The 110,504-nt window shown below is 70.5% G+C and carries 90 protein-coding genes and 1 pseudogene; 43 read left to right on the forward strand and 48 right to left on the reverse strand.

Annotated elements, in window-relative coordinates:
- The first annotated feature begins 168 nt into the window (after positions 1 to 168).
- Complete coding sequence (locus AB0I10_RS17220; RefSeq protein WP_363153290.1) at positions 169 to 468, forward strand: DUF6506 family protein; 300 nt, start codon at positions 169 to 171, stop codon at positions 466 to 468.
- 88 nt (positions 469 to 556) lie between these two features.
- Here AB0I10_RS17220 and AB0I10_RS17225 read toward each other — a convergent pair whose 3' ends face one another.
- From AB0I10_RS17225 to AB0I10_RS17240, 4 genes are all read right to left on the reverse strand, one after another.
- Positions 557 to 1,531 (reverse strand): peptidase, encoded by a 975-nt coding sequence (locus AB0I10_RS17225; protein ID WP_363153291.1) that lies wholly within the window; start codon positions 1,529 to 1,531, stop codon positions 557 to 559.
- Between the two features lie 444 nt (positions 1,532 to 1,975).
- On the reverse strand, positions 1,976 to 2,878 hold the full coding sequence (locus tag AB0I10_RS17230) for a PhzF family phenazine biosynthesis isomerase (RefSeq protein ID WP_363153292.1): 903 nt from the start codon (positions 2,876 to 2,878) through the stop codon (positions 1,976 to 1,978).
- Positions 2,879 to 2,930: 52 nt separating this feature from the next.
- Entirely contained in the window at positions 2,931 to 3,755 is an 825-nt protein-coding gene (locus AB0I10_RS17235) for an SDR family oxidoreductase (RefSeq protein ID WP_363153293.1), read from the reverse strand.
- Positions 3,756 to 3,815: 60 nt separating this feature from the next.
- The gene (locus tag AB0I10_RS17240) at positions 3,816 to 4,757 is read right to left on the reverse strand and encodes a DUF4429 domain-containing protein (protein WP_363153294.1); all 942 of its coding nucleotides are present in this window, start codon (positions 4,755 to 4,757) and stop codon (positions 3,816 to 3,818) included.
- Between the two features lie 209 nt (positions 4,758 to 4,966).
- On the opposite strand from AB0I10_RS17240, the gene AB0I10_RS17245 reads away from it, so the two are divergent.
- The 4 genes from AB0I10_RS17245 (at position 4,967) to AB0I10_RS17260 (ending at position 10,237) form a co-directional block, all read left to right on the forward strand.
- A complete protein-coding gene (locus AB0I10_RS17245; RefSeq protein ID WP_363153295.1) occupies positions 4,967 to 6,616 on the forward strand; it encodes an alkaline phosphatase D family protein in 1,650 nt (549 codons plus the stop codon).
- 123 nt (positions 6,617 to 6,739) lie between these two features.
- Positions 6,740 to 8,086 carry a multidrug effflux MFS transporter gene (locus AB0I10_RS17250; protein ID WP_363153296.1) on the forward strand — a complete coding sequence of 449 codons (1,347 nt, stop codon included), beginning with the start codon at positions 6,740 to 6,742 and terminating at the stop codon, positions 8,084 to 8,086.
- A gap of 56 nt (positions 8,087 to 8,142) precedes the next feature.
- Complete coding sequence (locus tag AB0I10_RS17255) at positions 8,143 to 9,216, forward strand: serine hydrolase domain-containing protein (protein WP_363153297.1); 1,074 nt, start codon at positions 8,143 to 8,145, stop codon at positions 9,214 to 9,216.
- A gap of 40 nt (positions 9,217 to 9,256) precedes the next feature.
- Positions 9,257 to 10,237, forward strand: a complete 981-nt coding sequence (locus AB0I10_RS17260) for a small ribosomal subunit Rsm22 family protein (RefSeq protein ID WP_363153298.1) — start codon at positions 9,257 to 9,259, stop codon at positions 10,235 to 10,237.
- 22 nt (positions 10,238 to 10,259) lie between these two features.
- Here AB0I10_RS17260 and AB0I10_RS17265 read toward each other — a convergent pair whose 3' ends face one another.
- Positions 10,260 to 10,460 (reverse strand): DUF6243 family protein, encoded by a 201-nt coding sequence (locus AB0I10_RS17265; RefSeq protein WP_363153299.1) that lies wholly within the window; start codon positions 10,458 to 10,460, stop codon positions 10,260 to 10,262.
- Between the two features lie 128 nt (positions 10,461 to 10,588).
- Here AB0I10_RS17265 and AB0I10_RS17270 point away from each other — a divergent pair, with 128 nt between their 5' ends.
- Both AB0I10_RS17270 and AB0I10_RS17275 read left to right on the forward strand, forming a co-directional pair.
- The gene (locus tag AB0I10_RS17270; protein WP_363153300.1) at positions 10,589 to 11,197 is read left to right on the forward strand and encodes a TetR/AcrR family transcriptional regulator; all 609 of its coding nucleotides are present in this window, start codon (positions 10,589 to 10,591) and stop codon (positions 11,195 to 11,197) included.
- 143 nt (positions 11,198 to 11,340) lie between these two features.
- Positions 11,341 to 12,084, forward strand: coding sequence for a bifunctional DNA primase/polymerase (locus AB0I10_RS17275; RefSeq protein WP_363153301.1), 744 nt, complete (start codon positions 11,341 to 11,343; stop codon positions 12,082 to 12,084).
- Between the two features lie 139 nt (positions 12,085 to 12,223).
- On the opposite strand, the gene AB0I10_RS17280 is transcribed toward AB0I10_RS17275, so the two are convergent.
- From AB0I10_RS17280 to efeO, 4 genes are read right to left on the reverse strand one after another with little or no spacing between them, the layout of a single operon-like run.
- Positions 12,224 to 13,144, reverse strand: coding sequence for a hypothetical protein (locus tag AB0I10_RS17280; RefSeq protein WP_363153302.1), 921 nt, complete (start codon positions 13,142 to 13,144; stop codon positions 12,224 to 12,226).
- Entirely contained in the window at positions 13,095 to 14,087 is a 993-nt protein-coding gene (gene efeU, locus AB0I10_RS17285; protein WP_363153303.1) for an iron uptake transporter permease EfeU, read from the reverse strand. Before efeU ends, AB0I10_RS17280 begins: the two co-directional genes overlap by 50 nt.
- 60 nt (positions 14,088 to 14,147) lie before the next feature.
- Positions 14,148 to 15,542, reverse strand: coding sequence for an iron uptake transporter deferrochelatase/peroxidase subunit (gene efeB / locus AB0I10_RS17290; protein ID WP_363153304.1), 1,395 nt, complete (start codon positions 15,540 to 15,542; stop codon positions 14,148 to 14,150).
- 8 nt (positions 15,543 to 15,550) lie between these two features.
- Positions 15,551 to 16,705 (reverse strand): iron uptake system protein EfeO, encoded by a 1,155-nt coding sequence (efeO, locus tag AB0I10_RS17295; RefSeq protein ID WP_363153305.1) that lies wholly within the window; start codon positions 16,703 to 16,705, stop codon positions 15,551 to 15,553.
- Positions 16,706 to 17,047: 342 nt separating this feature from the next.
- Here efeO and AB0I10_RS17300 point away from each other — a divergent pair, with 342 nt between their 5' ends.
- Complete coding sequence (locus tag AB0I10_RS17300) at positions 17,048 to 17,710, forward strand: PhzF family phenazine biosynthesis protein (RefSeq protein WP_363153306.1); 663 nt, start codon at positions 17,048 to 17,050, stop codon at positions 17,708 to 17,710.
- Between the two features lie 66 nt (positions 17,711 to 17,776).
- On the opposite strand, the gene AB0I10_RS17305 is transcribed toward AB0I10_RS17300, so the two are convergent.
- Both AB0I10_RS17305 and map read right to left on the reverse strand, forming a co-directional pair.
- Positions 17,777 to 18,478: a biliverdin-producing heme oxygenase gene (locus tag AB0I10_RS17305; RefSeq protein WP_363153307.1), complete on the reverse strand. Its 702-nt coding sequence runs from the start codon at positions 18,476 to 18,478 to the stop codon at positions 17,777 to 17,779.
- A gap of 202 nt (positions 18,479 to 18,680) precedes the next feature.
- Complete coding sequence (gene map / locus AB0I10_RS17310) at positions 18,681 to 19,538, reverse strand: type I methionyl aminopeptidase (protein ID WP_363153308.1); 858 nt, start codon at positions 19,536 to 19,538, stop codon at positions 18,681 to 18,683.
- A 67-nt stretch (positions 19,539 to 19,605) separates the two neighbouring features.
- Between map and AB0I10_RS17315 the strand changes: the two genes are divergently transcribed.
- Positions 19,606 to 19,845, forward strand: a complete 240-nt coding sequence (locus AB0I10_RS17315) for a hypothetical protein (RefSeq protein WP_363153309.1) — start codon at positions 19,606 to 19,608, stop codon at positions 19,843 to 19,845.
- 87 nt (positions 19,846 to 19,932) lie between these two features.
- On the opposite strand, the gene AB0I10_RS17320 is transcribed toward AB0I10_RS17315, so the two are convergent.
- From AB0I10_RS17320 to AB0I10_RS17330, 3 genes are all read right to left on the reverse strand, one after another.
- Positions 19,933 to 21,249: an MFS transporter gene (locus AB0I10_RS17320; RefSeq protein ID WP_363153310.1), complete on the reverse strand. Its 1,317-nt coding sequence runs from the start codon at positions 21,247 to 21,249 to the stop codon at positions 19,933 to 19,935.
- A gap of 284 nt (positions 21,250 to 21,533) precedes the next feature.
- Positions 21,534 to 22,211 carry a hypothetical protein gene (locus tag AB0I10_RS17325; RefSeq protein WP_363153311.1) on the reverse strand — a complete coding sequence of 226 codons (678 nt, stop codon included), beginning with the start codon at positions 22,209 to 22,211 and terminating at the stop codon, positions 21,534 to 21,536.
- Positions 22,212 to 22,353: 142 nt separating this feature from the next.
- Positions 22,354 to 23,313, reverse strand: a complete 960-nt coding sequence (locus AB0I10_RS17330; RefSeq protein ID WP_363153312.1) for a dihydrodipicolinate synthase family protein — start codon at positions 23,311 to 23,313, stop codon at positions 22,354 to 22,356.
- 410 nt (positions 23,314 to 23,723) lie between these two features.
- Here AB0I10_RS17330 and AB0I10_RS17335 point away from each other — a divergent pair, with 410 nt between their 5' ends.
- The gene (locus AB0I10_RS17335) at positions 23,724 to 24,155 is read left to right on the forward strand and encodes a hypothetical protein (protein ID WP_363153313.1); all 432 of its coding nucleotides are present in this window, start codon (positions 23,724 to 23,726) and stop codon (positions 24,153 to 24,155) included.
- A gap of 95 nt (positions 24,156 to 24,250) precedes the next feature.
- On the opposite strand, the gene AB0I10_RS17340 is transcribed toward AB0I10_RS17335, so the two are convergent.
- Positions 24,251 to 25,513 (reverse strand): APC family permease, encoded by a 1,263-nt coding sequence (locus tag AB0I10_RS17340; protein WP_363153314.1) that lies wholly within the window; start codon positions 25,511 to 25,513, stop codon positions 24,251 to 24,253.
- A gap of 335 nt (positions 25,514 to 25,848) precedes the next feature.
- Here AB0I10_RS17340 and AB0I10_RS17345 point away from each other — a divergent pair, with 335 nt between their 5' ends.
- The 6 genes from AB0I10_RS17345 to AB0I10_RS17370 all read left to right on the forward strand — a co-directional run bounded on the left by AB0I10_RS17345 (position 25,849) and on the right by AB0I10_RS17370 (position 31,319).
- Positions 25,849 to 26,970: a sialidase family protein gene (locus AB0I10_RS17345; protein WP_363153315.1), complete on the forward strand. Its 1,122-nt coding sequence runs from the start codon at positions 25,849 to 25,851 to the stop codon at positions 26,968 to 26,970.
- Positions 26,936 to 28,276, forward strand: coding sequence for a sugar ABC transporter substrate-binding protein (locus AB0I10_RS17350; protein WP_363153316.1), 1,341 nt, complete (start codon positions 26,936 to 26,938; stop codon positions 28,274 to 28,276). The genes AB0I10_RS17345 and AB0I10_RS17350 overlap by 35 nt, the downstream gene beginning before the upstream one ends.
- On the forward strand, positions 28,273 to 29,253 hold the full coding sequence (locus tag AB0I10_RS17355; RefSeq protein ID WP_363153317.1) for a sugar ABC transporter permease: 981 nt from the start codon (positions 28,273 to 28,275) through the stop codon (positions 29,251 to 29,253). The genes AB0I10_RS17350 and AB0I10_RS17355 overlap by 4 nt, the downstream gene beginning before the upstream one ends.
- Positions 29,250 to 30,098, forward strand: a complete 849-nt coding sequence (locus AB0I10_RS17360; protein WP_363153318.1) for a carbohydrate ABC transporter permease — start codon at positions 29,250 to 29,252, stop codon at positions 30,096 to 30,098. The genes AB0I10_RS17355 and AB0I10_RS17360 overlap by 4 nt, the downstream gene beginning before the upstream one ends.
- Positions 30,099 to 30,117: 19 nt before the next feature.
- Complete coding sequence (gene npdG, locus AB0I10_RS17365; protein ID WP_363153319.1) at positions 30,118 to 30,897, forward strand: NADPH-dependent F420 reductase; 780 nt, start codon at positions 30,118 to 30,120, stop codon at positions 30,895 to 30,897.
- A 197-nt stretch (positions 30,898 to 31,094) separates the two neighbouring features.
- Entirely contained in the window at positions 31,095 to 31,319 is a 225-nt protein-coding gene (locus AB0I10_RS17370) for a hypothetical protein (protein WP_363153320.1), read from the forward strand.
- Positions 31,320 to 31,347: 28 nt separating this feature from the next.
- Here the strand turns inward: AB0I10_RS17370 and AB0I10_RS17375 are convergent, their stop codons facing one another.
- Entirely contained in the window at positions 31,348 to 32,154 is an 807-nt protein-coding gene (locus AB0I10_RS17375; RefSeq protein ID WP_363153321.1) for a site-2 protease family protein, read from the reverse strand.
- A 417-nt stretch (positions 32,155 to 32,571) separates the two neighbouring features.
- Between AB0I10_RS17375 and AB0I10_RS17380 the strand changes: the two genes are divergently transcribed.
- Positions 32,572 to 35,928: a BTAD domain-containing putative transcriptional regulator gene (locus AB0I10_RS17380; RefSeq protein ID WP_363153378.1), complete on the forward strand. Its 3,357-nt coding sequence runs from the start codon at positions 32,572 to 32,574 to the stop codon at positions 35,926 to 35,928.
- 54 nt (positions 35,929 to 35,982) lie between these two features.
- On the opposite strand, the gene AB0I10_RS17385 is transcribed toward AB0I10_RS17380, so the two are convergent.
- From AB0I10_RS17385 to panB, 3 genes are all read right to left on the reverse strand, one after another.
- Complete coding sequence (locus tag AB0I10_RS17385) at positions 35,983 to 36,813, reverse strand: ABC transporter permease (RefSeq protein WP_363153322.1); 831 nt, start codon at positions 36,811 to 36,813, stop codon at positions 35,983 to 35,985.
- A 73-nt stretch (positions 36,814 to 36,886) separates the two neighbouring features.
- The gene (locus AB0I10_RS17390) at positions 36,887 to 37,918 is read right to left on the reverse strand and encodes an ATP-binding cassette domain-containing protein (protein WP_363153323.1); all 1,032 of its coding nucleotides are present in this window, start codon (positions 37,916 to 37,918) and stop codon (positions 36,887 to 36,889) included.
- A 178-nt stretch (positions 37,919 to 38,096) separates the two neighbouring features.
- Complete coding sequence (panB, locus tag AB0I10_RS17395; protein WP_363153324.1) at positions 38,097 to 38,966, reverse strand: 3-methyl-2-oxobutanoate hydroxymethyltransferase; 870 nt, start codon at positions 38,964 to 38,966, stop codon at positions 38,097 to 38,099.
- Between the two features lie 186 nt (positions 38,967 to 39,152).
- Here panB and AB0I10_RS17400 point away from each other — a divergent pair, with 186 nt between their 5' ends.
- From AB0I10_RS17400 to AB0I10_RS17415, 4 genes are all read left to right on the forward strand, one after another.
- The gene (locus AB0I10_RS17400) at positions 39,153 to 40,772 is read left to right on the forward strand and encodes an MFS transporter (RefSeq protein ID WP_363153325.1); all 1,620 of its coding nucleotides are present in this window, start codon (positions 39,153 to 39,155) and stop codon (positions 40,770 to 40,772) included.
- A complete protein-coding gene (locus AB0I10_RS17405) occupies positions 40,769 to 41,428 on the forward strand; it encodes a TetR/AcrR family transcriptional regulator (protein WP_363153326.1) in 660 nt (219 codons plus the stop codon). Before AB0I10_RS17400 ends, AB0I10_RS17405 begins: the two co-directional genes overlap by 4 nt.
- 389 nt (positions 41,429 to 41,817) lie before the next feature.
- Positions 41,818 to 42,837, forward strand: coding sequence for an endonuclease/exonuclease/phosphatase family protein (locus AB0I10_RS17410; protein ID WP_363153327.1), 1,020 nt, complete (start codon positions 41,818 to 41,820; stop codon positions 42,835 to 42,837).
- A gap of 180 nt (positions 42,838 to 43,017) precedes the next feature.
- Positions 43,018 to 44,253: an MFS transporter gene (locus AB0I10_RS17415; protein WP_363153328.1), complete on the forward strand. Its 1,236-nt coding sequence runs from the start codon at positions 43,018 to 43,020 to the stop codon at positions 44,251 to 44,253.
- Positions 44,254 to 44,552: 299 nt separating this feature from the next.
- Here AB0I10_RS17415 and AB0I10_RS17420 read toward each other — a convergent pair whose 3' ends face one another.
- The 3 genes from AB0I10_RS17420 to AB0I10_RS17430 all read right to left on the reverse strand — a co-directional run bounded on the left by AB0I10_RS17420 (position 44,553) and on the right by AB0I10_RS17430 (position 48,656).
- The gene (locus tag AB0I10_RS17420) at positions 44,553 to 46,307 is read right to left on the reverse strand and encodes an NAD+ synthase (RefSeq protein WP_363153329.1); all 1,755 of its coding nucleotides are present in this window, start codon (positions 46,305 to 46,307) and stop codon (positions 44,553 to 44,555) included.
- Positions 46,308 to 46,453: 146 nt separating this feature from the next.
- Entirely contained in the window at positions 46,454 to 48,100 is a 1,647-nt protein-coding gene (locus tag AB0I10_RS17425) for a multicopper oxidase family protein (RefSeq protein ID WP_363153330.1), read from the reverse strand.
- 91 nt (positions 48,101 to 48,191) lie between these two features.
- Entirely contained in the window at positions 48,192 to 48,656 is a 465-nt protein-coding gene (locus tag AB0I10_RS17430) for a hypothetical protein (RefSeq protein WP_363153331.1), read from the reverse strand.
- A gap of 247 nt (positions 48,657 to 48,903) precedes the next feature.
- Here AB0I10_RS17430 and AB0I10_RS17435 point away from each other — a divergent pair, with 247 nt between their 5' ends.
- The 4 genes from AB0I10_RS17435 to AB0I10_RS17450 all read left to right on the forward strand — a co-directional run bounded on the left by AB0I10_RS17435 (position 48,904) and on the right by AB0I10_RS17450 (position 55,181).
- The gene (locus AB0I10_RS17435; RefSeq protein WP_363153332.1) at positions 48,904 to 49,719 is read left to right on the forward strand and encodes a DUF998 domain-containing protein; all 816 of its coding nucleotides are present in this window, start codon (positions 48,904 to 48,906) and stop codon (positions 49,717 to 49,719) included.
- Entirely contained in the window at positions 49,716 to 50,585 is an 870-nt protein-coding gene (locus AB0I10_RS17440) for an alpha/beta hydrolase (protein ID WP_363153333.1), read from the forward strand. Before AB0I10_RS17435 ends, AB0I10_RS17440 begins: the two co-directional genes overlap by 4 nt.
- Positions 50,586 to 50,758: 173 nt before the next feature.
- Positions 50,759 to 52,120, forward strand: a complete 1,362-nt coding sequence (glnA, locus tag AB0I10_RS17445) for a type I glutamate--ammonia ligase (RefSeq protein WP_363153334.1) — start codon at positions 50,759 to 50,761, stop codon at positions 52,118 to 52,120.
- A gap of 22 nt (positions 52,121 to 52,142) precedes the next feature.
- Entirely contained in the window at positions 52,143 to 55,181 is a 3,039-nt protein-coding gene (locus tag AB0I10_RS17450) for a bifunctional [glutamine synthetase] adenylyltransferase/[glutamine synthetase]-adenylyl-L-tyrosine phosphorylase (protein WP_363153335.1), read from the forward strand.
- Between the two features lie 237 nt (positions 55,182 to 55,418).
- On the opposite strand, the gene AB0I10_RS17455 is transcribed toward AB0I10_RS17450, so the two are convergent.
- The 3 genes from AB0I10_RS17455 to AB0I10_RS17465 form a co-directional block, all read right to left on the reverse strand.
- A complete protein-coding gene (locus AB0I10_RS17455; RefSeq protein ID WP_363153336.1) occupies positions 55,419 to 56,186 on the reverse strand; it encodes a phosphatase PAP2 family protein in 768 nt (255 codons plus the stop codon).
- Between the two features lie 255 nt (positions 56,187 to 56,441).
- On the reverse strand, positions 56,442 to 57,491 hold the full coding sequence (locus AB0I10_RS17460; protein WP_363153337.1) for a LacI family DNA-binding transcriptional regulator: 1,050 nt from the start codon (positions 57,489 to 57,491) through the stop codon (positions 56,442 to 56,444).
- 23 nt (positions 57,492 to 57,514) lie between these two features.
- Positions 57,515 to 59,194 (reverse strand): glycoside hydrolase family 13 protein, encoded by a 1,680-nt coding sequence (locus AB0I10_RS17465; protein ID WP_363153338.1) that lies wholly within the window; start codon positions 59,192 to 59,194, stop codon positions 57,515 to 57,517.
- A gap of 252 nt (positions 59,195 to 59,446) precedes the next feature.
- On the opposite strand from AB0I10_RS17465, the gene AB0I10_RS17470 reads away from it, so the two are divergent.
- The 6 genes from AB0I10_RS17470 (at position 59,447) to pulA (ending at position 68,135) form a co-directional block, all read left to right on the forward strand.
- Positions 59,447 to 60,724 (forward strand): extracellular solute-binding protein, encoded by a 1,278-nt coding sequence (locus AB0I10_RS17470; RefSeq protein WP_363153339.1) that lies wholly within the window; start codon positions 59,447 to 59,449, stop codon positions 60,722 to 60,724.
- A complete protein-coding gene (locus AB0I10_RS17475; RefSeq protein WP_363153340.1) occupies positions 60,721 to 61,656 on the forward strand; it encodes a sugar ABC transporter permease in 936 nt (311 codons plus the stop codon). The genes AB0I10_RS17470 and AB0I10_RS17475 overlap by 4 nt, the downstream gene beginning before the upstream one ends.
- Positions 61,657 to 61,658: 2 nt before the next feature.
- Positions 61,659 to 62,504 (forward strand): carbohydrate ABC transporter permease, encoded by an 846-nt coding sequence (locus tag AB0I10_RS17480; RefSeq protein ID WP_363153341.1) that lies wholly within the window; start codon positions 61,659 to 61,661, stop codon positions 62,502 to 62,504.
- A gap of 1 nt (position 62,505) precedes the next feature.
- Positions 62,506 to 64,092: a glycoside hydrolase family 13 protein gene (locus AB0I10_RS17485; protein WP_363153342.1), complete on the forward strand. Its 1,587-nt coding sequence runs from the start codon at positions 62,506 to 62,508 to the stop codon at positions 64,090 to 64,092.
- The gene (locus tag AB0I10_RS17490; RefSeq protein ID WP_363153343.1) at positions 64,089 to 65,153 is read left to right on the forward strand and encodes a LacI family DNA-binding transcriptional regulator; all 1,065 of its coding nucleotides are present in this window, start codon (positions 64,089 to 64,091) and stop codon (positions 65,151 to 65,153) included. The genes AB0I10_RS17485 and AB0I10_RS17490 overlap by 4 nt, the downstream gene beginning before the upstream one ends.
- Positions 65,154 to 65,402: 249 nt before the next feature.
- Positions 65,403 to 68,135, forward strand: coding sequence for a pullulanase-type alpha-1,6-glucosidase (gene pulA, locus AB0I10_RS17495; RefSeq protein WP_363153344.1), 2,733 nt, complete (start codon positions 65,403 to 65,405; stop codon positions 68,133 to 68,135).
- Positions 68,136 to 68,319: 184 nt separating this feature from the next.
- Here the strand turns inward: pulA and AB0I10_RS17500 are convergent, their stop codons facing one another.
- The 9 genes from AB0I10_RS17500 to AB0I10_RS17540 all read right to left on the reverse strand — a co-directional run bounded on the left by AB0I10_RS17500 (position 68,320) and on the right by AB0I10_RS17540 (position 79,632).
- On the reverse strand, positions 68,320 to 68,835 hold the full coding sequence (locus AB0I10_RS17500) for a GNAT family N-acetyltransferase (RefSeq protein WP_363153345.1): 516 nt from the start codon (positions 68,833 to 68,835) through the stop codon (positions 68,320 to 68,322).
- A gap of 372 nt (positions 68,836 to 69,207) precedes the next feature.
- Positions 69,208 to 69,924, reverse strand: a complete 717-nt coding sequence (locus AB0I10_RS17505) for a TetR/AcrR family transcriptional regulator (RefSeq protein WP_363153346.1) — start codon at positions 69,922 to 69,924, stop codon at positions 69,208 to 69,210.
- Between the two features lie 71 nt (positions 69,925 to 69,995).
- Entirely contained in the window at positions 69,996 to 71,081 is a 1,086-nt protein-coding gene (locus AB0I10_RS17510) for a PDR/VanB family oxidoreductase (RefSeq protein WP_363153347.1), read from the reverse strand.
- A 1-nt stretch (position 71,082) separates the two neighbouring features.
- Positions 71,083 to 71,997 (reverse strand): metal-dependent hydrolase, encoded by a 915-nt coding sequence (locus tag AB0I10_RS17515; protein ID WP_363153348.1) that lies wholly within the window; start codon positions 71,995 to 71,997, stop codon positions 71,083 to 71,085.
- 157 nt (positions 71,998 to 72,154) lie between these two features.
- Positions 72,155 to 74,137, reverse strand: coding sequence for a hypothetical protein (locus tag AB0I10_RS17520; RefSeq protein ID WP_363153349.1), 1,983 nt, complete (start codon positions 74,135 to 74,137; stop codon positions 72,155 to 72,157).
- Between the two features lie 73 nt (positions 74,138 to 74,210).
- A complete protein-coding gene (locus AB0I10_RS17525) occupies positions 74,211 to 74,441 on the reverse strand; it encodes a DUF397 domain-containing protein (protein WP_363153350.1) in 231 nt (76 codons plus the stop codon).
- A gap of 50 nt (positions 74,442 to 74,491) precedes the next feature.
- Positions 74,492 to 77,659 (reverse strand): alpha-N-acetylglucosaminidase, encoded by a 3,168-nt coding sequence (locus tag AB0I10_RS17530; RefSeq protein WP_363153351.1) that lies wholly within the window; start codon positions 77,657 to 77,659, stop codon positions 74,492 to 74,494.
- A gap of 60 nt (positions 77,660 to 77,719) precedes the next feature.
- Positions 77,720 to 78,367, reverse strand: a complete 648-nt coding sequence (locus AB0I10_RS17535) for a response regulator transcription factor (RefSeq protein ID WP_363153352.1) — start codon at positions 78,365 to 78,367, stop codon at positions 77,720 to 77,722.
- Positions 78,358 to 79,632, reverse strand: a complete 1,275-nt coding sequence (locus AB0I10_RS17540) for a histidine kinase (RefSeq protein ID WP_363153353.1) — start codon at positions 79,630 to 79,632, stop codon at positions 78,358 to 78,360. The genes AB0I10_RS17535 and AB0I10_RS17540 overlap by 10 nt, the downstream gene beginning before the upstream one ends.
- A gap of 141 nt (positions 79,633 to 79,773) precedes the next feature.
- Between AB0I10_RS17540 and AB0I10_RS17545 the strand changes: the two genes are divergently transcribed.
- From AB0I10_RS17545 to AB0I10_RS17555, 3 genes are read left to right on the forward strand one after another with little or no spacing between them, the layout of a single operon-like run.
- Positions 79,774 to 80,595, forward strand: a complete 822-nt coding sequence (locus AB0I10_RS17545) for a GNAT family N-acyltransferase (RefSeq protein WP_363153354.1) — start codon at positions 79,774 to 79,776, stop codon at positions 80,593 to 80,595.
- A complete protein-coding gene (locus tag AB0I10_RS17550) occupies positions 80,592 to 81,473 on the forward strand; it encodes a lysophospholipid acyltransferase family protein (protein WP_363153355.1) in 882 nt (293 codons plus the stop codon). The genes AB0I10_RS17545 and AB0I10_RS17550 overlap by 4 nt, the downstream gene beginning before the upstream one ends.
- Positions 81,466 to 82,164, forward strand: coding sequence for a VTT domain-containing protein (locus AB0I10_RS17555; protein WP_363153356.1), 699 nt, complete (start codon positions 81,466 to 81,468; stop codon positions 82,162 to 82,164). The genes AB0I10_RS17550 and AB0I10_RS17555 overlap by 8 nt, the downstream gene beginning before the upstream one ends.
- Positions 82,165 to 82,201: 37 nt before the next feature.
- Here AB0I10_RS17555 and AB0I10_RS17560 read toward each other — a convergent pair whose 3' ends face one another.
- From AB0I10_RS17560 to AB0I10_RS17580, 5 genes are all read right to left on the reverse strand, one after another.
- On the reverse strand, positions 82,202 to 82,843 hold the full coding sequence (locus AB0I10_RS17560; protein ID WP_363153357.1) for a winged helix-turn-helix domain-containing protein: 642 nt from the start codon (positions 82,841 to 82,843) through the stop codon (positions 82,202 to 82,204).
- A 308-nt stretch (positions 82,844 to 83,151) separates the two neighbouring features.
- Positions 83,152 to 83,829, reverse strand: a complete 678-nt coding sequence (locus AB0I10_RS17565) for a rhomboid-like protein (RefSeq protein ID WP_363153358.1) — start codon at positions 83,827 to 83,829, stop codon at positions 83,152 to 83,154.
- A 1-nt stretch (position 83,830) separates the two neighbouring features.
- Positions 83,831 to 84,736, reverse strand: coding sequence for a hypothetical protein (locus tag AB0I10_RS17570; protein WP_363153359.1), 906 nt, complete (start codon positions 84,734 to 84,736; stop codon positions 83,831 to 83,833).
- Positions 84,737 to 84,866: 130 nt separating this feature from the next.
- Positions 84,867 to 85,889: a glutamine synthetase gene (gene glnII / locus AB0I10_RS17575; protein WP_363153360.1), complete on the reverse strand. Its 1,023-nt coding sequence runs from the start codon at positions 85,887 to 85,889 to the stop codon at positions 84,867 to 84,869.
- A 174-nt stretch (positions 85,890 to 86,063) separates the two neighbouring features.
- The gene (locus AB0I10_RS17580) at positions 86,064 to 86,195 is read right to left on the reverse strand and encodes a hypothetical protein (protein WP_363153361.1); all 132 of its coding nucleotides are present in this window, start codon (positions 86,193 to 86,195) and stop codon (positions 86,064 to 86,066) included.
- A 176-nt stretch (positions 86,196 to 86,371) separates the two neighbouring features.
- Between AB0I10_RS17580 and AB0I10_RS17585 the strand changes: the two genes are divergently transcribed.
- Together AB0I10_RS17585 and AB0I10_RS17590 are read left to right on the forward strand one after the other, a co-directional pair.
- Positions 86,372 to 87,976, forward strand: a complete 1,605-nt coding sequence (locus AB0I10_RS17585; protein WP_363153362.1) for an AMP-binding protein — start codon at positions 86,372 to 86,374, stop codon at positions 87,974 to 87,976.
- Positions 87,977 to 88,137: 161 nt separating this feature from the next.
- Positions 88,138 to 88,410 carry a hypothetical protein gene (locus AB0I10_RS17590; RefSeq protein WP_363153363.1) on the forward strand — a complete coding sequence of 91 codons (273 nt, stop codon included), beginning with the start codon at positions 88,138 to 88,140 and terminating at the stop codon, positions 88,408 to 88,410.
- Positions 88,411 to 88,489: 79 nt separating this feature from the next.
- Here the strand turns inward: AB0I10_RS17590 and AB0I10_RS17595 are convergent, their stop codons facing one another.
- Together AB0I10_RS17595 and AB0I10_RS17600 are read right to left on the reverse strand one after the other, a co-directional pair.
- Complete coding sequence (locus AB0I10_RS17595) at positions 88,490 to 89,092, reverse strand: PadR family transcriptional regulator (RefSeq protein WP_363153364.1); 603 nt, start codon at positions 89,090 to 89,092, stop codon at positions 88,490 to 88,492.
- 43 nt (positions 89,093 to 89,135) lie between these two features.
- Positions 89,136 to 91,157, reverse strand: a complete 2,022-nt coding sequence (locus tag AB0I10_RS17600; RefSeq protein WP_363153365.1) for an NADPH-dependent 2,4-dienoyl-CoA reductase — start codon at positions 91,155 to 91,157, stop codon at positions 89,136 to 89,138.
- A gap of 590 nt (positions 91,158 to 91,747) precedes the next feature.
- Here AB0I10_RS17600 and AB0I10_RS17605 point away from each other — a divergent pair.
- Together AB0I10_RS17605 and AB0I10_RS17610 are read left to right on the forward strand one after the other, a co-directional pair.
- Complete coding sequence (locus AB0I10_RS17605; RefSeq protein ID WP_363153366.1) at positions 91,748 to 92,617, forward strand: arpA protein; 870 nt, start codon at positions 91,748 to 91,750, stop codon at positions 92,615 to 92,617.
- 254 nt (positions 92,618 to 92,871) lie between these two features.
- Positions 92,872 to 94,620: a choline/carnitine O-acyltransferase gene (locus tag AB0I10_RS17610; protein ID WP_363153367.1), complete on the forward strand. Its 1,749-nt coding sequence runs from the start codon at positions 92,872 to 92,874 to the stop codon at positions 94,618 to 94,620.
- A 287-nt stretch (positions 94,621 to 94,907) separates the two neighbouring features.
- Here the strand turns inward: AB0I10_RS17610 and AB0I10_RS17615 are convergent, their stop codons facing one another.
- Positions 94,908 to 95,642 (reverse strand): DJ-1/PfpI family protein, encoded by a 735-nt coding sequence (locus tag AB0I10_RS17615; protein ID WP_363153368.1) that lies wholly within the window; start codon positions 95,640 to 95,642, stop codon positions 94,908 to 94,910.
- A gap of 199 nt (positions 95,643 to 95,841) precedes the next feature.
- Here AB0I10_RS17615 and AB0I10_RS17620 point away from each other — a divergent pair, with 199 nt between their 5' ends.
- Positions 95,842 to 96,795 (forward strand): DJ-1/PfpI family protein, encoded by a 954-nt coding sequence (locus AB0I10_RS17620; protein WP_363153369.1) that lies wholly within the window; start codon positions 95,842 to 95,844, stop codon positions 96,793 to 96,795.
- Between the two features lie 114 nt (positions 96,796 to 96,909).
- Here the strand turns inward: AB0I10_RS17620 and AB0I10_RS17625 are convergent, their stop codons facing one another.
- Entirely contained in the window at positions 96,910 to 97,230 is a 321-nt protein-coding gene (locus AB0I10_RS17625; protein WP_363153370.1) for a hypothetical protein, read from the reverse strand.
- A 249-nt stretch (positions 97,231 to 97,479) separates the two neighbouring features.
- Between AB0I10_RS17625 and AB0I10_RS17630 the strand changes: the two genes are divergently transcribed.
- Together AB0I10_RS17630 and AB0I10_RS17635 are read left to right on the forward strand one after the other, a co-directional pair.
- Entirely contained in the window at positions 97,480 to 97,788 is a 309-nt protein-coding gene (locus AB0I10_RS17630; RefSeq protein ID WP_164325700.1) for an antibiotic biosynthesis monooxygenase family protein, read from the forward strand.
- A 738-nt stretch (positions 97,789 to 98,526) separates the two neighbouring features.
- A complete protein-coding gene (locus AB0I10_RS17635; RefSeq protein ID WP_363153371.1) occupies positions 98,527 to 100,443 on the forward strand; it encodes a hypothetical protein in 1,917 nt (638 codons plus the stop codon).
- Between the two features lie 8 nt (positions 100,444 to 100,451).
- On the opposite strand, the pseudogene AB0I10_RS17640 reads toward AB0I10_RS17635, so the two are convergent.
- A pseudogene (locus tag AB0I10_RS17640) lies at positions 100,452 to 101,215 on the reverse strand (IS5 family transposase).
- 342 nt (positions 101,216 to 101,557) lie between these two features.
- Between AB0I10_RS17640 and AB0I10_RS17645 the strand changes: the two are divergent.
- Both AB0I10_RS17645 and AB0I10_RS17650 read left to right on the forward strand, forming a co-directional pair.
- Positions 101,558 to 102,409, forward strand: coding sequence for an AlpA family phage regulatory protein (locus AB0I10_RS17645; protein ID WP_363153372.1), 852 nt, complete (start codon positions 101,558 to 101,560; stop codon positions 102,407 to 102,409).
- A 650-nt stretch (positions 102,410 to 103,059) separates the two neighbouring features.
- Positions 103,060 to 105,714, forward strand: a complete 2,655-nt coding sequence (locus AB0I10_RS17650; RefSeq protein ID WP_363153373.1) for a tetratricopeptide repeat protein — start codon at positions 103,060 to 103,062, stop codon at positions 105,712 to 105,714.
- Between the two features lie 372 nt (positions 105,715 to 106,086).
- On the opposite strand, the gene AB0I10_RS17655 is transcribed toward AB0I10_RS17650, so the two are convergent.
- The 4 genes from AB0I10_RS17655 to AB0I10_RS17670 all read right to left on the reverse strand — a co-directional run bounded on the left by AB0I10_RS17655 (position 106,087) and on the right by AB0I10_RS17670 (position 110,230).
- Entirely contained in the window at positions 106,087 to 106,533 is a 447-nt protein-coding gene (locus tag AB0I10_RS17655) for a hypothetical protein (protein WP_363153374.1), read from the reverse strand.
- Positions 106,534 to 107,317: 784 nt separating this feature from the next.
- Positions 107,318 to 108,466 carry a caspase family protein gene (locus AB0I10_RS17660; protein ID WP_363153375.1) on the reverse strand — a complete coding sequence of 383 codons (1,149 nt, stop codon included), beginning with the start codon at positions 108,464 to 108,466 and terminating at the stop codon, positions 107,318 to 107,320.
- Complete coding sequence (locus AB0I10_RS17665; RefSeq protein ID WP_363153376.1) at positions 108,463 to 108,828, reverse strand: hypothetical protein; 366 nt, start codon at positions 108,826 to 108,828, stop codon at positions 108,463 to 108,465. The genes AB0I10_RS17660 and AB0I10_RS17665 overlap by 4 nt, the downstream gene beginning before the upstream one ends.
- Before the next feature lie 124 nt (positions 108,829 to 108,952).
- Positions 108,953 to 110,230 (reverse strand): site-specific integrase, encoded by a 1,278-nt coding sequence (locus tag AB0I10_RS17670; protein ID WP_363153377.1) that lies wholly within the window; start codon positions 110,228 to 110,230, stop codon positions 108,953 to 108,955.
- Positions 110,231 to 110,504: the final 274 nt, after the last annotated feature.

Below are 110,504 nucleotides of genomic sequence, written 5' to 3' on the forward strand. Positions count from 1 at the left end.
CAGCCGTGTGAACAACGCTCCAGGTCAATACACCTAGGGCCTGTCCGATGGGTCACGGCCGGGCCCGCGGCGTGTGGCCCGGATCACCCGCGGGCCGGGTCGGATCACGGGCGGCACGGTGCCGCCTCTGCTTGGCTGGGGAATCAGGCGATCACAGGAGGTTCGGGCATGGCGCTCAGGCACTGGGGCTTCATCTACACCGCAGCCGGCAGCGCCGCGGGCGGCGACGTCAGCGTCGCGGACACGGGCATGTGCCGAACCGTGCTCGTGGGGGTGAACGAGCCCGAGGAGGCCATCGAGGTCGCTCGTCGCCTGGTGGCCGACGGCGTGCAACTCATCGAACTCTGCGGGGGGTTCGGGCCGGTGTGGGCCGGGCGGATCATCGAGGCGATCGACGGCTCGGTCCCCGTGGGCACGGTCGGCTACGGCCCTGAAGCGGTCGATCAAGTGCACGCGATCTTCTCCTGAGAGCGTTCTCCCGAGCGCCTTCGCCTGAGCGCCATCACCCCGGATCGGCGGGCTGACAGGCCTGGGGCCGGTCAGCCCGCCGTACGCGTCAGGATGCCTGGGCCTTGTTGTAGAGGTCCTTGGCGTCGTCGCCGAAGTAGGGGCCGAACATGGTGTCGGGGAGGAACTGGTACCCGAAGCTGTTCACGGAGGACTGCAGGCCGGTACCGGTGGATTCGTCGAACGAGGTGAACCAGGGGCCGCCGCTGGAACCGCCGGTCATGTTGCAGGCCAGGCCGTGGTCCGTGGAGAGCAGCGGGTCCTTGATCGTGGTGCCGCTGCAGTAGATCAGCTTGCTGCCGTCGTACGGGGCGGCGGCGGGGTAGCCGAAGGCGTACATCTCTTTGTTGTAGCCGGAGTTGAAGGCCAGGCCCTGCCCGCCGACGACGTCGGTGAGCTTCTTGCCGTCGAGCGGGCCGACGACCGCGGCGCCGACGTCGTAGTTGATGTCCTCGCTCGCCGTCCACTGGGGAGTGGAGAGCGTCTTGGTGGCCGCCCATTTGCCGTACGGCGCCTGGCCGTCGTGATAGCCGGGGACGAAGACCCAGTCCTTGTGCCAGGCGCCGTCCATCTTCACGCAGTGGCCCGCGGTGATGATCGTGCTCTTGTTCGCGCTGGTCACGGCGTCACCGGAGCAGGAGGCCTGGCGGCCCTGGTAGGTGAAGAACACCCGGCCGGTGGTCTTGACGACAGCACCGCCCCCGGTCCACGGCCCGCCCTTCTGGGGGAGGACGGACGGGTGCTGCGGCAGCTTGGGGAGGCTGGGCTTCACCAGGCGCTCGACACCGCTGCGTACGGCCTTGCTCAGCTCGCCCGGCTGGACCGGCAGCAGGTCCAACGGGGTTGCCGAGCGCATCCGTTCCGCGGTCCAGAACGAGGTGAGGCGGGGCTGGGAGGCGGTGGCGTCCGGTTCGGCGGCGCCCGCCGCGCCTGTCTGGAGGACCGAGGCGAGCAGGGTTCCGATGGCTATCAGGGCGCCGACGGTGGCGCGAGGGGCACGAGGGACGCGAGGGGTTCGGCTCACGCGTGACTCCTTCTGCGGTGGCCGCGCGGGTGCGGCGCGGCCCGAGTGAAGGCCGGGCGGCGCGTCGGGCGCCGTCCGGGCAGACGAGCGGTGCACATGACATGTGCGTGAGCGAAGGGTGCCATTGGAAGGGGGCGCTCGGTAAGGGGATGTATGGCGGCGATTGCTGAAGCTGTCTGCTTGCTCGGCCAACAGCGTGGTGATTGCCACCACTTGGTGTGACATCACCTCGACATCAAGGGCCCGGCTCCGGTTGCCCCGGGGCCGGGCCCTTGATGTATGTGCGGCATGTTCGGCGTATGCGGTATGTGTAGCACATACGGCATGTGCGGTCTTGTGATGGCCACTTGCCGGTTGTTCCGTACGTCCGTTTCCGGAGCTGTGCGGGTTCCGTCTGCCAAGTTCCCGTTCGGTGAACCCGGTTCACCGGGGGAGTGGAGGCCGTTACGCGTCGGTGTCGTGGATGACGGTTGCTGAGCCGGTGACGTGCGAGCGCGGGTCGCCCTCGCGCAGCTCGACGGTCAGCAGCCCCGGGCGGCCCAGGTCGTGGCCCTGGTGGAGGGTGAGCGTGGCCGGTTCGGTGACCACGCCCGATTCGCGGGCGTACGCCCCGAAGGCGGCCGCTGCGGCGCCGGTTGCCGGGTCTTCGACCACGCCGCCGACGGGGAAGGGGTCGCGGACGTGGTAGACCGATTCGCTCTCCCGCCAGACCAGTTGGAGAGTGGTCAGGTCCAGGCGGTGCATCAGGGCGGCCAGCCGCTCGAAGTCGTAGTCGAGCTTTGCCAGTCGGTCGCGGGTGGCGGCGGCCAGCACCAGGTGGCGGGCGCCGGCGTAGGCGATACGGGGCGGCAGGGCCGGGTCGAGGTCGGCGGCCGGCCAGTCGAGGGCGGCCAGCGCCTCGGTGAGGTCGTCTTGGGCGATGTCCGTCACGTGCGGTTCGACGCTGGTGAGAGTGGCCTGGAGGACGCCGTCCTCCTCCCGGACAGTTACCGGGATCGTGCCCGCCTGAGTGGCGAAGACCAAGTCCCCCGGGCCGGTCCGCTCGGCGAGCGCGATCGCCGTGGCGACCGTCGCGTGCCCGCAGAACGGCACTTCGGCGAGCGGGCTGAAGTAGCGGACGGTGAAAGCGCGGCCCGGCTCGCCCAGGCCCTCGGGCGGAGCGGTCAGGAACGCCGTCTCCGAGTAGCCGAGCTCGGCGGCGATGGCGAGTTGCGCGGCGTCGTCGAGGCCCGCCGCGTCCAGCACCACGCCGGCCGGGTTGCCGCCCTTGGGGTCGTTCGAGAAGGCGGTGTAGCGGAGGACTTCGGGAGTCCCGGCGGCGCCCGGGGCGGTGTTGTCGCGTGTCATGGCGGGGGAAACCGCTTGTCCTGCCGTCTTATTCCCACCGTCCGTGCGAGGTTCATCCCCGCCCGATATACGGCATGTTGGTCGCCATCACCGTCGCGAACTGCACATTCGCCGCCAGCGGCAGCCCTGCCATATGGACGACCGTGCGGGCCACATCCGCCGCGTCCATCACCGGCTCGACCGCCGTCTGGCCGTTCGCCTGGAGGATGCCGGTCTGCATCCGGCCGGTCATCTCGGTCGCCGCGTTGCCGATGTCGATCTGGCCGCAGGCGATCCGGTACGGACGGCCGTCCAGGGAGAGGGACTTGGTGAGGCCGGTCATCGCGTGCTTGGTGGCGGTGTACGCGATCGAGTGCGGGCGGGGGACATGGGCGGAGATGGAGCCGTTGTTGATGATCCGGCCGCCCTGCGGGTCCTGCGCCTTCATGGTGCGGAAGGCGGCCTGCGCACAGAGGAAGGAGCCGGTCAGGTTGACGTCGACGACCGCTCGCCAGTCGTCGTAGGACAGCTCGTCCAGAGGGGCGGGCGGGCCGAACGTGCCCGCGTTGTTGAAGAGCAGGTCCAGTTGTCCGAAGCGGTCATGCACGGCGGCGAAGAGGGCGTCGACCTCCGCGGGGCGGGTGACGTCGGTCGGTACCGGCATGATCGTGATGCCGTTGATGCCCGCACCGGCGTCGGCGCCGGTAGCGCCATCGGCGCCCGTGGTTCCGTCGGCCTGGCCGTACAGCCGGGCCGTCTCCTCCAGGGCCTCTGCGCGTCGGCCGGCCAGGACCACGTTCCAGTCGGCGGCGATCAGGGCATGCGCGACCGCCCGCCCGATGCCGGAGCCGGCGCCGGTGACCACGGCGACCTTCCTGGGCTGAGTGTTCTGTGCCATGGCGGCAGAGTAAGGGGAGCACGGGGCGGTTACGGGGACGCCCCCGGTCAGCCGCCCCGGTCAGCCGCCGTGGAAGCGCTGGAGCACCGCCGCCTTCGTCGCGGCGAACTCGTCCTCCGTGAGAATGCCCTCCCGGCGCAGCTCCCCCAGTTCGCGCAGCCTGCGCAGCAGCACGTCATGGTCGTCGCCGGAGGGGGAGACGGGAGCGGGGCCGGGGGCGGAATCCAGAGCGGGCTTGGCCGGCTTCGCCGCCCCGGCCGACGGAACGGCGGACGCGCCCCGCCCGGCCCCCTGCCCTGCCCCCGGATGCGGCAACCGCGCGGTCACCGCCGCCGCCAGCAGCGCCGTCGTGCCGCTCTCCTTCTTGAAGCCCCACAGTTCGATGGAGTTGGGGTCGTGTTCCGGCTTGAGCTGGGCATGCGCCCCGCGCGGCCGGAAGCGCAGATAGCCGGATTCCAGGCCGACCGCGGCCCGCCACTCCACCGCCTCCAGGTCGGTGAGCGCGAGGTCCCTGGGGCCCGCGTGCCGCTTGGTCTCGCCGGTGTTCCAGCGCCACTCGATCTGCACCCGCTCGCCGTCGAAGGTGGCGAGACCGTCCACCCCGGCCGCCGACAGCGGTACGGCGGGGCCCGGCAGCAGGTAGCGGTCGGTGGGACCGTCCGGGATCTGCTCGATGGTCAGGGCCTGCCGCACCTCGTCCGCGAAGTACTCGGCGACGCCGGTCCGCCCGGGGTCCACGGTCACTTGGTACGGGCTGGCACCGTCCGGCAGGCCGCCGCCGGTGACCTGCAGCAGCGGGTCCGCGCCGTCCCGCAGCCGGAGCCGCAACCGGCCGCCCTTGCGGGCCGGTTCGTACGCGATACCCGCCACCGCCGTCAGCGGCACCGTGCACTCGCCGAGGTCCTGCCGCAGCTTGTGCACTCCGCGCTCGCGCCCCGGCACGATCCGTACGGCACTGCCGTCGAAGCTCCAAGTGCCGTCCCGCACCATCAGTTCAGCCATGCCCCGAATCCTACGGAGCGGGTGCGGCGGCGCGGTGGGATGCGCGGGCCGGGGCCACATGCAGCGGACCGGTGCCGCGATTGTCCGTGGGCGTCCGTTGCGGGCCCAGTCATCATCCACCTGTCATGCATGCGTCGTACACGGGACAGCGTCACGCCGTCCCCCGCCCCTCCAATCACTGGTGACAACCACCGTCAGGGGAGGGGCAGATGACTCACCACGCAGCCCACGAGCGGGCGACCGCAGCGCACGAGCAGGAGATCCGGGCCGCCGCCGCGCACATCGGCCGCCGCCGCTTTCTCACCGTCACCGGTGCCGCCGCCGCGCTCGCCTTCGCCACCAATCTGCCGGGTGCGGGGGCGTACGCAGCGGAGGCCGACGCGCGGAAGATCACCGAGAACCCCTTCACGCTCGGCGTCGCCTCCGGCGACCCGCTGCCCGGCTCCGTCGTGCTGTGGACCCGGCTCGCCCCGCGCCCCTACGAGCCGGGCAACGGCATGCCGGACGCCAGAGTCCCGGTCCGCTGGGAGGTGGCCTACGACGAGCGGTTCCGGCGGCTCGCGGGCCAAGGACGCGCCGACGCGCACCCAGAGTTCAACCACTCCGTGCACATAGAGCCCACCGGGCTCGCCCCGGACCGCGTCTACTACTACCGCTTCCGTGCCGGCGACTGGATCAGCCCCGTCGGCCGCACCCGCACCGCACCCGCCCGCAGCACCCAGCTCTCCGAGCTGAAGCTCGCCGCCGTCTCCTGCCAGGCGTACCACGACGGCTACTACACGGCCTACCACCACCTCGCGCAGGAGGACCTCGACGTGGTCTTCCACCTCGGTGACTATCTGTACGAGTACCCGGTGACAGCGGTGGGCGGCGCCCGCAACTACACCGACCGCACCCTGCCGGACCTCTTCAACCGCGAGACGGTCACCCTGGAGGACTACCGGCTGCGCTACGCCCTCTACAAGTCCGACCCGGACCTCCAGGCCGCCCACGCAGCGCACCCCTTCATCGTCACCTGGGACGACCACGAGGTGGAGAACAACTACGCCTCCGACATCAGCGAGGGCAACCTCCCGCCCGCCGAGTTCCTGATCCGCCGGGCCGCCGCGTACCGCGCCTACTGGGAGAACCAGCCGCTGCGCAGCCCGCAGCGGCCCAACGGCCCCGACGCCCAGCTCTACCGCCGCGTCCACTACGGGCAGCTCGCCCAGTTCGACATCCTCGACACCCGCCAGTACCGCTCGGACCAGGCGTACGGCGACGGCTGGCAGACGCCGGGCCCCGAATCGCAGGACCCCGGGCGCACCCTGACCGGCGCGGCGCAGGAGCGCTGGCTGCTCGACGGCTGGCGGGAGTCCTCCGCGCGCTGGAACGTGCTGCCGCAGCAGGTCACGTTCTCCGAGCGGCGCAACGCCACCGGCGCCGACTACAAAGTCAGCATGGACGGCTGGGACGGCTACCCGGCCTCCCGCGAGCGGCTGCTGGCGGGCGCCGAATCGGCCGGGGCGGACAACCTCGTCGTGCTCACCGGCGATGTGCACGTCCACTACGCCTTCGATATCAAGCGGGACTTCGGCGACCCCGGATCGCGTACCGCGGGCGTCGAGTTCGTCACCACCTCGATCGCCAGCGGGAAGGACGGCGTGGACAAGCCCCCGAACTGGGACACGTACATGGCCGCCAACCCGCATCTGAAGTTCTACAACGGCCGGCGCGGCTATGTGCGGGTCACGCTGGACGGGGACACCGCCCGCGCCGACTACCGGACCGTGTCCGCCGTCACCACCCCCGGGGCGCCGGTCGGCACCGCCGCGTCCTTCGTTTCGGAGGCGGGCGACCCGGGCCTGAAGTCCGCCTGAGCCAAGGCCGTCCGGCCCTCGGCCCACGTGTGGTCGTAGGTCCAACGAACCAGGCCGAAGCGGGCCGGAGCCCGTCCGGTGCGTGTCACCATGGTGCAGCCATCAATGACCATGGAGACACTCATGACGGAACCCGGCCCCAGCACGGCCGAGGGCAAGGACTCGCCCGCGATATCCGGGCGGGGCGCGGCAGCGGCCGATGCACCGGCTGTATCGGCAGTACCGGCTGCGCCCCGCCGCACCAGCCTGCTCGTCACCCTCGTCCTCGGCGGCCTCACGGCGGTCCCGCCGCTCTCCATGGACATGTACCTCCCGGCCCTGCCGCAGGTCACCGCAGTTCTGCACAGCCCGGCCGCCACCGTGCAGCTGACCCTGACCACCTGCCTCGCGGGCATGGCCGTGGGCCAGATGATCGTCGGCCCGATGAGCGACAAGTGGGGCCGCCGCCGCCCGCTGCTCGCCGGCATGGTCGTCTACATCCTGGCCACCGCCCTGTGCGCGGTCGCCACCAGCGCCGAACTCCTCATCGCCTTCCGCCTGTTGCAGGGTCTGGCGGGTGCGGCCGGCATCGTCATCGCGCGGGCGGTGGTCCGCGACCTGTACGACGGCGTGGCGATGGCCCGGTTCTTCTCCACGCTGATGCTGATCTCCGGGGTGGCGCCGGTCGTCGCCCCGCTGATCGGCGGCCAGATCCTGCGGCTCACCGACTGGCGCGGTGTCTTCGTCGTACTGACCGTCGTCGGGGTGCTGCTCACCCTCCTGGTCTGGCGCAAGCTGCACGAGACGCTGCCGCCCGAACGCCGGCAGTCCGGCGGCCTCGGGCAGACCCTGCGCACCATGCGCGATCTGCTCGCCGACCGGGCCTTCGCCGGCTATCTCGTGGCCGGCTCCTTCGCGTTCGCCGCGCTCTTCGCCTATATCTCCGCCTCGCCGTTCGTCATCCAGGAGATCTACGGCGCCTCCCCGCAGACCTTCAGCCTGCTGTTCGGCGTCAACTCCGTCGGTCTGGTGCTGGTCGGCCAGCTCAACGGCAAGGTGCTGGTCGGCCGGGTCAGGATGGACACCGTGCTGGGCATCGGCCTGGCGCTGATCACGGTCGCCGCGACCGGCCTGCTGCTGATGGCGTCCGGGGTGTTCGGCACGGTCGGCCTGGTGCCGATGGCCGCCGGCCTGTTCGTCCTGATGGCCCCCATGGGCCTGGTCCTGCCGAGCGCCAACGCCCTGGCGCTGATGCGCACCCCGCACGCGGCCGGCTCCGCCTCCGCCCTGCTGGGCACCTCGACGTTCCTCCTCGGCTCGGTGGCCTCCCCGCTGGTGGGCATCGCGGGCGAACGGACCGCCGTGCCGATGGCCGTCGTACAGCTCTCGTGCGGCGTTTTGGCGCTGTTGAGCTTCCTGGGGATGTGCCGCCCGTGGCAGCGTAGGGGGGAGACCACCGAGGGCACGTCCGGCGAGGGGACACGGCGCTGAACACACCGCGGCTCAGACACGGCACCCCGGCCCAGGCGGGACTCGACCCCGCGTGGATGGAGCGGCTGGTCCGGGGTGTGCGGGAACTGCCCGAGGGCCGGCCGGCCTGGTGCGGGGGCGCTGTCGTCCTGGCCGGCCGCGGCCCGGTCGTCGCCGCCGAGGCCGCCGCCGGCTGGGCGCTGCGCTACCGCTGCTACGACCCCGAGCGGGACCGCGGCGTCGAGCTGCCCCGGGAGAGCTGGGAGCCGATGCGGGTCGGCACCGTCTTCGATCTCGCCTCGGTCAGCAAGCTCTTCACCGCCATCGCCGCGGTCCAGCAGGCCGAGCGGCGCCGGCTGGCCCTCGACGACGAGGTCCGCGCCCATCTGCCCCGTTTCGCGCCCGGCATCACCGTCCGCCAGCTGCTCACCCACACCTCGGGACTCCTCCCCGAGCTGCCCTTCCACGACCGCCGGGGGCGCGCCGGCCAACTGGCGCTGCTCTGGGAGGAGGCGGCCGCCCCGTCGGGCCCGCCCGGCGCGTACCGCTACTCCGACCTCAACCTCATCGCGCTCCAGCTGGTGCTGGAGAGGCTCACCGGGCGCCGCCTGGACGCCCTCGTACGGGACGGCATCACGGGTCCGCTGGGCATGTCCAGCACCTCCTACGGGCCGCTGGCGCCGCTGGGTGTGGCGGCGACCGAGGACCAGCGGCGGCCCTGGGCCAAGGCGGACCGGGGCATGGTGCGCGGTGAGGTGCACGACGAGAACGCCTGGGCGCTGGGCGGCGTCGCCGGGCACGCCGGTCTGTTCTCCACCGCCCAGGACCTGGCCGTGCTGTGCCGGACGTTGCTCAACGGCGGCGCGTACGGCACCGCCCGGATCCTCGGGCCGGACGCCGTCGCCGCCCTGCTCGACCCGCCCGGCCTGGGCTTCGCCGTCGACCAGCGGTACTTCATGGGCGAGTTGGCGGGCCGCGGCGCGGCCGGCCACAGCGGCTTCACGGGTACCAGTCTGGTCCTGGACCGCGCCACGGACACCTTCCTGGTCCTGCTCGCCACCACCGTCCACCCGGTCCGCCGGAACGGCGGCAGCGGCCCCCGCGCGGTGGCCGCGACCCGCCTGGCCCGCGCGGTCGCCCGCTCCGGCTGACCCGGCAGCGCACCCGTACGGTCGCCGTAGAATTCATTCAATGCACGACGAACTGCGCGCCGCACTGGCCGGCCTGCTCGACGGTCTGCCGCCCAAGCAGGCCGCGCAGGCCGTCGAGCGGCTGATCGCCAACTACCGGGGCCGTACGCCCACCGACGCGCCGGTCCTCCGGGACCGCTCGGACGTCGCCGCGTACGCCGCGTACCGGATGCCTGCGACCTTCGAAGCGGTACGGGCCGCACTGACCGCCTTCGCCGCACGGGTGCCGGACTGGTCCCCGGCCACGCATGTCGACATCGGCGGCGGCACCGGCGCCGCCACCTGGGCCGCGGCGGACACCTGGCAGGGCCACCACAGCACCGTCCTGGACTGGGCGCAGCCCGCGCTCGACCTGGGCCGCGAGCTGGCGGCCGGGGCGCCGGCGTCCACAGCGCTTTCGGACACCGACTGGCAGCGGCAGGTCATCGGCGAAGGACTGACCGTCCCGCCCGGCACGGACCTGGTGACCGTCTCCTACGTCCTGGGAGAGCTGCGGCCGGACGCCCGCCGCGCCGTGGTCGCCGCGGCGGCCGCCGCCCAGGCCGTCGTACTGATCGAGCCGGGCACCCCCGACGGCTACCTCCGTATCCGCGAGGCCCGCGACCAGCTGATCGCCGCCGGACTGCGGGTCGTCGCGCCCTGCCCGCACAGCGACATCTGCCCCATCGTCCCGGGGGAGGATTGGTGCCACTTCGCGGCCCGGGTCAGCCGCTCCTCGCTGCACCGCCAGGTCAAGGGCGGTTCCCTCCCCTACGAGGACGAGAAGTTCAGCTATGTCGCGGCCACCGCCTTCGAGGCACCGACGAAGGCGGAGGTGACGACGGCCCGCATCGTCCGAAAGCCCCAACTCCGAAAGGGCCAGGTCCTGTTGGACCTCTGCACGGCCGATGAGGGCCTCCAGCGCGCCACGGTCACCAAGCGGCACGGCGACCGGTACCGCGCGGCCCGCGACGCGTCGTGGGGCGACGACTGGCCCCGTTAGGGCCTGCTCCGCCGGACGGGCCCTAACCCTTCCCCTCGCGGGGGCGCGATCCGCCGCGAGACCGCTCTTCCAGCTTGCGCAGCAGTTCACGGCGCTGCGCCTGCGGATCGGGGCGGCCGCCACCGTTCCGGCCGCCACCTCCGCCGCCGCGCAGCGCCCCGCGGGAGAGCTTGCTGCGGGTGCCTCCGACGCCGAGCATTCCGCCGGCATTTCCCTTGCTCATGGGTGTGGTCCCTTCGTCGCTGGATCCATCAGCGAGACGGATCGTCTCGCTGATGGATCCAGCTTGAGGCGAGACGCTTCGTCTTGTCAAGACGATACGTCTCGCCTTCCCCTCGGTAGACTCGTCCCATGGCCAACAAGACAGCCCCCGACTCCTCCCGCCGCAGCGAACGCTCCCGCCAGGCGATCCTCGACGCCGCCCTCGCCCTCGTCGGCGAGGTCGGCTACGCCAAGCTCACGATCGAAGGCATCGCCTCCCGCGCCGGCGTGGGCAAGCAGACGATCTACCGCTGGTGGCCCTCGAAGGCCGCGGTCCTGCTGGACGCGTTCACCGCCACCGCGGAGGAGGACTACGCACAGGGCCTCCCGGACACCGGTGACCTGGCCGCCGATCTGAAGTTCGTGCTGCGCGCGACCGCCGACGAGTTCAACGACCCGGCGTGGCAGGCCCCCTATCGCGCCCTCGCAGTGGCCGGCGCGAACGACGAGGAGGTGTCCCGTACTTTCGTCGCCCGGCTGCTCGAACCCGGCATCCGCGTCTACACCGACCGGTTGCGCGCCGCCCAGGAATCGGGCGAGGTGGCCACCGACGCCGATGTGCGGGTGGCCGCCGAGATGCTCCTGAGTCCCTTCTCACAACGCTGGCTGATGCGCACCGGCGAACTGACCTACGAGTTCGTCGACACCCTCGTCGACCTGGTACTGCGCGCCCTGCGACCCGGTCCCGAGTCCGCCTGAGGGCGTCCGGCGGCCTGTCGTCGATGGCTTGATTTGCCCCCATTCGACCGTCCTTCGTTCACCCCGGATCTCCACACCGGTCACCCGAGGGGCGCGAAGGTGGCAGCATTGATCCCAGACCACCGCTCGAAGTGAGGGGATAGATGGAACGCAAGAGCAGGTTCTCCCAGTGGCTGCGCCGGCCGAAGAGCGGTTCGGACGGCGGCGATACGGACACGGGATCAGCGGTCGCGCGCGGCCGTGAGGACCTGCTGCTGGCGGCGTCCGACGCGGGTTTCCCCGTCGCCCCGGCAGCGCACCCATCCGGCTACGGCTGTTCCTGTGAGCGCATCGGCTGTCCCACCCCCGGCCGGCATCCGATCTCCTTCGGCTGGCAGACCGTCGCCACCACCGACCGCGACAAGGTCGCCCACTGGGTCCGCACCCTCCCGCAGGCCAACTTCATCACCGCCACCGGCATCGCCCACGACGTACTGGACGTACCCGTCGAAGCGGGCCGCAGCGCCCTGGGACGGCTGGACGCCGCGGGCGTCGAGGTCGGGCCGATCACCCTCAGCGGCGCCGGCTTCGGCGACGGCCGGATGCTGTTCTTCACCGCCACCCGCGGCACCCCGGACGACGAGGACGAGTGGTGGCCCTGCGAACTGGACTGCCACCCCGAGACCCTGGACGACCACCCCGGGCTGCGCTGGCACTGCCGCGGCAGCTACGTCCTCCTGCCGCCCTCGCTGCTCCCCGGCGAACAGCCCGCGGTGACCTGGCTGCGCGGCCCCGAACTCCCGCTGCCCGACCCACTGACGCTGCTGGAGACGCTCACCGACGCCTGCGCGGAGTTCATCGACCGCGAGCCCGGCCATGAGACGGCGGCCTGGCCGATCGGGCGCTGAGCGCCCCCTTTTTGCGCCTAAGCCGGCGCCCGCTCTCGCGGAGGTGGTTACTCGCCGTGGGGGTTGCTCAATTGGTGGTTGCGCGACCAGGGCCGCCGGATTCGATTCCGGCGGCCCTGGCTCGTTCCCCGTACGGCTGCTACACCGCCTTCGCGGACGTCTTCCGCTCGATCCGGTTCAGGATCTCGATCTTGCCGCCGGCGTCCTTGGCCGGGACCTTGACCGTCTGCCCCGAGACCGTGGTGAAGATCATCCGGTTGCTCTTCTTCACCGGCCCCTCCACGATGCCCCGCAGACCCGCCTCGACACTGAACTTCGCCCCCGCGTGCACCGTCTTCTGCTGGTGGTAGATGGTCGAGAAGAACACCAGCGCACCACCGTCCTTCGTGCGCAGCGCGACCGGCGGGTAGTTCGCGGGCTGGTCCTCCCACAGGACGCGGGCACCGTCCTGGGTGGCCGCGGTGGCCTGCGCGGCGCGGATCGCCCGCAAGCCGTCGGTGTGCTTGCCGGAGGCGAAGTCGTCGCCCTTGCCGGTGTTGAGGTAGTCCGCGTACGTCTTGCTCAGCTTGCCCGGGTTCACCGTCAGACCGGACTTGCCGTCGGCGGGCACCGCCTCGGCGTAGCCGTCCGCGTCCGTCTTCAGCTCCGGCGCCTTGTTGTTGGCGAACGTCGCGAAATACACCGCACGCCACTTGGCGTCGATGCTGTCGCGGCTGAACACCAGGAACCACCGCATCACGTTGCCGTTGGCGTCCTTGCGGTTGGTGGCGGCGTCCGCGATGAAGTACTTCGGCCAGCCTGCCTGCTTGGGCACCGCGAAGTGCTCGTCCTTGAACGTCAGCGGCGGGAAGTTCGGGTTCCCCTGCGGCCGGAGCGCGCGCGCCGCCTTCAGCCCCGCCTGGTCGATGGCGTGCAGCGTGCCCGCCTCGTAGGAGGCGTTCATCTTCGGGTCGAGCTTGCGGTTGGCCTCGCTGTAGCGGCTGGCGAAGTTCTGGAGCGCCTTGGTGCCGTCAGCCTTCGACACCGCCGGCAGCATCTCCTTCTCGCCGTGCACCGTCATGCACCCGCTCAATATCGTCAGCGCCGCCGCTGTCGACGTCAGTGTTGCGGGCACCCGGAACGGCGACCTGCGTGTCATGGGGCTCGGGCTCCTTCGGGGCGACCGGGGCGGACTGGGTGGCCGCCGGGGTGGCACGATTCGGCGCAACCCTACCGGGGGCGAGGAAGATCACGAGCGTGGGGATCAGATACAGAGCCCACACCGTGACCTGAAGGACGGTCGGATCCGGCTGGAAGTTGAAGATGCCCTTCAGCAGCGTCCCGTACCAGCTGTCGGCCGGGATCTGCTCGCTGACGTCGAAGGCCTTGCTGCCCAGCCCCGGCACGAAATCCGCCTCCTGGAGGTCGTGGACGCCGTACGCCAGCACGCCCGCCGCGACCACCACCAGCATGCCGCCGGTCCAGGTGAAGAACTTCGCCAGGTTGATCCGCACCGCGCCGCGGTAGAACAGCCAGCCCAGCAGGACCGACGTCAACAGGCCCAGCAGCGCCCCGACCAGCGGCCGCACGCCGTCGTTCGCGGACTGCGCGGCGGTCCACACGAACAGCGCGGTCTCCAGGCCCTCGCGCCCCACCGACAGGAACGCGGTCACCACCAGCGCCGTGGTGCCCATCGCCAGCGCCGCGTCCAGCTTGCCGTGCAGTTCCTTCTTCAGATGCCGCGCGGTACGCCGCATCCAGAAGACCATCCACGTCACCAGGCACACCGCGATGATCGACAGCGAGCCGCCGAGCGCCTCCTGCGCGGTGAACGTCAGCGTCTGCGAACCGAACTGGAGCGCCGCACCGAAACCGAACGACAGCACCACGGCGAGCGCGACACCGCTCCAGACCGGCCGCAGCGCCTCCCGCCGGCCGGTCTTGACCAGATAGGCGATGAGGATGCACACCACGAGGCTGGCTTCCAGGCCCTCGCGCAGCCCGATCAGGTAGTTGCCGAACACGTCGGTTCCTCCCCTTCCTTCATGAATTCCCTCATGAATTCCGTTACGAATCCGACAACATCAGGCAGACCGGCTGAAAAGGCTCCGGCCCCACCAGTCGTCCGCGTCCCGGACCCCCGGCGGCACCGCGAAAACGGCCGAACCCACGTGCTGGATGTACTCGTTGAGCGCATCGTTGCTCGCCAGGTTCTGCTGGAGGGGGACAAAGCCCTTGCGGACGTCCCGCTGGTAGGCGAGGAAGAACAGCCCCGCGTCCAGCCGCCCCAGGCCGTCCGTACCGTCGGTGAACGAGTAACCGCGGCGCAGGATCTGGATCCCGTGGTTGGAGTCCGGGTGCGCCAGCCGCACATGGGCGTCGGGCAGCATCGACTTCAGATGCGGCTCGTCCCGCTCGCGCCGCTTGCCGACCGCCGCGCCCTCGCCCTTGTTCCGGCCGAAGATGTCCTCCTGCTCCTTGAGCGAGGTGCGGTCCCAGGTCTCGATGTGCATCCGGATCCGGCGCGCGACGAGGTACGAACCCCCGGCCATCCACGCGGGCTTGTCCTTCCCGCCCACCCACACATGCTTGTCGAGGGCGGCGGTGTCGGTGCCCGCGATGTTCCGGGTGCCGTCCTTGAAGCCCATCATGTTGCGCGGCGTCTGGGCGTCCGGCGTCGTCGAGGAGGTCTTGCCGAAGCCGAGCTGCGACCAGCGGATCGCGATCTTGCCGAACCCGATCCGGGCGAGATTGCGGATCGCGTGCACTGCGACCTGCGGATCGTCCGCGCACGCCTGGACACACAGATCGCCACCGCTGCGCGCCTTGTCGAGGTTGTCGCCGGGGAACTGCGGCAGATCGATCAGCGCCTCGGGCCGCCGCTCCTTGAGGCCGAACCGGTCCTTGCCGTCCTTCTCGAAGAGCGTCGGGCCGACGCCGAACGTCAGGGTGAGCCGGGACGCCGGCAGCCCCAGCGCCTCACCGGTGTCGTCCGGCGGCGCCTCGGCGAGCCCGCCGACCGCGCCGTCCCCGACCGCGACGCCCGAGGTCATCTGCGCCGCGGCCGTCGTCCACGCCTTGAGCAGCGCGATCAGCTCATCGCGGTCGTCGGTGGTGACATCGAACGCGGCGAAGTGCAGCCGGTCCTGGACGGCGCTGGCGATGCCGGCCTGGTGCGTGCCGTGGAACGCGACCGCGGCGCCCGCGGTGTCGTCCGGGACGGTCGGCCCGGCGTCGCTGCCGGGGCGCAGCGCCGCGGCCGTACCGCCGGCCGCGACCGCGCCGAGGGCCAGCCCAGCGCCGCCCCAGCCGAGCAGCGAACGCCGCGACGGCGCCCGGCCGCCGGACCGCCGCCCGGCTATCGCCGTGTCCGTGTCTGTGCCCGTGCCTGTGCCCGTGTCCGTGGGCGTTACGGCGGCCGTCGAGCCGTCCTCCGCCGCACCGTCCGCCGTGCCCTGCTGCGTACCTTCGGTCGTCATCCTGACTCCTACTTGACGGTGACCACGGCTGCGGCCAGCTTGGACAGCGGCTCGGCCAGGGCGTTGACGCCGTCGGACAGGTCCTTTTGCTCGCTCTTGCCGACCGTGTCGTACGACACGAAGCCGTCCGCGGAGTCGCTGTCGCGGTGCTTGTCCAGGCGCTCGCCGATCGCCGCGAACTGCTTGTCCAGCTCCTTGGCCAGCTCCGGGTCGTTCTTCGAGGCGACCGGCTTCAGCAGCTCGTACGCCTTCTTGGCACCCTCGACATTGGCCTGGAAGTCGAGCAGGTCGGTGTGGCTGTAGCGCTCTTCCTCGCCGGTGACCTTGCCGGTGGCCACCTCGTCGAGCAGCTCCTTGGCACCGTTGGCCATAGTGGTCGGGTTGATCTCGGCGGTGCCGACCCGCTTCTGCCAGTCCTTCAGGTCGGCGATCAGCTGGTCGGCGAGCTTGGCGTCATCATCGGAGATCGCCTTCGTCTTCCACAGGGCCTTCTCCAGCTTGTGCCAGCCGGTCCACTTCTGGCCGTCCGACAGACCGTCCTCGCGGACGTCGACCTTCGGGTCGATGTCACCGAACGACTCGGCCACCGGCTCGGTCCGCTCCCAGCCGACCCGGGAGAGGGCATAGGTCTTCTTCGCCGCCTCGATGTCGCCCGCCTTCACAGCCTGGGCGAACTTCTTCGCCTTGGGCAGCGTCTCGTCGGCCTGCTCCTGTACGTACTTGCGGTATGCGGCGACCGCGGCGTCCAGCTTCGGGTCACGCTTGGCGGTCGCGCCCTTGCCACTCACGGTCACCTTCTGCCGGATGCCCTCGCCCTTCATACCCGGCTTGCACGCGATCTCGTACGTACCGGCCTTGATCTCGGCGGTGATCTGCACGCTGGTGCCGGGGCCGATGTTCTCCCGCTCGGTGACGATCCGGTCGCCGGGCGCGTAGACATACACCTCGGTGATCTTGGAGCCCTTGTTCTCCACCGCGAGCCGGACGTGCCCTGCGGGGAACTCCTTCTTGGACAGCTTGCAGGCGGTGTCGGACGCGGTCACCTTGATGGCGCCCTTGCCGTCGGCCCCCTTGCCGTCGTTCTTCTCGGCGCAGCCGGTGACGGCGGTGAGGCTCGCAGCCACCGCGATGGCGGTGACGGCGGAGGTGCGAAGGGCTCGCATACGGGCTCCAGGCGGTTTCGATCGGTGCGGGAATGCGGGGGGGGCGACTAAGGCCGCCCTAACTTATCCGAGGCTTACCTGAATTCTTCCCGCCCCGTCCAGTGATTCGACTCTCACGCACTACGGCCCGGTCACGGATGGATGGGTGAGGAGTCACGGAACCGTCAATGACTGGTCAAGGTAAGGGTCATGTGCCATGACGGCTCATGACCGGCGGAATTCGGGTGCGTTGATATCCGGTCACTGAGCGGGCGCACTGCGCCGGCCCGCCCGGTGCCGCGCGCCCCTCTGTCGCCGCCGCACCCCGAATACCCCCGCTGGCCAGTGCTGTTGAATGGCCGAGTGACCGAACTTGATGTTCTCCGGGTGTTCTGCGGGCCTGGCGGGACGGGTGGCAATCTGCTCGGTGTCGTCCGCGACGGCTCGGCCGTTCCCGTCGCCCAGCGGGCCGCGCTCGCCACCGAACTCGGCTTCAGCGAGACGGTGTTCCTCGACGACGTCACCCGCGGCACCGTCGATATCCGCACGCCCAGCGTCCCGCTCCCCTTCGCCGGGCATCCGCTCGTCGGCCTGGCCTGGCTGCTGCGGAGCCTGGGGCGGCCACCGCGCACCCTGCGCCCGCCGGCCGGCGAGGTCGCGGTCAGATACGACGGGGACATCACCTGGGTGCGCGGGCGTGCCGAGTGGGTCCCCGGGCGCAGGACCGAGCGTTACCCCTCGGTGGCCGAGGTCGACGGGCTGCCCGCGCCGCCGCCGGGGGAGGGCTGGCTCTACGCCTGGGCCTGGCGGGACGAAGCCGCCGGTCTGGTCAGGGCGCGGGCCTTCCCGCGCCGGGGCGACAACATCGTGGAGGACGAGGCCACCGGCGCCGCCGCGCTACTGCTGACCCATGAGCTGGGCCGCCCCCTCGACATCCGCCAAGGCGTCGGCTCACAGATCCTGACCCGCCCGTATCCGGACGGCACGATCGAGGTCGGCGGGCGGGTCCGCGTCGATACGCCGTAGCGACGACGGCCTGGTGACTACCGGGCGGCTGTCGGGCGACTACGGGCACCCGCCCGGATGCTCCCGTTACGCGCTCAGCGGGAACTGTTCGCCCAGCTCCCGGAAGACCGCGGTGTTCAGCGCGAACGCGCGCTTGCATTCATCGACCACCCGCTGCTTCTCCAGGTCGTCGACCGGCAGCGCGTCCAGCAGCTCGCGGTACTCGCGCTTGAAGGCGGCAGGGTTCGCTATGTCCTCGAAGACGTAGAACCGCACCCCGTCGCCCTTGCGCGCGAAGCCCCAGGTCTTCTCGGCCGTACCGCGGATGATCTGGCCGCCGGAGAGGTCGCCGAGATAGCGGGTGTAGTGGTGGGCGACGTAGCCGGCCGGCCAGTCGCGGGCGCAGACCGCCACCCGGTCCGCGTACGCGGCGGTGGCCGGCAGCGGCTCCAGGCCCATGTGCCAGGACGCCCCGCCCAGATGCGCGAGGTCGCGCTCCAGCTCGGCGGTACGGGCCAGTTCCGGGCGGATGAAGGGGCCCGCGACCGGGTCCTGGGCGAGCGACTCGGAGGCGTCCTCCAGCGCGCGGTAGACGAACCACAGCTGTTCCGTATAGCGCCGGTAGGCCGAGACGCCGAGCTTGCCGCCGAGCAGGTCGCTCATGAACGAGGAGTTCTCGGCCTCCGTGTGCTGCTCGTGCGATGCGGTGCGGATAACCGCAGAGAAAGGCGTGAAGGGAGTGGAAGGAGCGGCGGGAGCGGGCGGCGGGGTCGGGCTGGGCGCTTCCAAGGCGGACCTCCGGGGACCGGTGGGGAGCGGTGGGGAGCGGACGGGAACGGGCTGGACTCCGCGGGCGCTCGAAGTTAGGCTCACCTAACTACTTAGGCTTGCCTAAGTCAATCTGTTCCCGACGCTCTGTCGGTAAAAAGCCTACCGCTGCCGCCCGGTCCCGTCAGGTGGTCCCCTCAGGTGATCTCGCCAAGCGATCCGGTCAGGGAAGCGTGAGAATCTCGGTCCCGGTTTCCGTCACCACCAGGGTGTGCTCGAACTGTGCGGTCCGCTTGCGGTCCTTGGTCACGACCGTCCAGCCGTCGTCCCACATGTCGTAGTCGTGCGTGCCCAGCGTCAGCATCGGCTCGATGGTGAAGGTCATGCCGGGCTTGATGTCGGTGGTGTGGTGCGGGCTGTCGTAGTGCGGAACGATCAGGCCGGAGTGGAAGGACGAGTTGATGCCGTGGCCGGTGAAGTCACGGACCACGCCGTAGCCGAACCGCTTGGCGTACGACTCGATGACCCGGCCGATGATGTTGATCTGACGGCCCGGCTTGACGGCCTTGATCGCGCGGTTGAGCGCCTCACGGGTGCGCTCGACGAGCAGCTTGGACTCCTCGTCCACATCGCCGCACAGGTAGGTGGCGTTGTTGTCGCCGTGCACACCGTTGATGTACGCGGTGACGTCCAGGTTCACGATGTCGCCGTCCTTGAGGACGGTCGAGTCGGGGATGCCGTGGCAGATGACCTCGTTCAGCGACGAGCACAGGGACTTGGGGAAGCCGCGGTAGCCGAGCGTGGAGGGGTAGGCGCCGTGGTCGCACATGAACTCATGGGCGACACGGTCCAGTTCATCGGTTGTCACACCCGGCGCGATCAGCTTGGCGGCCTCCGCCATCGCCTGCGCGGCGATCCGGCCGGCGATCCGCATCCGCTCGATCGTTTCGGCGTCCTGCACCTCGGGCCCCGTGTACGGGGTGGGCGCGTCCTTACCGACGTACTCGGGGCGCGGGATCGAGGAGGGGACGGGGCGGGTGGGGGAGATGGTCCCCGGGGCGAGAAGCGACTGGCCAGACATATCAGCGAGTGTATCCGCGGGCCGTCGGGCAGGATGGCGGCACTGGAGCCATCCACAGGAGGCGGCAATGGCGCTGTTCAAGAGGCGTACGGTCGGCAAGCCCGGCGAGTGGTTCTACTGCCTCAAGCACGCGACGGTCGAGGAGGGTCCGCAGTGCCGGGCCGCCGACCGGTTCGGCCCGTACGCGACCCGCGAGGAGGCGGCGCACGCCATGGAGTCGGCGCGCGAGCGCAATCTGGAGTGGGAGACCGACCCGAAGTGGCATGACAAGGGCGGCCGGGCTGACGAGGAGAGCGACGGCACCTGAACAGGCATGAACAGGCATGATCACGCCTGACGACGCCTGACGTCAGGCGTGGTCGGGCGTGGTCGGGCGTGGTCGGGCGTGGTCGGGTCAGGTGGTGGCCGGGTCGGTGTCGGGGGCATGTACGGCGTCCCCGGTGCGGGCGGCGGCCCCGCCCGCCCTCCGCTCGCGCATGCGCCGGGCGTGCTCGTCGGTCCTCGCGTCGTACGCCATCAGCTTCGGCAGGGTGAGCGCCAGCAGCCCGACCGCGCCGAAGCACAGCACACCGCCGGCCCAGACCGACGTCCGAACCGTCGTCAGCGCGGCCATCCCGCCGACCCGGACCTGGCCCAGTTGCGGGCCCACCGAATACGACAGCAGCTCGATACCGGCCAGCCGACCGCGCAGCTCGTCGGGGATCGTCTGGTTCCACATCGCCGAGCGGAAAATGCCGCTGACCATGTCGCAGCAGCCGGCCAGCGTCAGGAACAGCAGCACCAGCCAGATGCTGGACATCCGCCCGGCGGCGGTGATCGCCAGTCCCCAGGCGGCGGCCGCCAGCACGACCGCGCGGCCCTGCCGGTGGATACGTGACGTCCAGCCACTGGTCAGGCTGACCAGCGCGGATCCGGCGGGCAGCGCCGCGTACATCAGGCCCAGCGCCCACGGGGCGTCCAGCTCGTCGGCGAGGAACGGGAAGATCGCCAACGGGAAGGCGAACAGCATCGCGGTGAGATCGATGGCGTAGGTGCCCAGCAGTTCCTTGCGGCTCCAGGCGTAGCGCGCGCCCTCGGCGATTCCGCGCAGCGACGGCTTCTCGGCGTCGTGCGAGGCGGGCGACGGCGCCAGCTTCAGCGCGAGCACCACCGAGATCGCGAAGGTGGCGGCGTCCGCCGCGTACGCCCAGCGCAGCCCGGCATACGCCAGCAGCCAGCCGGCCAACGCGGGGCCCGCGATGGTGCCGATCTGCCAGCGCAGCGAGTTGAGCGCGGCGGCCGCGGCGAGCTGGTCGTGCGGGACGATCCGCGGCACGATCGCGTCCAGCGCCGGGCGCTGCAGACCGGTCAGGGCGCTGGATACCGCGGCGATCGCGTACAGCGGCCACACCAGCGGGTCCGGCAGCAGGCTGTTGACCAGCAGAAGGACGGACAGCAGGCCGAGTGCGACCTCGGTCCGGACGATGAGCCGGCGGCGGTCCATGGCATCGGCGAGCGCACCACCGTAGAGACCGAAGACGATCAGCGGCACGATCTCGACGGCGCCCAGCGCGCCGACCGCCAGCGTGGAGCCGGTCAGCTCCTTGAGCTGGAGCGGCAGCGCGACGAAGGTCAGCGCACTGCCGAAGACGGTGATCGCGCCCGCGCACCACATCAGCCGGAAATCGCGCGAGGAGCGCCACGGCGCCAGGTCCGGCAGCAGAGCGGCCACGCGACGGCGTGGGGGGCCGGGTGGGGGCGGGCCTAGTGGGGGGCTGTCCGAGGTCACGACGCACTATCGTCCGCGGGCGCCCGCGGAGGTGCAAAGGGTTTATGGGGGAGGGGGTGGGCGGTGACCTCAGACGCCAGGCGAGATCACCTGACGTCACCTGACACACATCACGATCTGACACACATCGCGTCACCTGAAGCCCCCTCAGATCGCCTTACAGCGCCTTGCCCCGCCTTGCGCTGCCTTGCGCCGCCTTATACCGGCCTACCTCGCCGTACGTCGTCTCACCAGCGCGGGGGCGGCGGCGAGGTCAGCTCGTCGGCCAGCCGCGCCAGCCGGTCGCGGAAGCGACGGCGCGGGAGTGGCGCGGGCACGCTGTTCTCACCGGCGGCCGCGCTGACCAGATGCTGGAGTGTGTCGAGGTCGAGGTCCTGCGCACCGTCGGCGGGCGGCTCGGCCCCGGCCCCGGCATGCGGCCCGGCCCCGGCCCCGGTATCGCCGATGGGCGCGGCCGGGGAAGCGGCGAGCGCGTCATGGGCCAGGGCGTGCAGATCGCGGTCGCCGCCGTCCAGCGCGAGGACCGTCGCACCGTTGCGGCGGGCGTCGTGCACCCGCTCCAGCAGCCCGGCGCCCGGCTGCTCCGGTGTGACGACCAGCAGTGTCTCGCCGCGCCCGGCGGCCTCCAGCCTGCCGAGCCCCACCGAAAGATGGGCCGGCGCCCCGCCGGGGGCCCGGTGCCGGACGAGCGTCGGCGACAGCTCCGGCAGCCCCGACCAGGCGGCCTCGTCGTCGAGATGCGCGGCCAGATGCCAGGGTTCGTACCCGGCGCTGCCGACCAGCAGCAGCCCGCCGCCGTGCGGGGCCACGGAGGAGCGCAGCGACCCGGCGAAGCGGCGGGTGGCCTGGACCCACTCGGTTCCGGCGAGGACCTCGCGCAGTAGCGCGACCCGTACGGCATCCATGGCCCCGCATCCTGCCGCAGCACGCCGCCGTCCGGGGCCCGCTTCAACCCGTGTCACCCGTACGGGAGTTTGATCACGAAGTGTGGGTGCGCGGGGGGGCCGGGGTGCGGGCCGAGGGCCATGCGCGGGCCCGGCGGAGGCGTCAGTGGGCCGGCGGCAGGCCCGCGGCGGTGAGCCGGCGGGCGACCTCGGCCACGGACTCCTCGCTCAGCGGCAGTTGCGGGAAGGCCGTGGCACCGCGCTCGATCACGCCGAGGAGCCGGAGGGCCGCCTTGAACGAGCCCAGTGCCGAGGAGCTGCGGCCCATCTCGCCCTCGGGGCCGACGTCGGTCATGGCGAACAGGCCGACCAGGCGTTCCTGTTCGGTGGCCGCCCGCTCCCAGTCGCCGGCGCGCGCGGCGTCGTAGAGCCGGACGTAGCCCGCCGGGTCGACATTGCCGAGACCCGGGACGACGCCGTCGGCCCCCGCCAACAGGGCTGCGTCCACGGTCAGTTCGGAGCCGGTGAGGAGCGTGAAGCCGGGGGCGGGGCCGGTGCGCCGGGCGGTGCGGCCGCCGAGCTCGACGATCAGTCGGCGCAGCGAGCCGTCGTCGCCGCTGCTGTCCTTGAGCCCCGTGAGCGTGCCGTCCTCGGCCAGCTCACGGACCAGCGCAGGGGGCAGCTTGCTGTGGACGGCCATGGGGATGTCGTACGCGAAGAGCGGCAGGCCGACGGTCCTACGGATGTGGCGGAAGTGGGCGGCGATCTCCCGCGGGTGGGTGCGGGTGTAGAACGGCGCGGTGGCGACCAGCGCGTCGGCGCCCAGGTCGGCGGCGGTCCTGGCGTGGTCCAGCACCCGGGCGGTGGTGGTGTCGATGGCCCCGGCGAGCACCGGAACCCGGCCGTCCGCGGCCTTGACGACAGCCTCCAGGGCGGTGGCGCGCTGGGTGTCGGTGAGGTAGGCGACCTCGCTCGTGGAGCCGAGCGCGAACAGCCCGTGCACGCCGCCGTCGAGGAGGTGGCTCACGAGGCGGGCGAGGGAGGCGGTGTCGACCTCGCCCCGCGCGTCGAGCGGGGTGCAGACCGGCGGGATCACGCCGTGCAGCGGTGCGGGCAGTGCCATGGGGGCTCCAGCGTGGGGGAGGTGTGGTGGAGCTGCGCAGTCGGTGGACGGGGACGGTTGCCGGACAGGGGCTGCTGTTGGCTGTCGTTGGCCGTTGACTTCGGTGGATATGGGACATGAGATGTCATATGTCTCGGTTGTCTCGGTCACCATAGAGCAGGCGCGCGGCGGGTCAAGGATCAGCGGTCCCGGAGGGGCGGAACGGGCCGGCGGCACGGCGAACGCGGAACCCGCGGGTGATGTAGTTGAAAGTGCGACCGTTGAAGGTGTGACTACCCCATCCGGCCCGGCGATCGGGGCCGAACGACCCAAGAGCGGCCGCTGCCTGCCGTGCCAGCCTGGATTCAAGGCCGCCGGCCGGTCGCGAACGCGCAGGGCGGCGGCGAGGCTCTCGCACTAAGGAGCTGGGCATGGCCAGTCATGTCGGAGCTGGGCACACAGGCACAGCAGACCGTTCCTCAAGCGCCGCGGTAACCGGCTGGACCGTTTTCGCCGCCACCCTGATGGTCTTCGGCGGCTTCATGGCGATCCTGGCGGGCATCTCGGCCATCGCCAAGGACAACGTGTTCGTCAGGACGGTCAACTACACGTACGCGTTCAATCTGACGGGCTGGGGCTGGGTCCATCTCATTCTCGGGATCGTGGTCGTGCTGGCCGGCATCGCGCTGTTCACCGGAGCGCTCTGGGCGCGGGTCGTCGGCGTCGTCGTCGCAGGCCTGGTGATGATCGCCAACTTCCTGTGGATCCCCTACTACCCGTTCTGGGCCTTGGTGCTGATCGTGGTGAACGCATTCGTCATCTGGGCCCTGTGCACTGGAAACCGGGACACACTGTCGCCGTAGCCCGACAGCCCCACTCGGCCACGTACGGCACACCTCCCCCCTCAGCCGCATACGGCACACCTCCTCTCGTCCCCGCAGTCGCGCGCCTGGACCCTTCAGGCGCGCGTGACGGCTGCCCGGACGCCGTACGCCGCGGCCCCCGCGGCGAGGACCGCGGCGCCGGAGATGACGGAGGCCGGCGGCAGGGCGAAGGCCAGCGCCGTGCAGCCGGCCAGGCCGACGACGGGGACGATGCGGGGCGGGCGCTTCTCGGCCGCCGTGAGGGTGAGGGCCGAGGCGTTGGCGATGGCGTAGTAGGCCAGCACGCCGAAGGAGGAGAAGCCGATCGCCGCGCGCAGGTCCGTGGTCGCGGCGAGGACGGCGACCGCGGTGCCGACCGCGAGTTCGGCCCGGTGGGGGACGTGGAAGCGGGGGTGGACGGCGGCCAGCGCCGCCGGCAGATGACGGTCGCGGGCCATCGCCAGGGTGGTGCGCGAGACGCCGAGGATCAGCGCGAGCAGCGAGCCCAGGGCGGCCACCGCGGCCCCGGCGCGCACCACCGGGGCCAGACCCGGGGCGCCCGCGGCGCGTACCGCGTCGGCCAGCGGTGCCGAGGCGTCGGCGAGCCGGCCGGGGCCGAGCACGGCCAGCACCGCGACGGCGACCGCCCCGTAGACCGCCAGAGTGATGCCCAGGGCGAGCGGGATCGCACGGGGAATGGTGCGCTCGGGGTCGCGGACCTCCTCGCCGAGGGTGGCGATCCGGGCGTACCCGGCGAACGCGAAGAACAGCAGCGCGGCCGCCTGGAGCACCCCGCCGGCGGTGGCGTCGGCGCCGATGTCCAGCCGTACGGCTCGGGCGGTTCCGCCGGTCAGGCAGGCGGTGAGCACCGCGGCGAGCACCGCGAGGACGACCGCGACGATGGCCCGGGTGAGCCAGGCGGACTTCTGCACCCCGGCGTAGTTCACCGCGGTCAGCGCCACCACGGCGGCGACCGCCACCGTATGCGCCTGACCGGGCCATACGTAGGAGCCGACGGTGAGGGCCATCGCCGCACAGGACGCGGTCTTGCCGACGACGAAGCCCCAGCCGGCCAGGTAGCCCCAGAACGCGCCGAGCCGTTCGCGGCCGTAGACGTAGGTGCCGCCGGAGGCCGGATAGCGGGCCGCGAGCCGCGCCGAGGACGTCGCATTGCAGTACGCCACCACCGCCGCGACGGCCAGACCGAGCAGCAGCCCCGAGCCCGCGGCGCCGGCGGCCGGCGCCAGCGCGGCGAAGACACCGGCGCCGATCATGGATCCCAGGCCGATCGTCACGGCGTCGAACACGCCCAGGCGCCGCTTCAGTTCGCCGGTGCCCGCCGGGGTCGCCGCGTTCATCGCCCGCTCCTTCACGATCCGCCGTTCGCCGTTCGCCGTTCGTCGTGTTCGTGACCGTATCCGCGATCGGTGTCGTTGATGCGTGGTCGTGGTCGCGGTCGCAGTCCCGCTCTCCGGGATGCTCGATCCCCGGTCCCGCCACGGGCGCCCGCCCGGACTTCCCACGGCTTACGCCGAAACTCCAGCGTCCAGTTCACCCGGATTTCACCCTGTGTCGACAGTCCCGTTGCCGACACGAAAACGGGGCATGTCCGGTGCCTTGACGGTCAGTTGGGCACTCCTTATGGTCGCCGCAGGACAGAGGACATCCTACGTCCGGCCGTTGGGGGTGACCCGTGGCGTACGAGAGCTCAGTGCCGTACCGGGCCGGGACGGAGGGGTACGCGAGTTTCCGGATCCCGGCCGTCGTACGGGCGCGCTCCGGGGCCGTCCTCGCCTTCGCCGAGGGCCGGGTCGCCTCGGCCGCCGACCACGGCGATATCGACATCGTCCTCAAACGCTCCGACGACGGCGGCCGCACCTGGGGCCCGCTCCACGTCGTCGCCCGCAACGGCACCGGCACCGCCGGAAATCCGGCGCCCGTCGTCCTGACCGGCGGCCGGGTGCTGCTGCTCCAGGTTCACAGCGCCGCCGACGCCACCGAGGACCGCATCCGCCGCGGCCAGGTCTCCGCCGCCGACGGCCGGCGCGTCTGGATCCAGCACAGCGACGACGACGGCACGAGCTGGAGCCCGCCCCGCGAGATCACCGGCCAGGCCAAACGACCGGAGTGGCGGTGGTACGCCACCGGGCCCGGCCATGCGCTGCGGCTGCACCACGGCCCGTACGCCGGACGGCTCGTCGTCCCCGCCAACCACTCCACCCCGCCGACCGACCCCGCAGACACCGGCACCGAATTCCGCTACAACGGCGGACACGCACTCCTCAGCGACGACGACGGCGCCACCTGGCGGATCGGCTACACCGACAGCGACACCGACCGCTCCGTCGCCCCCAACGAGACCACCGCCGCCGAACTCCCCGGCGGCAGCCTCTACCTGAGCACCCGCACGGAAACCGCCGCGGCCTGGCACCGCGCCGACGCCGTCTCGACGGACGGCGGCGAGCGCCTCGCCGCCCCCTTCCGGCCGCAGGCGGGCCTGGCCGGACCGGTCTGCCAGGGCAGCGTGCTGCACCTCGGCGACCGCGACGAACTGCTCCACTCCGGGCCCGCCCACCCAGCCGCCCGCGCCCTGATGACCGTACGCACCAGCCGCGACGGCGGCCTGACCTGGCGGACCGCGCACACCGTCTCCGGGCTGCCCGCCGCCTACTCCGACCTCGTACGCCTCGACCGCGCGCACGTCGGACTGCTCTACGAGACGGGCGACTTCAGCGCCTACTCGACGATCACCTTCCGCCGCATCCCCGTGGAGGAGCCGGATGACCAGCAACGACATGCCGCCGATGCACCGTAGAACGGTCCTGGGCGGGGCGGCCGCCGTCGCCGCGGGCTTCGCGCTCGCCGGCTGCGGCGACAGCGGCGACGACAACGAAGCTCCCCGGGAGCGCAAGAAGGGGCAGCAGATCAATCTGACGTTCTGGTCCTGGGTGCCGGGCATCGACAAGCCCGTCGACCTGTGGAACGGCAAGCACCCGGATGTCCAGGTCAAGGTCGAGAAGGTGTCGGCTGTCAACGGCGCGCAGTACGCCAAGATGCACGCCGCCATCAAGGCCGGCAACCCGCCCGACCTGGGCCAGATCGAATTCCCCGTCATCCCCAGCTTCCTGCTCGACAACGGACTGCTGGACCTCGCCCCGCTCGGCGCCGCCCGCCACAAGGACAAGTTCTTCGGCTGGCAGTGGCAGCAGTCCGTGTTCGGCAAGGGCATCTACGCCATCCCGCAGGCATCCGGGCCGATGGGCCTGTTCATCCGCCAGGACCTCTTCGACAAGTGGGACGTCGAGACCCCTCGGACCTGGGACGACTACGAGGCCGCCGCCAGAACCATCCGCAAGAAGGGCGCCTGGATCGAGACCTTCGCGCCCACCAACGGCAACCGCTTCGCCGGGCTCGCCTGGCAGGCCGGCGCCAAGTGGTACGCCAACAGCGGCGACACCTGGATCGTCCACATCGACGACGAACCCACTCGTAAGGTCGCCGACTACTGGGAATCACTGGTCAAGCAGAAACTGGTCAAGACCATCCCTGACCGGCAGAACGCCTGGTACAAGGACCTGCAGACCGGCGCCATCCCCGCCTGGGTGGGCGCCAGTTGGGGCGATGCGCTGCTGACCGGCAACGCGCCCGGCACCAAGGGCAATTGGCGGGCCGCGCCGCTGCCCCAGTGGCAGGCGGGCGACAAGGAGTACGCCAACTGGGGCGGCTCGACCACCGCCGTCTTCGCCAAGGCGAGCTACCCCAAGGACGCCCTCGACTTCGCCGTCTGGCTCAACACCGACCCCGAATCCATCGCGCTGCTCATCGACGGCGGCTACGGCTTCCCCAGCGCCAAGAAGGGCTACGCCACCGGCGACCTCGACGTCGACAAGGACTTCTTCGGCGGCCAGGCGTACAGCAAGATCTTCGCGGACGCCGGGGCACACGTCGACACCAGCTGGCGGTGGGGACCCGGCGTCGACACCCTCTACCAGCGGCTCGGCGACGCCTTCACCGACGCGCTCGGCGACGGCGGCTCCTTCCGCTCCGTCCTGAAGAAGGTCCAGGGCCAGACGATCTCCGACCTCAAGGGCAAGGGCCTGAAGGTGGAGAGCGGCGGGTGAGCCGGGACACCCTGAGCCGACCGGAGCCGGTCATCCCCAAGCGGCGGGACCCGCAGCGCCGCCCGCGCCGTGCCACGCGCACCGAGGCCCGCAACGCCCGCGCCGCAGCCGGCTTCGTCCTGCCCTTCCTCGCACTCTTCGGCCTCTGCTTCATCGCCCCGATCCTCTACGCCGTCCACCAGAGCCTGCAGAGGACCGAACGCACCGGCCCGCTCGGCCTCGGCGGCGAGGAACGCGAGGTCTTCGCCGGCCTCGCCAACTACGCGCACGCGCTCGCCGACGACCGGTTCCTGACCGGCTTCGGCCGGGTGCTGCTCTTCGGCGCCGTCCAGATCCCGCTGATGATCGTGCTCGCGACCGCCCTCGCGCTGCTCCTGGAGAGTGCCGGCGCCCGCGGCATCACCTTCTTCCGCAGCGCCTTCTTCCTCCCCTACGGCGTGCCCGGCGTCATCGCCTCGATCCTGTGGGGATTCCTGTACGTCCCCGGCATCAGCCCCCTGGTGGAGGTCGCCGATTCGGTCGGCTGGGACGTCGACTTCCTCTCCCGCGGCACCGTCCTGTGGTCCATCGCCAACATCGTCACCTGGCAGTTCACCGGCTACAACATGCTGGTACTGATCGCCCAGCTCAAGTCCGTGCCGGAGGAGCTGTACGAGGCCGCGCGGATCGACGGCGCGAACGCCTGGCAGGTCGCCCGGCACATCAAACTCCCGCTCATCCGGCCCGCCCTCGTCCTCACCACCGTCTTCAGCATCATCGGCACCCTCCAACTGTTCGCGGAACCGATGGTGCTGCGGCCGCTCGCCTCGTCCATCGACTCCGGATTCACCCCCAATCTGCACGCCTACAGCGAGGCGTTCGTCGGCAACAACCAGCATGTGGCGGCGGCGGAGGCGGTACTGCTCGCGCTGGTGGCGTGCGTGCTGTCCTTCGGCTTTCTGCGGCTGGTCGGCCGGCGGGGGAAGGAGCAGAGATGACCCGGCCCCCGGTCCGCTACCGGATCATCACCGCCTCGCTGCTGACCATCGCCGCGATCTACTTCCTGGTGCCCGTCTACTGGCTGATCGTCTCGGCCACCAAGAGCAGCGCCGACCTCTTCGGCACATTCGGCTTCTGGTTCTCCGACCACCCGCGCCCCGTCGGCCACCTCATCGACGTCCTCACCTACGACCACGGCATCTACGTCCGCTGGTTCGGCAACTCCCTGCTCTACGCGGGGATCGGTGCGGTCTGCGCGACCCTGCTGTCCGCCGCGGCCGGCTATGCGCTGGCCAAATTCCCGTTCCGGGGCCGAGAGGCGATCTTCAATCTCGTCCTCGCCGGCGTCCTGATCCCCGGCACCGCACTCGCCCTGCCCCTCTACTTCCTCTTCAGCTCGATGGGCCTGTCCAACACCTACTGGGCGGTGCTGATCCCCAGCGTGGTCAGCCCCTTCGGCGTCTACCTGTGCCGGATCTACGCGGCCGCCGCCGTCCCCGACTCACTCCTGGAGGCGGCCCGGATCGACGGCGCGGGCGAGGCACGGATCTTCGCCGGACTCGGCCTGCGGCTGATGACCCCCGCACTGGTCACCGTCTTCCTGTTCCAGTTCGTGCACATCTGGAACAACTACTTCCTGCCACTGGTCATGCTCGCTGACTCCGACCTGTATCCGATCCAGCTGGGGCTGACCAGTTGGACGGGCTACGCGGACCGGCAGCCGGTGCTTTACCAGTACACGGTGGGTGGTGCGTTCCTGTCCGTGGTGCCGCTGATGGTGCTGATGACGGTGCTCCAGCGGTACTGGCGCACGGGACTCACGGAGGGCAGCGTCAAGGCGTGACGGGGTCTGCTGCGGCGGCATGACCTGCCCTTCGCCGCGGCGTGACAGGATCGCTGTCATGACTACTCCTGACGATGCCCAGTCCGAAAACGTCGCGACCCGTGTGAAGGCCGCCCTCAAGCGCGACCCCTGGGACCTCCCGGACGTCTCCGGCCTGGTGGTCGGCGTCCTCGGCGGCACCGGCGACCAGGGCCGCGGCCTGGCCTACCGGTTCGCCAAGGCCGGCCAGAAGGTGATCATCGGCTCCCGGGCGGCCGAGCGCGCGCGGGCCGCCGCGGAGGACCCCCAGCTGAGCAGTCTGGGCGTCGAGGGCGTGGAGAACGCCGAGTGCGCACGGCGCAGCGATGTCGTGATCATCGCGGTGCCCTGGGAAGGCCACGCCAAGACCCTGGAGGCGCTCCGCGAGGAGCTGGCCGGCAAGCTCGTCATCGACTGCGTGAACCCGCTCGGCTTCGACAAGAAGGGCGCCTTCGCACTCAAGCCGGAGGAGGGCAGCGCCGCCGAGCAGGCCGCCGCGCTGCTGCCGGAGTCGCGGGTCACCGCCGCTTTCCACCACCTCTCGGCGGTGCTGCTGCAGGACCCGGACACCGCGGAGATCGACACCGATGTGATGGTCCTCGGCGAGGCACGCGCCGACACGGACATCGTCCAGGCACTGGCCGCCCGCATCCCCGGCATGCGTGGCGTCTTCGCCGGCCGCCTGCGCAACGCCCACCAGGTCGAGTCGCTGGTCGCCAACCTGATCTCGGTCAACCGCCGCTACAAGGCCCACGCGGGGCTGCGGGTCACGGACGTGTGAGGCCGGTTGCGGCGGGGGGTGGGGAGGATCGTCGGGACTCGCCCTCCGGGGGACCAGGCCTGTCCGATGGGTCAGGGTCGGACAGGCCCTGGCCCTCTGCACGGCCCCGCGGCGACCGTATGCGCCGATGACGGGCGCGCGCGGGGTATGGGGGACACTGGGGAGGACCGCACCACTCCCGACAGGAGCCGACTCCCATGCCCTCCGCCACCTCCAGCCCGGTCCCGCGCCTCGCCCTCTGGGCGGGCGTCGTGTGCGTCCTTGCCGTCGCCGCGGCCGTCGTCTCGTTCGTGCAGGGCAGCTGGCTCGGCGTGGTCTGGATCCTGATGGCCGGTATGTCCAGCAACATGGCGTGGTTCTACCTGCGCAAGGCGAAGCTGGAGCGCGCGGCGCGGGCGGAGCGCACCGCGGCCGCGGGCTGAGGCTGCGGCCGCCGAGCCGGTCGTCCGCTCAGAACAGCCCGCCCACCGGCGGAACCTGCGGCTCGCCCTGCCAGAAGCGGAAGTACTCCTGGCCCCAGTACGTGTCCCAGTTGGAGATGCCCATGCCGCGCAGGATTGCGTCCACCGCGCTGAAGAAGACGTGGTTGATCTCCGGCACCCACAGCAGTCCGAAAACCGCCAGCAGCCCGAACGGTGCGAACGGCTCGACCTGGCGCCGGAAGCCGTGTGGCAGCCAGGGCTCGATCACGCCGTAGCCGTCCAGTCCCGGAACCGGCAGGAAATTCAGGATCGCGGCGGTGACCTGCAGCAGCGCCAGGAACGCCAGCGCGTACCGGAACGGGTCCGGCACCCCGGACATCTGCTTCAGCCAGAACGGCGCCGTCATGACGATGGCGAACAGCACATTCGTCAGCGGCCCGGCCGCCGAGATCAGGCTGTGCCGCCAGCGCCCCTTGATCCGGCCGCGCTCGATGAACACCGCGCCGCCCGGCAGCCCGATTCCGCCCATGATGACGAAGATCACCGGCAGGATGATGCTGAGCAGTGCATGGGTGTATTTGAGCGGGTTGAGGGTCAGGTAGCCCTTGTCGCCGACCGAGAGGTCGCCGCTGTGCAGCGCGGTGCGGGCGTGCGCGTATTCGTGCAGGCAGAGTGACACCACCCAGCCGGACACCACGAACAGGAAGACCGCGAAGCCGGTGCTCGCGGCGATCTGCCGGCTCCAGACGGCCCATGCGGACACCCCCATGACGGCGACGAGCGCGAGGAAGACCGGGCTGATGCGGCGGTCGGCGCGCGGGAATGCTGTGGTCATGGTGCGGGGCTCCCGGGGGTCGCGTGGTGGGCAGTCATGACCGTATCCGCGGTACGGCGGCCGGCGCACGGGCCCGTCGGGAATCGCGGCGACGGGATGCGGTGACGGGATGCAGTGACGGGGGCGCGGCGATGGGTTTCGGCGATGGGGCGCGGCAATGGGACGTACCGGCCTGTGCACCCGGATCTGCCCATCCTGACCTGCCCATCAGCCCCGTCCTCGGAAAACGACGAGCGGCACCCGGTGACTTCCAGGCAAGCTGGACTCGGGAGCGGTGGGCCACGGGGTGTCGTCATGGCCCGATGCCCGCCCCCGGGCAGGGGTTCCGGGGCGCCCCGCCCCACATCGGGGTTTTATCAGGGACATGAGGAGTGTGAGCGGAGCGTGGGCAGCGCGGCCGTGAACGACAATGGCTCGGTGCGCTACGGAATTCTCGGCACCACCCAAGCCGGCCGGGCCGACGGCACCCCCGTCGCCCTCGGCGGCGCACGCCTGCGTGCCCTGCTTGCCGCGCTCGCGCTGCGGCCGGGGCGGGCGCTGACGTCCGACGCGCTGATCGCCGACATCTGGGGCATGAACCCGCCCACCGACGCGGCCGGGGCCCTGCAGGCGCTGGTCGGCAGGCTGCGCCGGGCCCTGGGGCACGGCGCGGTCGCCTCCGTCGACGGCGGCTACCGGCTGTGCGCCGAGCCCGACGCCGTCGACCTGCACCGCTTCGAGCAGCTCGCGGCGGAGGGCGGCCGGGCGCTCGCCGATGCGGATCCGGCCCGCGCCGCCGCCCTCCTCGACGACGCGCTGGCGCTCTGGCGCGGCCCGGCCCTCGCCGACCTGCCCGACGCAAGCGTGGAGGCGGCCCGCGCCGAGAGCCGCCGGCTGGACGCCCGGCGCACCCGCCTCGCCGCCGACCTCGCCCTCGGCCGGGCCGGCCAGGCGCTGCCCACCCTCGTCGCCCTGTGCCAGGACCACCCCCTCGACGAGCCGCTCCAGGCGCTGCGCCTGCGCGCCCTGCGCGACGCGGGCCGCAGCGCCGAGGCGCTCGCCGCCTACGAGGAGATACGCACCGGCCTCGCCGACCGCCTCGGCGCCGACCCCGGCCCGGAGCTCCGCGCCCTGCACAAGGAGCTGCTGCGGCACACCGCCATCGGCGCCCCGGAGCCCGCCGTGCGCCCCGCGCTACCGCCCCTCGTCCCGCGCACCGCCGCCCGCCCCGGCAACCTCCGGGCCCGCCTCACCTCCTTCGTCGGACGGGACACCGACCTCGAAGGGCTCCGTGCCGACCTCGCCGAGCACCGGCTGGTGACGCTGCTGGGCCCCGGCGGCGCCGGCAAGACCCGGCTGTCGCAGGAGGGCGCCGAGGCAGCCGCGGCCGCCCTGCCGGACGCCTGGCCGCACGGCGTATGGCTGGCGGAGCTGGCGCCGCTGGACGATCCGCAGACCGTTCCCGAAGCGGTGCTCACCACGCTCGGCGCCCGCGAGACCGTCGTCCGCGCCACCACCGCCGAGGGCCTGCGCGCCGCCACCGACCCCACCGGACTGGACCCGCTCGCCCGGCTCGCCGAGCTGTGTGCCGGCCGCCGGATGCTGCTCGTCCTCGACAACTGCGAGCATGTGATCGGCGCCGCCGCCGAACTCGCGGAGCGGCTGCTGGCCGAATGCCCCGGTGTCACGGTGCTCGCGACGAGCCGTGAGCCGCTGGCCATACCGGGCGAGGTGCTGCGCCCCGTCGAGCCGCTGCCCGACCCGGTCGCGCTGCGGCTGCTCGCCGACCGCGGGGCCGCCGCCCGCCCCGGCTTCCGCGTCGAGGGGGACGATGCAGCCGATGGAACCGCGGCTGCCTGCGCCGAGATCTGCCGCCGCCTGGACGGCCTGCCGCTCGCCATCGAACTCGCCGCCGCCCGGCTGCGGTTGCTCTCCCCGCGGCAGCTCGCCGACCGGCTGGACGACCGCTTCCGGCTGCTGACCAGTGGTAGCCGCACCGTGCTGCCCCGGCAGCAGACGCTGCGCGCGGTCGTCGACTGGTCGTGGGACCTGACGGACGAGCCGGAGCGCGCCGTGCTGCGCCGGCTGTCCGTGTTCGCCGGTGGCTGCGATCTGGGTGCGGCGGAGGAGGTGTGCGCGGGCGACGGCGTCGACGGGCGCGATGTGGCCGGGCTGCTCGGCGCGCTGATCGACAAGTCGCTGGTGGTGGCGGCGCCGGCGCCCGACGGGCAGATGCGCTACCGGCTGCTGGAGACGGTGGGGGAGTACGCGGGCGAGCGGCTGGACGAGGCCGGTGAACGCGCCGCCGCCGAACGCCGCCACCTCGTCACGTACCGCGAACTGGCCCGTACCGCCGACCCGTTGCTGCGTGGCCCCGGTCAGCGTGCCTGGTCGGAGCGGCTGGAGCTGGAACACGACAATCTGCGGACCGCGCTGCGCCGCGCCATCGCCGCCCGCGACGAGCACGAGGCGCTGTGCCTGGTGCTGTCCCTCCAGTGGTTCTGGTCGCTGCGCGACCACCGCAGCGATGCCCGCCACTGGTCGGAAGCGGCCGGTGCGCTCGGCCCCAACCCGTTTCTGCCGCCCGTCAAACCCGCCCCCGACCTGTATGAACGGCCCATCGACCGGCCGCCGCCCATGGACCCCGAACAGCTCCAGGAGGCCCGCCGCGAGGTCCGGCTGGTCACCCTGGCCAGCATGGACGGCGACATGCAGGCGCTGCGGGATCCGGGGATGCAGGAGGAGCTGGCGGGGATCCTTGAGGCCTACCGCTCCGGGCTGCCGCAGACCTGCAAGGTGCCCGGCATGATGTGGTTCTACGCGGTGATGATCACCGGGCGGTACGAGGACCTGGCGGATCTGGTCGACACGGCGGTGGTCGCCTGCCGGGACCTCGGTTACGACTGGGAGCTCGCCTTCGTCCTGCAGCTGCGCTCCAAGATCCTCAACGACCGTCCCGGCGGGCTGGAGCAGGCGACCCTGGACGCCGACGAATCGCTGCGGATCTTCGTCCGGCTCGGCGATGCGTGGGGCGCGGCCGAGGCGCTCTCCGGCCGAGGCGAAGCCCGCGAGAAGCGCGGTGAGTACCAGCTCGCCGCGCAGGACTACCGCGCGGCGATGGTCCACGCCGAGGATCTGGGCGCACACGGCCAGACCCTGCTGCTGCGCACCCGGCTCGGCGGCGTGCTCATCGAGGACGGCCAGGAGGAGACCGGCGAGCGGATGCTGCGCGAGGTGCTGGCGGCCGCCAAGGATCAGAACAGTGGGCGCGACGCGGTGCCCTTCGCGCGTATGCAGCTCGCGATGTGGCTGTCGGTCTCGGGGCGTACGCAGGAGGCCCGCGAGGAGCTGTTCGCGGTGCGGGAGGTGTTCGGTCCGCGCGCCCCGGACTTGTTCGCCGGGATCGTGGAGTCGGCGCTGATCTCGCTGGAACTGGACGACGGGCCGGACGACGGGCAGCGCGAGGACCTGCTGCCCCGGTTCCGTGCGGCCGTGGCGCTGATGCGGGATCCGCTGGCGCAGATGGTCGCGCCGGACCTGCCGGTGATCCAACTGCTCACCGGGGCACGGGTGTTGATGGCTGTCCAGGGCGAGCCCGGCGCACGGTCCGCGGCGCGGCTGGTGGGGGCGTACGACGCGCTGCGGGTGCTGTCGCACGTAGCGGTCCTGATCGTGCGCGACGACCGGGCGCGTACCGAAGCGGCGGCGCGGGCGGTGCTGGGCGACGCGGAGTACGAGCGCGAGTACGCCGAAGGCGGTGACCTCTCGATCGAAGAGGCCACCGCCCTCATCTGACGCGAGCCGGGCGAAGGCTGTCACTCCCGGGGGCCATGCCGGCCCCCGGGCGCGTCAGGTCTTGTTGCGGAACTTCCGGACCGCGAGCGGCATGGTCACGGCCGTGATGGCGACCGCCCAGGCCAGGGTGACCAGCGTCGGGTGCGCCACCGCACCGTGGCCGTCGATCAGAGCGCGGGCCGCGTCCGCCAGCTGGGAGAGCGGATTGACCTCGGTGAAGCTCTGCAGCCAGCCGGGCATCTTCGTCGTCGGCGTGAAGATCGACGAGCCGAACTGCAGCGGCATCAGCACCAGCATCGCCACGCCCTGGACCGCCTGCGGGGTCTTCATGGAGAGCCCCAGCAGGATGAATATCCACATCAGGGCGGCGCCGAAGACCGTGGACAGCACGATCGCGGCGGCGAATTCGAGCATGTTGCCCTTGATCTCCAGGCCCAGCAGAAAGCCCATGCCGAGCAGGATCGCGGTGGCGATCAGCATCCGGCCGATCTCGACGACGATCTTGGCTATCAGGACCGAGGACCGGGCTATCGGCATGGTCCGGAAGCGGTCCATGACGCCCTTGCGGAAGTCCTCGTTGACGCCCGTGCCCACCGCCATCGCGATGTTCATGCCCATCATGGCCATCATGCCGGGCACCAGATGCTGGACGTATGCGTCCTGATTGCCCTTGCCGGCGATCTGGCCGCCGAAGACATAGGTGAACAGCAGGATGAAGATGATCGGCATCAGCAGGGCGTCGAACATCGACTCCGGGTCCTGCTTGATCTGCAAGGCGTTGCGCCGCACCAGGGCGCCGATATGCCGCACATTGGCGCGGACGCCGATCCGGCCCTCGTCGGCACCCGGCTTCACCCGTGGCGCCGTCATCGTCACGGCACTCATGCTGACACCTCGCTGCGCTCGGCCTTGCATTCGCGCGGCACGCACCTTTCGATGATTCGCTCCCTGCGCTCGCTCATGCCGACACCTCCGCGTACTGCTGCTGGTCCGTCAGGTCTTCGGAAGCCGCGGCCTCGGAGGTCTTCTGGCCGGTGATGGCCAGGAACACCTCGTCCAGGCTGGGCAGATGGGTACTGATCCCGGCGAGCGCGAAGCCCCGCTGGCCGAGCACGTTGACCACGGCCGTCAGCTGCTCATCGCTGATGATCGGAACGTTGACCACACCCCCGTCGTGGTCAGCGGTCGCCCCGGCGATGCCGTCCAGACCGGCCTGCGCGATGGCGCCGACCATCCGGTCCAGCTCGCCGGCGTCCGACGGCCGTATCTGCAGCGTCCGGCCGCCGACCTTGGCCTTCAGCTCGTCGACCTTGCCCTCGGCGATCACCCGGCCGCGGTCGATGACCGTCAGCTCGTTCGCCAACTGCTCGGCCTCTTCCATGTACTGGGTGGTGAGCAGCACCGTCGCGCCCTCGCGCACCATCCGCTGCACCTCTTCCCACACCTCGTTGCGGGTGCGGGGGTCGAGTCCGGTGGTGGGCTCGTCCAGATAGAGGACCGCGGGCCGGCCGATCATCGAGGCGGCCAGGTCCAGGCGGCGGCGCATACCGCCGGAGTACTTGGCAGCGGGGCGCTTGGCGGCCTCGGTCAGGGAGAACCGCTCCAGCATCTCGTCCGCGCGGCGGCGGGCGTCCTTGCGGGAGAGATCGAGCAGCCGCCCGATCATGTAGAGGTTCTCCCAGCCGGAGAGCTTTTCGTCGACCGAGGCGTACTGCCCGGTCAGGCCGATCGTGCGGCGCAGCGCGCGGGGCTGGCGCACCACGTCGAAGCCCGCCACGAAGGCGCTGCCGGCGTCCGGCACCAGGAGGGTGGACAGGCAGCGTACGAGGGTCGTCTTGCCGGCGCCGTTGGGGCCGAGCACACCGAGCACGGTGCCTTCCCGCACGTCCAGGTCCACACCGTCGACGGCCTTGACATCGCCGAAGTGCTTGACCAGACCGCGCACCTCCACGGCGTTTCCGCCCTTGGTGGTTTTCGTCTGTCGCGTCATGCCCTCAAAGGTGCCAGGTGCCACTGACAACTCACCGACAGACCGCCGACAGCGGGGCGGGCGGCGCCGACACGACCGACAGAACGTCTACGCCGCCGACAGCCGGGCTGCGGCTGCCGACGGCGTCTGACGTGGCGCCGGTGGTCTGACGCAGCGCCTGGCGGTCTAGCCGCAGCGCCTAGTGGAAGGTGTGCTCCTCAGCAGGGAAGGACCCGCCGACGACGTCCTCGGCGAACGCCTTGGCGGCTCCGCCCAGCACCTCCCGCAGCTGTGCGTACTGCTTGACGAAGCGCGGTACGTGGCCCTTGGTCATGCCCGCCATGTCGGTCCACACCAGCACCTGGGCGTCGCAGTCCAGGCCCGCGCCGATGCCCACCGTCGGGATGTGCAGCGAGCGGGTCACCTCGGCGGCCAGCTCGGCCGGTACGGCCTCCAGGACGACGGCGAAGGCGCCCGCGTCCTGAACTGCCTTGGCGTCCCGCAGCAGTTGCTGGGCCGCCTCCTCGCCACGGCCCTGGACGGGGTAGCCGCCGAAGGCGTTGACGGACTGCGGCGTCAGGCCGACATGCGCCATGACCGGGATGCCGGACGAGACCAGCAGCTCCACCTGGTGCGCGGAGCGCTCACCGCCCTCCAGCTTGACGGCGCCCACGCCGGCTTCCTTGACCAGCCGGGTGGCGTTGCGCAGCGCCTGGACCGGGCCCTCCTGGTACGAGCCGAACGGCAGGTCGCCGACGATGAGGGCGCGCTTGGTGCCGCGGACCACCGCGGCCGAGAGGATCGTGATCTCGTCCATCGTGACCGGCACGGTGGACTCGTACCCGAGGTGACAGTTGCCCATGGAGTCACCGACCAGCATGACCGGGATGCCGGCGTCGTCGAAGACGGAGGCGGTCATCGCGTCGTAGGCGGTGAGCATCGGCCACTTCTCGCCGCGTGTTTTGGAGGCGGCGATGTCGCGGACGGTGATCCGGCGGGATCCCTTGCCCCCGTACAGCGCCTTGCTGCTGTCGGTTTTGGGCGCGCGGGCAGGCGAAGGCTGCGTCATGGTGACGGCTCCTGTTCATCATCTCGAGGCGCCCTGACGGCGTCCCCGGACTCCCGTCCATGCTGGCATGCCGGGCGCGCCGAGGGAAAGGGGCGGCCGCGGGGCTGCTGCTCGGCACGGGGAAGCCCGAACGCGACGTCACCGATACGGAACGGGTCCGTATCGAAAATGCCGTAGAGTGGCGCCATGGCCACCTCATCCGCTCCGCCGGGCGCACCCGCCGCCCGCCAGGTCCCCGACCGCATCCACCGCCGCCGCTGGGCGATCCTGTCCGTCCTCATGCTCAGCCTGCTGATCGTGGTGCTGGACAACTCGATCCTCAATGTCGCGATGAAGACGATCGCGACCCCGGCACCCGTCGGCCTCGGCGCCACCCAGAGCGAGCTGGAGTGGGCGATCAACTCCTACACCCTCGTCTTCGCCGGGATGCTGTTCACGTCGGGGCTCCTCGGCGACCGGCTGGGCCGTAAGCGGGTGCTCCTCTTCGGCATGGTGGTCTTCGGCGCCGGCTCGGTGCTCGCCGCGTTCGCCGGTTCGCCCACCGAGCTCATCGTCTTCCGCGCGGTGATGGGCCTCGGCGGCGCCTTCGTGATGCCGGCCACCCTCGCGATCCTGATGAACGTCTTCGAGCGCGACGAGCAGCCCAAGGCGATCGGCATCTGGGCCGGCGGTGTGGGCCTGGCCATCGCGATCGGCCCGATCGCCGGCGGCCTGCTGCTCGACCACTTCTGGTGGGGCTCGGTCTTCCTCGTCAACGTCCCGATCGTGCTGATCGCGCTGGCCGCGATGCTCCTCCTGGTGCCCGACTCCAAGGACCCCAGCCCCGGCAAGCTGGACCCGGCCGGTGTGCTGCTGTCCGTCGTCGGCCTGGTCCTGCTGGTCTACGGGATCATCAAGGGCGGCCAGCTCGCCGACTTCACCGACCCGGAGGTGCTCGGCACGGTCCTCGGCGGCCTCGCCGTACTGACCGGTTTCGTGCTGCACCAGAAGCGCAGCGATCACCCGTCCATCGACATCAACTACTTCCGCAAGCCCGCCTTCTCGGCCGCCGTCGCCGCCATCGCGCTGGTCTTCTTCGCGCTGATGGGCGTCACGTTCTTCATCGTCTTCTACGTCCAGAGCGTGCGCGGCTACAGCCCCCTGGAGGCCGGACTGCTGATCCTGCCGCTGGCCGCCGCCCAGATGATCTTCGCGCCGCGGGCCCGGCACGTCGTGGACCGGTTCGGCGCCCGGGCGGTCTGCACCGCCGGCATGCTGACGGTCGCCGCCACCATGGCGGGCATGCTGCTCCTGGACACCGACACCCCCATCTGGATCATGGAGGTGCTGTTCTTCCTCCAGGGCACCGCCATGGCGCACATCATGCCGCCGGTCACCGTCTCGATCATGCAGTCGCTGCCGCGCGAGAAGGCCGGCTCCGGGTCGGCCCTCAACAACACCTTCCGCCAGGTCGGCGGCACCCTCGGCGTCGCCGTCCTCGGCTCGCTGCTGTCCACGTCCTACCGCGACGGCATCCAGGCCGACCTCGACGCACTGCCCGGCGTACCCGCCGCCGCACGGCACGCGGCCGGCGAATCCATCGAGGCGACCCTCGGCCTCGCCCGCCACCTGGGCCCCGCCGGCCGGGCGCTGGTCGACGATGCCGAGGCCGCCTTCATCCACGCCATGCACATCACCGCGCTCGGCTCGGCCGCCGTCGCGCTCATCGGCGCCGTGGTCGTCGCGGCCTTCCTGCCGGGCAGAACGGCAGTGGGCGCGCGTGCCGCGGAGCCTCAGGAAGAGCGAAAGGCGGGCGCACAGCGATGAGCCGGGCGGCGGGAGAACCCGAGGCGGCGGCAGCCGGTGCGGGACCGGGAGAGCCGGGCCGGCCGGGACAATCAGCCCCAGAACGCCGCGGCAGACCACGCAGCGCCGCGGCCGACACCGCCATCATCGAGGCCGTACTGCGCATGATCGAGGACGGTGTCTCCATCGGCGAACTGTCGATGGAGCGCATCGCCCGCGAGGCCGGCGTCGGAAAGGCCACGATCTACCGCCGCTGGCCGGGCAAGAGCGCGCTGATGCTCGATGTGATGCGGTCGCTGGACGAGACGAGCCCGCCGCTGAACGGTGCCTCCCTCCGCGACGACCTGATCTCCCTGCTGGAATTCCTCCGTCGGCGTGGCCTGGCCAAGCGCAACTCCGCGCTGCTGCGCACCGTCGTCAGCCATGTCCACGCACAGCCGGAGCTGTGGGCCGAGTACCACGAGACGGTCGTACGGGCCCGCCACGAGGCGCTGCTCGCCGTACTCCGGCGCGGTATGGCCGACGGCGAGATCCGCACCGACCACGACGTCGAGACGATCGCCGATCTCTTCGTCGGCCCGATGCTGGCCCGAGTCATCCTCCACGAGTGGAAGGAACTCCCCGAGGGCCTCGCGGAGGACATCGTCGACATGGTCCTGGAAGGCGTGCGTCCCTAGGTGGCGTGCGTCTCTAGGGTGTCCTTAGAGGGTCCCTAGGGGCGCCCTAGGGGGTGGGCGAACAGATCCCGTAGGGGGTGCAAAGGCCCCCTGCGGGGCCGCAACGCGGGGGTGGTGGGCGGTATTCCCGCCGGACCGGCGGCCGATGCCGCCCACCCCACGGCGGGAATGCCCACCCCACGGCGGGAATGCCCACCCCACGGCGGCAGATGCCCACCGCATGACCGAAACATGCCCGTTCTGTCACAGCCGCGTTCACCTGTCCCTCCTCCGGAACCCCGACCCACCACCACCCCGTCCTCATTTCTAAGAAAGCGCGTTATGGACCATCGCCTAGGGTCAGGAACCACAGGCGAGGCGCACCACAGCAAGGCAGTGAGGACAGCGGAATGGCGCAGGCATATATGACGGAGCCGGGGCAGGGCGAGACCCCTGAGCGGACCGGTTCCCGAGCCGGCCGCCTGCTCAACTGGTGGCGCCCCGAAGGGATGTGGCGGCGCGGCATCGTGCTCGCGGTGCTCGCCGTACTGCTCGGGCTGCTGATGTTCCTGCACGCCAGGGTCCCCAACGCCGTCGGAAACCTGGGCAGTCTGCTGGAGACCTTCCTGCCGTGGCTGGGGCTCGGCGTCCTGGTGCTGCTCGTCATCGCGGTACTGCGCCGCTCGGCGACGGCACTTGTCGCGCTGCTGCTGCCCGCTGCTGTCTGGGTCAACCTCTTCGGCGGACAGGTCACCGACAAGGCCGGGACCGGCGGCAATCTCACCGTCGCCACCCACAACGTCGACGCGGACAACCCCGACCCCGCGGCCACCGCCAAGAAGATCGTGGCGTCCGGTGTGGATGTGGTGGCGCTGGAGGAGCTGACCAGCGCCGCACTGCCGGCGTACAAGCAGCAGCTGGCGAAGACGTACCCGTACAGCACCGTGCAGGGCACCGTCGGCCTCTGGAGCAAGCGCCCGCTGTCCGATGCCGCGCCGGTGGACATCAAGATGGGCTGGACGCGGGCGCTGCGCGTCGTCGTCACCGCCGCCGACGGCCAGAAGGTCGGCGTCTACGTCGCCCATCTCCCGTCGGTACGGGTCAAGGTCGAGGCGGGCTTCACCGCCAACCAGCGCGACGGCAGCGCCGAGGCGCTGGGCGAGGCGATCGCCGCCGACCCGCTGAAGAAGGTCATCCTGCTCGGCGACCTCAACGGCACCATGAACGACCGCTCGCTGGCCCCGGTCACCTCGCAGATGCGGTCCGCCCAGGGTGCGGCGGGCGACGGCTTCGGCTTCAGCTGGCCGGCGGGCTTCCCGATGGCCCGGATCGACCACATCATGACGAAGGGTATGGAACCGGTCGCGTCCTGGGCGCTGCCGTCCACCGGCAGCGATCACCTGCCGATGGCCGCGTCGGTGAAGATCTGACGGGCCGGGGGCCGGGCCCGTCGGGCCCGGCTGTGTGGCGCATCTGACGCACGTTTTTCACGCTCCGTTCCCGAATCGGAGCAGTGGGCCTGAGAGACTTTGTTCCGCAACCAAACTTAATGTCTCTCGCCAGCCTGCCCGCGTGCCCGCCAGCATGCGCACCACCCCGAAAGGTTCCCCATGCCCTTGGCTCTGCTCGCGCTCGCGATCTCGGCCTTCGGAATCGGCACCACGGAATTCGTGATGATGGGCCTGCTGCCCAACGTCGCGGACGATCTGGGCACCTCGGTGCCCACCGCCGGCTACCTCGTCTCCGCCTACGCCCTCGGCGTCGTCATCGGCGCCCCGTTGCTGACCGCCCTCGGCTCCCGCATCCCGCGCAAGCGGATGCTCGTCCTGCTGATGGCGGTCTTCACGGTCGGCAACCTCGCCTCCGCACTGGCCCCCAACTTCGGCCTGCTGATCGCCGGCCGGCTGCTGGCCGGACTCCCGCACGGCGCGTTCTTCGGCGTCGGCGCGGTGGTCGCCGCCCGGCTGGTACGCGAGGGCCGCCAGGCGCGCGCGGTCGCCACGATGTTCCTCGGTCTGACCATCGCCAACATCGTCGGCGTACCCGCCGCGACGCTGCTCGGGCAGCACCTCGGCTGGCGCGCCACCTTCCTCGTCGTGGCCGTCATCGGGCTCGCCGCGATGGCCTCCCTCGCCCGTCTCGTTCCGCCGCTGCCGGCCGAGGAACGGACCGGCCTGGGCCGCGAACTGCGCGCCCTCGGCAACCGCCAGGTCGTCCTGGGCCTCCTGACCACCGTCTTCGGCTTCGCCGGCATCTTCGCCGTCTACAGCTATCTCGCATCGATGATGACCGAGGTCACCGGCTTCTCCGAGACCTCGGTGACGGTCGTACTGGCCCTCTTCGGCATCGGCATGACCCTCGGCGCACTCGCCGCCGGCCCGCTCACCGACCGGGCACTCCGCCCCACCCTGTACGGGGCCCTGGCCGCGCTGGCCCTCGTCCTGGCCGCCTTCCACTTCACCGCCCAGGTGAAATGGGCCGCCATGGTCACCGTCGTCATCATCGGCGCAGTCGGCTTCCTGACGACCACGCCCCTCCAGATGCTCGTCATGAACAAGGCCCAGCAGGCCCCCACGCTGGCCGCCGCCTCCAACCAGTCCGCCTTCAACCTCGCCAACGCGGGCGGCGCCTGGGTGGGCGGCCTGGCCCTGTCGGCGGACTGGGGCTGGACCTCCCCGACCCTGGTCGGCGCCGTCCTGGCGGCCGTCGGCCTGATCATCGCCGTCACCGCCGGCCTCCTGGACCGCAGCACCCACGACACGTCCCGCATCGTGGCGCGCGGGCCGGAGGCGGATACGGCGACGGACATCACGTCCTCTGACAAGACGGCCCAAGCCCCCACCTGACCGAACCACCCACCCACGGGAGGGGCCGGACCGCAGGACGGAGTCCGGAGGTCCGGCACCGCGGCCGAACAGCCCCGCGCAGCGGCAACAGCCCACACCAGCCACAACGGCGGGACAGCCAAAGACGGTCCGGGCAAAGCGCAGCGGACGGCGAGAACCCCCACGGCGGGACAGCCGAAAACGGCGGGAACCAAGTCGGCTCAGGCAAAGCGCAGCGGACGGGCAGCGGACGGCGAGAACCCCAACGGCGGGACAGCCGAAAACGGCGGGAACCAAGTCGGCCCAAGCCAAGCGAAGCGCTACGCCCCCTCCCGCCATTGGTTGGTGATCGGCAGCCGCCGGTCCTTGCCGAAGCCCTTGGCGGAGATCTTGGTGCCCGGCGGGTACTGGCGGCGCTTGTACTCGGCGCGGTCGACCATCCGCAGTACCCGGGTGACCAGTTCCTCGTCGAAGCCCTGCGCCACGATGTGCTCGCGGCCGCGGTCGTGGTCGACGTACAGCTCCAGGACGCGGTCGAGGATCTCGTAGTCGGGCAGCGAATCGGTGTCCACCTGGCCGGGGCGCAGCTCCGCGCTCGGGGGCTTGGTGATGGAGTTCTCCGGGATCGGCGGGGTCTGGCCGCGGTCGGCGGCGGCCTGGTTGCGCCAGCGGGCGAGCTGGAAGATGACGGTCTTGTAGACGTCCTTGATCGGGCCGTACGCGCCGACCGAGTCGCCGTAGAGCGTCGAATAGCCGCATGCCAGTTCGGACTTGTTGCCGGGGGCGAGGACCAGGTGGCCTTCCTGGTTGGAGATCGCCATCAGCGTCGTACCGCGCAGCCGGGACTGCAGGTTCTCCTCGGCGAGGCCGGTGAGGCCCAGCGCCTCCATGTACGCGTCGAACATCGGGCCGATCGGCACCGTACGGAAGTTGAGCCCGGTACGGCGGGCGAGCTCGGCGGCGTCGGCGATCGAGTGTTCCGAGGAATAGCGGGACGGCATCGCGACCGCGTGGACGTGCGAGGCGCCCAGCGCGTCGCAGGCGATGGCGGCGACCAGCGCGGAGTCGATCCCGCCGGAGAGGCCGATGGCCACGCTGCGGAAGCCGTTCTTCGCGACATACGCGCGCAGGCCGACGACCAGGGCGGTGTAGATCTCCTCCATGTCCGACAGCCGGTCGGCTTCGCCGCCCACGGTCTCGGGCGGGTAGGCGGGCAGCGGGTCGGGGGAGAGGACGACATGGTCGATGCGCAGACCGTCGTCCACCGTGCCGGAGGGGGGCCCGTCCGCCGCGGCCGGCAGATCCAGGTCGACCAGGACGCAGCCCTCGGCGAACTGCGGCGCCCGCGCGATCACCCCGCCGTCCTTGTCGACGACGATCGAGTCACCGTCGAAGACCAGCTCGTCCTGCCCGCCGATCATCGCCAGATAGGCGGTGGTGCAGCCGGCCTCCTGGGCCCGTTTGCGGACCAGCTCCAGGCGGGTGTCGTCCTTGTCGCGCTCGTACGGCGAGGCGTTGACGGACACCAGCAGCCCGGCCCCGGCCGTACGGGCCGCGGGGACCCGGCCGCCGTCCTGCCACAGGTCCTCGCAGATGGCGAGCGCGATATCGACGCCGTGCACCCGTACGACGGGCAGCGTGTCGCCGGGGACGAAGTAGCGGAACTCGTCGAATACGCCGTAGTTGGGAAGGTGGTGCTTGGCGAAGGTGAGGGCGATCTCGCCGCGGTGCAGGACGGCGGCGGCGTTCTGCGGGGCGCCGGCGGGGCGCCCGTAACGCGGCATCTCCTGGTCGCCGCGGTCGAGATAGCCGACGATCACCGGGAGTTCGCCCAGGCCCTCCGCGGCCAGCCGGCCGGCCAGTGTCCGCAACGCGACCCGGCTCGCCTCGACGAACGACGGGCGCAGCGCCAGGTCCTCGACGGGATAGCCGGTCAGCGCCATCTCGGGGAATGCGACGAGGTGCGCGCCCTGGTCGGCGGCGTGCCGGGTCCAGTGCACGATCGTCTCGGCGTTCCCGGCGAGATCGCCGACGCAGGAGTCGATCTGGTTCAGGGCGAGACGAAGTTGAGGCACCCCGCCAGTGTAATCGTCTTTCTGACGCAATGGGCGGGGTGCCCGAACTCCTGTTGCTCGTGTTACGCCTGCAACCGCTGTGCTTACTGCGCCTACTGCGCCTACTGCGCCTACTGCGCTTACTTCTGCAACTTCTGCGCCCGGTGCTACTTCTGCCGGTAGCCGAGGACCGTCATCATCCCGGACTCCGAGTGGTAGACGTTATGGCAGTGGATCATCCACAGGCCGGGGTTGTCGGCATCGAAATCGACGTCGAGGGTGCGGCCGGGCAGCACGATCGCGGTGTCCTTGCGGGGACCGCCGCCCGGCAGCCCGAAGGTGTGGCCGTGCAGATGCATCGGGTGCCACATCGTGGTGCGGTTGCGGAACGAGAGCCGGACGCGTTCGCCCGCCCGGACCGCATACCGCTGTGACGCCTGGTACGGCTTCTTGTTGATCGCCCAGTCGTACGCCGCCATGGAGCCGGTGAGGTCGAGCTTGATGGTGCGGTCGGGCCGGCGGGGCGTCGTTCGTACGGACTCTGCGGCTTTCAGCCGGTCCGCGGTCAGCAGCCGCCCGTCCAGCTCCTCGGGCCGGGCGGACGGTCCGGGCGCCGCGCCGCCGCCGGTGCGCAGCACGGCCAGCGCGGAGCGCTTCTTGCCCTCGGCGAGCGCGGTGAGCGGGAAGGCGCCGTCCTTCGCGGTGACCAGGACGTCATAGCGCTCGCCCATGCCCAGCAGCAGCGCATCGGACGTGGCGTGCTCGACGGGGAAGCCGTCGGTGTGCGTCACGGTCATGGTGTGGCCGCCGAGTGCGACGCGGTAGGCGGTGTCGCCGCCCGCGTTGATGAAACGGATCCGGATACGGTCGCCGGGCTTGGCGCGGAAGGTCTGCGGGTCCTTGGCCGTACGGCCGTTGACCAGGTGAAACGGGTGATCCACATCGCCGGCGTCGCCCCCCAGCCACTTGCTGGTGGCGCCCATCAGCATCCGCGACGGCCCGCTCGACCCCTGGTGGCCCCCCTCGCCCATGTCCATGGCGCCCATGTCCCCGCGGTCCATATCGCCGTGGTCCATGCCGCCCTTCTCCCCGTGGCCGGAGCCGCCGCCCATGCCCTTGCGCAGCTCGGCGAGGACCGCGTCCGGGGTGCTGCCGTCCACCCCGTCGACCCAGTCGTCCAGGACGACGACCCACTCCTTGTCGTACGACAGCGGCTCCTTCGGGTCCTCGACGATCAGCGGCGCGTACAGCCCGCGGTCCTGCTGCACGCCGGAGTGCGGATGGAGCCAGTACGTGCCGGGGTGCGCGACCGCGAACCGGTAGGTGAAGGAGGCGCCCGCCTTGATGGCGCGCTGGGTCAGTCCGGGGACGCCGTCCATGTCGTTGCGCAGTGCCAGCCCGTGCCAGTGCAGGGACGTGGACTGCGGGAGGTGGTTGGCGAGGGTCAGCGCGAGCGTGTCGCCCGCCGTGACACGGACCTCCTTGCCGGGCAGGTCGCCGCCGTACGCCCAGGACTTGACGGTCCGGTCGCCCAGCTCCAGCCGGGCCGGGGTGGCGGTGAGCGAGACCTTCCGTACGGGGCCCGCGCCGCGCTTCTTCTCGGCGGCGGCGACCTCGGGGCCGTCGGGGGAGACGTATCCGGCCGGGGCGGCGCCCGAGCCGGAGTGGTCCATGCCGTCCATGCCGGCGTGGGAGCCGGAGTCCCCGGTGGAACAAGCGGCCAGCAGGCCGCCGCCGGCGACGGCGATACCCGCGCCGAGCAGAGCGCGGCGGGAGTGCGTGGAGTGCGTGGAGTGTTCTGAGTGCGTACGCATGGTTGGAGAGCACCTCGCGAGGGTGTCGGTGGTGAAGTGGTGAGGGCGCGGGGCCGCGGACGCGGGCAGGCGTCGACGGCCGGGGGCGCTCCTACACGCGCAGCACCGACAACCGGGCGAGGGCTTTGCGGCGGGGCGGTGGCGGTTTCCCCCGCAGGCCGCGCAGCAGCAGGGCGCGCAAGGCGGCCAGGAGACCCGCGTGCCGGCCGCCCTGCCCGAGCAGCACTCCGGCGCCGAGCAGGACCAGAAGCACCGGCGCCCAGAAGGAGAGCACGGCCCGGCAGACGGTGCCGGGGTCCATGGCGCCGCCGCCGTCGGTGTCGGCCGTGGGGTGATCCGTGGGCTGCGCCGCCATCGGGTGGCCCGCCGTGGCGTGCGCCGCCATGGGAGGGGCGGCCATGGAGTGCGCCGAGAGCGTCGCGTGCCCGCCGTGTCCGCCCGCCGGATGCCCGAACGTATGCATCGTGACGATGCCGGCGATCAGCGCGGCGAACAGCAGCAGCCGGCCGCACCAAGCGGCGGCCTTCCCCTGCTCGCGCCTCTGCTGCTCGCGCATCGCGACCTCTCGACGGGACGCCGGACTCCTCCGACGGATCCTCCTACGGATTCTGGCGGAACCGCGCTGACGGGCTCCTCGGGCACCCTACCCCCTAGGGGTATGGCCCTCCAGCCCCGGCTCACCACCCGCCGCCCTTTGCGCAGGTATCGCCGCATTGCCGTCGACTGCCCGCCTATCCTTGGCCTTTCGCGCCACCGGCTCACCCGGCGTCCGTGCCACCGGCCGGGCCCACCCGACCACCAGGATGTCCGTGACCCCGCCCCGTACCGTCCGCTCCCGCCGCCGGGCGGCCGCCGTACCGCTGCTGCTCGGCGCCACCGCGTACACCGCATGGGTCCTGGAGGTGGTGGTCTCCACCGGCCTCAACCCCGTGCAGGCGTACGTCAGCGAGCTGGCTGCCGCCGACCAGCCGCTCGGCGGTGTCTTCCGGGCCACCGACCTCGTCGCCGGCCTGCTGGTGCTGGCCGGTGCGCTGACCGCGCTGCTCACGCTGGAGCGCAGGTCCTGTCGTCGGCCCTGGACGACGGCAGGCTGGGGCGCGCTCGCGCTCTTCGGCGCCGCCACCGCCGTCGACTCCCGGCTGCCGCTGAGCTGCGCGCCGACCAGCGACCCGGCATGCGCCGCACGCGAAACGGCCGGCCTGGTGCCGGCCACCCACACCGCGCACGCCATCAGCAGCTCCCTCGCCATGGTCGGCGCGCTCGCCGCCCTGGTCCTGCTGACCTTCGCCGCCCGCCGCTACGACCGGTGGCCGTTGCTCGGCCGCTTCGGGCCGCCGCTGGTGCTGGCCGAATTCGCCGCCACGTTCTGGACGCTGGCGTCCGTCGCGGCCTTCACCACGGGCAAGGGCACCTGGGCTCTCGGCGCCGGCCAGCGCCTCCAGGTCCTGCTGGTCGCCCTCTACGTGGCCCTGCTCGCCTGGTGCGTGGCCCGCGAACCGGAGCCCCGCGAACCGGAGGCCGGCAACCCGGAGGCCGGCAACCCGGAGCCCGACGAACCGGAGGCGCGCAATCCGGCGATCGGCAATCGGGAGACCGGCAATCCGGAGGCGCACCGATGAGCAGACGCCTCTCCCACACCCCCCTCCGCGCCCCCGGCCGGCTCCTCCGCGTCGACGGCATACCGCTGCATGTCCTGTCCGAGGGCAGTGGCCCGGTGTGCGTCCTCAGTGGCGGCCTCGGCATGGCCTGGTTCGACTGGGACGCGGTCGCCGCGCTGCTCGCTCCGCACCGTACGGTCGTCCGCTTCGACCGGCCCGGTCTCGGCCTGAGCGCCCCGGCGCCCGCGCCGCCCACCCTCGCCGCCGAGGCGGACCGGATCGCCCGCCTCCTGGACGCGCTCGGCCACCCGGGCCCGGCCACCGTCGTCGGCCACTCGCTCGCCGGCTTCCACGCCGAGGCGTTCGCCCGGCTGCACCCGGACCGCTGCGCCGGGCTCGTGCTGGTGGACGGCAGCATCGAGGAGAATCCGCGGCCGCTGCTGCCGTGCACGGTCCGTACGGCCTGGGCGGGCGGCGTGGCCACCGCCCTCTCCGCCGCCGGAATCCCGCGCGCCCTCGGCCCCGCCACCCGCCGTCTGATCGACCGCGCCACGACCGTCCACAGCCATCCGCGGCACCCCTGGGAAGACGCCGGGTACCGCACCAGCCGGGTGCTGCGGGCCTGCGCCCTGGAGAACGCGACGTACCCGTACCAGGCCGCCGAACTCGCCGCCCTGCGCCCCGGCCACCCGATGCCCGCGGTGCCGGTGACGGTCCTGGCGGCCTACGGCGGCAGCGAGACGGCGCGCGAACTGCGCTGGCTGGAGCGGCAGCGGGCGCTCGCCGCGGAGCTGGGCGGCGGTTTCGCGGTCGCCGCGCCCGCCGGACACCTGGTGATGGCCGACGCGCCGGACGCCGTGGCGCGCGCCGTACTGGCGCAGCTCTGACCGGACCACGGCAGCGGTCCGGGCCCTCCGGTTGCGGGGGTCACGGCCCGGCGGTTCTGATTCAGGCCAAGGGTGCGTAATGTGACGGTAACCCCCTCACGTGATACTGGTGTGCCACGCACGTTGATCGACGGGCGTGGACAGGCCGATTGACCTGCAAGGATTGGTGACCCATGGACAAGCAGCAGGAGTTTGTGCTCCGGACGCTGGAAGAGCGCGACATTCGCTTCGTCCGGCTGTGGTTCACCGACGTACTCGGGTTCCTCAAGTCCGTGGCGGTGGCCCCGGCCGAGCTGGAGCAGGCCTTCGACGAGGGCATCGGCTTCGACGGCTCCGCCATCGAGGGGTTCGCCCGGGTGTACGAGTCCGACATGATCGCCAAGCCGGACCCGAGCACCTTCCAGATCCTGCCCTGGCGCGCCGAGGCCCCCGGCACCGCCCGGATGTTCTGCGACATCCTGATGCCGGACGGTTCCCCGTCGTACGCGGACCCGCGCTATGTCCTCAAGCGCATCCTGGCCAAGACCTCGGACCTCGGCTTCACCTTCTACACCCACCCCGAGATCGAGTTCTTCCTGCTCAAGGACAAGCCGGTGGACGGCTCCCGGCCGAGCCCGGCCGACTCCTCCGGCTACTTCGACCACACCCCGCAGAACGTCGGCATGGACTTCCGCCGCCAGGCGATCACCATGCTGGAGTCGATGGGCATCTCGGTGGAGTTCAGCCACCACGAGGGCGCGCCCGGCCAGCAGGAGATCGATCTGCGGTACGCCGACGCGCTCTCCACCGCCGACAACATCATGACGTTCCGGCTGGTCATGAAGCAGGTCGCGCTGGAGCAGGGCGTGCAGGCCACGTTCATGCCCAAGCCGTTCTCGGAGTTCCCCGGCTCCGGCATGCACACCCATCTCTCGCTCTTCGAGGGCGACCGCAACGCCTTCCACGAGTCGGGGTCGGAGTACCAACTCTCCAAGGTGGGCCGCTCGTTCATCGCCGGACTGCTCAAGCACGCCGGTGAGATCTCCGCCGTCACCAACCAGTGGGTGAACTCCTACAAGCGCATCTGGGGCGGCGCCAACCGCACCGCGGGCGCCGGCGGCGAGGCCCCCTCGTACATCTGCTGGGGCCACAACAACCGCTCCGCGCTGATCCGCGTCCCGATGTACAAGCCCGGCAAGGTGGGCTCCGCGCGGGTCGAGGTCCGTTCGATCGACACCGGCGCCAACCCGTACCTGTCGTACGCGGTGCTGCTCGCGGCCGGACTCAAGGGCATCGAGGAGGGCTACGAGCTGCCGGCCGGCGCCGACGACGACGTCTGGGCGCTGTCCGACTCCGAGCGCCGGGCGATGGGCATCGAGCCGCTGCCGCAGAACCTCGGCGAGGCCATCGAGCTGATGGAGCGCAGCGAACTGGTCGCCGAGACCCTCGGCGAGCATGTCTTCGACTTCTTCCTCCGCAACAAGAAGCAGGAGTGGGAGGAGTACCGCTCCGAGGTCACCGCCTTCGAGCTGCGCAAGATGCTGCCCGTGCTCTGAGCCTTCCGGGAGGCCGCACCCCATGGCACTACCCGCTCCGCAGGGACGGCGGAGCAGCGCTTTCACCCGGCTGCTGAGGCACGGTTTCACCGACCCCTCGGCGGCCGGGCGGCTGCTCGACGCCCCCGAATTCGCCTCCGTACGCGATGACTCGGCGCTCCTCGAAGCGCTGAGCGCCACCGCGGACCCCGATCTCGCGCTGCTCGGCCTGACCCGTCTGGCGGAGGCCCTGGACGGGGACGAGCGGCAGACGATGCTGAGCACCATCGTCACGGCCAAGCCGCTGCGCGACCGGCTGCTGGGGGTGCTGGGCGCCTCGGAGGCGCTCGGTGACCATCTCGCCCGGCATCCGCAGGACTGGCATTCGCTGGTCACCTACGAGTCCGTCGATCTGCACCCCACCACCCCGGAGTTCGAGCAGGCCCTCGCGGAGGGCATCTGGGGCGAGCGGGGCGCCGGACTCTCCCGCGCCGACGCGCTGCGCGCCGCCTACCGCCGGTGCCTGCTGGGCATCGCCGCCCGCGATGTGTGCGGGACGACCGATGTCGCCGAGGCCGCGGCAGAGCTGGCGGACCTCGCCACCGCCACGGTGCGGGCCGCCCTGCAGATCTCGTACGAGGAGCAGCCGGGGGACGCGGCCGTCTGCCGGCTGTCCGTCATCGCCATGGGCAAGTGCGGCGGCCGTGAGCTGAACTATGTCTCCGACGTCGATGTCATCTTCGTCGCCGAGGCCAAAGGAGAGGCCGGTGGCCGGGAAGGCGACGAAGGCAAGGCGCTGCAGTCCGCCGCCCGGCTCGCCTCCCGCATGATGCGGGTCTGCTCGGACGTCACCGCCGAGGGCACCATCTGGCCGGTGGACGCCAATCTGCGTCCCGAGGGCCGCAACGGTCCGCTGGTGCGGACGTTGAGCAGCCATCTCGCCTACTACCAGCGCTGGGCCAAGACCTGGGAGTTCCAGGCGCTCCTGAAGGCCCGTCCGATGGCCGGCGACCTGGAGCTGGGCCAGGAGTACGTCGACGCGCTGTCACCGATGGTGTGGCAGGTCGCCGAGCGGGAGAACTTCGTCGCCGATGTCCGCCAGATGCGCCGCCGGGTCGTCGACAACATCCCCGCGGACCGGGTCGACCGCGAGCTCAAGCTCGGCCCCGGCGGGCTGCGCGACGTCGAATTCGCCGTCCAGCTGCTCCAGTTGGTGCACGGCCGCAGCGATGCGACGCTGCGCAGCCCCACCACCCTGGAGGCCCTGGGGGCACTGGCCGCCGGCGGCTATGTCGGCCGGCAGGACGCGGCCGCGCTGGACGCCGCGTACCGCTTCCTGCGGACCCTGGAGCACCGCATCCAGCTGCACCGGATGCGCCGTACGCATCTGATGCCCGAGGAAGAGGCCGATCTGCGGCGCCTGGGCCGCTCGATGGGGCTGCGCACCGAGCCGGTGGACAGCCTCCGCAAGGAGTGGAAGTGGCACGCCCGCGAGGTGCGCCGGCTGCACGAGAAGCTCTTCTACCGGCCGCTGCTGGACGCCGTCGCGCATCTGGAGACCGGCGAGACCCGGCTGTCCACCAAGGCGGCCGGCCATCGCCTGGAGGCCCTCGGCTACGCCGACCCGGTCGCCGCGCTGCGCCACCTGGAGGCGCTGGCGTCCGGCGTGACCCGCAAGGCCGCGATCCAGCGGACGCTGCTGCCGGTGCTGCTCGCCTGGTTCGCGGACTCCGCCGACCCGGACGCCGGACTCCTCAACTTCCGCAAGGTCTCCGACGCGCTCGGCAGGACGCCCTGGTATCTGCGGCTGCTGCGCGACGAGGGCGCGGCCGCCGAGAACCTCGCCCGGGTGCTGTCCGCCGGCCGGCTCGCCCCCGACCTGCTGCTCCGCGCCCCCGAAGCGGTCGCGCTGCTCGGCGCGCCCGACGGGCTGCAGCCGCGCGGCCGGGCCGCGCTGGAGCAGGAGGTGTTGGCCGCGGTCGGCCGCGCGGACGGCGCCGAGGCGGCGGTCGCGGTGGCCCGCGGGGTGCGCCGCCGCGAGCTGTTCCGTACCGCCGCCGCGGACCTGATCGGCGCGTACGGCACCGAGGGCACCCCGGCCGAGGAGGACCACGGCCACGCCATCGACGCGGTCGGCTCCGCGGTCTCCGACCTCAATGCCGCGACCCTCGCCGGCGCCCTGCGCGCCGCGGTCCGCGAGCAGTGGGGCGACACCCTGCCCACCCGCTTCGCGGTGATCGGCATGGGCCGGTTCGGCGGCCATGAGCTGAGCTACGGCTCGGACGCCGATGTGCTGTTCGTGCACGAACCGCGCGACGGCGCCGACGAACAGGACGCCGCGAAAGCCGCCCAGGCCGTCGCCAACGAGATGCGCCGGCTCCTCCAACTCCCCTCCGCCGACCCGCCGTTGCCCATCGACGCGGACCTGCGCCCGGAGGGCCGGTCGGGCCCGCTGGTGCGCACCCTCGCCTCGTACGCGGCCTACTACCGGCGCTGGTCGCTGGTGTGGGAGGCGCAGGCGCTGCTGCGCGCCGAACCGGTCGCCGGGGACGCCGAGTTGGCGCAGCGCTTCATCGATCTCATCGACCCGCTGCGCTACCCGGCCGAGGGACTCGGTGAGGACGCGGTCCGCGAGATCCGCCGGCTCAAGGCCCGTATGGAGTCCGAACGGCTGCCGCGCGGCGCCGATCCGACCACCCACGCCAAACTGGGGCGTGGCGGCCTGAGCGACGTCGAGTGGACGGTCCAGCTCCTCCAGATGCAGTACGGCTGGGAGTTTCCGGGGCTGCGCACCACCCGGACCCGCGAGGCGCTGGCCGCCGCGCACGCCGCCGGGCTGATCGACACCGAGCCCGCCCAGATCCTGGACGAGGCATGGGTGCTGGCGGCGCGGGTGCGCAACGCGGTGATGCTGGTCCGCGGCCGCCCCGGCGACACCTTTCCGGTCGACGGCCGGGAGTTGGCGGCGGTGGGCCGCTACCTCGGCTACGAGGAGGGCCACGTGGGGGAGATGCTCGACGACTACCGCCGGATCACCCGGCGGGCGCGGGGCGTGGTGGAGGAGATCTTCTACGGGGCGTGACGGTTCGCTGCGCTTTGCCTGGGCCGTCTTGGTTGCTCGCCGTTTTCGGCTGTCCCGCCGTCCGCTGCGCTTTGCCTGGGCCGTCTTTGGCTGTCCCGCCGTTGTGGCTGGTGTGGGCTGTTGCCGCTGCGCGGGGCTGTTCGGCCGCGGTGCCGGACCTCCGGACTCCGTCCTGCGGTCCGGCCCCTCCCGTGGGTGGGTGGTTGCAGATGGTGGGGGTGGGCCTTCGTTGTCCGTTCAGGCCGTCTTCAGAAGGCTCTTGTCCGGCGCCGTCACATACTGCGTCAGACGATGCGGCAGTGACCCGTACCAGACGAACGCCACCCCGAACCCGAACGTCAGACAGAGGACGCCGCCGATCGCGTCCAGCCAGAAGTGGTTGGCGGTGCAGACGATGACCAGCAGTGTCACGGTGGGGTAGAGCAGGCCGAGGGCCCTGGCCCACAACGGGCCGGCCAGCATGGCGATGGTGATGCCGCACCACAGCGACCAGCCGATGTGCATCGACGGCATCGCGGCGTACTGGTTGGACATCGACGCGAGATTGCCGGACGCCATCGAGCCCCAGGTCTCGTGCTTGATCAGGGTGTCGACGAAACCGCCGTCGGGCATCAGCCGCGGCGGCGCCAACGGGTAGAAGTAGTAGCCGAGCAGGGCGACACCGGTGGTGGCGAAAAGGGCCAGCCGGGCCGCGGCGTAGCGCCCCGGGTGCCAGCGGTAGAGCCAGACCAGCACTCCGATCGTCACGATGAAGTGCAGGGTCGCGTAGTAGTAGTTCATCGTGACGATCAGCCACGTCACGGAATTCACCGCGTGGTTGATGGTGTGTTCCACGGCGATGCCGAGGGAGTGCTCCGCCCGCCAGACCCAGTCGGCGTTCCTGAGCGCCTGCGCCTGCTGCTCGGGCACCGCGTTGCGAATGAGGGAGTACGTCCAGTAACTCACCGCGATCAGCAGGATCTCGAACCAGAGACGGGGCGTACGGGGGGTCCGCAGCCGGGCCATCCGGCCGCCGTCCGACGAGTGGTCCGGGCTTTCCCCTTTGGGTGACGGGGGGGCCGACCGGCCGTCCAAAGTCCTCACATTCGCATCGCCCATAGGCAGACAGTCTGCCAGAAAGCGGCGAATCGCCGATCATCCTTCGGTCGGGTATTCGATGGCCCATATCGGCCTCAAGGCGGACACCGCACCCCCACAATTTTCAGGGGTGTGTGAGGGAACCATCAGAGGCGCGCGCCCCTCAGGGGGACCGGAACGGTGTCAGGGAGACCGGAGCGGTTTGGGGACCCTCGCCGCTTTCGGCGCCGAGGCGGTGGAACCGCGGACCACCAGCTCGGGATGGAAGACGAACTCGCTGTGCGGGGCGGGCGTACCGCCGATCTCCTCCAGGAGTGCGCGTACCGCCGCCTGTCCCATCGCGGGAACCGGCTGCCGGATCGTGGTCAGCGGCGGGTCGGTGAAGGCGATGAGCGGCGAGTCGTCGAAGCCGACGACGGACATCTCGCGCGGTACGTCCAGACCGCGCTGCCGGGCCGAGCGGATCGCGCCGAGCGCCATCATGTCGCTGGCGCAGACGATGGCCGTACAGCCCCGGTCGATCAGCGCGCCGGCCGCGGCCTGGCCGCCCTCCAGGGTGTAGAGGGAGTGCTGGATGTATTCCTCCGCCTCGGCGGGCCCGAGGTCCAGCTGCTCCTGCACGCTGCGCAGAAAGCCCTCTATCTTGCGTTGGACGGGGACGAACCGCTTGGGGCCGACGGCCAGGCCGATCCGCCGGTGCCCGAGGGCCACCAGATGCGTCACGGCCAGCTGCACCGCGGCGCGGTCGTCGGGCGAGACGAAGGGCGCCTGGACCTTGTCGGAGAACCCGTTGATGAGGACGAACGGCACGCCCTGGCCGCGCAGCTGCTCGTAGCGCTGCATATCGGCGGAGGTGTCGGCGTGCAGCCCGGAGACGAAGATGATGCCGGCGACGCCGCGGTCCACCAGCATCTCGGTCAGCTCGTCCTCCGTGGAGCCGCCCGGTGTCTGCGTCGCGAGGACCGGGGTGTAGCCCTGGCGGGTCAGCGCCTGCCCGATGACCTGGGCGAACGCCGGGAAGATCGGGTTCTCCAGCTCCGGGGTGATCAGGCCGACCAGGCCCGCGCTGCGCTGCCGCAGCCGCAGCGGGCGTTCGTAGCCCAGTACGTCGAGGGCGGCGAGCACGGACTGGCGGGTGGTGGCGGAGACCCCGGGCTTGCCGTTGAGGACTCGGCTGACGGTGGCCTCGCTGACACCCGCCTGCGCTGCGATATCGGCCAGTCGGGCGGTCATGGGTGGACTGTACCGTTCGCGTCTCAGATTGCCCACCAGGTGCAGCTGTCGCCGGGGAGCACGGCCGCGCCGCCGTTGACGGTCACCGGAACGCTGGCGAGCAGCGGGCTGCCCGGCAGCGGGATCTCGACGTCGTGGCCGAGGGTGTTGACGGTGCACAGCACACCGGGCCGGGTGAAGGCGAGCAGCCCGTCGGGGGCCGGCTGCCAGCTCATCTCCCCGTCGCCGAGGCCCGGCAGCCGGCGGCGCAGGTCGAGTGCGGTGCGGTAGAGCTCCAGGGTGGAGGACCGGTCGCCCGTTTGGGCCTGAACGGTCAGTCCGCGCCAGTCGGTGGGCTGCGGCAGCCAGCTGCCGCCGGTCCCGAAGCCGTACGGCGGCAGCTCGCCGGACCAGGGGAGCGGCACCCGGCAGCCGTCGCGGAAGCCGTCCTGGCCGCTGCTGCCGGAGAGGCCGTCGGGGGCCGCCTCGGTGTCGGTGCCGGGGCCGGCGGGGCCGCCTGGGCAGCCGGGGCCGGCTGCCCGGCCGCCGCGGAAGAAGGCCGGGTCCTGGCGGACCTCGTCGGGCAGGTCGGTCACCTCCGGCAGGCCCAGTTCCTCGCCCTGGTAGAGGTAGGCGGAACCGGGGAGCGCGAGCATCAGGAGGGTGGCGGCGCGGGCGCGGTCGAGGCTGCCGCCGAGGCGGGTGGTGTGCCGTACGACGTCGTGGTTGGAGAGCACCCAGGTGGTGGGGGCGCCGACCGAGGCGGTGGCGGCGAGCGAGGCGTCGATGACCGAGCGCAGCGCGTCGGCCTGCCAGCCGGCGTTCAGGAACTGGAAGTTGAACGCCTGGTGCAGCTCGTCGGGGCGGACGTAGAGGGCCAGCCGTTCGACGCTGGGGGCCCAGGCCTCGGCGACGCCGATCCGGTGGCCGTCGTAGCCGTCCAGCAGCCGGCGCCAGGAGCGGTGGATGGCGTGCACCCCGTCCTGGTCGAAGAACGGGAGCACCTGGGAGCCGATGAGTTTGGCCTGTTCGCCGCGGCCGATGTCCGGCAGGCCGGGCGCCTTGACCATGCCGTGGGCGACATCGATCCGGAAGCCGTCCACGCCGAGGTCCAGCCAGAAGCGCAGGATGGCGGCGAACTCGGCGTGGACGTCCGGGTTGTCCCAGTCGAGGTCGGGCTGCTCGGGTGCGAAGAGATGGAGGTACCAGTCGCCCCGGTCGGTGCGGGTCCAGGCGGGGCCGCCGAAGACGGACTCCCAGTCGTTGGGCGGGAGTTCGCCGTGCTCGCCCTTGCCGGGGCGGAAGAGGTAGCGCTGCCGGGCCAGCTCCGGGTCCTGGAACCAGGGGTGCTGGTCGGAGGTGTGGTTCGGCACGATGTCGACGATCACCCGCAGGCCCGCCTCGTGGGCGGTGCGGATCAGGTCGTCGGCGTCCTGGAGGCTGCCGAAGAGCGGGTCGACGGCGCGGTAGTCGGCGACGTCGTAGCCGCCGTCGGCCTGCGGCGAGGCGTAGAACGGCGTGAGCCAGACGGCGTCCACGCCCAGGTCCTTCAGGTACGGCAGCCGCCGGCACACGCCGCGCAGATCGCCGATGCCGTCGCCGTCGCTGTCGGCGAAGGAGCGGACGTACACCTGGTAGATGACGGCGTCGCGCCACCACTCCGGACCTCGGCCCGGTCCGGGGGCCTGGGGGGCGGGGCTGGGGGAAGTGAGCTCCTGGGTCATCTGCCGTCCCTGTCGAGGTCAAGAGTCATACGTCAGTCGCTGGTGCTTGAAGAGTCACGAGGGCTTCAAGGAATCAACGCTCGGGCGGGCGCGGGGTGACGGGGGAGAGGGGGGTAGGAGGGTGCTGTTCCGGCCATAGCGTTGCAATTTGTTCCGGGTTTCTTGCAGCAATTTTGCGCAAGGTCTTTCGGTTTGTTTGCGGCGCTGTTACGTTCCAGACCGCCATCTGAGGCGTTTCCCTAAGGAGTTCACATGCGGCGTGGCATACGTGGTGTTACGGCCACCGCGCTGGTAGCGGGCCTGGCACTGACAGCGACAGCGTGCGGTGGCGGGGAGGACGACGGCGGCGGCAACAGCGGAGGTGAACTGTCCGGAACCGTTACCTTCTGGGACACCTCCAATGACGCCGAGAAGGCGACTTACAAGAAGCTCGCCGAGGGGTTCCAGAAGGAGCACCCCAAGGTCCACGTCAAATATGTGAACGTGCCGTTCGGCGACGCCAACGCCAAGTTCAAGAACGCGGCCGGCGGAAACTCCGGCGCTCCCGATGTGATGCGCACCGAGGTCGCCTGGACCGCCGACTTCGCCAACCTCGGCTACCTCGCGCCGCTGAACGGCACCCCCGCCCTCGACGACACCGCGGACTACCTCCCGCAGGCCCTCGGCAGCACCGAGTTCAAGGGCAAGACCTACGCCGCGCCGCAGGTCATCGACACCCTCGGGCTCTTCTACAACAAGAAGATCCTCAAGGACGCCGGCGTCGAGGTGCCCAAGACCTTCACCGAGCTGGCCACCGCCGCCAAGAAGATCAAGGCCAAGACCGGCGCCACCGCCCTCTATCTGCGCGGCGACGACCCCTACTGGTTCCTGCCCTACCTCTACGGCGAGGGCGGCAACATGGTCGACGCCCGCGACAAGATCGTGGAGATCGATGACGGCGCCGGCGTGAAGGCGTTCAAGACGATCAAGAGCCTGGTCGACTCCAAGGCCGCCGTCACCGATGCCACCGACGGCCAGGAGAACCAGCTCAAGGCTCTCAAGGACGGCGATGTCGCGATGGCGATCGACGGTCCCTGGGACATCGAGGGCGCCCGTGCCGGCAAGGCGTTCAAGGACAAGAAGAACCTCGGCGTCGCCCCCGTCCCCGGTGGCAGCAGTGCCCAGGGCTCCCCGCAGGGCGGCTGGAACCTGTCGGTCTACGCCGGCAGCAAGAACCTCCAGGCCTCCTACGCCTTCGTGAAGTACATGAGCTCGGCCAAGATCCAGCAGCAGACCACCGAGCAGCTGAGCCTGCTGCCCACCCGCAAGTCCGTATACGACGTCCCGGCCGTGAAGAACAACGAGATGGTCGAGTTCTTCAAGCCCGCCGTCGACGGCGCCGTGCAGCGCCCCTGGATCGCCGAGGGCAACTCGCTCTTCGAGCCGATCAAGGTCCAGATGAACAAGGTGCTCACCGGCGCCGCCTCGCCCGAGCAGGCCGCCAAGGCGACCGGCGACGCCTACCGGAAGCTGCTCAAGGACTACAAGTGACCTTCGCTCTACGGGTGCGCCGGGCATTCGGCACCCACTGGTACGCATGGACGATGGTCGCCCCGGTGGTACTCGTCCTCGGGGTGATCATCGGCTATCCGCTGGTGCGCGGCGTCTTCCTCTCGCTCACCGACGCCAACGAGGCCAATGTCGAGCGGAACATCGGCGTCAACCACCTCCCCGCGACCTACAAGTTCACCGGCCTGGACAACTACCAGGCGGTGCTCTCCGACGCCGTCTTCTGGGACCGCCTGGGCTGGACCGTGCTGTGGACGGTCGGCTGTGTCTCGCTCACCTTCCTGACCGGCCTCGCCCTGGCGAACATGCTGAACCGGAAGCTGTGCGGCCGCACCTTCTACCGCCTCGCGCTGATCCTGCCCTGGGCCGTCCCCGCCTTCATCTCCATCTTCACCTGGCGGATGCTCTACAACGAGAAGAGCGGCATCCTCAACAAGCTGCTCACCGGCGGCGGCATCGACGCGGTCCCCTGGCTCAACGACCCGACCTGGGCGAAGCTCTCGGTCATCGCCGCCAACGTCTGGCTGGGCGTGCCCTTCATGCTCGTCGCGCTGCTCGGCGGCCTGCAGTCCATACCCGGCGAGCTGTACGAGGCGGCCGAGATGGACGGGGCCAACGCCTGGCAGCGGTTCCGCAGCATCACGCTGCCCGGACTGCGCGCCGTCAGCAGCACGGTGATCCTGCTCTCCGCCATCTGGACCTTCAACATGTTCCCGGTGATCTTCCTGCTCACCAGGGGCGGGCCCGGCGACGCCACCGAGATCCTGGTGACCTACGCCTACCGGCTCTCCTTCATCGACAGCCCCCGCAACTTCTCCGAGTCCGCGGCCTGGGGCGTTCTGATCCTGGTGATGCTCTCGCTCGTCGCGGTGGTCTACCGCCGGGCGCTGCGCAAGCAGGGAGAGGTGTGGTGACCATGCGGACTGAACGCAACAACCGCAACAAGAGGGGTCTGCTGGCCTCGTTCGGCCTGCACGCGACCCTGATCGTCGCCGCGGCCGTGGCCGTCTTCCCGCCCCTGTGGCTGCTGGTCACCTCCTTCAAACCGAAGGACGACGCGTTCACCACCAGCCTCGTCACCCACTTCACCTTCGCCAACTACACGCACGTACTGGGCGATACGGAGTTCCTGACCTGGTTCAAGAACTCGCTCGTGGTCGTCGGGTTCACCACCGTCCTCGGGGTCTTCATCGCGGCCACCACCGGCTACGCCGTCAGCCGCTTCCGCTTCCCCGGGATGCGCCCGCTGATGTGGCTGCTGCTGATCACCCAGATGTTCCCGGTCGCCGTGCTGATCGTGCCGCTCTACAACCTGCTGGCGAGCCTCAACCTGCTCAACCAGCCCGCGGGCCTGGTGATCACGTATCTCACCATCGCCGTCCCGTTCTGCGCCTGGATGATGAAGGGCTTCTTCGACACCATCCCGGTGGAGATCGACGAGTCGGGACGGGTCGACGGCCTCAACCCCTTCGGCACCTTCTGGCGGCTCGTCCTGCCGCTGGCCCGGCCGGGGCTGGCCGTCACCGGCTTCTACACCTTCGTCACCGCCTGGGCCGAAGTCGCCTACGCCTCCGCGTTCATGACCGGCGAGGAGAACCTCACGCTCGCCGGCGGCCTGCAGACCTTTGTCAACCAGTACACCAACGACTGGGGATCGATGACCGCCGCGGCCGTGATCATCGCCGTGCCGGCCGCACTCGTCTTCGCCTTCGCCCAGCGCCACCTCGTATCCGGACTGACCGCCGGCACCACTAAGGGATGACATGACCCAGCAGCACAACCCCACCGACTGGTGGCGCGACGCGGTGATCTACCAGGTCTATCCGCGCAGCTTCGCCGACGGGAACGGCGACGGCATGGGGGACCTGGCGGGTATCCGCAGCCGACTGCCGTATCTGCGTGACCTCGGCGTGGACGCCGTCTGGCTCAGCCCCTTCTACGCCTCCCCGCAGGCCGACGCCGGCTATGACGTCGCCGACTACCGCGCCATCGACCCGATGTTCGGCACCCTGCCCGACGCCGAGGCCGTCATCCGCGAGGCCCATCGCCTGGGCCTGCGCATCATCGTCGACCTCGTCCCCAACCACTGCTCCGACCAGCACGAATGGTTCCGCCGTGGGCTGGCCGAGGGCCCCGGCTCAACGGCCCGCGAGCGCTTCCACTTCCGCAAGGGGCGCGGCGAGAACGGTGAACTGCCGCCCAACGACTGGGAGTCCATCTTCGGCGGCCCCGCCTGGACCCGGGTCCCCGACGGCGAGTGGTACCTCCATCTCTTCGCCCCCGAACAGCCCGACTTCAACTGGGAACACCCCGCCGTCCAGGACGAGTTCCGCTCCATCCTGCGCTTCTGGCTGGACCTGGGCGTGGACGGCTTCCGGGTGGACGTGGCGCACGGCCTGGTCAAGGCCGCCGGGCTGCCCGACATGGGCCGCGGCGACCAGTTGAAACTGCTCGGCAACCAGGTACTGCCGTTCTTCGACCAGGACGGCGTGCACGCCATCTACCGCTCCTGGCGCACCGTCCTGGACGAGTACGCCGGGAACCGGATCGCGGTCGCCGAGGCCTGGACCCCCACCGCCGAGCGCACCGCCCGCTACCTCCGCCCCGACGAGCTGCACCAGGCCTTCAACTTCCACTACCTCAACACCGGTTGGGACGCGGCAGACCTGCGCGAGGCCATCGACACCTCGCTGGACGCGATGCGCCCGGTCGGCGCCCCCACCACCTGGGTGCTCTCCAACCACGACGTCGTACGCCACCGCACCCGCCTCGGCGGCGACCTGGACCGCGCCCGTGCCGCCGCCCTGCTGATGCTGGCGCTGCCCGGCTCCGCGTACGTCTACCAGGGCGAGGAACTGGGCCTGCCGGAGGTGACCGACCTGCCCGACGAGGTCCGCCAGGACCCGGCGTTCTCCCGGGGTTCCAGGGACACCGGCCAGGACGGCCTGCGCGACGGCTGCCGGGTGCCGATCCCGTGGGCCGGCGACGCGCCGCCGTACGGCTTCGGCACCGGCGGCAGCTGGCTGCCCCAGCCCGCCGACTGGGCAGGACTCACCGTGCAGGCCCAGACCGGCGACCCGTCCTCCACCCTGGAGCTCTACCGCACCGCACTGACCCTGCGACGCACACACCCCGGGCTCGGCGCGGGCGACGCGGTGGAGTGGCTGGACGCCCCCGACGGCGTACTGGCCTTCCGCCGCCCCGGCGGCCTGATCTGCACGGTCAATACGACGGATGCTCCGGCCCGGCTGGCAGCCCCCGGCCGGGTGCTGCTCTCCTCCCGCCAACTCGACGTCACCGAGGGCGAGTTCACGCTCCCCGCAGACACCGCCGTCTGGTGGGAGGAGTGACCCTGCCCGCTTCCCGAGCGACCCCGCGCCTGTCCGACATCGCCACCCAGGCGCGGGTCAGCGAGGCGACCGCAAGCCGCGTACTGAACGGCAAGGCGGGCGTCGCGGCGACCACCCGGCAGCGGGTGCTCGCCGCCCTCGACGTCCTCGGCTACGAACGCCCGGTACGGCTGCGGCGCCGCAGCGCCGGGCTGGTCGGGCTGGTCATACCCGAACTGACCAACCCGATCTTTCCTGCGTTCGCCCAGATCATCGAGCAGTCGCTGGCCGGACACGGCTACACCCCCGTCCTCTGCACCCAGATGCCGGGCGGTGCGACCGAGGACGAGCTGGTGGAGCAGCTGGAGGAGCGCGGTGTCACCGGCATCGTCTTCCTGTCCGGGCTGCACGCGGACACCGGCGCCGACCCGGCCCGCTACGCCCGGCTGACGTCCCGCGGTGTCCCGTTCGTGCTCATCAACGGCTACAACGAGCGCATCGACGCGCCCTTCGTCTCGCCCGACGACGGCGCGGCCGCCCGGATGGCCGTACGGCATCTGGCCGAGCTGGGCCATGAGCGGATCGGCCTCGCCGTCGGGCCGGCCCGCTATGTGCCCTCGCGCCGCAAGGCCGAGGGGTTCGTGGCGGCGCTGGGCGAGTCGTTCGGCCTGTCGAGGGGGCAGGCCGAACGGCACGTCCGGCACACCCTGTTCAGCGTCGAGGGCGGTCACGCGGCGGCCGCCACGCTCCTCGACGAGGGCTGTACCGGCATCGTCTGCGGCAGTGACCTGATGGCGCTGGGCGTGGTGCGCGCGGCCCGGCAACGCGGCCTCGACGTACCGGGCCGGCTCTCGGTCGTCGGCTTCGACGACTCCCAGCTGATCGCCTTCACCGACCCGCCGCTGACGACCGTACGGCAGCCGGTCCAGGCCATGGCCTCCGCGGCCGTAGGCGCCCTGATCGAGGAGATCAGGGGCCGTGCGGAAGGGTCGCGGACCCCCGTGCAGCACACCGAGTTCGTCTTCCAGCCCGAGCTGGTCGTCCGCGGCTCCACGGGGCCGGTCCCGGGAGTGACGGCGTGACGACGTGAGTTGGAGACCGGTCCGGCCGGCCGGGCGCGTGGGGTCCGGCAGATGCTCCCCCACGCCTTAAGGGCGCGGGGGCCCATCGGACCCATCGGCCGGCCGGACCGGTTCGGATAGAACGTAACACCGTTGCAATGTCTTGCGTAAGGTCTTGCAAGGGGGAGTTCCGGCGACTAGAACGATCAACGGCCCCTTGGGCAAGGCGCGTTGCCGGGCCATGTCACTCCAACTCCTTCAGGAGGAGCCATGTCCCCTACCGCACACCGGGCGCGCAGACGCGCGGCCGCCGCGCTCGCCCTGATCGCGGGTGCAGCCGGCCTGTTCGTACCGCCGCAGCAGCAGGCGCAGGCGTCCCCGTCCGACCCGGTCAAGGCCGAGGCGCAGTGGATCGACCGCGACACCGTGGTCTGGAAGGGCGCCGAACGCACCGAGGCCCAGCTGGAGTTCGGGACGCAAGAGGATGGGGGCACCTCCCGCGCCCTCAAGGCGCGGGGGAGCATCCGCCTTGCGCCCGGCACCCTGAGCCCGTCCGAGCAGGCCGCCTATCCGCATCTGAAGGACTTCCCGGCCTTCACCGTCGACCCGCGCGACCGCGACCTGGCCCGTAAGGCCCTGCGGGAGCGGCTGGTCGCCACCCAGCGTTCGGCGGACGGGAAGCGTGCCACGACCGGCGTGCAGATACCCGGCGTGCTGGACGACCTGTACGGTACGGCCGCAGCCGGAACCGCCCTCGGGCCGGTCTTCCGGGGCGGCCGCCCCGCCCTCTCCGTCTGGGCGCCGACCGCCCGGACCGTAGCGCTTGAACTCGACGGCCGTACGGTCGCGATGCGGCGGGACGACGCCAGCGGGGTGTGGCGCGTCCGCGGCGAGCGCGACTGGGCCGGGAAGCCGTACCGCTATGTCGTGACCGTGTGGGCACCCAGCGTCCGCAAGACGGTCACCAACAAGGTCACCGACCCCTACTCCACCGCACTGACCGCCGACTCCGGCCGCAGCCTCCTCGTCGACCTCACCGACCCGAAGCTCGCTCCCGAGGGCTGGGACCGGCTACGCAAACCCGCCCCCGTCCTGCCCGCCCGTCGCCCGACCTCCACCCCCAGTAGACAGCGCTACGCGCTGACCCTCCGCAATGCCCGCATCCAGGAGCTGCACATCCGCGACTTCTCCCTCACGGACCGCACCTCGAAGCACCCCGGTCAGTACCTGGCCCTGACCGAGCGCGACTCGGCGGGCGGGAGGCATCTGGCCTCGCTGGCCAGCAGCGGCACCTCGTACGTCCATCTGCTGCCCGCCTTCGACATCGGCACGGTCCCCGAGCGCCGGGACCAGCAGTCACCACCCGACTGCGACCTCGCCTCGTACCCGGCCGACTCCGAGAAGCAGCAGGAGTGCATCGCGAAGACCGCCGCGAAGGACGGCTTCAACTGGGGCTACGACCCGCTGCACTACACCGTCCCCGAGGGCTCCTACGCCTCCGACCCGGACGGCACCCCCCGCACCGTGGAGTTCCGCCGCATGGTGCAGGGCCTGAACGGCGCGGGGCTGCGGACCGTCATGGACGTGGTCTACAACCACACCGTCGCGAGCGGCCAGGACCCCGACTCCGTACTCGACCGGATCGTCCCCGGCTACTACCACCGACTCCTCGACGACGGCAGCGTGGCCACCTCCACCTGCTGCTCCAACACCGCGCCCGAACACACCATGATGGGCAAACTCGTCGTCGACTCCGTCGTCACCTGGGCCAAGGAGTACAAGGTCGACGGCTTCCGCTTCGACCTCATGGGCCACCACCCGAAGGCCAACATTCTCGCCGTACGCAAGGCCCTGGACGCACTGACACCGCAGAAGGACGGTGTCGACGGCAAGTCCGTCGTCCTTTACGGCGAGGGCTGGAATTTCGGGGAGGTCGCGGACGACGCCCGGTTCGTCCAGGCCACCCAGAAGAACATGGCCGGAACCGGTATCGCCACCTTCGACGACCGCTCGCGCGACGCGATCCGCGGCGGCGGCCCCTTCGACGCCGACCCACGGGTCCAGGGCTTCGCCTCCGGCCTCTACACCGACCCCAACTCCTCACCCACCAACGGTAGTTCGGCCGCGCAGCGGTCCCGTCTCCTCCACTACCAGGACCTCATCAAGGTCGGACTGAGCGGCGGCCTCGCCGAGTACACGTTCACCGACACGAGCGGCCGTACGGTCAAGGGCTCACAGGTCGACTACAACGGCGCGCCCGCCGGATACGCCGCCGCCCCCGGCGACGCGCTCTCATATGCCGACGCGCACGACAACGAAACCCTTTACGACGCACTGGCCTTCAAGCTCCCGCAGAGCGCGACCGCCCCCGACCGCGCCCGTATGCAGGTGCTCGCGCTGGCAACCGCCACCCTCGCCCAGGGCCCCGCGCTCTCCCAGTCCGGCACCGACCTGCTGCGCTCCAAATCCCTGGACCGGAACTCCTTCAACAGCGGCGACTGGTTCAACGCGCTGCACTGGGACTGCGCTGAGGGCAACGGCTTCGGCCGCGGCCTGCCGCCCGCCGCCGACAACAAGGACAAGTGGCCCTACGCCCGGCCGCTGCTCGCCGACCCGGCACTGCGTCCCGGCTGCGCCGAGATCACCGGCGCCTCCGCCGCGTACCGGGACCTCACCCGCATCCGCGCCACCGAGCCCGACTTCGGCCTGGCCACCGCGGCCGAGGTGCAGCGCGCGCTGTCCTTCCCGCTGTCCGGCAAGGACGAGACACCCGGCGTGATCACGATGCGCCTGGGGCGGCTGGTCGTCGTCTTCAACGCCACCCCGCACCAACAGGACCAGACCGTCGGTGCCGTGGCGGGCGAGCGCTATGCGCTGCACCCGGTCCAGGCGCACGGCGCGGACCCGGTCACCGCCACCGCGTCGTACACACGGGCGTCAGGCACCTTCACCGTCCCGGCCCGCACCGTCGCGGTCTTCCGGCGGTCCGCGGAGCGTGGCTGACGCCCCAGCTGACTCCCCACGTACTCGGCTGTCCCGCCGTGGTGGTTTCTCGCCGTTGCGCCTGCGGCGGGCGTGGGTATTTCGGGTGCGGTGACGGCCCTCCGGACTTCGTCCTGCGGTCCGTCCCCTCCCGTGGGTGGGTGGTTAAGGCCGGTGGGGGCGGGCGTGGTTGCGCTCCCACCGGCTATCGGGACAGCCGCTTCTCCAGGAGGGTGACGGCATACGGAGCCCCTCCGCCGTCCGACTTGGAGGACTGCTCCCCGACGAAGGTGTACCCGGCACCCTCGTAGTACGTACGCAACCGCGGATTGGACGCCAGGCAGTCCAGCCGCGCCCATTCCCGCCCCATCTCGGCGATCCGCCGCTCGGCGTGCGCCAGCATCGATCGCCCGGTCCCGGCCGGTGCGTGCGTACGGTCCACCATCAGCCGGTGCACATACCCCGCCTCCGGCGGCTGCGGCCCCCACGCCGGCTCGTCCTGCCACCACAGTTCGAAGGCGCCCACTATTCGCCCGGCCGCCTCCGCCAGCCAGACCTCGCCCTCCTTGATCCGCAGTCGGAAGTGCTCCACACCCTTCCCGCCGGGCTTCCACTGGTCGATGCCGGACTCCTGCATCCAGCGCGCCGCGGCGTCGTACAGCTCCACCAGAACCGCGGGATCGGCACCGTCGTCGGCCGGCCGGAACGTGATCTCATCCATGGCGCGATTCTGCCGCACCGGGCCCAGGCCCAAGCGGCAGAGGACGGGAAAGGCACGCCCCCACCGACCTCTCCCCCCACCCACGGGAGGGGCCGCGCCGCAGGACGAAGTCCGGAGGAGCGGCACCGCACCCGACAGCCCCGCGCAGCGACCCGGCCCGCCGCAGGCGCAACGGGGGGAGAGCTGGAAATCGGGCGGAGGCAAAGCGCAGCGGACCGGCCCGCCGCAGGCGCAACGGGGGGAGAGCTGGAAATCGGGCGGAGGCAAAGCGCAGCGGACCGGCCCGCCGCAGGCGCAACGGGGGGAGAGCTGGAAATCGGGCGGAGGCAAAGCGCAGCGGACCGGCCCGCCGCAGGCGCAACGGCGGGAGAGCTAAAAATCGGCGGAGGCAAAGCGCAGCGGACCGCAGCGAACCGCCAGTCGTTCCACCAGCTCCGCGAACATCCCATCCGCCGGTTCGTCCGCCAGTATCCGGCGGACCACCTCGGCCATCCGCTCGTCGTACGCGGCGCTCACCGCAGCCAGCGCCGCGAAGTCGTGCACGAGCTGCCGCTCCAGCTCCGCCCGTGGAATGCGCTGCCCGTCCAGCCACAGCAGCGCGGTGGTCTCGGCGAGTGAGATCCACGAGCGGACCACCAACTCCAGCCGCGGGGCGGGCTGCGCGATGTCGAGATGCGCGAGGATCTGCTCGAAGGCGGCCTGGCGTACGCCGTCGATCATCGCGCTGGTGCGGCTCGAACCGGCCGCCGGGCCACCCCGCATCAGCGCGGAGAAGCCGCGTCCGTGTTCCTCCACGAAGTCGAAGTACCGCTCCATGACCCGCAGCAGCCGGGCGCCGAGCGGGCCCTCGTGCGGTTCGACGAAGCGGGTGGTGAGCTCCTCCGCCGCGCGCCGCAGCGCGGCCTCGTAGAGCTGCTGTTTGCCCGGGAAGTAGTGGTAGACGAGCGGTCGGGAGATCCCCGCCGCCTCGGCTATCTCATCGATCGACACATCCTCGGGGGAACGGTGGCTGAAGAGGTCGAGTGCGACGGCGATGAGTTGCTCGCGCCGCTCCTCGACGCCCATTCTGCGGCGCGCCCCGGTCGTCATGCGCACCACACTAACGACCTGGGGCGCCGCACGGAATCACGCACCGGATCCTGGACGGATCCGGGACGGGGTCACAGATCGAGTACCAGGCGATCGCCGCGTGCCCGTGACACACAGATCAGCAGCGAGTCATCGCGCTCGGCGTCCGTCAGCAGTTCGTCGCGGTGGTCCACCTCACCGGCCAGCACCCGCTGTTGGCAGGTACCGCAGAAGCCCTGCTCACAGGAGTACGGCAGGTCCGGCAGCGCCTGGTCGCGGATCGCCCGCAGCACGCTGGTGTCCGGGGGCACGGTGACCGTACGGCCGGTGCGCCGCAGTTCCACCTCGAAGGGTGCGTTCCCGCCGGTCGGTACGGGTGCGGCCGGCGCGAACCGCTCGGTGTACAGGGTCAACCCGTCGGGCCCTTTTGGCAGCAGCGCGGCCACCGCGTCCATCAGCGGCTCGGGCCCGCAGCAGTAGACGGCGGCATGCGGGGGCGCGTCGGCGAGCACCGCCGCGAGGTCGGGCCGGCCGTCCTCGTCCTCGGCGACCACCGTCAGCCGGTCCGAGCCGGCCCCCGCCAGCTTCTCGATCTCCGACAGGAACGGCATCGACGCCCGCGACCGCCCCGCGTACACCAGCCGCCACGGCACCCCCTCCGCCTCGGCCTGCCGCAGCATCGGCAGGATCGGGGTGACGCCGATCCCGCCCGCGAGGAAGAGATAGGCAGGGCATTCGTCGAGCCGGAAGCGGTTGCGGGGTCCGCGGACCTCCACGACCGTCCCCTCGTGCAGCTGCTCGTGCACCTCGCGTGAGCCGCCCCGGCCGTCCTCGATCAGCCGGATCGCGATGGTGTACGAACCGGGCGTCGAGGGCTCCCCGCACAGCGAGTACTGGCGTACGGTCCCCGACGGCAGCACCAGGTCGATATGTGCCCCCGGCTCCCAGCCCGGGAGCTTCTCGCCCTCCAGGCGCAGCCGCACCACGCCCTCGGCCTCCTCCGTGCGCTCCACGACCGTCAACTGCCGTGCCTCCGAGCCTTGGCGGCCCCGCCCCGAGACGGGGTTCTCCAGTGCGGGCATCGGCCACAGCGGGGACGCTTTGATGCGGCGGCGCAGCGCCCGCCGGGCGACGAGTGCGGCCATGGCAACCACGACGACGGTACGTATACGGGACATCTCAGGCACCTCCGGCCGTACGGGCCTCGGCCGAGGTCGCGGCGGGGGATCCGGCGAGATAGGCGACGGCCTGCTCGGTGCTGCCGTGCTGGGAGGGGTGGTACGCGCGGCTGAGGTACTGCGGGATCGAGCGGGCCATGGCCCCGGTGGTCGGCAGCGTCCCCTGCCGCCCGGCGCGGAAGAACTCCCGGAAGCTGGCCTTCCCGTTGATCAGCGACGGGTCGTTCTCCATGAAGAACCGGGTGCCGCGCTGCCAGAGGAAGACCAGGGCGCTGAAGGCGATGGCCCAGGTGCGTACGCGCCGCCGGTAGCCGCCGTCCAGATGCACGAAGAGGTCGAAGGCCACCGAGCGGTGCTCGACCTCCTCCGCGCCGTGCCAGCGCAGCAGATCGAGCATCATCGGATCGGCGCCCTTGGCGTCCAGCGCCTCGGCGTTCAGCACCCAGTCGCCGAGGAACGCCGTGTAGTGCTCTATCGCGGCGATCGTCGCGACCCGCTCCATCAGCCACCACTTGCGCGCCCGGCCCGGCGGCAGCGTGCGGTCGCCGAGCAGCTTCTCGAAGAGCCAGTCGACCTGCGCGGTGTACGGCGTCGGGTCGAGGCCCAGCTCCTTGAGGTGCGGCAGGACGTCGTCGTGCGCCTGTGAGTGCATCGCCTCCTGGCCGATGAACCCGATCACGTCCTCGCGCAGTTGAGCGTCGCGGATATAGGGCAGCACCTGCTTGTAGACGTGCACGAACCAGCGCTCTCCTGCAGGTAGCAGCAGGTGCAGCACGTTGATCGTGTGGGTGCTGGCCGGATCGCCGGGGATCCAGTGCAGCGGGGTGTCTGCCCAGTCGAAGGCGACGTTGCGGGCCTTCAGGGGTATGTGTTCGGACGCGACCGGCTGGGGCCGCAACGAGGCCGTGTTAGACATGGCGTCAATGTACTGACGGGTAAGGAATGCCGGTACCCCTCGGACAAGGAAATCCCGGGAAGGGGAACCGGCGAAGGGATCTCGGAGAAGGGATCTCGGCGAAGGGGAGTCGGAGAGGGCGAGTCGGCGCAGGGGAAGCGGGGAGCCTTGCCGGGCCTCAGTGCAGCGCCTCCACCTTTCCGCCGTCCGCCGACCGCCCCGCCAGCTCCGCCCGGTCGCCCGCCTTCGCCTCGACTGCCAGCAGCCGTCCCGGAGCCTCGCCGCGCACCCCGCCGGTCGCCGTGATCGAGGTGACCTGTTCGCTGCCCGCGGCCAGCAGCCACCACTGCCCGTCCGTGGCCTTCCACAGCACTCCGGCCAGCGCCTCCGGCGCGCGCGGCCCGCAGGCCGTGCCGCCCTCGGCGCGCGCCGCCACCGTCCCCGGCGCGTACGGCTGCCCGCTCGGCGCCGGCGCCTGGAACAGCGCCATCGTCCGGCTGTCCGACCCGCGCCAGGTCTCCGCGCGGGTGCACACCCACTCGGCGCTGCCCGCACCCCCGGGCAGCTGCTGCTCCGCGAACCGCCACGCGTTCACCTCGCGTACGCCGTGCCCGCGCACCGCCGGCAGCTGGCAGGCCGTACGCGCCCAGGCCGCCCTGGCCTCCGGACCGACTGCCCCACCCGGCTTGCGCGGCGAGCCGTACGTCAGCCGTGCCGGGGCCAGCTCGCCGAGGTCGGTCAGCAGCTCGCCGCCCATCCGCAGGGCCGGCCATGACATGCACTTCTGCTCGGGGCGCGGCGACGGCACGGGATCGGTCAGGCCGTTCGCGCCGATGTGCAGCGCCTGCCCCGATTCGTCCGGCTTCAGCAGATCGACCAGCCGTACCGACTTCACCCAGGGAGCCGTCAGATAGCGGACGTTGCCCGTCGTACGGCCCACCACCAGCGCGCCCGCCGACGCCGCCTTCGCGCCGTCCATACGCGCGAAGTCCAGCGCCGCGCCGGAGCCGTCACCCCGGCCCTCGCCGTCCGCGGCCTCGGCATACCGCACCACCCGCAGCCCGTCGTGGAACAGCACCACCACGGCGTGGTCGACCACGCCCGCGAACAGCAGCTGCGGCGGTCCCGCCGCGGGCCCGGTCGCGGTGCCGGGCGCCGCGCTGACGGCCACCCCGGCCCCCGGCCGTGCCCATACCGCCAGCGCCCGCCGCAGCAGCGCCTTGTCGCCGGTCCGGTCGCCGCGGGCCGGCCAGGCCGAGAAGTCCTGGCGCGCCGCGCTCTTCCAGGCGCTCGCCGATGCCACCGTCAACTTGCCGGGGTCCAGGGCCGCTTCGGCCGCGGGATTCCGTGCGTACGGCGGTGCGGCCGCGCCATCCGGGCCCCAGCCGTCGCCCGGCAGCGCCAGCAGCGTTCCACACACCAGCGCCGCCACGCCCGCCGCCAGTGCCGCCCGTCCGTGCTGCCGCCGCCGGATCAGGTCCGTCGGCCGGGCCTGGAGCGCGCACGGGTCGAACTCCACCGACTCCAGCAGCGACCGGTCCCGGCTGCCGGCCGGCGCCGCGACCTTGCCCGCCTCGTCCAGCGCCTCCCGGGCGCCGTCCACCCCGGCGGCCTCCAGCACCCGCCGCGCGTCCTGCGCCGTCAGTCGCTCCAGATCGCGCAGTACGTACGCCGCCCGAGACGCGCTGGACAGTGCCGACAGCGCCTGGTCCAGGGCGAGTTCATCCGCGCCGCCGGAGCGCGGGAACAGCCGCAGCCCCCACACCTGGGGGAGCAGCGGCGGCAGTGCGGGCAGCTTCCGCGGCCGCCCGGCGGCTAGCGCGGCCCGCAGCACACGCAGCCGCAGGAAGGCATAGCCGGGATCGGTGGCCGCGTCCGCGCCGCCGCGCTGGGCGGGCAGACCGAGATCGCGGCCGTCCGTGTGCCGGCGCGGCAGCGACCGCTGCGCCACCGCATGGGCGGTCAGTACACGCCGGTTGCGGCCCATCCCGGGCGGCAGTACGAGGTAGGCCAGCCGAACCAGCCGGGGATAGTGCTCGACCAGCGCCGCCTCGGCCTGATCGACGTCGATGCCGTCACCACTGTCGGGGCTGTCGGCGCCGTCGGCGCCGTCAACAAAGGTGCGGTCCGGACGCGGGGTTGTCGCCTGCTGCTGCTCCACGTTCGGTGAAACGAGTGAATCCTGTGATGGTCACCCGCGGCACGCAAGCGCCCCACGGGTGACCGGACGGCCCCTACTTCCGCAGGTCGAACTCGCCGTCCCGCGCGCCCAGAACGAAAGCACGCCATTCCGCCTCGGTGTAGCGCAGGACGACATCCGGGTCCTTGGAGTTGCGCATCGCCACCGCGCCGCGCTCCAGGAAGGCGATCTCCACCGCTTCTTCGGCACCGCCGGGCGGGCGCTGCCAGGTGGCGTCGGAGATGTCGAGGGCGTAGAGCCACTCCTTCTCAGCTGCGGCACTCATACCGTGATCTCCTCGCTCGTGATCCGTTCCCGGTCAGCGTACGCCGTGGTTCAGCCGACCTTCCAGCGGTCGAACTCGGCGGTGCCCCGTTCATTCGCGCTCCCAGTACCGGAGTTGGACGCACACTGGTGCAGCCCGGCGTCCTGCCGCGCGGTGGCCCCGGGGACGGTGACGGTGCCGACCTCTCGCCACGTGGCGCCGTTGTCGGTGGAGCAGGAACCGGTGTAGGTGCCGGATCCCGTGCCGCTGCCGGACCGGGTGCCGTCGGCGCCGCGGGTCAGGCGGAGCAGGACGGGTGCGGTGACGCCGGTGATCCGCCGGTACGTGTCCAGGGCGCCGTCGCCGTTGGAGTCGTAGGACAGCACGACCCCGTTGCCGGGGGTCACGGAGAGGTTGAGGAAGCCGAGGGCCTCCGGCGAATCGGGGGAGGGGGACGCGAGGCGGTTGCGGACGATGAGGCCGGCGCGGGCCCAGGGGCCGGTCGCGTCCAGCCGGGTCACCTCGGCCGTCACCGACCCGCCCGCGGCGAGCGCCTCCGCGCGGTAGACGGCGCCGAACTGGGCGGTGGCCTTCCACAGGTCCGCCCCCGAGCCGTTGATCGCGAAGCGGCCGTCCAACTGGCCGAAAACCGCCTCATTGGTGGTGACGGTCTTCAGCGCGGGGTCCAGCGGCCCGGCGATGTACAGGGTGCCGTGCCGGGTCGCGCGGACCCGTGGCTCGCCCTTGGGGCCGTATTCGACGGTGAGGTCGTACGGCAGCGGCTTCAGCGGGGTCTTCAGCGGCTCGGCGGGGGCCGCGACCCGCCAGCGGGCTTCGCCGGTGCCGCCGGGCGGGACGGACGGCAGCGACACCGGGCCCGTGGCGGTGGCGTCCACACCGGCGAGCGCGAAGTCGACGCGGCCCATGGCACGCAGCCCGTTGACGTTGCGCAGTGTCACGGTCACCTTGGCGCGGCCGCCCGGCGGCATCGCGGACGGCACCGCGGTGACCTTGACGGTGCCCTGGTAGGGGGCCTTGGCGAGGGTGTCGTGGACCCGCCGCGCGGTGCGGTACGGATCGGCCGTCGGGCGCAGCGGATAGTCGTTGCGTGCGCGGGTCCAGGGCTCCTCGACGGCGTACCAGTCGAACGGCTTCGGCGGCCGGCCCGCCGACAGCGCGTCCGTCAGCTCGTCCAAGTACGCCTGCCACTGGGGGAGATGGACATCGCCGATCAGGCCGTGCCAGTCGCGGTTGGCGTAGTTGGCGAGCGAGCCGGCGTCGGCGGTGTCCCGGTCCGCCCAGGTGGTGATCAGCGCGCGGGCGCTGTGTTCCAGCCGCGCCTCCTCCTCCGCGCCGGACGCCGTCTTCCTGGCGTCCGTCAGCCACGGCCCGAGCAGAAACCGCCGGTGCGCGCCGGTGACCTCGTCGCTCAGCCGCATCAGCCGCAGCCACAGCCCGGACAGGGCACGGAAGGCCGCCAGGTCCTCGCGCCGGTAGGCGTCGTAGAGCTGCGGGAGCAGCTGCCAGGAGCGGTTGGCGAGGGACTGCCGGGCGGCGTCGGTCAGGTCGTAGCGGTACGCGTCGCTGCCGCGCAGCTCCGGGCGGACGGTGAGCAGCGCGGCGAAGGCGGCGTCGAAGGCGGCCGGGTCGAAGGCCGGGGTCTGGGTGGCGTAGGTGGTGCCGGAGCGGGCGGTCAGGCTGGGGCGGGCGGCGAACAGCGAGTCGTGCGGGCGGCCGTCCTCGCTGCTGATCTCGTACGTGCTGGTGCGCAGCGCGCTGAACGCGGCGCGGGCGCCCTCGTCGCGGTCGCCGTAGCGGGCGTCGGCGTAGCCGTCGAACCATGCGGTGCGGTCCACCGGGTGTTTCCGCCAGGCCAGTTCGCTGAACAGCTCGAAGGCCGCCGGGTCCCGTTCCGCGGCCTCCGGCATGTACGCGGTCCCGACGAGCTTGCTGCCCGGCTTGTCGCGCCAGGCGGTGAAGCGCCGGGCCCACATATGGGTCTTGGCGCCGATGGTGGTGCGGCCGCCGAAGTTGGGGATGCTGCCGAAGGCGTACGGCACCCCGCCCCAGTCCTTTTCCCGGTCGGTGACCGTGTCCAGGTCGCTGAGCCCGTCCACGATCAGCATCCGGTCGTGGTCGACCGCGTCCAGGAGGTCGCGCCGTGGGTTGCGCTGCCAGCCGAGGATCACCCAGGTCGCGTCCGGGCGGGCGGTGCGCAGGGCCTTCTCGACGGCGCGGGCGGCGTCCGGCACCGGGACGTCCCCCGGGTTGCCGCCCTCGTGCAGCAGATCCATCTTGAAGTGCTCTGCGGGACCGAGGAGTTGGCGCTGGTGGCGGTAGAACGCGGCGGCGACGTCGGTGAACACCGCCGTACGCGGATCGAGCCAGTCGGGGCGGCGGAGGCCCGACCAGGTGCCCTGTGGCACCGTCCTGGCACCGGGATTGCGGGCGGCGAAGCCGTCGGGGACGGTGCCGAAGTAGCCGGGCAGCACCGGGCGCATGCCCAGGGCGCGCAGCCGGTCGGTGATCCTCCGGCCCAACTCGGCCCGCTGGTCGATCAGTTGGCGGCTGGTCGGGCCGTCGTAGCCGCTCATGTTCTGCAACAGCCACCACGGCTGGTGCGAGGGCGCCGGGATCCAGGCGCGGGCCTCGGCGTCGGAGTAGCCGAAGTCGGTCAGCAGCCGGTGGTAGACCGCTTCGGAGCCGGGCGTGACCAGCACCTCGTTCACGCCGTGCAGCGCGAGGACGTCGATCAGCCGCTCCCAGCGCGCCCAGTCCGCGTACGGGGCGGTGTAGCCGTCGTGGGTGTCGTTGAGGGCGAAGCGGTGCGGGAGCGAGGTGGCGCGTTCGAGGGGGGCGGCCGGGGCGGGCAGCTCGGCGGGCAGGTCCAGCTGGTCGCCGGCCCAGGACAGATGTGCTCGGCAGGTGTATCTGAGGTACCAGTGGACGCCGGTGAGCAGGGTGGCCGGGGTGGTGGCGGCGACCGTGATCCGGCCGGGCGTGCCGTCGACCCGGAAGCGGTCGGTGCCGCCGTCCCCGGAGAGCGGCACGAGGCGGAACTGGCCGGCGTGACGGGGCAGCAGCCGGCCGAGTGCCGCCCGTGCGGGGGCGGTGTCGTACGACGGCGCCCGGTCGGGCCGCAGGACGGGCGGCCCGGCCGCGGCGGCCCCGCCGAGCGCGGCCCTGGCGCTGATCGCTCCGGCGGTTCCCAGCAGCGCGCGTCGTGATGGTCGGCTCACGTGGGCTCCCCTTGCTCGGCAGTAACAACAGAACCGTGCGTGGGGCACGCTAACGGTCCGTCAGCCGTGGTCCAAGTAGGCCAGGACCGCCAGCACCCGCCGGTTGTCGTCGTCCGACGGCGGCAGCTGGAGCTTCCCGAAGATATTGGAGGTGTGCTTGGCGACCGCCCGCTCCGTGATCACCAGCCGCGACGCGATCGCCACATTGGACCGGCCCTGCGCCATCAGCTCCATGACCTCGACCTCACGTGGCGTCAGCTTCGTCATCGGCCGGTCCCGCGACCGCCGGGACAGCAGCTGAGAGATGACCTGCGGATCCATCGCCGTGCCGCCGCCCGCCACCCGCCGCACCGCGTCGATGAACTGCTCGGCGTCGAACACCCGGTCCTTGAGCAGATAGCCCACCCCGCCGCTGCCGTCGGCCAGCAGCTCGCGCGCGTACAGCTGCTCCACATGCTGGGAGAGCACCAGCACGGGCAGTCCCGGCCGGGCCCGGCGGGCGGCCAGGGCGCACTGCAGCCCCTCGTCGGTGAACGACGGCGGCAGCCGCACATCGACGACCGCGACATCCGGCTCCAGCTCCGCCAGCGCCCGGCTCAGCTCGGGGCCGGACCCGACCGAAGCGGCGATCTCGAAGCCGAACGCCTCCAGCATCCGGGCCAGCCCGTCCCTCAGCAGGAAGAGGTCTTCGGCGAGCACTACGCGCACGGAATCTCCATCGTGACCAGAGTCGGCCCGCCGACGGGAGAGCGGACGGCGAGGATGCCGTCGAATGTACCGAGCCGGCGCTCGATCCCACGCAGCCCCGAGCCCCCTGCGGCGCCACCGCCCGCGGCTCCGGGGCGCAGCACCGCCCCGCCCCGGCCGTTGTCGGTGACCGCGATGCGCAGCCGGTCCCCGGCATGGTGGATGTCCACCCGGATCTGCTCCGCGCCCGAGTGCTTCGCGGCGTTCGCCAGGACCTCGCTGATCGCGAAGTACGCGGCCGACTCCACCGGCGCCGCCACCCGCCGCGGCAGCTCCACCGCCACCTCGACCGGCAGCGCCATCCGCAGTGCCAGCGCCCGTACCGCATCGCCCAGGCCGCGCTCCGCCAGCACCGGCGGATGGATGCCGCGCACCAGGTCGCGCAGCTCGGTCAGCGCCTCGGCGGACGACTCCCGGGCCCGGCCGAGCAGTTCCTTGGCGCGCGCCGGATCGTTGTCGATCAGTGCCTCGATCGTGCCCAGGCTCATGCCCATCGCGACCAGCCGGGCCTGCGCGCCGTCGTGCAGATCGCGCTCGATGCGGCGCAGCTCGGCGGCCGAGGCGTCCACCGCGTCGTGGCGGGTCTCGGTCAGCCGCGCCACCCGGGCGGTCAGCTCGGTCTTGGGTGGCGTCAGAAATGCCGCGGCGAGTTGGAAATGGGCCCGTAGCAGCGCGGGATTCGCGTAGCGGGCGAGTGCCAGGAGGCCGACGCCGAGCGGTGGCGTCACGAAGAGCAGCTCCGGGCGATCGGTGGTCAGCGACCCCCACCCGAGCGCCTCGCTGCCGAGGCCGGTCACCCACTGGAACAGGGGCAGCAGGACGAACGCCACGCCGTACGCGACCAGCGAGGGCGGCAGCAGCGCCAGCAGAAAGCCCGCCGTCGCGTCCACCGGCAGCCACAACAGTTCCCGCCAGGTCGCCGGATCCCGCAACAGCACCGCGCAGCGCTGTGCCTGGCCGACCGGGCCGCGGCGCAGGCCCGGCGGAAAGGGGCGGTACGCCGCAGGGATGCGCAGCCCGGCGATCTCCTGCCCCCACACCCGGCGCTGATGCGCGAACAGCCGGGCCAGCGACACCACGACCGGTGTGGTCAGCACCCCCACCCCGACCGCCACCAAGGCCATCGACACCACGGTCAGCACGAACAACACGACCGAGCCCGCGTGTGCGACCAGGGCGAGTCCCAGCCCCCGGGCCGCGGCCACCAGTGTTCTGCGGACCCTCATCCGTTCGCTCCCTGGGCTTTACGCGCCCGGCCGTCGGACACGGGAACAGTCTGCCGCGTAGAGAAGGCCAGGTCATTGGGTTCCGCACCCCGGCCGGGGGTGTACCCAGCACCACCTCCCCACTCCCCATGGAGGGCTCTCATGAGCATGGCATCGACCGCGTCCGCCGCCGTTCACGGCCGCCGCCCCACCGCTCCCACCACCCCGCCCGCCACCGACCCGGCGACCGCCACCGACCCGGCGACCGCCCCCGGCTACACCGCCGTGATCGCCGACACCGAAGAGCAGATCCGCGCCGCGCAGCGGCTGCGCCACCAGGTCTTCGGCGAGGAGATGGGCGCGACCCTGAACTCCCCGCTGGCCGGCCATGACATCGACGCCGTCGACGCCCTCGCCGACCACCTTGTCGTCACCCACACCGAAACCGGCGACGTCGTCGGCACCTACCGGCTGCTGCCGCCCGGCCGCAGCTCACGGCTCTACTCCGACGGCGAGTTCGACCTCGCCGCCCTGGCCGAGCTGCGCCCCTCCCTCATCGAGGCCGGCCGCTCCTGCGTCCACCCCGACCACCGCGGCGGCGCGGTCATCAACCAGATGTGGGCCGCCCTCGCCCGCTACACCCTGCTCTCCGGCCACCGCTACCTCGCCGGCTGCGCCTCCGTCCCGCTCGCCGACGGCGGCACCGCGGCCGCCCACGCCTGGGAACTGGGACGGACCCGCTACGCCGCGCCGCCCGAGATCCAGGTCACCCCGCACCACCCCTGGCACTCCACCGTCCCCGTCCCCGACCGCCCCAGCGTCGCCCAGCTCCCCCCGCTGCTGCGCGGCTATCTGCGGATCGGCGCCTGGATCTGCGGCGCGCCCGCCCACGACCCCGAGTTCGATGTCGCCGACTTCTTCGTCGTCCTGGACATGGAGCGCCTCGGCGACCGCTACCGCCGCTTCTTCCTGGGGGAGCGGTGAACGGCCCCTGGGACGTCTGGTCCGCCTGTACGCCGGACTGCGCCACCCACGCCGTGCCACGCGTCCGGGCCACCGAAACCGCCCTGCGCTGCGCCGCGTTCGCCCACGCGGTGCGCCGCGCCCTGACGGACGGCGAACGGATGGCCGATCCGGTACGGCTGCGCTCGCACGCCCGCGCGCTGCTCTCGGCGCTCGGCATACGCGTGGAGGGCGCCGCGGAGAGCCTGGTGTCGCCCGAGTCCGCGGGCGGTCCCGGCACCCTGATCGTCGTCAACCACATATCCTGGCTCGACATCCCCGCGCTGCTCGCCGTCGAACCGGTGACCCTGCTCGCCAAGCGCGAGGTCGGCGGCTGGCCGGTCGTCGGCGGTCTGGCCCGCCGCGCCGGTACGCACTTCATCGACCGTACCAATCCCCGCCAACTCCATTACCTGGTAGGGGAGTTGACGGATCTGCTGGCCTCCGGCCGCTCGGTGGCGGTCTTCCCGCAAGCCACCACCTGGTGCACCGCCGACCAGGGCGTCTTCCGCCGGGCCACCTTTCAAGCGGCCATCGACGCGGGCGCACCGGTCCGCCCGGTGACCATCGGCTACGCCCAGCAAGGCACCCCCAGCACGGTGGCCGCGTTCTGCGGCGAGGACACCTTCGTCGCCTCGCTGCGCAGGGTGCTCGCGGCCCGCGCGCTGACCGTACGCGTCACCGCACATCCGACGCTGACGGCGGACGGCGACCGGCTCGACCGGCGGCGGCTCGCGGCCCTGGCGGAGAGCGCCGTACTGGGCGGGTGGATGCCGGCCGAGGCCGTCGGCGGCGCGCCCGTCCCGGGCCTGCCGTCTCCCCCGCGGGTGAAGGAACCGGTGGCCGGCCGGCATGTTTGAGCAGCTGGACCGGCTCGCCGAGCCGCTGCTGAGCATGCTGGACTCGCCCTGGCTGTGGCTGATCGTCCTGCTGGTGTCCGGCCTGGACGCGCTGCTGCCGTTCATGCCGAGCGAGAGCACTGTTGTCCTGGTCGCCGTGCTGATCGGCCCCGACCCGCCGCTGCTCGCCCTGCTGACGGGCGTCGCGGCGGCCGGGGCGCTGGCCGGCGACTGCCTCGGTTACGCCGTCGGGCGGTACGCGGGCCCGCGCGCGATCGCCCGGCTCGTGCGGGGCGAGCGCGGGCGGGCCCGGCATGCCCGCGCCCGCGCGATGGTCGAACGGCATGCCGCCCTGCTCGTCATCGCCGGCCGTTTCCTGCCCGGCGGACGCGTGGTCTCCGCGCTCTCCACCGGCAGCGTCCACTATCCGCTGCGCCGCTTCGTCGTACTGGACGCGGTGGGCGCGAGCCTGTGGGCACTGTTCAGCGCGGCGCTCGGCGGCCTCGGTGGCGCGGCGCTCACCGACTCCCCGGCCAAGGCACTGCTGCTGGTCTCCGGGATCGGGCTGGTGGTGGCGGGCGGTGTGGCATACCTGCACCGGCGGGGTGTGCCGGAACGGTTCGGTTCCGGCGGGGGAGCGGCCCCGGGCCGGGCGGGGGAGCGAGTCCCCGCCCGGCCGGGTCCGCGACCGGAGCAGCGGGAGGGGTGTTGACCCCCAGGGCCTGCTCGGACGCCGGGCAGGTGCGTGCTCACACGCTGGGCACGTACTTGTAGCCGACCCGCCGCACCGTCACGATCGACGACCGGTGCTCGGCGCCCAACTTGCGGCGCAGCCGGGCCACATGGACATCGACGGTGCGGCCGTCGCCGACATGCCCGTACCCCCACACCGTGGTCACCAACTGGTCGCGGGTGTGCACCCGGTGCGGATGGGTGACCAGATGGGCCAGCAGCTCGAATTCGAGGTAGGTCAGGTCCAGTGGTCGGCCCTGGACCTGGGCGGTCCGCCGCTCGGGGTCGATCCGCACGATCCCGTCGCCTCTCGCCGCTGTCGCCACGACCGGCTCGGCGACCGGCTGCGGTGCGGTGGCCGGCTGCGGGGCGGTGGCCTGTGCGGCCGGTACGAGCACGAGGTAGCCGACCATCGGCGGCTGACCGGGCAGGGCGGGCACGCTGTGCTGCGGCGCGGCAAGCCACGTCGCACCGGAGTTCAGCAGCTCGGCGACGAATTCGGCACTGTGGCGCGAAGCGTCTCCACTCGGGGCGGTGGCGGGCGACGGGCGGGCCTCGTCGGGCGCCACGGCACGCAATCGGTGGCGGTGCGGGGTGGGGGCGGGAAGGGGAGTGGGGGCCGTCGCGGAAGTGGCAGGAAGCGTACGGAGGTTCGTCATCAGGGGTCAGCTCTTTCGCGCAGTGGGGCGTCGGGGGACGTCATGCGCGCGGGCAGGGCTGGGGACGCCGGTCAGCGGCGTCGGTGAGGCATGTGCGGGCCCGCGCTCAGTGCGCGCGGCAACACAGACGGTCGAATGCGTGCGCCTGCCGGGACGGCCAGAAAGGCTCAAGGTCGCTGCGACCCGTCGCGGTGTCAGTAAGGCTGGCCATGCCCCTATTGAACCAGACAGTCGCTGATCAGGGGAACGGAGTTGAGGGGAGGGGCTGCGGCGCGGAGCCGGTGCCGGGGCCGGTGCCGGGCTTGCGGCTACGCAGCACTGCGCCCCGGGCCCGGCCCCGTACCTGTCCCCGTACCCCTGCCCGTACCCATCCCCGGACCTGCCCCGGTACCTATTGCCACCCCGAGTGCCATCGCCGTCAGATGGCCGACGTCCGTGAACGTCCGCCCGGGGCGCAGCACGGGCCGGAGCCCCAGCGCCAGCAGCCCCACCGTCGCCGCGGCCCGCGCGCCGCGGTGCGGGACGGTCGCCGCGAGCGAGCCGAGCGTGGCGTAGAAGCCGTAGCTGGCCCCGACGTCGATGGCCCGCGCGGTCGCATCGGGCGGGTTCGTCCCGACCCGGCCGCGCAGGCCCGCGTAGACCAGCAGGCTCGCGCCGATGTGCCCGGCCGCGAACACCCCGGCCGCGCGCCGCGGGCCCCAACGGGCCTCGGCCGTACCGAGGGCGGTGAGCAGCGCGACGCCGTACGACACCGGCAGCGGCTCCTCCACGAACGCCGCGCTGGTGACCAGCGTCTCCCACCGGCCGGCCCGCAGGTTCTCGACGTTGGTGGAGTGCGCGCGCAGCAGCTCCGCACGCCGCTTGCGGGGCATTCGCGCGACGGCGCATGCACCCGCCTGGACGGTGCCGACGTACAGCGGCGCGGCCCACGGGATCCGGCGTGAACAGGCGCTGAAGCGGGTGCTCCAGGGGGACTTCGGCGGCATCTCAGGCTCCCGTCGGCAGTCGCTTGCGCCAGTCCAGCGGCGCGACCTCGATGACCTTGTCCGGGTCGCCGTTCCACTGCACCGGCAGGCCCGCTTCGGTCAGCGCGGCCGCCACCGTCCGCCCGACGTCGGCCCACTCCTCGTCGGAGCTCGCATACGAGCCGTACCGGACCGAGAGGCCGTGGCCCTCGGCGGCCGCTTCGGTGTCCTGGTAGTGGAAGAAGGCGAAGCCCCGGTCGGCCTCGGCGCGCTCACCATGGATCTCGGCCAGCCCGCAGCCGCTGCAGCAGCTGAAGTTCATCCGCGCCGTCAGTCCTTGGGCATCCAGCGCGGCGAACGCCCGCGCCACCCGGTCCGCGTCGGTCACCTCGGGCCACTCCTCCTGCTCGGCGAGCCGCTCCTCCCACAGGCCCGCCACGATCCGCCGGGCCTCGTCCAGCGTGACCGGAGTCCCGGCCGGGTCGAAGGATTCACTCACACCCTGCGCGACTTTGTGGAAGTCCCAGAAACCGGACCGTATCTGGGCGCGGGCCTGCTCCTCGGCCGCCGCGCGGGTCTCCGGGGCCAGGCCGGGCGTCGACACCAGGTCGGCCGGCTGCCAGTCGAGCGCCGTACGCCAGGACTCCGCGCCCCGCGCCCAGGCCAGGAACACCGCCACGACCCGGTCGGCGTCGGCGGTCTCCGCGCTGAAGTGCCGGTCCGGCCCGCCGTCGCGGTACTCCACCGCGAACGGCCCCTCGCCGTCCCGCCAGGTCTGCACGAACCGACTGGACTCTTCGGGGATCCGCTCGACGACCACGAAATGGTCGTCATCGGCGCCGATCCGCCGCAGCAGGGCGGTCAGCTCGGCGGCGGTCGGGCGCGAAAGGACCGGCCCGGTCTCGGTCTTGACGGTGATCGGAAGCATGCCTACAGCGTGCCAGCCGCCACTGACAACCGACGCCGGGCCGGTGTGGTCCGGCACGCGAAGGGGCCGGACCACATAGGCCCGGCCCCACTCACGCTCCGCAACTCACCTTCCGCGACGGAGACCCGTCTCAGACCTGCCCGCGCCGCTCCAGCTCCGTGCAGCAGGTGTCCACGATCAGACGGGTGACCACGTACGGGTCGACATTGGCGTTCGGCCGCCGGTCCTCGATGTAGCCCTTCTTCTCCACCTCGACCTGCCACGGGATACGCACCGAGGCGCCGCGGTCGGAGGCACCGTAGGAGTACGAGTCCCAGGGGGCGGTCTCGTGCGCGCCGGTCAGCCGGTCCTCGATGCCGGTGCCGTACTGGCGCACGTGCTCCAGCGGCTTGTCGCCCTCGCCCAGCGACTCGCAGGCGGTGATGATCGCGTCGTAGCCCTCGCGCATCGACCGGGTGGAGAAGTTGGTGTGCGCGCCCGCGCCGTTCCAGTCACCCTTGGCCGGCTTGGCGTCGAGCGACGCGGTGACGCCGAACTCCTCCGCCGTGCGGTGCAGCAGCCAGCGCGCCACCCACATGTGGTCCGAGACCACCAGCGGTGCCAGCGCGCCGACCTGGAACTCCCACTGGCCAGGCATGACCTCGGCGTTGATGCCGGACAGGCCCAGGCCGGCAGCCAGGCACAGGTCGAGGTGCTTCTCGACGATCTCCCGGCCGAAGATCTCGCCGGCGCCCACGCCGCAGTAGTAGCCGCCCTGCGGGGCGGGGTAGCCGCCGCCCTCGGGGAAGCCGAGCGGGCGGTCGCCCTTGAGGAAGGTGTACTCCTGCTCGATGCCGAAGATCGGCTCCTGGTCGGCGAACTTCTCCGCCACCGGACGCAGCAGCGCACGGGTGTTGGAGGAGTGCGGCGTGAGGTCGGTGTTCAGGACCTCGCACAGCACCAGCAGGTGGTTGCCGCCACGGATCGGGTCGGGGCAGCTGAACACCGGCTCCAGGACGAGGTCCGAGGAGTGGCCTTCGGCCTGGTTGGTGCTGGATCCGTCGAAGCCCCAGCGGGGCAGCTCGGCGCCGTCGGCCAGGATCCTGGTCTTGGAGCGGAGCTTGGCGGTCGGCTCGGTGCCGTCGATCCAGATGTACTCGGCCTTGAAGGTCACGGGGTCCTCTTACTACGGGTAGGTGCGGGCACGCGTGCGGGCGTGCTGCCGCACTCTCGCAACCGGCCGTTTCTCGTCCGTTGCCCGTATGTGAACCGCAGGTTACTCAGTCGGACATGCCCGAATTCCGCATCCATTCGTCCCTGTATGACCCGCCATGTCACCCCGGGAACTTCAACCGTGCTCCTTCAGTAACCCCTCGAATCCCAGATGGTGGACGTGTCGCATCAGCTCCCGGTCGCTGAGGGCCATCGCCGCCGCGGTGTCGCCGACATGCCGGTCGTGCGAGGCGAGCCGGTGCAGCACATGGCCGCGCCGGACCTGTTTGTCGGAGTACCGGAACGTCTTGAGGTAGGCGACCCGGCCCTTTCCGTCCGTGAAGGGCGTACTGGTGCAGCAGCCATCCTCATGCCTCCGCGGTTATGCCTTCATGGCGATTCTGGTCGTGGAAGGCATGGGAGAACGGCTCTAGCGTCGTGCCCATGACCGAGCCGCACCCCCTGTACGTCGACACCCTGCTCACCGCCCTCACGCGCGATCCCTCCCACCCCGCAGTGATCACCGCCGACGGAGACACCGTCACCGCCGGCGCATTGCGCACCACCGTCCACCGCATGGCCGCCGAACTCGCCGAGCGGGGCGTCGGCCGCGGCCGGACCGTCTCCCTCCTCAGCGGCAACCGCCCCGAAGTCCTCGCCGCCCGCTACGCCGTCAACCTCCTCGGCGCGCGCGTGATCTTCCTCTACGACGGCATGGCGCCCGAGACCCTCGCGCAGATCGCGGAGAGCGCGGAGACCTCCCTGCTCCTCGTCGACCCGGGACTCCACGGCACCGCCGAGGCCCTGCTCGCCCACGCCCGTGGCCCGGTGCCGGAGGCCCTGACCCTCGGGCCGGTGCCGGAGGCCGACGTGCGCCACCCCAGGCCACGCACCCCCCTCGGCCCCGACCTGCTGGCCGCCTGCGCCGCCCGCCCCTCCCCCAAGCTCAAAGGAGCAGGGGGGACCCCCATCCCCGTCGTCCCGAGCGGCGCCCGCCCCGAAGACGACTGGTGCATCCGGCACACCGGCGGAACCACCGGTATCCCCAAGGGAATACGGATGGCGCACGCCCCCTACGCCCGACTGCTCCGCACCCAGACCCTGGAAGCCGCCGGCGACCCGCCCCGCTTCCTCGCCTGCACCTCGCTCGCCCACCTCGCCGGGATCATGGCCGACCTCACGCTCGTGGCAGGCGGAACCGTCGTCCTGCAGCGCACCTTCGACCCCGCCGCCGTACTCGCCGCCATCGCCCGGCACCGCATCACCCATCTCTGGCTGCTGCCACCACTCCTCTACCGCCTCCTCGACCACCCCGACCTCGCCACCACCGACCTCACCTCCCTCACCCGCATCACCTACGGAGGCTGCGCCGCCGCACCGGACCGGCTGCGTCAGGCCATGGAGGTCTTCGGCCCGGTCCTGTACGGCTCGTACGGCCAGTCCGAGGCGATGTCGATCACCGAGGCACGCCCGTACGACCACACCGTGACCGGCCCCGGCGGCCGGATCTCCGTCGGCCGCCCGCTGCCCGGGGTGGAGCTCGCCATCAGGGACGCGTCGGGCCGGACGCTGCCACCGGGGGAGCGGGGCGAGATCCACGTACGCTCCGCCGGCGTGATGACCGGCTACTGGAAACAGCCCGAGCGCACCGCCGAGGTCCTGCGCGACGGCTGGCTGCGCACCGGCGACGTCGGTTTCCTGGACGCCGACGGCCGGCTCTACCTCGTCGACCGGCTCAAGGACGTCGTCATCGTCGTCGGCGGGCATGTCCATCCGGCAGAGCTCGAAGACCTGCTGCACACCCACCCGGCGGTCGCCCACTGCGCCGTCTACGGGGTGCGGACGGCGGACGAGACCGAGGAGGTGCACGCGGCGATCGTCCCCGCCCCGGGACACCCCCTCGACACCGCCGGAATCCGCGAGTTCGTCACCCGCCACAAGGGGGCGATGTACGCGCCGACCGACGTCCATGTCCTCGATGCGATCCCCCTCACGCCCGTCGGCAAGCCCGACAAAACCCGGCTCCGGGCCGCCGCCGCGGCCTCCTGAAACCGGCCGCCCCGAGGGCCGTCCGGAAGGCCGTCCGGACGTCCGCCCATCGGGCTGTCCGCCGGGCGCCAAATACCCCCTGGCCAGGGGCTTTTGTCAGTGGTGGCCAGTAGAATGGGAACCAGTCAGTGAGGGTTCACCGTTGCTACAGGAGGTTGCCGATGGCCGCTGCCACACTCATGACGAAACCTCTCCCGACCCACCCGCTGCCCAAGAAGCCGCTGCCCGCCGGATGGCCGCGCGAGCGCTACGAATCCCACAACCGCCGGCTGAAGGCCATGCGCCTGGCCATAGCCCTGCTCGACACCGGCTGCTACCGCCCTGAGCAGGCCCACAACCGCAGGATCCGTGCCACCGCGGCCGAAATCGGGGTGCATGTGCCCTCCGACACCACCTGCCGCCTGGTCCGGGCCCTCATCTACGACAACTGCTGACGGTGGCTCAGCAGGCCATGAGCCAGTAGGCCGTAAGCAGGCACAAGCGGCCCAATCAGGCCCAATCAGGCACAAGCAGTCATTCGGCGGTGGCCGGCCCCGGGGCATTCCTGGGGGCGGCCACCGCCGAATCCATGTCCGCCCCCTCCGCACCCATGTCCGCCACCTCCGCCAACGCCTCGGTAAGCCACTCCACCCAGAACGTCTCCAGGCTGATCCCGGCCCGCAGCACCAGCCGCCGCAGCCGGTCATCGGCCGATGCCGCGGCCTCGAAGTCGCGGCGCTCGATCTCCGAGTACTCCGCCAACTGCCGCTCATGCAGGGCGAGATGACGGCGCAGCTCGTCATCGAGCCCCTCGCACCCGACCACCGCCGCCGCGCGCAGCCGCAGCAGCAGCGCATCGCGCATCGGCTTCGGGTCCTGCTTCCCCGACGCCCACTGCGTCAGCTCCGCACGCCCCGCGGGCAGCACCTCGAAGTCCTTCTTCTGCCCGCGGGCCGGCTGATCGCTGGGCAGGGCGCGGATATACCCGGCCTGCTCCAGCTTTCCCAGCTCGCGATAGATCTGCTGATGCGTGGCGGACCAGAAGTAGCCGATCGACCGGTCGAATCTGCGGGTCAGCTCCAGCCCCGACGACGGCTTCTCCAGCAGGGCGGTGAGGATCGCGTGCGGCAGGGACATAGGGGAATCCTAGGCAGGCCGGGTCACCGGGCGTACCGGGTGGTCACAGCGCCGCCGCCAGCTCCGTGCCCTGCTGGATGGCGCGCTTGGCGTCCAGCTCCGCGGCGACGTCCGCGCCACCGATGAGATGGACGGCGTGCCCGGCGGCGCGCAGTGCCTCGTACAGCTCGCGGCGCGGTTCCTGCCCGGCGCACAGGACGACCGTGTCGGCCTCGATGACCTCACGCTTGCCGTCGACCGTCACATGCAGTCCGGCGTCGTCGATGAGGTGGTACTCGGCGCCGGCGACCATGGTGACCCCGCGGTGCCGGAGTTCGGTCCGGTGGATCCAGCCGGTGGTCTTGCCCAGCCCCGCGCCGACCTTGGTCGTCTTGCGCTGGAGCAGATGGACGGTCCGGGCCGGGGCCGCCCGGCGCGGCGCCTGGAGCCCGCCCGGCGCTCCGTAGCCGGTGTCCACTCCCCACTGCCGGAAGAACGCCTCCGGGTCCAGGCTCGCTGCCTCCCCGTCATCCGTCAGGAACTCCGCGACATCGAACCCGATACCGCCCGCCCCGATGATCACGACCCGCTCGCCGACCGCCGCCCCGTCACGCAGCACATCGAGATAGCTGACGACACTGGGGTGATCGGTCCCGGGAATCTCCGGGCTGCGCGGAGTCACCCCGGTCGCCAGCACCGTCTCGTCGAAGTCGCAGGCCGCCAGCGTCTCGGCGGTGACCGCGGTGCCCAGCCGGACGTCGATCTTCCAGTGGTCGAGCCGGTTCCGGAAGTAGCGCAGCGTCTCGTTGAACTCCTCCTTGCCCGGCACCTTCCGCGCGATGTTGAGCTGTCCGCCGATCCGCTCCGCGGCGTCGAACAGCGTCACCTCGTGTCCGCGCTCGGCCGCCGCCACGGCGCACGCCAGCCCCGCCGGCCCGGCGCCGACCACCCCGACGCGCTTACGGCGCCGGGTCGGGGCGAGCACCAGCTCGGTCTCGTGGCAGGCCCGCGGATTGACCAGGCACGAGGTGAGCTTCCCGCTGAAGGTGTGGTCGAGACAGGCCTGGTTGCAGCCGATGCAGGTGTTGATGGCGTCGGCCCGGCCCTCCCGCGCCTTGGCGACGAACTCGGGGTCGGCGAGCAGCGGCCGCGCCATCGACACCATGTCCGCATGCCCGTCGGCAAGCAGCTGTTCCGCCACCTCTGGGGTGTTGATGCGGTTGCTGGTCACCAGCGGGATCGACACCGACCCCATGACCTGCCGGGTCACCCAGGCCCAGGCGCCGCGCGGCACCGAGGTCGCGATGGTGGGGATCCGGGCCTCGTGCCACCCGATCCCGGTGTTGATGAGCGTCGCGCCGGCCGCCTCGATCTCCTTGGCGAGCGTGATCACCTCGGGCAGGGAGGAGCCGCCCGGTACCAGATCGAGCATCGACAGCCGGTAGATCAGGATGAAGTCCGGGCCGACCCGCTCCCGGACCCGCCGGACGATCTCGACGGCGAAGCGGATCCGGTTCTCGTACGAGCCGCCCCACCGGTCTTCGCGCCGGTTGGTCGCCGCCGCGATGAACTCATTGATCAGGTAGCCCTCGGACCCCATGATCTCCACGCCGTCGTAGCCCGCGTGCCGGGCCAGCGCCGCCGCCCGTACGAAGTCCTCGATGGTCTGCTCCACCTCGTCGTCCGACAGGGCGTGCGGGGTGAAACGGCTGATGGGCGCCTGGATCGCGCTGGGCGCCACCAGGCCGGCGTGGTGCGCGTACCGACCGAAGTGCAGGATCTGCATCGCGATCTTGCCGCCCTCGCGGTGCACCGCGCCGGTCACGACCCGGTGCTGCTCCGCCTCCGCCTCGGTGGTCAGCGCGGCACCCAGCTCCCAGGGCCGCCCGGCCTCGTTGGGGGCGATGCCGCCGGTGACGATGAGGCCCACGCCACCGCGGACCCGCGTCGCATAGAACTCGGCCATCCGCTCGAACCCGCGCGGCGCCTCCTCCAGCCCGACATGCATCGACCCCATCAGCACACGGTTCGGCAACGTCGTGAAGCCCAGGTCGAGGGGGCTCATCAGGTGCGGGTACTGGCTCATCGGGGGCCTCCTTGCACGGCGGTCGTAGGCAAGGTTCTAGACCACCCGACCCCTGTTCTGCAACAAGTTGCATAAACCCTTCGCCCCGTCGCGACGAAGCTCACACCCCCGACCGCGGACGCGTCCGGGATTCTCGACCGCCGAGCGCCACTACGAAGATGCTCACCTTCAGGAGTTGACCGATTGCATGCCGTAGGGGGACGCGCCTGCTCGCCGGCGCCGAGACGGTGAAGGCGGCGCGGAAAATCTTCGCCGTGCTGGTGTCTTCCGTCGAGGGGGGTCTGGGGGGCTAAGTCCAATGTGACGGGTGTGACTGAAGTAAACCCTGCGGCTGAAGACGCACCTGAGTAATCCAAGCGGCGGTGTCAATTCCGCATGGATGCCGATCTTCACTCAAATGGATTGCCGGTGTGGGGTTTCATCGCGGTCGTCCCGGACCCGGCGGCGCCTGGCCGCCCCTCGCGGCGCGAGTATGCAGCGCAGTGGGGGTGTGACGTATCACAGACAGCACGGCCGCGCTATGACAGCTTCAACTGTGGTCCCCGGTAAGGGAGTTACCGGCGGTCAGTCCGGTACGTGGAGAGGATCGAATGAGCACTCTGGAAGCCCTGACGCTTGATCACGTGGTGGACACGGATCGGTATCCCCTGTCGGAACTCGACAGTACCGACGGACAAGCCGTGGTCAACCGAGCCAAGCGCGAACTGTCGGCGCAAGGCTGCACCGTCCTCCCGGACTTCATCCGCCCGTCACTCCGCGATGTCCTGCGGCAGGAGTGCTCGGCCATCGCCCCCCGTGCGCATTTCGACGTCGAGACCGTCAACGTCTACAACATCGCGGTGGACTCGGACCTGCCCCAGGACCACCCCGGCAGACTCCCCTTCGAACGCGGCAACGCCTTCGTCGCGAGGGACCGCATCCCGGCCAACTCCCTGATCAGCAAGCTCTACTCGTCCGAGGCGTTCCAGCGCTTCATCGCAAGCTGCTTCCAACTGCCGCGGCTGCACGAACTGGCGGACCCGCTCTCCGGACTCGTCCTCAACGTCGTCGAGCCGGGCAAGGAACACCCCTGGCACTTCGACACCAACGAGTTCACCGTGAGCATGCTGACCCAGGAACCGCAGGACGGCGGCGTCTTCGAGTACTGCCCCAACATCCGGTCCGCGCACGACGAGAACTTCGCCGACGTCCGGGACGTACTGGACGGCCGAGGCGATCGACTGGTCCGACGTCTCCCCCTCCGCCCCGGTGACCTGCAACTGTTCAAGGGCCGCTACTCGCTGCACCGGGTGAGCCCCGTCCAGGGCGAAGCCGCGCGCCACTCCGCGATATTCGCGTACAGCGAGCGCCCGGGCGTCATCGGCAGCGTTGCCCGGACCCGGCAGTTGTTCGGCCGCGTAAGGCCCGAACACCTGGCGGCCGAGGGCCGGTCCGTACGAGGCGACCACCTGCTGGACTAGCCACGTTGGGCTACAACAATCCACAGACCCAACGGGCAGCCCCCTAGGCGCACCCCACCATGCGCCCCAGTCACGCCCCCCAGCCACGCCCCAACCAACCGAATAGAGACCACAACTTGAACAACACCCAGGGATCAGCGCCCACCCCTACCGCTCCCCCTAACACCACCGCCACCCCCTCCACCTCACCCTCCACCTCACCCTCCACCCCACCCCCCACCCCGACCTTCACTCACGAGAACACCCTCCCGCGCGTGCCGCTGCCCACGCTGGAGGCGAGCTGTGAGCGGTTCCTCGCCTGGTGCGCGCCGCTGCTGACCGCCGACGAGCGGGCGGCCACCGAGGCGGAGGTGGCCGCCTTCCTCCGCCCCGACGGCCCCGGCCGGGTGCTCCAGGCGGCGCTGGAGGAGTACAACGCCACCGACGGCGTGCACAGTTGGCTCGACACCTTCTGGCCGTACCGCTACCTGGGCCGCCGGGACCGGATCGCACTCAACGCCAACTTCTTCTTCCTCTTCCAGGACTCCGGCCGGCCACAGGTGGAGCGGGCGGCCGGCCTCATCGCCGGCGCCGTCCACTACAAGAAGCAGCTCGACCAGGAACTCATCCCCCCTGTCGTGCAGCGCGGCCGGCCCCAAACCATGGAGCAGAACAAGTACCTCTTCTCCACCACCCGGATTCCCGGGCCGGCACAGGACACCGTCCGCGCCCCCTACTCCGGTGAACGACCGGGCCCGTCCGACGCCCGCCACATCGTCGTCTTCTTCCGTGGCGGTATGCACAAGCTCGACGTACTGGGTGCGGACGGCGTACCGCACAGCCTGGACGACCTGGAGACGGGCCTGAGCGCCGTCATCAAAGCCGGCACCGAGCCGCCCGCCGCCGACACCTCCGTCGGCCACCTCACCACCATGGCCCGCGCGGAGTGGGCAGCCGCCCGCGATTCCCTCCTCACCCACCACCCCCGCAACGCCACCACCCTCAACGACATCGAAACCGCCCTGTTCTGTGTCTGTCTGGAGGACTTCGCCCCCGCGGACACCCAGGAGGCGTGCGACAACCTCCTCTACGGCGACCGAGGCAACCGCTGGTTCGACAAGGCCGTGTCCTTCATCGTCTTCGCCGACGGCCGCGCGGGCATCAACGTCGAACACTGCGAACTGGACGGCACGACCATCCTCAGCTTCGTCGACGCCGTGCTCGGCACCCCGGCAGAGGAACACTCCCGCCGGTCCGGAGCCCGCTCCCAGGGTGCGCCCGCCCTGGAGCCCCTCACCTTCACTCTCAACGACACCCTGCGCGCCCAAGTACGCTCCGCCGCCGACGCGTTCGCGGCGTACGGCGCGGCGACCGCGACCCGCACCCTCTCCTTCGACGATTTCGGCGCCAAAACCGCCAAGGCACTCCACGTCTCTCCGGACGCCTTCGTCCAGCTCGCCTACCAGCTCGCCCACCAGCGCGCCAAGGGACACCTGGGCGCCACGTACGAGTCGATCGCCACCCGCCAGTGGCGCCGCGGCCGCACCGAGGCCATGCGCGTCGTCACACCGGAGATCCAGGCATTCGTCGCGGCCATGCACGACCCGGCCGCCGACCCGGACACCCGCCGCACCGCCTTCCGCACCGCCGCCGAAAAGCACGTCACCCGCGCCAAGGAATGCCAGGCCGGCGACGCCCCCGAACAGCACCTCTGGGAACTGGAACTCATCCAACGCCGCCGCGGTACGGAACTGGGCGTCACCGAACAACCGGCCCTCTACCGCACCCCGGGCTGGCTGACCATGCGCGACGACTACCTGAGCACCAGCTCCGCCCCGTCCGCCCACATCCAGTACTTCGGCTTCGGCTCCACCAGCAGCCGCTGCATCGGCGTCGCCTACGTCCTGCTCCCCGAACGCTTCAACATCTACCTGAGCACCCCACTCCCGGTCGCCACCGAGATGCACACGTTCGCCGACCACCTCCGCGAGGCGGTAACCGAGCTCCGCGAGCTGCTGGCATAAGCAGCGAGCCCCGTCGCCGCCTGATGGGCGGTGACGGGGCTCGGTGCCGGCTGACGCCTTGTGGCGTCGGGTTTTGATCTTTAGATGTCGAAGTACAGCAACAACACGTCCTTGGCCAGGGCAAATGGCTTCCGTTGAGTGGGTTGGTGTACAACGGGTGCACCCGCCGCCAGGTCGCCGACATCAGCTCGCTGAACGGCCGCAACGCTTACGACATGATGGCCGCGTACACCGCCACCAAGTTGACGGACGAGACCGCCACCCGGCGAAGAACTTGCCCGCTGCGGTCAGCTCTTCGCGCGCCAGACGGTGCCCCGGCGTTCGTACTCCAGGATCATCTCGGCACGCAGCGCGGTCTCCGGGCCGTAGAGGCGCTCGGCGAGCCAGAGGGCCAGGTCGAGGCCCGAGGTGACGCCGCCGCAGGTGATCAGGTCCCCGTCGTCCACGACACGCCCGTACGTGAGCTTCCCGCCCTCCTTGGCGAGATCCTCGCGGGCAGCGAAATGCGTCGTGCACGGTCTGCCGCGGGTGATCTTCGCCGCCGACATGACCATGACGCCGGTGCATATCCCGCCCATGATCAGCCCGGGCCGCTCGGCCTTGGCCAGTGCGCGCGGCAGTACGCCGCGCTTGATCTCGTCATCGACCCCTGACCCCTTCCCGTAGCCCCCGCCCGGCACGAGCAGGACGTCCGCGTCCTCCGGGGCCCAGGGGTCGCGTACGTCGATGTGCATTCCGGACGACGTCCGTACGGTGCGGGGGCCGTCGGCGGTGACGAAGCTCTGCTTGATCCGGCGCTTGTCGGCGTCCGCGAGGATGCCGAGCACCTCGATGGGGCCCGCGAAGTCCTGCTCCTCGACGGCGTCGAACAGAACTGTGTGCACGCGCAGTTCGCGGGTGCGCTCGCGCTTCCGCTCGGCGGCGGGGGCGGCGGCAGAAGCGGCGGTGGAGGAGGTGCCGAGCCCAAGCGCGGTCGCGGCCGTGGCCGCGGCGCCTGTACGGAGAATGTGTCGGCGCTGCATGTCGTGTGCTCCTTGGGTCGGTCGGTGTCGGGGGAGCGGCGGAGTGAGTTGGTCGGCGTCAGGAATGCGCTGGTTCCGGGCTGTGGAACGCGGGCCAGATGACTGTCCCCTCGGGCCGGAGGCGCGTGGAAGGGGATGTCCGGATGTGTGGGCTGCTTGTCCTTGAGGACATGCCGGCCGGGCGCCGAGACTGAGGAGCGTGAAGACCGAGAGCGATGTGGTCGTGGTCGTGGGCGACGGAGTGGTGCTGCTCGATGTGGCCGGTCCGGTGCAGGTGCTGCATGGGACCGGCTACCGGGTCCGGCTCGCTTCGCCCTCCGGGCGTGCGGTGGTGAGCGACACGGGGATCCCGCTGGGGGTCGAACTGGCGCTGGAGGACGTCTCCGAGACCGTGGACACGGTGATGGTGCCGGGCTATCCGACGGTGAAGGGCCACGGGCATCCGCCGGAGCTGGTCGCGCACGTACGCCGCCTCGGCACGGGCGCGCGGCGTACGACGTCGGCCTGCACCGGCGCGTATCTCCTTGCGGAGGCCGGGCTGCTCGACGGCCGGCGGGCCACGACGCACTGGGCCGAGTGCGAAACGCTTGCGAGACGCTTCCCGCGGGTGCGGGTGGAGCCCGACGCCATCTACGTACGTGACGGGCCGGTCATCACCTCCGCCGGGGTGACGGCGGGCATCGACCTGGCACTGGCGCTGGTCGAGGAGGACCACGGCCCCGAGGTGGCGCGTACCGCGGCCAAGCATCTCGTCGTCTTCCTCCAACGCCCTGGCGGCCAGTCGCAGTTCAGCGTGCGCAGCGCGGTGACCCCGCCCCGCAACGCCGGGCTGCGGCGGGTACTGGATGCCGTGGTGGCCGACCCCGGCGGGAACCACACCCTCGCCGCCATGGCCGAGCGGCTCGCCGTCAGCGAACGGCACCTCACCCGGCTCTTCCGCCGCGAAGTCGGCGACACCCCCGGGCAGTACGTGGAACGCGTCCGCGTGGAGGCGGCGCAGGCGATGCTCGAATCCTGCGACGCCGGTGTGAACACCATTGCCCGCACCTGCGGGTTCGGCACGGACGAGACGATGCGGCGGGTGTTCCTGCGCGTGCTCGGGGCGCCGCCCGCGGCGTACCGCGCGCGATTCCGCGCGACTTCCTCCGCCTAGCGGGTCCCGACGGACCTTGCTGGGCACGGGGCGCCCCTCCCGGAACCTTGCCAAGTGTCAACAGACCAAGGAGAGAACTGATGCCTGCACACCCGTCGCGTCGCGACGCGCTGGTCACCGGTGCCTCCGCGCTGTCAGCGCTGCTGCGCGCTGCACGACATGGGACTGACCGCGCGGGCGGCGGACGATCGGCAGCGGTTCGAGGTAGCGGGGGCCGACCTGGCGGCGCGCTTCCTGGAGGACAACGGCGTCACCGACAGCCGCGTGGACACCGTCTGGGACGGTATCGCGCTGCACACCTCGCCCGGATTCGCGGCCTCCCCCGTCCACCGGCACCGCCGCCCGCCGGAGATCGGCATAGGGCAGCGCGGCATCCTCCTCGACATCGAAGGCGGCCCCGACGACCTGCCGCCCGGCTACGCCTCCCGCGTGCACGCCGTCTCCCCCCGCCTCGGAGGGGCTCGCGCCCTCAGCGAAACCCCTGGAGGCCCGCAGCCTCTCCGACCCGGCCACGGCCCCGCCGATGACCCTGTCGGGCGAGATCCTCCACCAGCTCCACCCCGAACTTCCCTACACCACCTGGCAGATGACTCTCGACGCGAGCCGCTGGGGCGACTGAGGGGATCCGTGCAGTAGTGAGCAGACAGCGCTGGCAGGGCGTCATCACAGAAAAGGAATCCTCCTATGACTGATCAGGCCGTTACTTTCATCAACGTCATCGAAATATCCGCCGACCAAGTCGACGAATTCATCGAGCAGTGGCGCGAACGCGTGGCCCTGATGAGTGCAGCGCCTGGGTTCCGCGACGTCCGGCTGCACCGCGCGCTGCTGCCGGACGCGCGATTCCAGCTCGTCAACATCGCACATTGGGACAGCGTCGAAGCATGCGAGGCCGCCGGCGCCAACCCCACCGTGCTCGCTTCTGTTTCCCAAGCCGAACGAATCGCCAGCGCCAGCCCTGGCCTCTACCAGGTTGTCGCCGAGTGCCCCTGATGGACGGGCACCCCCGCTCGAACCTCATTCGGGGCGAAGAGGTCGTGGGCACAAATCCCCCCACCCCTGGCAGAGGAAACAACAGGTCAGGCCCGATACCGAGAGATCGGCACAGGGCCTGACCTGCTGTGCACAAGAACGTTGAGGGCCGCCGCCCCGGGAGTCGGGACGGCGGCCCTCAACAGCATGGCTGACGCACCATCAGCGATTCGGGCTATGGAAACCTGCTGTGACTTGCGGAAACGACGTTCATCGCGTCACCTCGTCCCAGGTCGCCCGACCCTCTGCGGTCTAGATGTCGAAGAAGTGCATGAACATCGCTCTGAGCTGCATAGATGCGTGCCTGCGGAGAGGTCGGTGCACAACCGGTGCACACTGCGGACTGCTCGCGAAGTGAGTGGCTGTATTGGTGCGGGGGTAGTGCCGAGCCATGTTGAGGGCTGCGTACAGGCTGTGGCGACGGCTGCTGGGCGGAGGAAAAGGGTCGGCGGGCATTGCGGCATGCCTGGAGGGCGTGGGAAGCCTGGAGCTGGCACTGCTCTGTACCGGAGCTACACGATGCCGCGCACGCGGCCCGGTCGCCGGCCGGCGGGCACCCGGGGTGGTGGTGCAGTCGAGGAGGACGAGGCGGCAGCAACGGAGTCACCTGCTCGCACAAGCCTCATATTCTGAAAGGGATATGACGAAACAGCCCTTCCAGCCTGCTGCCAGGACCGCACGACAGGCGGCCTCAAGGTGATGATCGATTACAACGTCAGCGACCATTGGTCCGCTGATGATCCGGACTGGCTGAAGTCCCTCGTCTCGTCACTCGATCGCCACCATGGCGTTAGCACCGTTCTGCCGCTGACCGTGATCGTAGAAGAGGTCCTGGAGTGGCTAGAGCTCGCCAGCGGCGTCGATGCGTGGAAGAAGACCGCCAACCGCAAGGCGCTGCGGCTCGACCTCGACGAGTCCACCAGTGCGCTCGGGACCTCGCTGCGAGCACACATCGCCGCACCACTCGCACAGTTCCAAGCCACCTTCTCGCGGCTCGACGGTAGTCCCGCGGCGCTCTTGGCGCAGCCGCCAGGCACCCGCGTCGACGCCATCTGGACCGACGTCACCACGGCCGCGAAGGATCTCCTCGAAGCGCTCGGCGCGGACGAAGCCGTCCGCGCCAGCTGGGATGACCTCGTGGCCACAGCTCAGGACCGCACCCTCGAAGGGCGGGAGTACCGCCCGATCGCTGAACTGCTCTTCGACCAGGTACGCAGGCGCGGTCTCAGTGCGGAAAAGGTCTTCCGCGACATCGTCTCGGTGCTCGCATTCGGTCGTGATCCCGGCGACGTTCCCATCGGCCAGAGAGATGTACCGCTGGAGGAGCGGATTGCGAGCGCCCGGACCCACGTCGGCACTGCGGCAAAAGTCGAGCCGATCGTGGTGTGGCTCGGCTACCAGGGCCGGGCCTTCCCGCACCTCTCCGCTGGGTGTGTGTCCTTCATGAATGCCGACTGGGCAGTACCCAATGCCAAGCCCGAGGGCCGGAACTTCGAGCACAAGGCAGAACTCTGGGAACTGGTGCAGAGCGGCCACCTCTTCAAGGTCGCCAATCTGGGCGATGAGGAATCCGACGTCGACTTCCTGGTTCGTGTCGACCTCGGTACAACCACGGCAGCCGGTGCGTTGGACCGTGCCGTTCGCATTGTGAACACGATCCTCAACGTGTCGATTCACAGCTCTGGCGGGATCCGCCCGCACCTCGCCCAGCACGGGGTCCTGCGCTCCGGCCAGACCGGCTCTTTCAACTTCATGGTCTCCCGCCGCGAGACGGGCTTCCCCGACGATCACTACGGCGCGGGTATCACTGCAGAAGCGATCGAGAAGCACGGGCAGCGCATCGCCTCGGCGCTGACCCGCGAAGAGCTTCCCCGATTTCTCGCGGCCGCACTCGAAGTGCAGACCACCGCCGACTACCCTTTCAGCCGCGACATGGCGCTGTGCAAGCCTTCCGAAGCCGACATCAACAGCGTGATTCCGCTCGCGGATCGTGTGGTGCAACACGTCGCAGCACACGCAGCGCTCGGCCCAAACGCCTTGTTCGATCTCCTCGGCGAGCGCTGGCCGCATGCCCGGTGGCTTGCTGATGTGCGGCGAGCCGTTCATATGTGCTTGCTCGGCGGCGGACACCAGAGCGAAATGCTCCGCGAGCTGACCCACGATTGGTTTGCAAACGATCCGTCGCGCCCGTGGATCCTATTCGTCGCTGACCGCTCTGGCGATCTGCTCTCGCTCTGCCGCATCGAGTCCGAGCGCGCCTGGATCCGGCGGATGTTCGCAAGTGTGAGCGACTACGCCGAGTACCGCGCCCTGATTGAGTACTACACCGCCGAAGGCGTTGTGTTGGAGGCCCGGCGGCGTCGTCTCCGGAATGCCTTGGTGCACGGAAATCCAGCCAGCTTCGCGGTTGTTGAGTCCGTGCGGGAGTACGCCGAATTCCTGAGCAGCAGCGCGCTCAACCTCGGTCTTGAGTCCTACGTTGAAGGCACGCTGCCCGCTACCGTGCTCGCAAAGCGGACCGATGAGTTTACCGCTATGAAGGCAGGTAAGGACGCCGCCAGCTACTGGCGGGATCGACTCACCGCCAAAGCTGCAATGAGTACGGACTCGTCTTAGGCCGCGTCCTACGCGATGAGGCGGACGAGCCGTTTATAGCAGCACAGGGCAGCACGAGCCCGAGAAAGGCCAGGTAGTTGCGAGGACGGCGTTCGTAGCGAGGGCTGAGGCGGCGGTAGCCGGACAGCCACGACATGGTGCGCTCGATCACCCACCTACGCGCTCCGATCCGCTTGCCGCGCAGCTATTTCCGCAGATCGGTCCGGTCGTAGGTTTTGTCGGCGTGCAGGCGCTGTGGCTTGAAGTAACGGCCTCGGTGGGGGTCGTGTCTCGTTTGGTGACCCGCCACCATGGGCTTCAGGACCTTCGCTGTCGTGGATGTTGGCGGCCGCGATACCGACGAGAAAAGGCAGCCCGTTCGCGTCCGACGGGACGTTCATCTTGGAACACGGCTTGCCTCGGTCCACGGGGCTCGGACCTGTGTGTTCGCCCCCCTTTAGCCCTGACGTGGGCGGTGTCGGCGGGTGACGTCGATGAGGCTGGCGTCGTCGAGGCGGTGCAGCACGGCTTCGTGCAGGCGCCCCCAGACGCCCGGCTCTCGACCAGATCAGGAACCGGCGGTGGGCGGTCGACTTCGATATCCCGAAGCAGGGCGGCACCTGTCGCCAGGCACACCCGCTAACCAGGACGTAGATGATGGCCGCGAACAGCGTCTCATCAGGCGTATCTTGCGTTGCGCCGCCCTGCGGCCGCACCTTCGGTGGCGGGATCAGCGGCTTGGCGATTTCTCCAGCCCGTCCGGAACGATCCAACTCCACGTACTCCGCCCCATGAAGGGACCAACATCTGCTTCACCGCGTAGGACACGGTCTAAGTGATATGTGCACTTCCCGAGCGTTGGGGCCGTAGGAGGGTGGCTGCATCGGCAAACATGGTTCACCCGAAAAGAGCATTCGTCGGAAGTCGGGATTCAGGGGAACGTCGTCGCGCCATGCTTTTCTCGACCACCTGGTGAGGAGCTTAATTTGGAGGTCGGATCGTGTTGGATATTTTTTCCTGTACGGAGCGGTACGTTCTAGAGGCATTCGCTGGCGCTGCGGTCTGTGTGCATACAGGAGATGTGCGGGAGTGTGCTGTCCAGCGGCATCCTGGATATTCGCGTTTCCGTAGCGAGATGATGGATGATCTGGCCAGAAGGAAGGGGAAGCGCTCTAAGCGCTGGGAGGCGCTCATCGCTATGGGGAGACTGGCCGACATGGGCGGTGACGATACATGGAAAATGGCGTTCGTTGACTGTCTTTCGCCCGTACTTCGGCGGCGCTCACGAATTATTTCGCGAGATCTCCGTACGGATTTCGAGGATGTGCTCTCGGATATGTTCGAGGCTACGCTTCTCGCGTGGGTGGACACGGAGCGAGGGTGCCCACCAGGGAGTGTGCGCCATTATGTGGTCAAGAGCGCTTACGATCTTGCTTACAAGAGAGCTAAGGCGTACGGGGAAGAGCGATCATCTGACGGAATGGATGATCTTCCCTCGTTGTCGGAGGCCTCGTCAGAATTTACGATGAAGGCTTCGGCAGTTGTGAATCTTGCCGACGTGCGAGATCCGGTCGTTGCCGAGCAGATTCGTGGAGAGCGATTCGGTGCGCTCCTGCGGAAGATGGGCTACGTCGAACGCATGGCGTCGTTCCATCAGGAGATCCGTGACGGACTCCATCCTGGAATCGCGCAGAAGATTCTGAAGGGTGGGGCGGTGACAAGAGCCTGGGTCGACGGCGTGGAGCGGTACTACTACGTATCCGATTTCTACCCCAAATTCATAGGGCTGCGTGACGCCGCCAAAGTGATGGGGATCGCCGAGTCTGCTGCATATCGAAAGATCAGGGATGGGGATTTCCCCTTGCCTGTGAATTCATCCGGCCGGAGCTATCAGGTGTCCGTGAGAGCGCTCATGCATTATATGGAAATCCCGGATGCGATCGTTCACATGGATGATGTGGAGAACGGGGCGGGGTACGCCGGGTAGCCGGTCGCACGGTCCGATGTCATCCATGCCGCCCCACGGGCCCCGTGCGTCTCGGTGATCGGCGTAGCGATGGTGCTTGCCCGGACCCGCTGAAGATCTCCGAAGCAGGAAGGCGGCCGACGGCCGGCCCGAGTGTGATGCCACGGCTTTGTAGCAGCCCGGCATGGACGGCACTCCTCCCTCCGGGGGATTCCGTCGGTCAGGGATCGACAGGTCGACCACACACGTCTGGGCGACTGCGCGACGCGATCGGGAACGCTCCACCGCGCAGACGACCCGTCCAACGACCGTGGGCCGTGCCCTCCTCCACGACGGGAAAGGACACGGCCCACGGCCCAGGTACCGCCCAGAGCGCTACAAGGCGACTCTGACCTGCGCGCTTTCTAGATGCCGAAGTACAGCTCGAAGAACGCTGTGACCTGCGCTGATGGTCTTCTGGTGGGCGGGCCGGTGCACAATCGGTGCACACAGGGCTTCCATGGGGTGACTCAGAGAGTCCTGCTTCTCTTCTGACCGTACGGCACCTTCATCTCCCCACTTGCGCCTCCCGCTTGAAGCGGTTTCGGCCCACGCGGCTGTGTGGGGTCGATACGGTGGATAGAAGCAACGTGTCGGGGGTTTACGTGCGGCGGTACAGGTATAGCGACGTCTTGCGCATCAGGCAGCAGGCGGCAGCGTCCGACAACTCGCGGATCTACCAGCTAGGTAACGGCATCCAGGTGAACGCGGGGCGCGATGTCCACGTCCACAACCACGCCAACACCGATCGCCCAGTTGGTAGAACCGCAGGTTCCCTAGCGCCGCCCGTCGGGCTTCTACCACGTCGGCTCTATGGTCGGGAAGCCGATCTGGAGAGGTTGGAGAACGTTGTCGACAGCCCCGAGGGCACCGTCACAGTTCTTCACGGCATGGGCGGCGTTGGCAAGACTGCGTTAGCGCTGTCAGTGGCCCTTGACACACGGAAGAAGCGTCGACAGGTCTTCTGGATTACCGCATCCGACGGTTACAGCGTGCGTGAGGCCATGCTGCAGATCGCGATTCGCGTTGGTGCTACCGAGTCACAGGTGCAGGAAGCGTCTGTGGGCCACACCAACGTTGCGGACTTGATGTGGGAGACCTTAGACGTGGCCGCTGAGCCTTGGCTTATCGTCTTCGACAGCGCCGACGATCCGAAGGCCATCGAGGAAGAGCTGGGCACAGGATGGCTTCGGTCTTCATACGCTGGTGGCGTGCTGGTGACCACTCGAGTCGGGAGCCTGGAAGTATGGTCAAACCACTCACGAATGACCCGGCTGGCCCCCCTTCCTGAATCGGGAGGTCGGGACATGCTGATCGACACGGCCGGGTTCCGTGACGTCTCTGAGGAGGAGCGCGAGCAAGCGGCGCAACTCGCCAACCGGCTTGGAGGTGTCCCCCTCGCGCTGTGGCTAGCCGGGCGCTATTTGTCTCAGCCCGCTACTATGATCAGCCGATTTGAAGACTACCGCGCTGCTCTTGACAGGGATTTCCCCGAGACGATCGACAGAGCGGAAGCCACCTCTGGGGCGCGAGGCTCGGAGAATGACCTCCGCCGGCTCGTCATGCAGACGTGGGAGCTATCCCTGGACTTTTTGGAACAGCAGGGGGTCCCACAGGCCCGGATACTCATGCGGATTCTGTCGTGTTTCGCTTCTAGGCCCGTACCCATCATATTGCTTTCACCGAAGGTCCTGAGTCGTACGTGCGATTCGTACGGCGGGCAGTGGGACGACATCGTGCTGGAACGGGCGCTCAATGCGCTCAGCGACCTCGGGCTGATCGATATCGGCCTAGAGGGGCTGGATGACGCCCATTCCGACGACTTCTACCGCTGGCCGCAACCCACCGACAGCGAGCACCGCTGCGTTGTCGTGCACCCGCTGGTAGCGGAAGTGAACGCGGCTCAGCTTGATCGCTCAGCTTCCCGCACCGCCATCTGGGCTGCGGCTGCCCGCTGCCTCGGCTTGCTCCGTGGGGTGTGGCTGGAAGACCCCCGGCACGGGAGCTTCTGGCAGTTACTGGTCCCGCACGTTCTTTCTCTAGTGGAGCGGTTCCCAGAGGATTGTGGTGATCTTCTTCATACGGTGACGCGCATTAACGCGTGGTTCTGTGAGTATCTGCGAGTATCTGGACAGTATGCAGTTGCCCTTCGCGTCACCGAGACCACATATGCGCGAGCAAAGCGGCTCGACGACCATGATTCGACGCGTTTCCTCGCTTGCTACACCTTCGCCGACTGGGCCTGGCGTACATCCCGTCTGGAAGAGGCAGAAGAGCTTTCCCGCGAAGCATGCAGGCTCGCTGCCTTGACTCATGATCCGGGCAGCTTTCATGTGCTGGTTACAGACAGCCTGTTAGCGGCCATTCATGTCGAACGTGGAGACTTCGCGACGGGCGAGAAGTTGTTTCGTCACGTCATCGCCCGCATGGACGGGCGATGGCCCCTTGATCACCCTCTGTCGGTGCAAGCTCATCATCACCTCGCCACGAGTCTTCGCGTGCGGGGACTTCTGGAGGCCGCTGAGGAGGAGGCGCGCCTGGCGGTGTCCCAGTGTGAGAGAACCCCCGATTTCCCCCCGTATACGGCAGCAGTCGTGCGCCATGAGTTGGGCGTGATCATCTGGCACCGTGGCCGGTTGAACGAGGCTCTGGACATATTCGACGACGTGATGCGGTGCCAGCGCAAGATTATGCCACCCTGGCATCCGTCGGTTCTCATCACCCGATTCAGCGTGGCCTCGATCAATAGGATCCTCGGAAATGACATCAAGGCGCTGCTGGAATTCAAGGAGCTCTCGCTCATCGAGGGGGACGTCCTCGGTGAAAGGCACTACTCGACTCTCCAGTCCAAGCACAACGTAGCCCAAATCCTTGTTCGGAGGGGCTGCTTGGAAGCGGCTGAATTGCTCCTGAACGACATCATGGCCGCTCGTGAAGAGAGCGGGCTAGAAACGAGACACGAGGATGTACTGGCCACCAGGCACGAGCTGGTGCACATCAAATCGCAGCGGGGGCAGCATGTTGCGGCACTGGGCGAGTGGAAGAAGATCCTCGATGAGGAACGAGAGCACCTTGGCCCGGACCACCCTTCCACCCTGAGGACTCACTTCAACTGGGCGATTGGCTGGGCCCAGACGGGCCAGCTTGCTATCGCGCGCAGTGAGATGGGCCGGGTCCTGTTAGCTCGCCGTCGAACGTTCGGCGATTCCCACCATGAAACCGAAGAAGCCCGAAAGGCCCTTGGGCAGCTGTCCAAGGACCATGGCAGGCCGTGGTGGAGGGCGTGACGGTATGACGGTGCACATGACGAATGGTGCCGTTGCGGCCGATGGCGGGGCGGTGCTCGCGATGGGTAGCAGCGTGGCAGCGGCAGGCTATACACCCAGCTTCAGTCTCGCGATGGGGCGCTCGGAGGCTGGCAGACTGGCGAGGCCACACGTCGTCGACGGGTACCGCGTACATCACCGCGAGGAGCGAGGAGCGAGCTGCAGCGTCCACACCCACGTTCAGCCGCTCATCCCGGCAGGAGATCCAGACGTTGTGGGGCTGACAGATTGGCTTGGTAGTGATACGCGTATCGCCGTGAGCGACCTGGCAGATACGCGCATCGTCCTCGGCATGTGCCCTCGCGCCGTCTTCTGGCGATGCCTGCTCATTGGTTAGGACTCGCTGATGTGCAAGTTACCCTGACCCACTTGGTAGACCTTGCCATTGCCTGAAGCATCGGCGCGCATGTCAATGTTGCCGTTCCAGGACTGATGGGCTTGAGACCCAATGCCGTCGATTTGCTTGAGAACTACTCGCAAAGACGCAGCTGCAGCCTCCTGCTCGCGACTATCCAGGCTTTCCAGTAGTGCTTCGAACCTGGCTTGCCATGACGCTTCCTGGCGAACTCTCAACAGTTCAACCTCACTGGCCGCCGCGGAATCCAGGATAGAGGCAGTGCGATCGAGGCGCTCCAGTTCCACACGCTCGCGCTCGCTGTCTCCACGACCGATTAGTCGCGCGATCTGCTGGCGCAACGTGTCCCATGCGTCGGTGCTGGCGGCCTGCACCACTCCTGCGCCCCCAGCCGCAGCCAGTGCTGTCAACGCCTCGTTCAACATAACGGGTCCCCCAGTGGTGAGATTTACAGGCGGCGATGATAGCGCCTCACTCGCTCTTCCGGGTTGCGTCGCAAGCGAGTTGGAGGAAGAAGGGGATAGGTCGGATGCGCACCACCGGTGGCTTAGCCCGTGGTCCGGACGCCATTTCTTGAAGTACGCCCTAGCCCAAGCAGTCCCGCGAGCATGGCATGCACGTCCTGTCGCACCGCCACGCGTCGGTGTTGCTGGACGCGGGGGCGACCCGCTCTGACCTGCGATGCGGCGAAGCAGAGTCTGGAAACCTTCCTGGCCTACGTAGACGTGCTCCATGCGGACAGGTGAGTGGCATCCAGTGCACATGCCAGCGGCGACACCGGGCAACCGATGCTGTCCGCAGGCCGCGCCCATTCGGTCGTGCCGGCGACAACCATGTGCTGAGCGTCATTCGCCGATCAGATCCGGCCGCTGTCTCCGATGTGCCGGAGGATGGACTTGGCCCTCTGCCACACTCCACAGCTGACATGCAGTGCACTTAAATCGGGGGTGTTGGAACTGTGGCGCAGAGTAAGAAGGGTTACTACCGGGCGGGGCACTACGTGAGGCCGTCGGGTGCCTCCAGCCGGGCCAAGAAGCCTGCCCTTTGGGTGATAGTGGTCGGCGCGCTCATACTGATCGCCGCATGGAACACTGTCTTCGGAGGCGAGGACAGTAAGCCGACGCCTAGCCCGCAGCGAACGGCGCATTCAGAGACGGCGTCTCCGGCTCGCTAGCTCCGCAGAGTCCTGGGCGTGGCTCGGCTCAAGCGTCATTGCGGCCCCTTGCGGCGGCGGACGACTCTTGCCCAAACGGATGCAGCGCGGCTGCCGCGGGCCCGGTCGCTATCCGCCGCCGGGCCTGCGGACTCAGTGGTGGGCACCTGCGCCCGAAGGCGCTCCCAGGATCGTTTCCAGCCGTCGACCTGCTCGTCCGATACACCACAGGCGGTCAGATAGATCCCCGTCGTCTTCCATGTTTTCGGCAGGTCCTTGCGATTGAGGAGGCTGCTGACTGTTCCGGCGGCGATTTCTCCGCCGGAGTTGAGGCTGACGGCGGCGTGCGTCAGTCCACTCACTGCGCGCACATGCCCCAATGCGGAGAAGAAGCCTTCAACGGTCAGGACAGCCGCAGGGTCCGGCCACAATCGGCGCTCAGCCTGGCTGCCTCTCGCCTCACTCGCCAGTGGAGTCCGGCTGAAGGCGGGGTTCCAGCCGAGCGCGAGTCGCCCATTGCTGTTGCGACCTCGTCCTTGTGGAACAGGACGGCCTTTCGCTGTCAGGGCTGTACGCAACTGCCGGAACACGGAGTCCAGGTCCAGCTTCTCGGGGCCGCCCGCAATCCCGGTAGCCAAGATGCTGAGCAGCTCTCCCGTGAATGCTGTGTGGGTCTCCCCAGGTGGGGCGAGTGCCTGACGAGTCTCCGAAGCAGCGGCCAGCAGGTAGGTCCCTTCCACGTCGGCCTGGGCAGCCAGATCGGAGGGCCCCATCATTCCGAGGGCAAGACCGCTGTAGCAGCAGTCGAGTACGACGACAGTGCGCTCCGCCTGCCCCTCTAGAAGCGCCCTACGGAGCCAGTTATAGGGGATCCCTGTTTCCACCCGCTGCTGTCTGGAGCGAGGCAGGCCCAGGTAGAGCTCGCCTTCGGGATCGACCAGTCCGTGACCCGCGTAGTACACGAGCAACGTGTCCCGGGCCGTCGCGGTGGCGTTCCGTAGGGCAGCCATCGCGGCTTCAGCGCTGACCGGGTTGGCGAGGACGGTGCAATTGTCCTGACGAAGGTTCCAAGACTTAGGTCCGCATAGCGCTTCCGCGAGGGAGATGAGGTTGTTGGAAACAGCAGGCAGGTCCTCAAGGAAGTCGTACGTGCTCGTCCCGATCAGTACTGCGCCCGAGGCACCAGGATCTGGTAAAATGCTCAACGCCCCGCGCCCTCCCCGCCCTCGCCCTGCTCGTCTTGAAGGAGGCGGATGATGCGTGCGATCTGCTCCTCGCTGCAATCGGTAAGGGCGTCGGCAAGGTCGTCTCGCCGGACCGTAACGCGTGAGGCTCGCGGACGAGTTCGCTTCCAGGCGGCAAGCGCCAGCACGAAGTTCGCAGCGTTCCATCCGTTCTCCATGACCAGTTGCAAGACGTCGGCCGCGGTCCCCATCTGGCCTTCCTGAGGGGGCTGCTCACGCATCTCCAACGCAGCGGAACGCCTGATGTCAGGGTCGCTGCGAAGCCAGTTGAGCAACGAACGGAGCTCGTCGTCCGCTGACTCGACACGAACCTCAACGCGCATGCCATACCCCTTGTCACTGCACTCTTCGTCACGGTAGTCCCGACCATCGTCGGGCATGTCCGGCCAGAGGGGGCTACTTTTGCCCAACCACTTGCTGAGGAACGGAATCAGGCGGAGAAGAGGGCTATGCAGCGACTCGATACCGCTGGCCGATCGCCCTGCGCGCCTTCTCGACCGCACCCGTCACTCGGTGCACATAGCGGCGCAGCGTGAAGGCGGGATCCTCGTGCCCGAGCAGATCGGCAAGGGTATAGACGTCGACGCCCTCGTTGATTGCCTCAGAGGCGAACAGGTGCCGTAGGGCGTGCATCATCTTGTCGCGGCACTCCTCCCACTTGCGGCCCTTGCCAATGGGCTTGTCGTTCACCACCGCGATGACGCCGGTGGCCTCAAGGGCCGCCTTCCAGAGGTAGTTGAAATAGTTCTCGTTGAGTGCCTTGCGCTCGCGCGTGGTGAACATCAGGCGGACGGTGACGACCTCGCCACCCTTCTCCAGCCACGGGAGCGCGACCTCGACCGGAGGAAACTCTCGCATGTGATCGCGCAAGAGCGTCGCCAGATCCTCGTCGAGGGGGACACACCGGTCCTTAGAGTCGTCCTTGGTGCCGCCCTTCGGCGGTGCGAAGACGAGCGTGCCGCGGTGATGCGTGATCTGCCGGCAGATGCGGACGGTCTTGTCGTCCTTCGACCAGTCGACGTCGTCCGGGCTGAAGCCGAATATCTCTCCCTGCCGCATGCCGAGCCCTCGGCCGCAGTCGACCGTGGCCTGGTACCGATCCGGCAGGTGCTTGCGCAGGTCGTCCGTCTGCTCCCAGGAGAGCGGCACCTCCTTGGCCGACTTCTTCGACCGCCTGGGCTTCACGCGCTTCACCGACCCCGTCTCGCATGGGTTCTTTGGGATCAGGTCGTCGTCTACCGCCATGGCGAAGATGGACGAGAGGTGGGTGAAGATCAGGCCGACGGTGGTCTCGTCGAGCACGTGTAGCCGGCGCTTGATCCAGGTCTGGATGGTAGAGGGCTTGATCTGCCGCAATTTGAGGTCACCGAGCGGCTCGATGATGTGGTTGCGGACACGGGACTCGTACTGGTGGTACGTTCGCGGGTTGTCGAACGTCTGGTTCTCCAGCCACTGCTTGGCCACCGCCTTGAGCGACGTGTCGCCCTTTTTCGGGGCTATGTACGTACCGTCGTCGACGGTCCCCAGCATCCGCGTCAGGTGCTGCCGGGCATCCTCATACCGCTCGAAGCTCTCGCTCTGTTGCTGCCCGTCGGGGTCCCGCCAGCGCGCCAACCAGCGTTTACCGCGTCCGTGCTCGCGGGACGGCACCTTGCCGTGGGCCCTGCACTTTTCCTTGCTCGGCTCCGGCCGCTTTTTGTGCCAGCGGTCGTAGGGCTCAGCCACGGCGGTCCGCTTCGCGTGCGGCACTCGATGCCGGCAAGAGCTTCATGGGAGAGGCGCCAAGGGCCGGAGCGATGATGGCGAGGGCGACGTCGCAGCGTCGGCGGATGCGCTCGATGCGAGAGATCGCGGTGTGTGACAGGGGGTGGCCTAGCTCGGCGACGAGGGCGGCGAGCTGGCGTTGATGAGGATCCGCATTTTTCCCCAAGTGCGCTCCGATTCCCCACTTGGTTCAAGAGCGGATGAAGTGAGGAAAGTGGGGATCGCCGAGCGTGCG

It is taken from the genome of Streptomyces sp. NPDC050636, from assembly GCF_040654775.1.
Classification (GTDB): domain Bacteria; phylum Actinomycetota; class Actinomycetes; order Streptomycetales; family Streptomycetaceae; genus Streptomyces.

Excerpts from the sequence above, each read along its gene's own strand:
- AB0I10_RS17220 (WP_363153290.1), top strand. The coding sequence starts at position 169 with ATGGCGCTCAGGCACTGGGGCTTCATCTACACCGCAGCCGGCAGCGCC.
- AB0I10_RS17230 (WP_363153292.1), bottom strand. The coding sequence starts at position 2,878 with ATGACACGCGACAACACCGCCCCGGGCGCCGCCGGGACTCCCGAAGTC.
- AB0I10_RS17235 (WP_363153293.1), bottom strand. The coding sequence starts at position 3,755 with ATGGCACAGAACACTCAGCCCAGGAAGGTCGCCGTGGTCACCGGCGCC.
- AB0I10_RS17240 (WP_363153294.1), bottom strand. The coding sequence starts at position 4,757 with ATGGCTGAACTGATGGTGCGGGACGGCACTTGGAGCTTCGACGGCAGT.
- AB0I10_RS17245 (WP_363153295.1), top strand. The coding sequence starts at position 4,967 with ATGACTCACCACGCAGCCCACGAGCGGGCGACCGCAGCGCACGAGCAG.
- AB0I10_RS17250 (WP_363153296.1), top strand. The coding sequence starts at position 6,740 with ATGACGGAACCCGGCCCCAGCACGGCCGAGGGCAAGGACTCGCCCGCG.
- AB0I10_RS17255 (WP_363153297.1), top strand. The coding sequence starts at position 8,143 with ATGGAGCGGCTGGTCCGGGGTGTGCGGGAACTGCCCGAGGGCCGGCCG.
- AB0I10_RS17260 (WP_363153298.1), top strand. The coding sequence starts at position 9,257 with ATGCACGACGAACTGCGCGCCGCACTGGCCGGCCTGCTCGACGGTCTG.
- AB0I10_RS17265 (WP_363153299.1), bottom strand. The coding sequence starts at position 10,460 with ATGAGCAAGGGAAATGCCGGCGGAATGCTCGGCGTCGGAGGCACCCGC.
- AB0I10_RS17270 (WP_363153300.1), top strand. The coding sequence starts at position 10,589 with ATGGCCAACAAGACAGCCCCCGACTCCTCCCGCCGCAGCGAACGCTCC.
- AB0I10_RS17275 (WP_363153301.1), top strand. The coding sequence starts at position 11,341 with ATGGAACGCAAGAGCAGGTTCTCCCAGTGGCTGCGCCGGCCGAAGAGC.
- AB0I10_RS17280 (WP_363153302.1), bottom strand. The coding sequence starts at position 13,144 with ATGACGGTGCACGGCGAGAAGGAGATGCTGCCGGCGGTGTCGAAGGCT.
- efeB (WP_363153304.1), bottom strand. The coding sequence starts at position 15,542 with ATGACGACCGAAGGTACGCAGCAGGGCACGGCGGACGGTGCGGCGGAG.
- efeO (WP_363153305.1), bottom strand. The coding sequence starts at position 16,705 with ATGCGAGCCCTTCGCACCTCCGCCGTCACCGCCATCGCGGTGGCTGCG.
- map (WP_363153308.1), bottom strand. The coding sequence starts at position 19,538 with ATGTCTGGCCAGTCGCTTCTCGCCCCGGGGACCATCTCCCCCACCCGC.
- AB0I10_RS17315 (WP_363153309.1), top strand. The coding sequence starts at position 19,606 with ATGGCGCTGTTCAAGAGGCGTACGGTCGGCAAGCCCGGCGAGTGGTTC.
- AB0I10_RS17325 (WP_363153311.1), bottom strand. The coding sequence starts at position 22,211 with ATGGATGCCGTACGGGTCGCGCTACTGCGCGAGGTCCTCGCCGGAACC.
- AB0I10_RS17330 (WP_363153312.1), bottom strand. The coding sequence starts at position 23,313 with ATGGCACTGCCCGCACCGCTGCACGGCGTGATCCCGCCGGTCTGCACC.
- AB0I10_RS17335 (WP_363153313.1), top strand. The coding sequence starts at position 23,724 with ATGGCCAGTCATGTCGGAGCTGGGCACACAGGCACAGCAGACCGTTCC.
- AB0I10_RS17340 (WP_363153314.1), bottom strand. The coding sequence starts at position 25,513 with ATGAACGCGGCGACCCCGGCGGGCACCGGCGAACTGAAGCGGCGCCTG.
- AB0I10_RS17350 (WP_363153316.1), top strand. The coding sequence starts at position 26,936 with ATGACCAGCAACGACATGCCGCCGATGCACCGTAGAACGGTCCTGGGC.
- AB0I10_RS17360 (WP_363153318.1), top strand. The coding sequence starts at position 29,250 with ATGACCCGGCCCCCGGTCCGCTACCGGATCATCACCGCCTCGCTGCTG.
- npdG (WP_363153319.1), top strand. The coding sequence starts at position 30,118 with ATGACCTGCCCTTCGCCGCGGCGTGACAGGATCGCTGTCATGACTACT.
- AB0I10_RS17370 (WP_363153320.1), top strand. The coding sequence starts at position 31,095 with ATGCCCTCCGCCACCTCCAGCCCGGTCCCGCGCCTCGCCCTCTGGGCG.
- AB0I10_RS17375 (WP_363153321.1), bottom strand. The coding sequence starts at position 32,154 with ATGACCACAGCATTCCCGCGCGCCGACCGCCGCATCAGCCCGGTCTTC.
- AB0I10_RS17385 (WP_363153322.1), bottom strand. The coding sequence starts at position 36,813 with ATGAGTGCCGTGACGATGACGGCGCCACGGGTGAAGCCGGGTGCCGAC.
- AB0I10_RS17390 (WP_363153323.1), bottom strand. The coding sequence starts at position 37,918 with ATGACGCGACAGACGAAAACCACCAAGGGCGGAAACGCCGTGGAGGTG.
- panB (WP_363153324.1), bottom strand. The coding sequence starts at position 38,966 with ATGACGCAGCCTTCGCCTGCCCGCGCGCCCAAAACCGACAGCAGCAAG.
- AB0I10_RS17400 (WP_363153325.1), top strand. The coding sequence starts at position 39,153 with ATGGCCACCTCATCCGCTCCGCCGGGCGCACCCGCCGCCCGCCAGGTC.
- AB0I10_RS17405 (WP_363153326.1), top strand. The coding sequence starts at position 40,769 with ATGAGCCGGGCGGCGGGAGAACCCGAGGCGGCGGCAGCCGGTGCGGGA.
- AB0I10_RS17410 (WP_363153327.1), top strand. The coding sequence starts at position 41,818 with ATGGCGCAGGCATATATGACGGAGCCGGGGCAGGGCGAGACCCCTGAG.
- AB0I10_RS17415 (WP_363153328.1), top strand. The coding sequence starts at position 43,018 with ATGCCCTTGGCTCTGCTCGCGCTCGCGATCTCGGCCTTCGGAATCGGC.
- AB0I10_RS17425 (WP_363153330.1), bottom strand. The coding sequence starts at position 48,100 with ATGCGTACGCACTCAGAACACTCCACGCACTCCACGCACTCCCGCCGC.
- AB0I10_RS17430 (WP_363153331.1), bottom strand. The coding sequence starts at position 48,656 with ATGCGCGAGCAGCAGAGGCGCGAGCAGGGGAAGGCCGCCGCTTGGTGC.
- AB0I10_RS17435 (WP_363153332.1), top strand. The coding sequence starts at position 48,904 with ATGTCCGTGACCCCGCCCCGTACCGTCCGCTCCCGCCGCCGGGCGGCC.
- AB0I10_RS17440 (WP_363153333.1), top strand. The coding sequence starts at position 49,716 with ATGAGCAGACGCCTCTCCCACACCCCCCTCCGCGCCCCCGGCCGGCTC.
- glnA (WP_363153334.1), top strand. The coding sequence starts at position 50,759 with ATGGACAAGCAGCAGGAGTTTGTGCTCCGGACGCTGGAAGAGCGCGAC.
- AB0I10_RS17450 (WP_363153335.1), top strand. The coding sequence starts at position 52,143 with ATGGCACTACCCGCTCCGCAGGGACGGCGGAGCAGCGCTTTCACCCGG.
- AB0I10_RS17455 (WP_363153336.1), bottom strand. The coding sequence starts at position 56,186 with ATGGCCCGGCTGCGGACCCCCCGTACGCCCCGTCTCTGGTTCGAGATC.
- AB0I10_RS17460 (WP_363153337.1), bottom strand. The coding sequence starts at position 57,491 with ATGACCGCCCGACTGGCCGATATCGCAGCGCAGGCGGGTGTCAGCGAG.
- AB0I10_RS17465 (WP_363153338.1), bottom strand. The coding sequence starts at position 59,194 with ATGACCCAGGAGCTCACTTCCCCCAGCCCCGCCCCCCAGGCCCCCGGA.
- AB0I10_RS17470 (WP_363153339.1), top strand. The coding sequence starts at position 59,447 with ATGCGGCGTGGCATACGTGGTGTTACGGCCACCGCGCTGGTAGCGGGC.
- AB0I10_RS17480 (WP_363153341.1), top strand. The coding sequence starts at position 61,659 with ATGCGGACTGAACGCAACAACCGCAACAAGAGGGGTCTGCTGGCCTCG.
- AB0I10_RS17485 (WP_363153342.1), top strand. The coding sequence starts at position 62,506 with ATGACCCAGCAGCACAACCCCACCGACTGGTGGCGCGACGCGGTGATC.
- pulA (WP_363153344.1), top strand. The coding sequence starts at position 65,403 with ATGTCCCCTACCGCACACCGGGCGCGCAGACGCGCGGCCGCCGCGCTC.
- AB0I10_RS17500 (WP_363153345.1), bottom strand. The coding sequence starts at position 68,835 with ATGGATGAGATCACGTTCCGGCCGGCCGACGACGGTGCCGATCCCGCG.
- AB0I10_RS17505 (WP_363153346.1), bottom strand. The coding sequence starts at position 69,924 with ATGACGACCGGGGCGCGCCGCAGAATGGGCGTCGAGGAGCGGCGCGAG.
- AB0I10_RS17510 (WP_363153347.1), bottom strand. The coding sequence starts at position 71,081 with ATGTCCCGTATACGTACCGTCGTCGTGGTTGCCATGGCCGCACTCGTC.
- AB0I10_RS17515 (WP_363153348.1), bottom strand. The coding sequence starts at position 71,997 with ATGTCTAACACGGCCTCGTTGCGGCCCCAGCCGGTCGCGTCCGAACAC.
- AB0I10_RS17525 (WP_363153350.1), bottom strand. The coding sequence starts at position 74,441 with ATGAGTGCCGCAGCTGAGAAGGAGTGGCTCTACGCCCTCGACATCTCC.
- AB0I10_RS17540 (WP_363153353.1), bottom strand. The coding sequence starts at position 79,632 with ATGAGGGTCCGCAGAACACTGGTGGCCGCGGCCCGGGGGCTGGGACTC.
- AB0I10_RS17545 (WP_363153354.1), top strand. The coding sequence starts at position 79,774 with ATGAGCATGGCATCGACCGCGTCCGCCGCCGTTCACGGCCGCCGCCCC.
- AB0I10_RS17555 (WP_363153356.1), top strand. The coding sequence starts at position 81,466 with ATGTTTGAGCAGCTGGACCGGCTCGCCGAGCCGCTGCTGAGCATGCTG.
- AB0I10_RS17560 (WP_363153357.1), bottom strand. The coding sequence starts at position 82,843 with ATGACGAACCTCCGTACGCTTCCTGCCACTTCCGCGACGGCCCCCACT.
- AB0I10_RS17565 (WP_363153358.1), bottom strand. The coding sequence starts at position 83,829 with ATGCCGCCGAAGTCCCCCTGGAGCACCCGCTTCAGCGCCTGTTCACGC.
- AB0I10_RS17570 (WP_363153359.1), bottom strand. The coding sequence starts at position 84,736 with ATGCTTCCGATCACCGTCAAGACCGAGACCGGGCCGGTCCTTTCGCGC.
- AB0I10_RS17585 (WP_363153362.1), top strand. The coding sequence starts at position 86,372 with ATGACCGAGCCGCACCCCCTGTACGTCGACACCCTGCTCACCGCCCTC.
- AB0I10_RS17590 (WP_363153363.1), top strand. The coding sequence starts at position 88,138 with ATGGCCGCTGCCACACTCATGACGAAACCTCTCCCGACCCACCCGCTG.
- AB0I10_RS17595 (WP_363153364.1), bottom strand. The coding sequence starts at position 89,092 with ATGTCCCTGCCGCACGCGATCCTCACCGCCCTGCTGGAGAAGCCGTCG.
- AB0I10_RS17600 (WP_363153365.1), bottom strand. The coding sequence starts at position 91,157 with ATGAGCCAGTACCCGCACCTGATGAGCCCCCTCGACCTGGGCTTCACG.
- AB0I10_RS17605 (WP_363153366.1), top strand. The coding sequence starts at position 91,748 with ATGAGCACTCTGGAAGCCCTGACGCTTGATCACGTGGTGGACACGGAT.
- AB0I10_RS17615 (WP_363153368.1), bottom strand. The coding sequence starts at position 95,642 with ATGCAGCGCCGACACATTCTCCGTACAGGCGCCGCGGCCACGGCCGCG.
- AB0I10_RS17630 (WP_164325700.1), top strand. The coding sequence starts at position 97,480 with ATGACTGATCAGGCCGTTACTTTCATCAACGTCATCGAAATATCCGCC.
- AB0I10_RS17635 (WP_363153371.1), top strand. The coding sequence starts at position 98,527 with ATGATCGATTACAACGTCAGCGACCATTGGTCCGCTGATGATCCGGAC.
- AB0I10_RS17645 (WP_363153372.1), top strand. The coding sequence starts at position 101,558 with ATGATGGATGATCTGGCCAGAAGGAAGGGGAAGCGCTCTAAGCGCTGG.
- AB0I10_RS17655 (WP_363153374.1), bottom strand. The coding sequence starts at position 106,533 with ATGTTGAACGAGGCGTTGACAGCACTGGCTGCGGCTGGGGGCGCAGGA.
- AB0I10_RS17665 (WP_363153376.1), bottom strand. The coding sequence starts at position 108,828 with ATGCGCGTTGAGGTTCGTGTCGAGTCAGCGGACGACGAGCTCCGTTCG.